Origin of the sequence: Pseudochelatococcus sp., from assembly GCF_050946405.1 — a bacterium.
Classification (GTDB): Bacteria; Pseudomonadota; Alphaproteobacteria; order Rhizobiales; family Beijerinckiaceae; genus Pseudochelatococcus.
In genome coordinates this window covers 390,284-502,997 of sequence record NZ_JBMNUS010000002.1, presented here as the reverse complement: position 1 = coordinate 502,997, position 112,714 = coordinate 390,284, and the positions used below count along the sequence as shown (strand labels likewise).

Below are 112,714 nucleotides of genomic sequence, written 5' to 3'. Positions count from 1 at the left end.
CGGTCGAGGAGGCTTATGGCGATCGCGTCAAGGTTACTTTCGTCGAGAACGTGAACGAAGGCCCGGACTCGGAGCGGGTCATCCGCCAGCTCGCCACGGCCGGCAACGGCCTGATCTTCGCCACCTCCTTCGGCTTCATGCAGCCGACCATCCGCGTGGCGCGCCAGTTCCCCAAGGTCGCCTTCGAGCACGCCACCGGCTACATGACGGCCGCCAACGTGGGCATCTACAACGGCCGCTTCCACGAGGGGCGGGCGGTGCTCGGCACCATCGCGGGGCTCGTGTCGAAGTCCGGCGTCGTCGGCTATGTCGCCTCGTTCCCGATTCCCGAAGTCATCATGGGCATCAACGCCTTCATCCTCGCGGCGCGCAAGGTGCGGCCCGATCTGACGGTGAAGGTGATCTGGCTGAACTCGTGGTACGATCCGGGCAAGGAAGCGGACGCCGCCAAGGCGCTGATCGACGGCGGCGCCGATGTCATCGCCCAGCATGTCGACAGCCCCGCCGCCATGCAGGTGGCGGAGGCGCGCGGCGCTTTCGCCTTCGGCCAGGCGAGCGACATGTCGCGCTTTGCGCCGAAGGCGCATCTCACCGCTATCGTCTATGACTGGGCGCCCTATTACAAGGAGCGCGTCAGGCTGGTGCTCGACGGCGCGTGGAAGTCGGATGACACGTGGTGGGGGCTCAAGCAGGGCCTGATCAGGATTGCTCCCTACAACGAGTCGCTGTCCGAGGACGTGCGCAAGCAGGCCGATGCCGTCAAGGACGCCATCGCGGCCGGGACGCTGCACCCCTTCACCGGGCCGGTGAAGGACCAGAAGGGCGATGTGCGCATCGCGGCCGGCGAAACCATCAGCGACGCCGACCTGCTGAAGATGGACTGGCTCGCCGAGGGCGTGCAGAGTTAGAGCGGCGTACATTCAAGCGGAATCGTCACGCCGCTCTAAATTTTATACTTTACCGCAGCTTGCATTCAATTCGATGGATCGATTTGAACGCAAACTGCTATAGAGCGCGTTCCGATCAAACGGGCTGCCGCCGCCTCATTCACCGGCGAGAGTCGGCGGCGGGGCCTCCCGCTCCGCCGCGGGCTCGACAGGCGTCCGTTCGCTCACCGCCCGCCAGCGTGTCAGCAACGCGCGCAGCACGGCGGGTTTCAGCGGTTTGTGCAGCACGTGCACCCCGGCCGCTTCCGCCTGTTGCCGCACGGCCGGCGACCTGTCGGCGGTGAGCAGGATGGCCGGCACCTGGCGGCGCAGCCGCGCGCGCAACACCGCGATGGCGGCGAGCCCGTCGCCCTGGTCGAGGTGATAATCGGCGATGATCACTTCCGGCGAACGCGGGCTGCGCGCCAGCTTGTCCAGCGCCGCGTCCAGCCCTTCCGCGGTCGTGATGGCGCAGCCCCAGCCGCCGAGCAACTGACGCATTCCGTCCACGATGGTCGGTTCGTTGTCGATGGCGAGAACGTCGAGCCCTTCGAGTCCGGTCGCCGGCGTCACGGCGGGCGGCGCTTCCCGCGTCTCGGGCGCGACGGCTTCCGCCAGCGGCACCGTCACCATGAAGACGGTGCCCTTGCCGGGCTCCGAGCACAGGGAAACCGGATGGTTCAGCACGCGGCCGATGCGCTCGACGATGGACAGGCCGAGCCCCAGCCCGCGCGCCACCTTCGCGCCCTGCTGAAGGCGCTGGAACTCGCGGAAGACGAGATGCTGCTGATCGGCCGGGATGCCGAGGCCGGTATCCCACACCTCGATGCGCAGGTGGCTGCCGCGCCGGCGCGCGCCCACGAGCACCCGCCCCGAGGGCGTATATTTGATGGCGTTGGAGACGAGGTTTTGCAGCAGCCGCCGCAGCAGCCGCCGGTCGGAGCGCACGGTGAGCGCCGGGGCGACGACCCGCAGTTCCACGTTCTTTTCCCGCGCATCCATGCCGAACTCGCGCTGAAGACGGTGCAGAAGCTCATCGATACGCAGGCTGGTCATTTCCGCCTGCATGACGCCGCCGTCGAGGCGCGAGATATCGAGAAGCGCCGTCAGTATTTCCTCGACGGCGTCGAGCGACGCCTCGATGTTTTCGGCGAGCGCCGCATTATGCGCCTTGCGGTCGCGTTCCACGAGCGATGTCGCATAGAGACGGGCGGCGTTCAGCGGTTGCAGGATGTCGTGGCTCGCGGCCGCGAGAAAGCGGGTCTTCGAGGCATTGGCTTCCTCGGCCTCCGCCTTGGCGCGGGTAAGGGCGAGATTGAGCTGGGTCAGCTCCTCCGTGCGCTCGCGCACGCGCTTTTCAAGCGCCTCCTCTTCCGCCGCCGCCTCGGTGATGTCCGTATAGGTCGTCACCACGCCGCCATCCGGCAAATGATTGGAGCGCACCTCGATGACGCGGTTGGCCGGATATAGACGCAGACGCGCGGGCTCGACGTCGTTGACGAGGCTCGCCAGCCGCGCCGTGACGAGATCGTCCGCCTTGCCCGGCCCATAGGAGCCGCGTTCGGCATTGTAGCGCAGGATTTCGTCGATGCCGACGCCGAAGCGCACGAGATGCGGCGGCAGGTCGTATAGATCGCGATAAGCGCGGTTCCAGCCGATCAGCCGCAGGTCGCGATCGAGGATGGTGATGCCCTGCCGGGCATGGTCGAGCCCGTGCTGGAGAATGTCGCGGTTGTACTGGATGGCGGCGGAGGCGTCGTCCAGCAGCCGCAGGGCATCGTGCGTGGAAAGATTGCGCCCGCGCAGCAGCAGCGACAGCACCAGCCGCGACGAGGATGCGCCGATGGCGGAGGCGAGCAGATGTTCCGCATAGCGCAACAGGTGGATGTCGGCCTCGCCGGAGGTCGGCCCGCCGCGGTGGGCGGAAAAGCTTTCGAAGGCGCGTTCGGCGCGTTCGCGGCCCAGATAACGGGCGACGACGCCCCTCAGGTCTTCCACGGACACCGGCGAGCGGCGTAGCCAGAACGTCTGCACGAGGCCGAGCGGCGCACCGTCCGAGCCGACGAACACATTGGCCTGCAACCGCTCCAGCGCGGTTTCGGGGCGCAGCAGCGAGAACACGACATAGGCGGCGAGGTTCACCGACAGGCTCCACAGCACGCCGTGCGTGAGCTCGGGCAGGTCGGTGCCGAAAAGCGCCGTCGGCCGCAGGGCCTCGATGGCGAACGGCCCCTGCGCCACGAAAGTCGCCCAGTCGCTGTTGTCGCCGGCAAGGCCGCTGTTTCCGGCGAGGCTCGGCAGCAGCAGCGTGTAGGCCCAGGTCAGGAAGCCGGCGATCAGCCCCGCGCTCGCGCCGAGCGCCGTGCCGCGCCGCCAGACGAAGCCGCCGACGAAGGCCGGGCCGAGCTGCGCGATGGCGGCGAAGGACAGGAAGCCGATCGACGCCAGCGCCGCTTCGCCCGAAACCCGGTAATAAACGTAGGCGAGCAGGATCACGATGACGATGGAGCCGCGCCGCACGAGCAGCACGAAGCCGCTGAGATCGCCCGTGTTGTGCGTGTTGGCGCGCGCCCGCCGGCGCAGGATGAAGGGAATGACGAGATCGTTCGAGATCATGATGGCGAGCGCCACCGAATCGACGATCACCATCGCGGTCGCGGCCGACAGCCCGCCGATGAAGGCGATCAGCGCCATTCCGTGCGCGCCCGCCGAGAGCGGCAGCGCCAGCACCGTCATGTCGGGGTCGACGGCATCGCCCGTGAAGGTCGCCTGTCCCGCGAGCGCCAGCGGCAGCACGAACAGGTTGATGGCGACCAGATAGAGCGGGAACATCCATGCCGCGCGGCGCACGTCCGAGATGTCGCGGTTCTCGACGATGGTCATGTGGAACTGGCGCGGCAGCAGCATCGCCATGCTCAGCGCCAGCAGCGTGAGCGTCAGGAACGTGACGGGGCTGGATGTCCGATGCTGGATATCGCTGCCCGGATACGCGACCGTCGCCCGCGCGAGGATGTCTCCCACGCCGTCGAACATGACGTAGGTGACGAAAACGCCGACCGTCAGGAACGCGACGAGCTTGACGAGCGACTCCAGCGCGATGGCGAGCACCAGCCCGTCCTGATGCTCCGTGGCGTCGACGTGGCGGGTGCCGAACGCCACCGCGAAGACCGCGAGCACGGCCGCGACGACGAAGGCGAGATCGACGCCGAGCGCCTCCGGCGGCAGAAAGGAGATATCCGGCGCCGCTTCGAGAAAGACCGTAAGAGATGACGATACAGCCTTGAGTTGCAAAGCGATATAGGGAATGACGCCGACGGCTGCGATCAACGTCACCAGCACCGCGACGCGGTCGTTCTTGCCGTAGCGGGCGGCGAGGAAATCGGCGATGGAGGTGATGTTCTGCGTCTTGGCGAGTTCCACCACCCGCGCGATGAAGCGGAAGCCGAGGCCGAGCAGCAGGACGGGGCCGATATAGACGGTGAGGAAGTCGAGCCCCGACCGGCCGGCGAGCCCCACCGAGCCGAAGAAGGTCCACGAGGTGCAATAGACGGCGAGTGTCAGCGCATAGATGCTGGAACGCGCGCCGCCGCCCATCAACCGCCGGCCGAACGTGTCGCCCGCATGCGCCACCGCGAACAGGCCGCACAGGTAAATGAGGGCAACGATGACGACGACCCAGGCAGCCATGTTCTACCAACCGGGTTTCACGGCGGCCAGCCTTCGGTCGGCCAGTTGCGTGAGGTGTGGATCACGCGGAGAATGAAAACGATCTCCTGATCTGCAACGGCGTGCAATTCGTAGGCGATGACATAAGGCAGACGGGTGACGGATTTTTCATACATGCCTGTGACGCGGCCCGGCCTGCCGGTAGGGAAGTCACCAAGCGCGTTCCCGGCCGCCTCGATCGCATCAACAACTTTGTCGGCCGCGGCCGGATTATCGCTCGCGATATAGCGGAGGATGGAGAAATAGTCGCTCCGTGCCTCCTTTGACCAGATGATCGGCCTCACTTGAAGCCGGCCATCTTCTTTGCTTCGGCAACGATCTGGCGTGCCTCGGCCATCACCTGCTCATGCGGCACGGTGCGCCCGGCCCTGACATCCGCCATGCCGCGCTTGATGCCCTCGACGATCTCAAGCTCGTGATCCAGATAGGCGGAGAGCGCCTCATCGGCAAGGGCGGCCGGGCTGCGGCGCGTGTCGGCGGCGAGCCGGTCCAGCTTTTCCTTGACCTCCGGCCGGATGTCGATGGTCATGGATGTCGTGGTCGCAGCGGCGGACATGGTTCGAAATCCCCACATGAAACAACGGGCATTATGCCACGCCTGCCGTCAATCGTCCATTTTCAGCGCGGCGATGAAGGCTTCCTGCGGAATCTCGACCTTGCCGAACTGGCGCATGCGCTTCTTGCCTTCCTTCTGCTTGTCGAGCAGCTTGCGCTTGCGCGAGACGTCGCCGCCGTAGCACTTGGCGGTCACGTCCTTGCGCAGCGCCCGGATGGTCTCGCGCGCGATGATCTTGCCGCCGATCGCGGCCTGCACAGGGATCTGGAACATGTGCGGCGGGATCAGCTCCTTGAGCTTCTCGCACATGGCCCGCCCGCGCGCCTCCGCCCGCGTGCGATGCACCAGCATGGCAAGCGCGTCCACCGGCTCGGCGTTGACGAGGATCGACATCTTGACGAGATCGCCGGTGCGGTACTCGGTGATCTGGTAATCGAAGGAGGCGTAGCCTTTCGAGATGGATTTCAGCCGGTCGTAGAAATCGAACACCACTTCGTTGAGCGGCAGGTCATAGACCACCATGGCGCGCTTGCCGACATAGTTGAGGTCGACCTGCTCGCCGCGCCGGTCCTGACAGAGCTTGATGATGGCGCCGAGATAATCGTCCGGCGTCAGGATGGTGGCGCGGATCCACGGTTCGGCCACTTCCTCGATCGCCATCACGTCCGGCATGTCGGCCGGGTTGTGCAGGTCGAGCGACGAGCCGTCGCGCATCTTGAGCTGGTAGACGACCGACGGCGCGGTGGAGATCAGGTCGAGATTGAACTCGCGCTCCAGCCGCTCCTGGATGATTTCGAGATGCAGCAGTCCGAGAAAACCGCAGCGGAAACCGAAGCCGAGCGCGGCCGACGTCTCCATCTCGAAGGAGAAGCTCGCGTCGTTGAGGCGCAGCTTGCCCATCGCCGCGCGCAGATCCTCGAAGTCGGCGGCGTCGACCGGGAAGAGGCCGCAGAACACGACCGGCTGCACGGGTTTGAAGCCGGGCAGGGGCGCCGCGCAGGGGCGCCGGTCCTCGGTGATGGTGTCGCCGACGGCGGTGTCCGCCACCTCCTTGATGGAGGCGGTGAGATAGCCCACCTCGCCGGGGCCGAGCGCGTCGACGGGCGTCATCTTGGGGCGGAACACGCCGACGCGCTCCACCTGATAGGTGGCGCCGGTGCCCATCATGCGGATGGTCTGGCCCTTCTTCAGTTGGCCGTCGACGATGCGCACCAGCACCACGACGCCGAGATAGGCGTCGTACCAGCTATCGACCAGCAGCGCTTTCAGCGGCGCGGTCTCGTCGCCTTTCGGCGGCGGCAGACGGGCGACGATGGCCTCCAGCACGCCCTCGATGTTGAGGCCGGTCTTGGCGGAAATCTCGACGGCCTCCGAGGCGTCGATGCCGATCACTTCCTCGATCTGCTCCTTCACCCGCTCCGGCTCGGCGGCGGGCAGGTCGATCTTGTTGAGGACGGGCACGATCTCGTGATTGGCGTCGAGCGCCTGATAGACGTTGGCGAGCGTCTGCGCCTCGACGCCCTGCGAGGCGTCGACCACCAGCAGCGAGCCCTCGCAGGCCGCGAGCGAGCGCGAGACCTCATAGGCGAAGTCGACGTGGCCGGGCGTGTCCATCAGGTTCAGGATATAGGTCTTGCCGTCCTGCGCCTTGTATTCCAGGCGCACGGTCTGCGCCTTGATGGTGATGCCGCGCTCGCGCTCGATATCCATGCTGTCGAGCACCTGCTCCACCATGTCGCGATCGGACAGGGCGCCGGTCGTCTGGATGAGACGGTCGGCGAGCGTCGACTTGCCATGGTCGATATGGGCCACGATCGAGAAATTGCGGATGTTGTCAAAGCTGTGCGCAGTCATGGCAACGCCATATCAGCCCGCGCGTCCGCCGCCAAGTGGCACGAGGCCCGACTCACGGAATAAATGGATTCGCCCCCGCCGCCGGGGATTTCCGCGCATTCGGCACCTTGACTTGACGGTCTCGCGGACTAGTTTGTCGCAACTCCAGATCGCCCCGCGAGCCGCCGAAAAGCATGATCACGCCCGATACGCACGACCCCCTTCATCCCGCCCGCTCCTTTCAGGGGCTGATCCTCACCTTGCAGCGATTCTGGGCGGCGGAGGGCTGCGTGATTCTCCAGCCCTACGACATGGAAGTGGGCGCGGGCACCTCGCATCCGGCCACCATGCTGCGCTCGCTCGGGCCCAAACCCTGGAAGGCAGCCTACGCCCAGCCCTCGCGCCGGCCCAAGGACGGGCGCTATGGCGAGAACCCCAACCGCCTCCAGCACTATTACCAGTTCCAGGTCATCCTGAAGCCGAACCCGCCGGATTTGCAGGAGCTTTACCTGCGCTCGCTGGGAGCCATCGGCATCGATATGCGCGTCCACGACGTGCGCTTCGTCGAGGACGATTGGGAAAATCCCACGCTCGGCGCCTGGGGGCTCGGCTGGGAATGCTGGTGCGACGGCATGGAGGTGAGCCAGTTCACCTATTTCCAGCAGGTCGCCGGCATCGAGTGCCAGCCGGTCTCCGGCGAGCTGACCTACGGGCTGGAGCGTCTGGCCTGCTATCTCCAGAACGTCGAAAGCATCATGGACCTCAACTTCAACGGCCGCGACGGCGCGGAGAAGGTGACTTACAGGCAGGTGTTCCTGCAAGCCGAGCAGGAATATTCCCGCTACAATTTCGAGTACGCGAACACGGAGGCGCTGTTTCGCCGCTTCCGCGAGGCGGAGGAGGAATGCCGCGCGCTGCTCGACAAGGGCGCCACGGAAGACGGCCGTCATCTCATGGTGCTGCCGGCCTATGACCAGTGCCTCAAGGCGGGGCACGCCTTCAACCTGCTCGATGCGCGCGGCGTCATCTCGGTGACGGAGCGCCAGAGCTACATCCTGCGCGTGCGCGAACTTGCCAAGGCGTGCGGCGCGGCATGGCTGCAAACGGAAGGTGGCGGCGCGGCCTGACGCGCCTCACCATTCCCGCACCCGATCCGAATACAGAAAAGCCGCGACCGATGCCCGACCTGCTTCTTGAACTCCGCTCCGAGGAAATCCCCGCCCGCATGCAGCGCAAGGCGGCCGAGGACCTGAAAAAACTCGTCACCGACGCGCTCGTGGAGCACGGCCTGGTCTATGAGGGAGCCGTGGCGCACGTCACGCCGCGCCGCCTCGCGCTCCATGTCGCCGGCCTGCCCGCCCGCCAGCCCGACATCGACGAGGAACGCAAGGGGCCGCGCGTCGGCGCGCCCGAGGCCGCCGTGCAGGGCTTTCTGAAAAGCGCCGGGCTCGCTTCCATCGATGAGGCGACCGTCGTCGCCGACCCGAAGAAGGGGGAGTTCTACGTCGCCCGCCTGCGGCGCGAGGGGCGCGAGACCGCCGCGGTGCTCGCCGACATCATCCCCGCCGTGGTGCGCGCCTTTCCGTGGCCCAAGTCCATGCGCTGGGGCGACGCCTCGCGCGAGCCGGGCAGCCTGCGCTGGGTGCGGCCGCTGCAATCGATCCTCTGCACATTCGGCCCGGAGACGGAACTGCCCGATGTCGTGCCGCTCGACATCGACGGCCTGCGGGCGTCCGACGTCACGGTCGGCCATCGCTTCATGTCCGACGGGCTCATCCTCGTGCGCCGCTTCGACGATTATGTCGCCGCCCTCGAAAAGGCGCATGTCGTGCTCGACCTCGACGAGCGCAAGCGCCGCATCCTGGCGGACGCCAACACGCTCGCCTTCGCGCAGGGACTCGATATCGTTCCCGACGAAGGGCTGCTGGAAGAAGTCGCGGGCCTTGTCGAATGGCCGGTGGTGCTGCTCGGCAGCTTTGACGAAGCCTTCCTCGCGGTGCCGCCGGAGGTCATCCGGGCGACTATCCGTGCGAATCAGAAATGCTTCGTTCTCAGAGAGGCTTCCACGGACAAGCTCGCAAACCGCTTCATTCTCGTCGCCAATATCGAGGCATCGGACGGCGGCGCGGCGATCGTGGCGGGTAACGAGCGCGTGGTGCGCGCGCGCCTGTCGGACGCGCGCTTCTTCTGGGAAACCGACCGGAAGCCGCTGCCGGAGTTCGCCGGCAGCGCGCTTTCGCCGCTCGATCAGCGGCTGGAGCGGCTGAAGGCGCTCAATATCGTCTTCCATGAAAAGCTCGGCACACAGGCGGCGCGGATCGAACGCATCGGCCGGCTTGCAAGCTTCCTCGCTCCGCTCGTCGGGGCGGACGCGGCGCTGGTGGCGCGCGCGGCGGCGCTCGCCAAGGCCGATCTCGTCACCGAGATGGTCGGCGAATTTCCCGAGTTGCAGGGGCTGATGGGCCGCTATTACGCGGCGGCGCAGGGCGAGGATGCGGCCGTCGCGGCCGCCGTCGAGGAGCACTACAAGCCGCAAGGGCCGTCCGACACGACGCCTTCCGCGCCGGTCTCCGTGGCGCTGGCGCTCGCCGACAAGCTCGACACGCTTGCGGGCTTCTGGGCCATCGATGAAAAGCCCACGGGCTCGAAGGACCCGTTCGCGCTGCGCCGGGCGGCGCTCGGCGTGATTCGGCTCGTGCTGGAAAACAACCTCCGGTTGCCGCTCGCGACGCTGCTCGATACCGCCTTCGAGGCGCTGCCGGTGAAGGCGGACAAGGCGGCGGCGATCGCGGATCTTCTGTCCTTCTTCGCGGACCGGCTCACCGTTCACCTGCGCGACAAGGGCGCGCGGCACGATCTGATCGCCGCCGTGTTCGCGCTCGGCGGGCAGGACGACCTGCTGCTCGTCGTGCGCCGTCTAGAGGCGCTGGCGCGCTTTCTGGATACGGAGGACGGCGCCAACCTGCTGGCCGGCTACCGGCGCGCCGCCAATATCCTGCGCATCGAGGAGAAGAAGGACGGCCGCACCTATGATGGCGGGGCCGACGTCGCGCTGATCCTCGCCAGAGGGCAGGATGAGGAACGGGCGCTGGTGGAGGCGCTGCGCCTCGCCCGCGCGGAGGCGCATGCGGCGATCGCCCGCGAGGACTTCGCGGCGGCCATGCGTTCGCTCGCCGAGCTGCGCCCGGCCGTCGACGCCTTCTTCGAGGCGGTGACGGTGAACGCCGACGACGGCGACCTGCGCGCGAATCGACTGCGGTTGCTCGATGCGCTTCGCACCGCGATGCATACGGTCGCCGATTTCGGCGTGACAGGCGGTTGAGACGATGCGATGAAACGCGATCGCCGACACGTTTCGGATGGCGTGAATGCGCGTGCAACGTGTCCGGCATCGTTCTTTAAGCATATTCCACTAGATATCGCATTGCATTTTGCGCGCGAATGCGCCAAGCGTCTTGAGCCCGATTTCGCATCCGGGTTATTGCGGACGCGGAAACGTTCTCTGGTGGACCGGCGCACCTTGCAGGCCATGCCGTTTCTGTCCGCATGCGGGCGGGCGGAGGTCCGCGGGCCGGCGCGCCGCGCGGCAGGTCGCGGGAATGGCCGTTCGCCCGGACGGGATTGCCGTACCGGCGTGGCGGTCGTTCCGCTCGAAGCGGGATGGAGCTTGGCGGCACCGGCGTCGGATGTCGTTGCGCGCCGTTCCTTTGTTGAGGCACATCACCTTCCGGGAGTTCCCGCGTATGCGGCGAGTCCGGGATCATGCTCTAAAAGGCGAACGCCAAATGACGAAATGGGTCTACACATTCGGTGACGGTCAGGCTGAAGGCGCGTCTCACATGCGCAACCTGCTCGGCGGCAAGGGAGCCAACCTTGCCGAAATGGCCAACCTGGGTCTGCCTGTTCCCCCCGGCTTCACCATCACGACTGATGTATGCACCTACTACTACGAGAACGGCCGGAGCTATCCGCCGGATCTCGAGCAGGCCGTCGAGGAGGCCCTGGCGCAGATCTCGCGCCAGACCGGCAAGGCGTTCGGCGATGCCGGCAATCCCCAGCTCGTTTCCGTGCGCTCGGGCGCGCGCGCTTCCATGCCGGGCATGATGGACACCGTGCTCAACCTCGGCCTGAACGACGATGCGGTCTCCGCCGTCGCCGCCGCCGCGGGCGACGAGCGCTTCGCATGGGACAGCTACCGCCGCTTCATCAACATGTACGGCAACGTGGTGCTCGACGTCGCCCATCATCACTTCGAGGAAGTGCTCGAAGTGTACAAGGAGCACAAGGGCGTCGAACTCGATACGGAACTGACCGCCGCCGACTGGCGCGAACTGGTCAAGCGCTACAAGGAAATCGTCGAGCGCGAGACCGGCAAGCCCTTCCCGCAGGACCCGAAGGAGCAGCTCTGGGGTGCCATCGGCGCCGTGTTCGGCTCGTGGATGAACGCCCGCGCCATCAAGTATCGCGAGCTGCACGATATTCCCGCGAACTGGGGCACGGCCGTGAACGTGCAGGCCATGGTGTTCGGCAACCGCGGCGAGACCTCCGCGACGGGCGTCGCCTTCACGCGCAACCCCTCCACCGGCGAGCGGGAACTCTACGGCGAGTTCCTCATCAACGCCCAGGGCGAGGATGTCGTCGCCGGCATCCGCACGCCGCAGGACATCACGGAAAAGGCCCGCGTCGCCTCCGGCTCCACGCGCCCCTCGCTGGAGACGGCATTGCCGGACGCCTATGCGGAGCTCGTGCGCATCTACAAGCTGCTGGAGAGGCATTACCGCGACATGCAGGACCTCGAATTCACCATCGAGTCCGGCAAGCTGTGGATGTTGCAGACGCGCAACGGCAAGCGCACGGCCAAGGCGGCCCTGAAGATCGCCGTCGATCTCGCCGCCGAGGGCCTGATCACGCAGGAAGAGGCCGTCGCCCGCATCGAGCCCGGCGCGCTCGACCAGTTGCTGCATCCCACCATCGATCCCAGGGCGGAGCGCAAGGTGCTCGCCACCGGCCTGCCGGCCTCGCCGGGCGCCGCGTCGGGCGAGATCGTGTTCACGTCCGAAGCCGCCGAGGAAGCGAAGAAGGCCGGCCGCAAGGTCATCCTGGTGCGCGCCGAAACCTCGCCGGAAGACATCCACGGCATGCACGCCGCAGAGGGCATCCTGACGACGCGCGGCGGCATGACCTCGCACGCCGCCGTGGTGGCGCGCGGCATGGGCAAGCCCTGCGTGTCCGGCGCGGGCTCGGTGCGCGTCGACTATGCGGCGGGCACGCTCTCGTCGGGCGGCGTCACGCTGAAGGCAGGCGACATCCTCACCATCGACGGTGCCACCGGGCAGGTGATCGCCGGCGAGGTGAAGATGCTGGAGCCCGAGCTGTCGGGCGAATTCGCCACGCTGATGGGCTGGGCGGACGCCGTGCGCCGCATGAAGGTGCGCGCCAACGCCGAGACGCCGCATGACGTGCGGACGGCGCGCAACTTCGGCGCCGAGGGCATCGGCCTGTGCCGCACCGAGCACATGTTCTTCGACGCCAAGCGCATTGTCGCCGTGCGCGAGATGATCCTCGCCGACGACGAGGCTGGCCGCCGCGCGGCGCTTGCCAAGCTGCTGCCCTATCAGCGGCAGGATTTCGTGGAGCTGTTCACGATCATGCAGGGGCTGCCGGTGACGATCCGCCTGCTCGACCCGCCGTTGCACGAGTTCCTGCCGCATACCCAGGAAGAGATCGGCGAAGTCGCCGAAGCCCTCGGCGTGCCGTCGGACAAGCTGACCACGCGCGCCAATGCGCTGCACGAGTTCAATCCGATGCTCGGCTTCCGCGGCGTGCGTCTGGCGATCCTCTATCCCGAGATCGCCGAGATGCAGGCGCGCGCCATTTTCGAGGCCGCTTCGGAGGTCTCGAAGACGACGGGGCAGGCCGTGAAGCCCGAGGTCATGGTGCCGCTCGTCATGACGAAGGCCGAACTCGATCTGACCAAGACGCGCATCGACGCCGTGGCGAAGGCCGTGGCGCAAGAGACGGGCGTCACGCTGGACTATCAGGTCGGTACCATGATCGAGCTGCCGCGCGCGGCGCTGCGGGCCGGCGACATCGCGCAGACGGCGGAGTTCTTCTCCTTCGGCACCAACGACCTGACGCAGACGACGCTCGGCATCAGCCGTGACGACGCGGCGACCTTCCTCGGCGATTACACCGCGAAGGGTATCCTGTCGTCCGATCCTTTCGTGACCATCGACCGCGAGGGCGTGGGCGAACTGGTGGCGCATGCCGTGGCGAAGGGCCGGGCCACCCGTCCCGATATCAAGCTCGGCATCTGCGGCGAGCATGGCGGCGATCCCGCCTCCATCGCCTTCTGCGAGGAAACCGGCATCGACTACGTGTCGTGCTCGCCCTACCGCGTGCCGATCGCCCGTCTCGCCGCCGCGCAAGCGGCGCTGAAGACGAAGGCCGAAGGGCAGGCGTGATCCGCGTTTCCGAAGGTTCTTCGCTTCTTCAGCCGTAGACAAAAGCCGGAGCGCCTCCAAATCCTGAAAAACGGGCCCCGTCATCGTTTCGGCGATGGCGGGGCCCGTTGCTTTTGCCCCGTTGCTTTTGCGCGTTGCGTTTCCCGATTTGGCGCGCTCTTAACCAAGCCTCAACCTTGACGAACGATAACCATAATCATCGTTTGCCGAGTTGAGTGACGAGTCGATGCGCCGACGCAAATCAGGACTGATCTGGGCTTTCGCCACCGCCGCTCCCTGGGCGCTGGCGGGCGGCATGCTGATTTCCTTCACCGCCACGGCGGGGCAGGATGTGAGTTCCGGCATCAGCTTCGCGGGTGTGAGCCGGGGCCTGGCGCTCACGGCGGCCGATATCGTGCCGGGCAACACCCGCGCCACCGCCACCATGATCGGCCTGCCGGCGCTCGATCTCGGCGATGCCCTGCGGCCGGTGCCGCTGGTGCGCGGCGACGTCGCCGATGCGCAGGCGCAGGCGCCGCGCGGCGAACTGAAGCGCTATCCCGGCGCGTGGCCGGAAATCGCCCGCGGCCGGAAAGGCGACCCGCTTCGCGGCGTCGCGCCCACGGTCAGCCGGCAGGGGCATCAGGCGGCGCGGGCGCGCGCCACCGAAAGGCAGGCTTTTCTCGGGCGCGACATCCGCCTGTTGCCGCCGACGCTGCTCATGGAGGGCTCGACCGAAATCCCGACCGTGGAAGACATGTGGGGCATCGAGCCGCTGACGGAGGAAGAGGCGGCGGCGACCCGGCTGGCCATCGCCCCGCGCACGACGCCCGCCTATGTGCGGGCCGGCGGCACGGTCATCTTTCTGGGCGACGGCGCGACGCCGCCGTCGCCCGCCGCGCAGGCGCTCGCCTCCGTCACGCCCGCGCCCGCAGATGCCGTGCCGGTGGAGATCGCGGCCGTGCCGCTGGCGCTGCCGCCCGACATGGCGCTCGATCTGCTGACGCGCCGCGAGCCCCTGCCGCCGCGCACGACGATCATCGCCCGCACGCCGTCGCAGGAATCGCAGCCCCGCTATGCCGACCTGCTCAACGCCGACAACATGCGCAGCGAAGCGCGTTGCCTCGCTGAAGCCGTCTATTTCGAGGCGCGCGGCGAGTCCGAAGCCGGGCAGGCGGCGGTGGCGCAGGTGGTGCTGAACCGCGTGAAAAGCGGCCTTTACCCGAAAAGCGTCTGCGGCGTCGTCTACCAGAACCGCCACCGCTTCAAGGCGTGCCAGTTCTCCTTCGCCTGCGAGGGGCGGTCGCTGCGCATCAGCGACCGGCGCTCGTGGAACGTGGCGGTGCGCGTCGCCGAGGGCGTGGTCGCCGGAGAGATGTACAACGCCGAAGTGGGCGGCGCGACGCATTATCACGCCGATTACGTGCGCCCCTTCTGGGCCAGCAAGCTAAAGAAGATGGACGTCATCGGACGCCATATCTTCTACAAGCTGCGCCCCGGCCAGACGTGACGGGCCGGGGAAACCGGACGGCGCGGACGCGCCGCGATCGTCTTGCCCCGCGATGCTCTCGCCTTCCAGAAACGGCCGCAGGCGCGTGATTTCGGCGGCGATGTAATCGAGGAAGGCGCGCACCCGCACCGAGCGGCGCAGATCGGGATGGGTGAGCAGCCAAAGGCTGGTGGAGAATTCCGGGTCGGGCGGCGTCAGCCGCCTGAGCCCCGGCTTCGTGTCGGCGATGAAGCAGGGCAGCGGCCCGATGCCGATGCCCGCTTCCACCGCTTCCGCCAGCCCCAGCACGCTGTTGACGCGATAGACCAGCCGGCCGGAAGCGGCCGCCGCATGCACGTAGCGCACGGCTTTCATGGCGCCGAAATGATCGCTCATCGTCAGCCAGTTGCATTGCGCCAGATCCGCTTCGCCGGGCGATGAACCGTCGAAATCCGCCCGCCGCCCGTAGACGGCCCAGGCCATCGCGCTCAGGCGCCGCCCCACCAGCGTCTCGGGCGGGTTGTCGGTGGCGCGGATGGCGACGTCCGCATCCCGCTTGGAAAGGTTCAGCGGCTGGTTCGCGAGCAGGATCTCAAGCTGTATGTTGGGATATTCCGCGCGGAAGCCGGCGAACAGCGGCGTGAGAAGATGCAGCAGCAGCGTGTCGCTCGTCGTGATGCGCAACTCGCCGGAGGGCGAATGCGAGCACCCCATCAGCAGCCGCCCCAGCGCCGCAACGTCGTCCGACCAGCGTTCGGAAATGGCGAGCATCTCCTCGGCGGGCGGCGTGGGCGTGTAGCCGGAGCGGTGGCGCTCGAACAGCTTCACCCCGATCAGCGCCTCCAGATTCGCCAGCCGCCGGAAAACGGTCGAATGGTTGACGCCGAGCGCATCGGCGGCGCCGGTCAGCGAACCCGTCGTGCAGATGGCGCGCACCAGCCTGAAATCGTCCCACGACATCCGCATGATGAAGTCACGGGAGGCCAGGATGTCATGCCCGTTCTGGCGCGGTTGCTCCACCTCGTGCTCCTGCGCGGGAATCATCTTCGCTTGCATCGATGCAAGGATCATTCTGCACAGACAGGGCTCGCCCTGTCACCCCGAAAAGGTCATGGTGTGTCCATCCAGTCCTGAAACAGAGATCGACACAGGAGATCGACCCATGGCTGCCAAGGTTCTCGTCCTCTATTACTCGACTTATGGCCACATCGAATCGCTCGCCTACGCCGTCGCCGAGGGCGCTGCGTCCGAGGGTGCGGAAGTCGTCGTCAAGCGCGTGCCCGAGACTGTGCCGGAAGAAATCGCCCGCAACGCGCATTTCAAGCTCGACCAGAAGGCGCCCGTCGCCACCGTCGAGGAACTGGCCGATTACGACGCCATCATCTTCGGCGCTCCCACGCGTTTCGGCGTGGTTGCTTCGCAGTTGCGCGCCTTCATCGACCAGACCGGCGGCCTGTGGGCCAAGGGCGCGCTGATCGGCAAGGTCGGCGCCGTGTTCACCGCTTCGGCCACCCAGCACGGCGGTCAGGAATCCACCATTCTCACCTTCCTGCCGACGCTGCTGCATCACGGCTTCGTCATCGCCGGCCTGCCGTACTCCTTCGGCGCGCAGACGACGCTCGACGGCATCGTGGGCGGCTCGCCCTACGGCGCTTCCACCATCGCCGGCGGCGACGGCAGCCGCCAGCCGACGCAGATCGATCTGGACGGCGCGAAGTTCCAGGGCGCGCATGTCGCGAAGCTCGCGGCGAAGCTGAAGGGCTGAGGCCGGCGTTAGAGCGGCGTGCATTCAAGTGGAATCGTTACGCCGCTCTAAGTTCTATATTTTACCGCAACTTGCATTCAATTCGATGGATCGGTTTGAACGCAAACTGCTCGACAGATCGATGGAGCGGCGGCGCGATTCTCTTTGAACGCCTGTCACCTCATCGGTATCATGCGGGGCCGGCCGTCGTGCCGGCCTTTACTGTTCCGGCGTTCCCTGCGGGCGCGGGGCGGCGGCGCGCTTCAGCCGGTCGTTGATCGCCTCGCCGAGCCCCACGCCCGGAACCGGCGCGACCGCGATGCAGGCGATGCCCGGCCGGTCGAGCGCGCGAAGGGATGCGAACAGCCGCGCCGCTGCCTGCCCGAGATCGCCGCTCTCGCTGAGATTGACATGGGCCGCCGCCTGCTCCGTCCCCGGCAGGGGGGCGCCGAACAGCAGGGCCGCCTCGCCGGGCGCGATGGCGTTCGCGTTCAGGCGCACGCGGGCGCGGGGCGCGTAATGCGAGGCGAGTTGCCCCGGCGCCACGGGCGCGGCGGTGTCGGCGGAACGGGGCTCGTCGATGGCGAAGCCGAGAACGGCCGCGATGGTCTCGCGTGTCACGCCGCCGGGACGCAGCAGCGCCGGCCGCGCGCCGACACAGGAAACGATGGTCGATTCCACGCCGACATCCGTCGTGCCGCCATCGAGAACGGCGGCGATGCGGCCGTCGAGATCGGCGAGCACATGCGCCGCGCAGGTGGGGCTGACGCGCCCCGAGCGGTTCGCGGAAGGAGCTGCGACCGGCCGGCCCGTTTCCGCCAGCAGCGCGCGCGCAAGCGGGTGGGACGGCACGCGCAGCGCCACGCTGTCGAGCCCGGCGCCGGCCAGATCGCTGATGGCGCAGCCGGCGGATTTCGGCACGACGAGCGTCAGCGGTCCCGGCCAGAAAGCGCGCGCCAGCCGCTCCGCGGCGTCGTCGAAGCGCCCGTCGCGCGCGGCGCTGTCCCGGTCCGGGTAATGCGCGATCAGCGGATTGAAGCGCGGCCGCTCCTTCGCCGCATAGATACGCGCGACCGCCTCGCCCGAGGTCGCGTCCGCGCCGAGGCCGTAGACCGTTTCCGTCGGGAAGGCCACGAGTTCGCCCGCGCGCAGCAGTTCCGCCGCACGGGCGATGCCCGCCGGCGTCGGCGGCAGCAGCAGGGTGGGCGATTCGCGGAAAGGCGGCGTCATCGGAACCGGGCAAACGCGGGATGGGGCGGAGCAGGGCGGCGGCATGGAAGAGCCGGATGCGCAAGCCGATACCAGAAGTTCAGCCGCCGCGCCAGCCTCCGGTCAGCCCCACGTTGACGCCGGTCGACGCTGCGCCTAATACCGCTTCTCGATGAGCCTGACTCATCGAGAAGCGGTCACAGGTCCGCGCGGCACATGAGCGATGCCCCCGATGCGACCGTTCACGGAGCGGGAGCGTTGGCCCGGAGCATCGGCATGGGGCCGCAGGCGGTTGTGGAACTTCAATCCAGGGGATGACATCGCATGCTGATCGTCTATCGCATCGCTCGCGACGAGGCGCAACCGCAGAACACCCGGCTGCAACGGCAGACGCTCGGTTTCGGCGAGACCATTCCCCCCGACGCCATCTGGATCGACCTCGTGGAGCCGACGCGGGCGGAAGAGCTGCTGGTTGAAAAGACGCTCGGCCTCGAAATGCCCACCCGCGAGGACATGGAGGACATCGAGCTCTCCGAGCTTCTCTACCACGACGACGGCGCGCGCTACGTCACGGTGAAGCTGCTCGTCGCCGCCGAGGAAGAGCCGGACATGGCCGGCGTCACCTTCGTGCTGAAGGGTAACACGCTCGTGACGGTGCGCTACGACGAGCCGCGCGCCTTTCCGATGTTCGTCTTCCGCGCCTCGAAGCCGGGCGGCACCGGCGGATCGGCGGAAGCCATCTTCCAGGGGCTGATCGAGACGATCATCGACCGTTCCGCCGAACTGTTGCAGGCCACGGCCGAGGATATCAACGCCCTGTCGCGCTCGGTCTTCGAGCCGCAGGGAAAAGCCGCCGGCAAGGGCCACCAGCAGACGCTGCGCGCCCTCGGCCACGCCGGCACGCTCATCGCCATGAGCCGGGAAAGCCTCGTGTCGCTGGAACGCGCCCTGCTATTCCTTTCCGCGAGCTACCGCAGCGGAAGCGGCGCCGGCGCGGTCGACCTGCGCAAGGAGATGCGCACCATCGTGCGCGATATCCAGTCGCTCGAGGAACACGCCACCTTCCAGTCCGGCAAGATCCAGTTCCTGCTCGACGCCACGCTCGGCCTCGTCAATCTGGAGCAGAACAACATCATCAAGCTGTTTTCGGTCATGTCCGTCGTGTTCATGCCGCCGACGCTGATCGCCTCGATCTACGGCATGAACTTTCAGGACATGCCGGAGCTGAGCTGGGATTTCGGCTATCCGGTCGCCATCCTCGTCATGATCACGGCCGCCGTCACGCCGTATTTCTTTTTCCGGTGGAAGGGCTGGCTCTAGACACGGTTCGTCCGAACGCAGAAATGCTGTATCTTCATGTTTCGATGCAATTCCGGGTGCAGAAGCGGAATCCGCTTTGCCGGAATTGCCTTGCCGGAATTTTGTTGCTATTCTGTTCCCGTCATTCCACAGAAAGAAGCGGCGCGCCGTCGCCCGGATAGCGTAAGCGATGCTGGTTCATCTTTCGATACGCGACATCGTGCTGATCGACCGCCTCGACCTCGCCTTCGAGGAGGGGCTGACCGTGCTCACCGGCGAGACGGGCGCGGGCAAGTCGATCCTGCTCGACGCTTTCGCGCTGGCGCTGGGCGGGCGCGGCGAGGGCGGGCTCGTGCGCCACGGGCAGGCGCAGGGGCAGGTGACGGCGGCGTTCGATGTGGGCGCCGGCCATCCCGCGCGCGCGGCGGCGGATGCGTTCTGCGATCCCGGCGAGGGGCAGATCATCCTGCGCCGGGTGCAATACGCGGACGGGCGCACGCGCGCCTTCGTCAACGACAGGCCGGTGAGCGTGCAGGCGCTACGCGCCATCGGCGGGCGCCTCGTCGAGATCCACGGCCAGCATGACGACCGGGCGCTGACCGATCCGGCCTCCCACCGCGCGATTCTCGATGCGCTGGGCGGGCTGGAGGAGCGGGCGCGTGAGGTTGCGTCCTTCTACACGGCCTACCAGCGCACGCGCCGCGCGCTGGCGGAGCACACGGCGCAGGTGGATGCCGCCCGGCAGGAGGCCGACTACCTGCGCCATGCGGCGGAAGAACTGGCCGGCCTCGCGCCCGCGCCGGGCGAGGAGGAGCAGCTTGCGGCGCGCCGCCAGGTGATGATGCAATCCGAGAAGGTAGCGCGCGAGTTGCAGGAGGCTTATGAGGCCGTGGCCGGCCATTCCTCGCCGCTGCCGGTGCTCGCGTCGACGGTGCGGCGGCTGGAACGGCGCGCCGATCAGGCCCCGGCGCTGATCGAGCCTTCCGTGAAGGCGCTCGACGAGGCGCTCAATGCGCTGGAAGCGGCCGGCGGCGTGCTCGAACAGGCGCTGCGGGACGCCGAATACGACCCGCGCGAGCTGGAGCAGGTGGAAGAGCGCCTGTTCGCCATCCGCGCGGCGGCGCGCAAGTTCAACGTGCCCGCCGACGATCTCGCCGCCCTGCGGGAAAAGTTCGATGCCGACCTCGCCGCGCTCGATGCCGGCGAGGAGCGGCTTGCGGCGCTCACCGGCGAACTGGCGCAGGCGGAGGCCGCCTATGTCGGGGCGGCCGGCGCGCTGAGCGCGGCGCGGCGGGCGGCGGGCGAAAAGCTGGATGAGGCGGTCAACGCCGAGCTGCCGCCGCTGAAGCTGGAACGGGCGCGCTTCATTACCCGTATCGACGCCGACGAGGCGGCGCGCGCGCCGGAGGGCTTCGACCGTGTCGAGTTCTGGGTGCAGACGAATCCCGGCACGAAGCCGGGCGCGATGATGAAGGTGGCGTCGGGCGGCGAGCTGTCGCGCTTCATGCTGGCGCTCAAGGTGGTGCTGGCGGATCGCGGCTCCGCGCCGACCCTCGTCTTCGACGAGATCGACACCGGCGTCGGCGGCGCGGTGGCGGACGCCATCGGCCACCGGCTCGCGCGCCTCTCGCGCGGGGTGCAGGTGATGGCGGTGACGCATGCGCCGCAGGTGGCCGCGCGCGCGGCGAAGCACCTTTTGATCGCCAAGCAGGTCATTCCCGGACAAGTCATCGACGGCGCGGCGGACGGGAACGCGGAAGAGCGCGTCGCCACCCGCGTCGCGCCGCTGGCGCACGACGAGCGGCGGGAGGAGATCGCGCGCATGCTCGCGGGCGCGACCATCACCAGCGAGGCCCGCGCCGCGGCGATCCGCCTGCTGAAAGGGGCATGACCATGGCGGGCGATCTGCGCGCGGTCGACGTGGCCGTTCTCACCCCGCGCGAGGCGAAGCGCGAGCATGCGGCGCTGGGCGAGGAAATCGCCGCTCATGACGCGCGCTATTTCGGCGAGGACGCGCCGATCGTCTCGGATGCCGATTACGACGCCCTGCGCCGCCGCTACGAGGCGCTGGAGGCGCGCTTTCCGGCGCTGCGCGACGGTGGCAGCCTCTCGAACCGGGTGGGGACGAAGCCGTCCGAAAAATTCGCCAAGGTGCGCCACAAGGTGCCGATGCTGTCGCTGGCGAACGGCTTTTCGGAAGACGACGTGCGCGAGTTCGTCGCCCGCATCCGCCGCTTTCTCGATCTCGCGCCGGATGCGCCGCTCGTCTTTTCGGCCGAGCCGAAGATCGACGGGCTGTCGTGCAGCCTGCGCTACGAGGGCGGCCGGCTGGTGAAGGCGGCCACGCGCGGCGACGGCGAGGAAGGCGAGGACGTCACCGCCAACGCGCTCACGGTGGCGGGCCTTCCGCATCAACTCGAGGGCGCCGACGTGCCGGCGGTGATCGAGGTGCGCGGCGAGGTCTACATGCGCCATGCCGATTTCGCCGCGCTCAATACGCGCCAGCAGGAGGCGGGCAAGCCGGTGTTCGCCAATCCGCGCAACGCGGCGGCGGGCTCCCTGCGCCAGCTCGACGCGAAGATCACGCAATCGCGGCCGCTCGCCTTCTTCGCCTATGCGTGGGGCGAATGCAGCGCGCTGCCGGCGGATACGCAATACGGCGTCATCGCCGCCTTCTCGCGCTGGGGGCTGCCGGTCAACCCGCTGATGTGGCGCTGCGAATCGGCCGATGCGCTGCTCGCTCACTACCGCGCCATCGAGGCGCAGCGCGCCGATCTCGGCTATGACATCGACGGCGTGGTCTACAAGGTGGACAGCCTCGCCTTGCAGGAGCGGCTGGGTTTCGTGTCGCGCAGCCCGCGCTGGGCGCTGGCGCACAAGTTTCCGGCCGAGCGGGCGACGACCGCGGTTCTCGCCATCGACATCCAGGTGGGCCGCACCGGCGTGCTCACGCCCGTGGCCAAGCTCAAGCCGGTGACGGTAGGCGGCGTCGTGGTGTCGAACGCGACGCTGCACAACGAGGACGAGATCGCCCGCAAGGACGTGCGCATCGGCGATACCGTCATCGTCCAGCGCGCGGGCGACGTGATCCCGCAGATCATCGGCTTCGTGCCCGAGCGTCGCCCGCCGGATGCGCAGCCTTACGTGTTTCCCGATGTGTGCCCGGTCTGCGGGGCGCATGCGGTGCGGGAGACGAATCCGCGTACGGGGCGGCAGGATGTGGCGCGCCGCTGCACCGGCGGCCTCACCTGCGAGGCGCAGGCGGTGGAGCGGCTGAAACACTTCGTTTCCCGCAATGCCTTCGACATCGACGGGCTCGGCGAAAAGCAGATCGAGCTGTTTTTCGCCAGGGGGATGGTGCGCGGCCCGCAGGACATCTTCACGCTGGCGGCGCGGGACGCGCTCAAGCCTCCCGGTGAGCAATTGCGCAACTTCGAGGGGTTCGGCGAGGTGAGCGTGCGCAACCTCTTCGCCGCCATCGAGGCGCGGCGCAACGTGGCGCTGAACCGCTTCATCTTCGCTCTCGGCATCCGGCATGTGGGCGAGACGACGGCGAAGCTTCTCGCGCGCCATTACGGCGGTTTCGACGCCTTCCGCCAGGCGGCGATCGCAGCCGGGCAGGGCATTTCGGCCGAAACGCTCAACAACGAGGCATGGGCCGAACTGACCTCCATCGACGGCATCGGCGAGGTGCTGGCGGACGCCATCGTGCAGTTCTTCGCCGAGCCGCACAATATCGAAACGCTTGACGCGCTGACGGCGCAGGTCACGCCGCAGCCCATGGAAACCACCGCTTCCGACAGCCCGGTGGCCGGCAAGACGGTGGTGTTCACCGGCTCGCTGGAGCGCATGACGCGCGACGAGGCCAAGGCGATGGCCGAACGATTCGGCGCCAGGGTGGCGGGCTCGGTATCAGCGAAGACCGATCTCGTCGTCGCCGGGCCGAAGGCGGGTTCCAAGCTGGAGCGCGCAAGGGAACTCGGCATCGAAACCATCGATGAGGACGCGTGGCTCGCGCTCGTGGGGCAGGCAACGGAGACAGGCGCGCCGGCGCCGGAAAGCGATCACGCCTCATGAACATTCATGCCGGGAAACCGCCTGTCGCGGCGCCTGCGACGACGGCGCGGGAAATTCGGCGCGGCCTTGCCGACATCGCCCCCGTGCTCGTCGCGATGGTGCCCATCGGCGTCCTGTTCGGCGCGATCTGCGCGACGAAGGGCTGGACGTCTTCCGAGGTCTGGCTGATGTCGACCTTCGTGTTTTCCGGCGGCGCGGAATTCGCGGCGATCGGCATCTGGTCGGTGCCCGTGCCGTATCTGGCGCTGATCGTGTCGACATGCCTCGTCAGCGCGCGCCATATCCTGATGGGCGTATCGCTCGCGCCGAAAATGGGGGCTTTCTCCGGCTGGAAGCGCTGGGCAGCCGCATGGTTCATGACGGACGAGGCGTGGGCGCTGGGCGAGAAGCGGGCGCGCACCGGCACGATCACCGTCGCCTATTGGTTCGCCATGGCTGCGCCGGTGCATGTCGTATGGGTGGCGTCGACCATCACGGGTTCGATCGTCGGGCCGGCGCTCGGGAAGCCGGAGGCCGTCGGCCTCGACTTCGCCTTCACGGCGCTTTTCATCGGCCTCATCGCCGGTTTCTGGCAGGGGCGGCGGACGGTGTGGACGCTGGTGGCGAGCGGCGGCGCCTCGGCGCTGGTGGCGATGGCCGTCGGCGAGCCGTGGAACGTGCTCGCGGGCGCGGCGGCCGGCATCGTGGCGGCATGGTTCGCCACGCCGCCCGATGCGGACGACGCGCCGGAGAAAGAGCCGGGGGAGGAGCCATGAGCGTCGATCCGGCCACGTTGCTCGCGATCCTGATCATGGGCGCGATCACCTATTTCACGCGTCTCGCCGGTTTCCTGATCGCCAGCCGGCTGACGCTCCGCGGGCGGGCGCGGGCGGCTTTCGACGCCATTCCGCCCGCCGTGCTGTTCGCGCTCGTCGCCCCCATGGCGCTGACGCACGGATGGCCCGAGACGCTCGCCGCTGTCGCCGCCGGTCTCGCCGCGACGCGCCTGCCGCTGCTGGGCGTCATCGCCGTCGGCGTTGCCGCCGTGGTGGCGCTGCGCGCCGTCCTTTAGAGTCTTTCCGATCAAATGGAATCATCCGGTCGGAAAGCGTTCGCGGGGCGCGCGACGATCCGCGACGATTTCTCCGCCCGCGAGGCGCCGCATATGTCGGGACCTGAAACATCCTTGCCGGAAATACCTTTGCCGGAAATACCGTGGTCCGCGCTCGCCGCGCCGCTCGTCGCCGCGGAGGATGCGCTCGCGCGTCTCGACGAGCGCCTGCGCACCGGCTCCGTCAGCGAGGGGTGGGTCGCCCGCTCGCATTTCGGGGATGCCTGCGCGTCGTTGTGGGTGGAAGGGGAACTCGTGACGCTGGAAGATCTGGCGCTGCACGATGCGGGCATGGACATCCGCGCGCCGACGCCGCAACTGATCCGCGCGCGGGCGGTCGTCGATGCGCGCCGTCTCGTCGCCGCGCAGGCTCCCGGCCGGGCGCTGTCGCCCGAGGGGCTGGCCCGCCTGTGCGGCGGGGAAACGCCGGCCGCCGCATCGCCCGCGCCGGCGGCCGTTGCCGACAGCGCAAACGATTCGCTCGATGCGGCGCTGGCGCTGGTGGATGCCGCGCTCGCGCGCTCGGCCAAGGTTCTCGCGGAGGCCGCGCCGGCGGCTGCGGCGGATGGCGATACGGCGGGACACCTGGCATGTGTTGCGGCATGGCGGCGTTTCGCCGGCGCGCTGGATCACCTGCCGCCGGTGCTCGCGGCCGGCCTGCTGTGGGATGCGTGGGAGACCGCGCCCCCCGTGCGGCAAGGCGCGTGGCTCGGGCGGCTGCTGGCGGCGGATTACCTGCGCGCACGCGACAAGGCGTCCGCGCATCTGCCGTGCGTCAATGCGGGCCTGCGCCTGACGCCGTGGGAACAGCGGCGCTCGCGCGACGGGACCGTGCGGCTCGCGGCCTGGTGCGAAGCGATGCGCGCCGGCGCGGCGGCGGGCCTGCGCGAATACGACCGCATCGCGCTGGCGGTCGCGATGCTGGAGCGCAAGCTCGCCCGCCGGCGCGCCACCTCGCGGCTGCCGGCGCTGATCTCGCTCGCGGCTTGCCGGCCGCTGCTGACGGCGGGAATCGTCGCCCGGACGCTCGGCGTTTCCGCCCGCGCCGCGCAGACCCTGATCGCCGAGCTGGGCCTGCGTGAAACGACGGGACGGGGAAGGTATCGGGCATGGATGTTGTAGCCCTGGCGGCATCGGCACCGAAGCAACCGGACGACACATCCCCGTCATGGTTGTCATGCAAAACCTCAACCGTTCCAATAGTCGCCTTTGTTACAATCGTTCCATCGTTGACAGATCTACCGCAACGATGAATTGATCGCCCGTCCTGCTTGTTCCCGTTTCTCTGACTGGGAGGTATTCATGAAAGAGGCAATCACGCCGCAGGAGGCCGCAGAGCTGATCCCCGACGGCGCCGTGCTGGCGATCGGCGGCTTCATGGGCGTGGGCTCGCCGCACCGCGTCATCGATGCGCTGGTGGCCGCCGGTCGCAAGAATCTCACGGTGATAGGCAATGACGCCGGCCGCCCGGATTACGGCATCGGCCGCCTCGTGCATGCGCGTGCGGTTTCGAAGCTCATCGTCTCGCACATCGGCCTCAACCCCGAGTCGCAGAAGCAGATGATCGCCGGTGAAATGACGATCGATCTCGCACCGCAGGGCACGCTGGCGGAGCAGCTTCGCGCCGGCGGTTACGGGCTGGGCGGGGTGCTGACGAAGACGGCGCTCGGCACCATCGAGGCCGAGGGCAAGCGCGTCATCGAGATCGACGGCGAGGAGTGGCTGTTCGAGCCGCCGCTGAAGGCCGATTTCGCGCTCATCCACGCCGACCAGGCGGATTACGTGGGCAACCTCACCTACCAGCTCACCGCGACGAACTTCAACCCGATCATGGCGATGGCCGCTCACACCGTCATCGCCGAGCCGCGCGAGATCGTTCCCGTGGGCGTGGTGCCGCCGGATGCGGTGCGCACGCCCGGCGTGCTCGTCAACTACCTGATCAAGAGGGCCTGATCCATGGACGCCTTGGAAATCATCCAGCGCCGCGTGGCGCGCGAACTCAACCCCGGCACGCTCGTCAACCTCGGCATCGGCCTGCCCACCGGCGTTTCGCGTTTCGTGCCGACGGAACATTCCGTCTTCTTCCAGTCTGAAAACGGCATCATCGGCATGGGCGCCCGCCCGCCGGAAGGCATGGAAGACGAGGACCTGACGGACGCCGGCGGCGGCTTCGTCTCGGCGCTTCCGGGCGCGGCCACCATCGACAGCGCGGTGTCGTTCGGCCTCATCCGCGGCGGCCATGTCGACGCGACGGTGCTCGGCGGCCTTGAGGTGGACGAGAACGGCCAGCTCGCCAACTGGGTCGTGCCGGGCAAGATGGTGCCGGGCATGGGCGGCGCCATGGACCTCGTGACCGGCGCGCGCCGCGTCATCGTGGCCATGCAGCACACCGCGCGCGGCCGTCCGAAGATCGTGCCCAAGTGCACTTTGCCGCTGACCTCGCTGCGCCGCGTGACGCTGATCGTGACCGAACTCGCCGTGATCGAGCCCACCGACAACGGCCTCGTCCTGCGCGAACGGGCGCCCGGCATCGTGGTCGACACCATCATCGAGAACACGACGGCCAAGCTGCATGTGCCGGATGTCGTGCCGGAAATGGTGCTGTCCCAGCGCTCGCTCGAAGAAGCCCGCGCGGCCGCCTGACGCCGCCATGCAACACCGCGACCGGGGGGCGGGGAAACCCGTGATCTCCGGTTGCGCATCTGCGCAGAGAATATTTTGCTCTGCCGGAATATGACGCACCCGACATATTGTAAGCCGCGCCCGGTTTCCGGTATTTTCCGATTCCGCCGCCCTTCGCGGGGCAATGGCGAAGAAGCTTTCGATCGCGCGCCAGATCAACAGAGGGAAACCGCCGATGCGCCGTCTTACCGCCGCAGCTTCCATCGCTACTTCCGCACTTCTTGCCGCCGCGTTTGCCTTTCCGGCAACGGCCAAGGAATGGAAAACCGTCCGCATCGCTTCCGAGGGCGCCTATCCGCCCTTCAATTACACCGATTCGTCCGGCCAGTTGGTCGGGTTCGAGATCGATCTCACGCGCGCCATCTGCGAGAAGGCCGGCGTCACCTGCACGTTCCAGGCGCAGGATTGGGACGGCATCCTGCCGGCGCTGCTCGCCGGCCGTTATGACGCCGTGTTCGCTTCCGTATCGATCACTGACGAGCGCAAGAAGCGGGTCGCCTTCACCAAGCCCTACCTCGTGCTGCGCCCCAGCGTGGCGGTGCCGAAGGATTCGCCGCTCAAGGACGCCTCGCCGGAGAGCCTGAAGGGCAAGACGCTCGGCGTGCAGTCGTCGACCATCCACACGAACTACGCGGAGGGCATCTACAAGGATGCCGACATCCGCCTCTATCCCAAGCAGGACGAGGCCAACACCGACCTTGCGGGCGGGCGCATCGACGTCACGATGGCGGACAAGCCGACCATCATGGACTTCCTGCGCAGCAGCGAGGGGCAGGCGTGCTGCAAGCTGCTGGCCGATCTCGACAACGTGCCGGAATATCACGGCGAGGGCATCGGCGCCGCCCTGCGTCAGGAAGACGGCGAGTTGAAGGCGCTGCTCGACAAGGCGATCGACGCCGTGCACGCCGACGGCACCTTCGCGACCATCGCCGCAAAATACTTCGATTACAAGCTGGACTGACGGCCTCCGGCAGCGCCCCGCGGCGGGCGGAAGCGGGCGGGCTGTCCCGCTCCCGCCGTTTTCCGCGGGGATTGTCAGTGAATCCGGGCCTGTCCGCTGGACATACGGGCCGATTTACGGTTTGACAGCGGCTGACGAATCTCAAGCCGCCTGAATATCGCGCGGCCCGGACAATCGATGATCCCATGATGTGTGATGCGCGGCGGCGGATGCAGGGGCGCACGTATGCCGACCTCTGAACTGCTGAGTCTGTTATCGTTCGGAGAAGGGGGATGGGGCGACGAGCTCCTGAAGGGGGCGCTGCTCACCGTCGCGCTCGCCGTCGTCACCTTTCCCCTCGGCATCGGGCTCGGGCTGGCGCTGGCGCTGGCGCAACGCTCGGGCGGACGGGTGGCGCGCGGCGCGGCACAAGTATTTACATGGGTATTCAAGGGCCTGCCGGAACTGCTGACGCTGTTCCTCGTCTTTTACGGCGCGCAGATCGCGTTGCGGCAGGTGCTCGGCGCGCTTTGGCCGGGCGTCGTCATTGAAATTCCGGCGTTTCTGGCGGGCGTGGTCGCGCTCGGCGTCGTCTGCGCCTCCTATGCGAGCGAAGTGTGGCTTGCCGCCTTCGCCGCGATTCCGCAAGGGCAATACGCGGCCGCGGCGGCTCTCGGCCTGCCGCGACGCCTGGCGCTGCGCCTCGTCATCTTTCCGCAGTTGCTGCGCGTGGCGCTGCCCGGCATCGGCAATCTGTGGATGGTGCTGCTGAAGGATACCTCGCTCGTCTCGGTCATCTCGCTGACGGAACTGATGCGCGCGACGCAGGTCGCCGCCGGCGCGACCAAGCAATATTTCCTGTTCTACATCGTCGCCTTCGTGCTCTACCTGCTGATCGCGGCCGTGTCCGGCGAGTTTTTCGCGCATCTCGAACGGCGCGAGACGCGCCGGCGGGAGGGGCGGGCATGAGCGGGATCGTTTCCGCCGTCACCGGCTGGCTGCATACGGCGCTCACGCAGGCGCTGGGTCTGCTGTTCACGCCGCTCGGCGACCCCGAACTGTGGGAGCGTTACGGCGGGCGCATCGTCTCCGGGCTCGGCATCACGCTGAAAATCGTGCTGATCACCTGCACGATCGGGGCCGTGCTCGGGCTTGCCTCGTCCTTCGCGCTGCTGTCCCGCAACCGGTGGCTGCGCGCGCCGTTCCGCGCCTTCAGCAACTCGCTGCGCGGCACGCCGCTGCTGGTGCAGCTTTTCCTCGTCTATTACGGCGGGCTGCAATTCCGCGGCACGCTGGAGACGCTCGGCGTCTGGTGGATTTTCCGCGAGGCGTGGTATTGCGTGCTGCTCACCTACACGCTCAACACGGCCGCCTATCAGGCGGAAATCTTTCGCGGCGCCATCGCATCGGTGCCGGCGGGACAATGGGAGGCGGCGCGGGCGCTGGGCATCGGACGCTGGCGGGCGATGCGGCTCGTCGTGCTGCCGCAGGCAATGATCGTGGCGCTGCGCCCGCTCGGCAACGAGGTCGTGTTGATGATCAAGGCCAGCGCGCTCGCCGCGCTCGTCACCATCTTCGACCTGATGGGCGAGGCGCGCTACGCCTATTCGCGCACCTACGACTTCACCGTCTACATCTATGCGGCCGTGCTTTACCTGGCGCTCGTCGAGATCACCCGCCGCATCTGGCTGTGGCTCGAACGCCGTCTCACGCGCCATCTGCCGGAAGTGACGCAACTGCCCGGCTGACTGCGGCCGCCAGCGTGGAACGATTCGAATCTCAACAAACCCTGAACGGATTATGCTATTATATAAGGAAATAGCCGTGGGGTTTGACGGCGCGCGAATCGCGGGCGCGCGCTTGCGGCATGTCGAGCCGTTATGACATATCGGACAGTAGTGGCTGGCTGCGCCTGAAGACATGACGGGCGTCGCCGATCGTGGGTCGGGTGAGTGCGCGATCTTTTTACCATCGTCGCCGTTCTGGTGGTCGCCGTGCTCTGCGCCGCGCTGGCGGTGCCCTATGCAGTCGACTGGCAGGCGTGGCGCGGCGAGGTCGAGACGGCGCTCGGCCGGGCGTTCGGCGTGCCGGTGCGCACGGAAGGCGCGATCACGGTGCGGCTCCTGCCCGTGCCCCGCCTCGCGCTGGAGCGCGTCGCCGTTGGCGGCGGCGCCCCGCTCCTGACCGCCGATGCGCTCAACGTCTCGCTGGAGGCGCCGCCGCTGCTCGGCGGGCGGATCAGGGTAAGCGAGGCGCAGCTCGTGCGGCCGGTGATCGCCGTGCGCGTCGATGAATCGGGCGCGTTCCACCTGCCCGCCGCGCCGGAAGCGCCGCTGCTCAAGTTCGGCGGGGCGGGCATCGAGCGGCTCGTCGTCGAGCGCGGCATCGTCCGGCTGACCGGCGACGCCATGACGAAGAGCGGCCCGCTGGATATCGGCCCGCTCGACTTCGAGGCGCAGGCGACGACGCTGGCCGGCCCGTGGCGCGTGGAGGGCGCGCTCGGCGGCGTTCCCGTGCATCTGGCGACCGGCGCGTTCGAGGCCGATGGCCGCTTGCGCCTGAAGCTGCGGGCAGGGACGGGCGGGCAGGCGCGCGCCGAGTTCGACGGCCAGGTGCTGCTTGCCGCCGCGCCCTCCCTGTCGGGGCGTTTCGCGGCCACGGTGCCGCTCCCGGAATTTGCGAACGGCGACGCGCCGGAACCCGTCAGCCTCGCCGTCAACGCCACGATCAGCAGCGACGGCTGGCGCATCGAGGGCCGGGACGTCGCGGTGCGGGCGGGCGAGGGAACCGGCGCGCTGACGCTGGGCGGCGAGGGCCATGTCGATGCCGCGCCGCTGCTCGCGGGCGAAGCGCCGCGGCTGCGGCTGGCGCTGGAGGGCCGGCGCATCGACCTGTCGCCGCTGACGCGGGATGCGGCTGGCGCAAGCGCGTCTGAAGCCGCGCTGGAAGCGCTGCGCGCCCGCTTCATTGCCGGCGGTTTCGCGGACATGCCGGTCGATCTCTCCCTGTCGACGGGCAGCGTGGCGTTGTCCGGCGTCGAGGCCGGGCCGGCATCGCTCGACCTGCGTGTGGAGCGGGCGGAAAACGGCCTGCGGCTCGGGCTGCCCCGTGTGGCGCTGGCGCTGCCGGGCGGCGGCGCGCTGGAGGCGGAAGGCGCGGCGACGTGGGACGACCGGCCGGCATTCTCGGGGCGCGTCCGGCTGGAAGGCGGCGACGCGACGCGGCTTGCCGGCGCGCTCGCGGAACTCGGCGCGCCGGCGCGCGTTGCGGAAGCGTTGCGGCAATGGCCGGGTTTCACCTTTGAAGGGCAGGTCGTCGCTTCCGCCGACGACCTGATGCTGCACGATTTCAGGCTGGCGAGCGAGCGCACGACGGTCGCCGGCTCCTTGCGCCGGACGCGCCCGCAGGGCGCGTTGCGCGGGCGCATCGAAACCCGCCTCGCCGTCTCCGGCCTCGACCTGTCGGCCCTGCCGTCCTTCGATCCGGCCGCGCTCGTGCAGGCCGGCACCGATCTCGGCGTCGCCATCGAGGCGACGGGCCTGCGTCTCGGCGATGACGAAGCCGTGCCGGACAGGCGTCTGAGCGCGAAATTCACGGCGGCGTCGGCCGGCATCAGCATCCGGCAGTTCGAGATCAGCGATGCCGGCGGCGCGGCCTTCGCCGCCTCCGGCCACCTCGATGATGACGGCGGCCGCGTGGTGGCCAGCCTGAAGGCGCGCGAGCCGGAGGGGCTTCTGGAAATCGCGCGCGGCTTCGTGCCGCAGGCATGGGGCGGCGTGCTCTCCCGCGCGGCGGCTTTCGCGAGACCTCTGGCGCTTGAGGCCACCATCGCGCGGCCGGGCGCGGGGCGGCCGCTGGTGGCGGTGGTCAGGGGCCGCGCCGGCGCGGCGGACATCGACGCGCACGTCACCAGCGATCCGGCCGGCGAGGCCAACGACCGCGCGGTGATCGCCGCCACCCTCACGACGCAGGACGCGCGGGCGCTGCTGGCGCAGGCCGGACTGACCGCCGGCGACGCCGGCGCGAAATCGCCGAAGGAAAGGGCCGTGCTCACGCTTTCCGCGCGCGGCAACACGTTCGAGCGGCTGCACGGGGAAGCGGCGCTCGAACTGGCGGAGAGCCGCGCGCGGCTCGCCGGCACCTGGCAGAGCGCGCAGGGCAGGGCCACGCTTGCCGGCCGGCTGACGCTGGAAAGCCCGGATGCGGGCGCGCTCGCCGCCCTCGCCGGCCATTCCGTGCCCGCCCTCACGGGTCGCTCGCCGGTGACGGTGGCGGGAAACGCCGTCTGGAATGCGGACGAACTGCGCCTCGAAAACCTTCAGGGTCAAATCGCGGGGGAAAACGTCGCGGGCGCGCTCGCGCTCGCGGGTGACGAGGTTTCGGGGCAACTGACGCTCGACCGGCTGTCGCTGACGGATCTCCTGGCGCTGTCCTTCGGGCCGCAGGTTCGCCCGGCGCGGGGGCGTCTGTGGTCTTCGGAGCGGTTCGTCGCCGCGGGGCCGGGCCTTGCCGGCAAGCTCCGGCTGCGGGCGGGCGCGCTCGCCGTCTCGCCCACGCTGACGCTCGCCGACGTTTCCCTGCTGCTCGATCTCGCGCCCGATACCGTCGGCCTTCAGAAAGTGGCCGGCACTCTGCCGGGCGGCGGCGCGGCGCGGGCGGACATCCTGCTGCGGCGCTTCGGCTCGCTGGCCAGCTTTCGCGCCGGCATCGAGATCGAGGGCGCGGATATCGCCCATCTGACGGGCGAGGCGCTCGCCGGCCGCCTGACCGGGCGCATCGAGGTGGGAGCCGCGGCCGAAAGCCCGGCCGGCCTTGTCGTCAATCTGGCCGGCGGCGGCGAGTTCAGGGTCGCCGACACCGCCCTGCCGCGCCTCGATCCCGCCGCTCTCGCGCGCCTCATGCCGGAATGGCTGGGAGCGGGCGACGCCGCCATCGATATCGACATCGCGCGCATGACCGATCGTCTGGGCGCTGAACTCGACAGGGCCGCATGGCCGGTGAAGGCGCTGACGATACCCCTCACGGTTGCCGGCGGCGCGGTGCGCTTCGGGCCGCTGGCGCTCGAATCGGCGCAGGCGAGGGCGGGAATCAACGGCACGTTCGACCTTGCCACCCTGACGCTCGACGCGCGCGCCAGCCTCGCGGCGACGGCGGCGCCCAGAGGCTGGACCGGCTCGCCGCCACAGGCCGGCGTAAGCTGGCGCGGCCCCCCCGGCGCGCTGAAGCGGGACATCGACGCCGGCAGCACGGCCAATGCGCTCGCCGCCATCGGGTTGACGCGGGAACTCGACCGCATCGAGCGGATGGAGGCGGAAGCGCGCGAGCGCGTCGAACGGGCGCGGCAGGCCCGGCAAGAACGCGAGCAACAGGCGCGCGAGAGGCAGGAACGTGAAAGACAGGAACAGCAGGAACGCGAGCGACTGGAGCGGATTCTTCGCGAGTCCGCGCCGGCGGCGACCGACGACGCGCAGACAAGGCCCGCAACCCCTTTCGACATGACGCCCGATGCGGCCGCTCCCTGACCCCGTGACCAAATGCCGCCCGAGCACGCCTCAGTTGCGAGCGGCCGACGATGGTATGAAAGCCCATGACGATCTGGTTCATATTCGCCATCATGACCGGCGCGGCCGTGCTGCTTGCGCTGTGGCCGCTGTCGCGACGCCGGCAGGCCGTCGCCGGCGGCGTCGATGACAAGGCGTTCTTTCGCCAGCAGATCGCCGAAATAGACCGCGAGATGGCGCGCGGCTTGCTGCCGGCGTCCGAAGGAGAGGCGGCGCGCGCGGAGGCCGGGCGGCGACTGCTGCGGGCCACGGCCGGGCAGGCTGACGAAGGCGACCAGAAGGGCGAGCCCGCCCTGCGGCGCCGGCGCGCGGCGTCGGCCATCGTGATCTCCGTCATCCCGCTGGCGGCGCTGACGCTTTACGGCGCGCTGGGGCAGCCGGATCTCGCCGGCGCGCCGCTCGCCGCGCGCCTCGGCGCGGGCGATCCGCGCACGCTCGATCTCAACGAGGCGGTGGCGCGCGTGGAGGGGCATCTCGCCCGCCAGCCCGATGACGGACGCGGCTGGGAGGTGCTCGCCCCGATCTACCTTCGCGCCGGGCGCTTCGACGACGCCGCGCGCGCGTTCGGCGAGGCGCTGCGGCTGAACGGGGCTTCCGCCGCGCGTTTCGCGGGGCTGGGGGAGGCGCTGGTCATGGCGGGTGACGGCGTCGTCTCGGCCGAGGCGCGGGCCGCCTTCGAGAAGGCGCTTGCCGCCGATCCCGGCAATCCGAGCGCGGCCTTCCATCTGGCGGTCGCCGCCGAGCAGGATGGCGATATGGAAGCCGCTGCGGCGCGCCTGCGCGCGCTGCTCGCCGGCGCGCCGGCCGATGCGCCGTGGCGGCCGGCGGTCGAGAATCGGCTGGCGACGCTCGGCGACCCTTCCCGAAGCGAGACGGGAAGAGCGATCGCCGCTCTCGCGCCCGAGGAGCGCATGCAGGCCATTCGCGGCATGGTCGCGCAACTCGCCGCCCGCGCGGCAAGCGGCGACGCCGGACTTGACGATTGGTTGCGTTTGATCCGATCTTACGCAGTCCTCGGCGACAAGACCGAGGCGGCGGCGGCGCTGGCCGCCGCGCGCAGGCAACTGGCGGGTGACGGTGCGGCATTGCGCCGCCTCGATGCGCTGGCCGACGACCTCCATATCGGCGCGGGCAATCCGGCCGCGCCGGCGGGGGAAAGCGGGCGATGAGGAAGACAGGCGAGGGGAACGCATGACGGAAGGTGAGCGATGACGAGAAAGCAGCGCCGGTTGACGCTGATCGCAGGCGGGCTCGCCGTGCTTGGCACGGCGCTGGGGCTCGTGCTGTTCGCCATGCGCGACACCATCGTCTTTTTCCGCTCGCCGGCGGATATCGCCGCCATGAACATCCCGCCCGGCACGCGCCTGCGGCTCGGCGGCCTCGTCAAGGAAGGGTCGGTGGCGCGGCCCGGCGGGCAGACGGTGCATTTCGTCGTCACCGACGGCGCGGGCGACATCGCGGTGCGCTACACAGGGCTGCTGCCCGACCTGTTCCGCGAGGGGCAGGGCGTCGTCACGGAGGGCGTGCTCGCGCCCGACGGCAGTTTCGCCGCCGACAGCGTGCTGGCGAAGCATGACGAGAACTACATGCCCCGCGAGGTTGCGGACGCCCTGAAGGAAAAGGGCCTGTGGCAGCACGCGGAGGGCGCCGACGCAGCGCCCGTGACCCAGTAAACCCGTGACGCAGTAAAGCGGCCGCGCATCGAGGTGGGAATGCTCGTCGAGATCGGACATTACGCGCTGGCGCTGGCGCTGGGCCTGTCGGTCGTGCAATGCGTGCTGCCGCTCTGGGGCGCGCGGGCGCGCGACCCGGCGCTGATGGGCATCGCGGGGCCGGCGGCGCTCGGCGTCTTCGCCATGGTCGCCGTCGCCTTCGCCGCGCTGACCCACGCCTATATCGTTTCCGACTTCTCGGTGGCCAATGTCGTCGAGAACTCCCACTCGATGAAGCCGCTCATCTACAAGATCAGCGGGGTATGGGGGAATCACGAGGGCTCCATGCTGCTGTGGGCGCTGATCCTCGCGCTCTTCGGGGCGCTGGTGGCGCTGGCGCGCAACCGTGTGCCGGAGCGGCTGGGGGCGCTGACGCTCGCCGTGCAGGCGTCGGTGACGATCGCCTTTCTGCTGTTCATCCTGCTTACGTCGAACCCCTTCGCGCGCGTGGATCCGGCCCCCTTCGAGGGGCGCGATCTCAACCCGCTGTTGCAGGATATCGGCCTCGCCATCCATCCGCCGCTGCTCTACCTCGGCTATGTCGGCTTCTCCATCTCCTTCGCCTTCGCGGTCGCAGCCCTCATCGACGGGCGGATAGACGCCGTGTGGGCGCGGGCGGTGCGCCCGTGGACGCTCATGGCCTGGGTATTTCTCACGCTCGGCATCTCCATGGGCTCGTACTGGGCCTATTATGAACTCGGCTGGGGCGGCTGGTGGTTCTGGGACCCGGTCGAGAACGCCTCCTTCATGCCGTGGCTCGCGGGCACGGCGCTCATCCATTCCACGGTGGTGATGGAGAAGCGCGACGCGCTCAAGGTGTGGACGATCCTGCTCGCCATCCTCACGTTCTCGCTGTCGCTGATCGGCGCCTTCCTCGTGCGCTCGGGCGTGCTGACCTCGGTGCACGCCTTCGCCACCGATCCCGAGCGCGGCACGTTCATTCTCATCATCCTGACCTTCTTCATCGGCGGTTCGCTGGCGCTGTTCGCATTGCGCGCGCCCTTGCTGCGGGCGGGCGGCATCTTCGCGCCCGTGTCGCGGGAAGGCGCGCTGGTGCTCAACAACCTGCTGCTGTCGACCGCCTGCGCGACGGTGTTCATCGGCACGCTCTATCCGCTGGCGCTGGAGGCGCTGACGGGCGACAAGATTTCCGTCGGCCCGCCCTATTTCGAGGCCACCTTCCTGCCGATCATGATGCCGCTGATCGCGCTCATGCCGCTGGGGCAGACGCTGGCGTGGAAACGCGGCGACCTGCTGGGCGCGGCGCAACGGCTGACGGCGGCGCTCGCGCTGGCCCTCGCCGCGGCGCTCGCCGTGCTCGCCGCCACGCGCGGCGGGCCGGTGCTGGCGCTGCTCGGCGTCGGGTTCGGCTTCTTCGCGGTGGCGGGCGCGCTGTCCGAGATCGTCACGCGCGTGTGGTCGCGCGGCATGCCGCTCGCCACCGCCTGGCGGCGCGCGCGGGGGCTGCCGCGTTCCGCCTGGGGCACGGCCGTCGCCCATGCCGGCATCGGCGTCACTGTGCTCGGCATCGCCGCGACCGCCTGGGGCGTGGAGACGCTCGCCGTCGTGCGGCCGGGCGAAACGGTTTCCGCCGGGCAATACGCTTTGCGCCTCGACGGCGTGACGCCCTACAGCGCGCACACCTACCGCGCCAATGTCGCGCGCTTTTCCGTGTATCGCGGCGGCGTGCCGGTGGGCGCGCTCACCGCAGAAAAGCGGCTCTACACCGCCCGCGGCATGGCGACGACCGAAGCGGGGCTGATGACGCGCGGGCTCGGCCAGATCTATGTCGGGCTCGGCGAGGAAGAGCCTGGCGGCGGCATCGGCGTGCGGCTCTACTGGAAGCCTTTCGTCCTGCTCATCTGGATCGGCACGCTCGTCACGGCGCTGGGCGGCGGGCTCTCGCTGACAGACCGGCACCTGCGCATCGGCGCGCCGGTGCGGGCGAAGGCGAGGCGGGCGCTCGCGGGAGGCGGGCGCGCCGATGCCGTGGCGGCGTCCTGAGGAGGCGGCGATGCGCGTATTGACGATCCTGCTCTGTCTGCTGTTGACGGGGACGCCGGCGCGGGCGGTGCAGCCGGACGAGGTGCTGCCGGATGCGGCGCTCGAACAACGCGCCCGCGACATCTCGGCGGAACTGCGCTGCCTCGTGTGCCAGAACGAATCGATCGACGATTCGGACGCGCCGCTGGCGCGCGACCTGCGCCTGCTGGTGCGCGAGCGCCTCGTCGCCGGCGACGGCGACCGGGAGGTGACGGATTTCATCGTCGCCCGCTATGGCGAGTTCGTCCTGCTGCGCCCGGTCTTCGGCCTGCACACGGCCCTGCTGTGGCTCGGTCCCGTCATCGTGCTGGCCTTCGGCGCCGTCGCGCTCGTGCGCGGCGCGCGCCGCCGGCGGCAGGAAGCGGGCACGCCCGCGCTGACGCCGGAGGAGAAGGCGCGCCTTGATGCCATTCTGGGGCAGGATTGAGTTTCACGCCAGGTTAACAATATTTCATGTGACGTTGATGTCGCCGTAAGGGTCGCTCCCCCATATTGTTTCTCAACAGCCGGCGGAGCCGTGACGACCATGCGTCGCCCGGCGCTTCGCCGATGGCCACCGCCGTTCCGCCGGCCCCGGTATTCAGGAGACACGTTCATGTCCGATCTCAACCCGACCTCCAGACCCGCCCGCCGCTACCGTTCGATGCTGTTCGGCGCCGTGGCGCTCGCGGCGCTCGCCGGCGCCGGCACGCTCGCCAATATCACGCTGGCGCCGCCGCCGGCCGCTTTCGCGCAGGGCACCACGTCGACCGTCGCGCCGGTCGTCGTGCCGGGGCAGACCTCCTTCGCCGATCTCGTGGACAAGGTGAAGCCGGCCGTGGTTTCCGTGCGCGTCAAGATCGCCGTCGAAAACGAAAGCCCCATTCCCTCGCTGGAGCAGTTCGGCCTTCCGCCCGGCAGCCCGTTCGAGGAGTTTTTCCGCCGCTTCGCGCCTCCCGGCGAGCGTCCGCAGGGCCGCCGGCCGCAGCGCCGCTTCGGCGAGGCGCAAGGATCCGGCTTCTTCATCTCCGAAGACGGCTACATCGTCACCAATAACCATGTGGTCGAGAAGAGCGCCGAAGTCGAGGTGCGCACCGACGACGGCCGCACGCTCGACGCCAAGGTGATCGGCACCGATCCGCGCACCGACATCGCGCTGCTGAAGGTCGACAAGAAGGGGCCCTATCCGTTCGTCGCCTTCGCCTCCACGCTGCCGCGCGTCGGCGACTGGGTGCTGGCGGTGGGCAACCCCTTCGGTCTCGGCGGCACGGTGACGGCGGGCATCGTCTCGGCGCGCGGCCGCGACATCGGCGCCGGCCCGTATGACGACTTCCTCCAGATCGACGCTTCCGTGAACAAGGGCAACTCGGGCGGCCCGGCTTTCGATCTCGCCGGCAACGTGGTCGGCGTGAACACCGCCATCGCCTCGCCCTCGGGCGGCAGCGTCGGCATCGCCTTCGCCATCCCGGCGGAAACCGTGCAGAAGGTCGTGAGCGAGATCCGCGATCACGGCACCGTGCGGCGCGGCTTCCTCGGCGTGCAGATCCAGCCGGTGACGGAGGATATCGCATCGAGCCTCGGCCTCGAGAAGGCGGAAGGCGCGATCGTGGCGCGCGTCGAGAGCGACAGCCCGGCGGACAAGGCCGGCGTCAAGTCCGGCGACGCCATCATCGCCGTCAACGGCAAGGGCGTGAAGGACGCGCGCGAGCTTTCCCGCGAGATCGCCGGCTTCAACCCCGATACCTCGGTGGAGCTGAAGGTGTGGCGAGACGGCAAGGAGCGCACCATCACGGTGAAGCTGACGGCGTTGCCCGATGATCCCCAGTCCGCCTCGGCCGGCGAGCAGAACGACGGCGGCAGCCTCGGCCTGCGGCTTGCGCCTGCCGGCAGCGTCGGCGGCGCGGGCAAGGAAGGCGTCGTCGTGGTCGGCGTGGAGCCCGACAGCGCCGCCGACCAGCGCGGCTTCAAGACCGGCGACGTCATCATCGAGGTATCCGGCAAGAAGGTCGAATCGCCCGCCGACGTGCGCCGCGAGGTGACGGCCGTGCGCAAGGAGGGCAAGAAGGCGGTGCTCTTCCGCGTCCAGAACCAGGAAGGCACCCGCTTCATCGCCCTGCCCGTCGGCGGCTGAGGTTTTCCCCGGCTGAAAGAGGTTGGCGGCCGCGTGTGTTCCGCGCGGCCGCTTTTCTTTCGTAAAAGGGAGGATACTCTGGTGCCCATGAAGATTCTGGTGATCGAGGACGATGCGCAGGCCGCCGCCTTCATCGTCAAGGCGCTGCGGGAGGCGGGGCATCTCGCCGAGCACGCGCCGGACGGGCTGGAGGGCTATGCGCAGGCGCGCGAGGGCGATTTCGACGTGCTCGTCGTCGATCGCATGTTGCCGCGGCTCGACGGCCTGTCCGTCATCCGCTCCCTGCGCGAGCAGAAGGTCGAGACGCCGGTGCTGATCCTCTCCGCGCTGGGGCAGGTCGACGATCGGGTGAAAGGTCTGCGGGCCGGCGGCGACGACTATCTCGCCAAGCCCTTCGCCTTTTCCGAACTGCTGGCGCGCGTCGAGGCGCTGGCGCGCCGGCGCGGCGGGCAGGCCCGCGAGCAGACCGTCTACCGCGTCGGCGATCTCGAACTCGACCGCCTGTCGCACAAGGTCACGCGCACGGGCGAGGAGATCGTGCTCCAGCCGCGCGAGTTCCGGTTGCTCGAATACCTCATGCGCAATGCCGGGCAGGTGGTGACGCGCACCATGCTGCTGGAAAACGTGTGGGATTACCATTTCGATCCGCAGACGAACGTCATCGACGTGCATGTGTCGCGCCTGCGCGCCAAGATCGACAAGGGGCACGAAACCGCGCTCATCCATACGGTGCGCGGCGCGGGGTACATGATCCGTGACGGCGCTCGGTAAGCTTTTCCGCACGACGGCGTTCAAGCTGTCCGCCATCTATCTGCTGCTGTTCACGCTCTTCGCGGCCTTCATCATCGGCTACGTGGCATGGAACACGCGGCAGGTGATCGACGGCCAGATCAGGGATACGATCGAGGCGGAGATTCGCGGGCTTTCGGAGCAATACCGCATCGGTGGCATCCGCCGCCTCGTCACCGTCATCGAGCGGCGCACGCGGGAGCCGGGGGCGTCGCTCTACCTCGTGACGACCTTCGCCGGCGAGCAGCTTGCGGGCAACGTGGCTTCCGTGCCGCTCGGCCTGCTCGACCGCCCCGGCGAGCACGAAACGCTCTACAGCCCCGGCGGCGACGGCGAGGCGCGCACGCGCGAGGCGGTGGCGCATGTGTTCCTGCTGCCCGGCGGCTTTCGCATGCTGGTGGGGCGGGATGTCGGCGAGCGCGAGCATCTGGGCGGCGTGGTGCGCTCCGCGCTGCTGCTGTCGCTCGGGCTCGTGACGGTGCTGGCCTGCATCGGCGGCTGGTTCATCACCGGCCGCGTGCTGCGGCGCGTCGACGCCATGACGGAGACGACGCGCACCATCATGGCCGGCGATCTGGGCGGGCGGCTGGCGGTGGCCGGCAACGGCGACGAGCTCGACCGGCTGGCGCTCAACCTCAATGCGATGCTGGACCGCATCGGCGAGTTGATGGCCGGCATGAAGGAGGTTTCCGACAACATCGCCCACGACCTCAAGACGCCGCTCACCCGTCTGCGCAACCGCGCGGAAGAGGCGCTGCGCACCGCGCGCACGCCGGAGGAATATGCGCGCGCGCTGGAGGCCACGATCGAGGAATCCGACAATCTCATCATGGTGTTCAACGCCCTGCTGACCATCGCCCGGCTCGAAGCCGGCAACGGCGCACCCGCGCCGGCGCCCTTCGACGCAGCGGAGACGGCGCGCTCCCTCGCCGAACTCTACGAGGCGGCGGCGGAGGAAGCCCGGGCGCCGGTCGTCGTGGGCATCGCGCCGGATCTCGTGCTGCCCGTGAGCGGCAACAGGGAACTGGTGGGGCAGGCACTTGCCAACCTGATCGACAACGCGCTGAAATACGGCATGCCCGAGGGCGCGGAGGGGGCGCAGATCGCCGTCGCGGCGCGGCGGGAGCGCGATCATGAGGGGCGCGATGTGGCGATCATCACCGTCGCGGATCGCGGCCCCGGCATCCCGGAGGCCGACCGCGCGCGCGTGCTGGAGCGCTTCGCCCGGCTCGAATCGTCGCGCACCCGGCCGGGCTTCGGGCTGGGCCTCAGCCTCGTCGCCGCCGTCACGCGCATGCATGGCGGCACGTTGAGCCTTGAGGACAACGCGCCCGGCTTGCGCGTGGTCATGTCGCTGCCGATCGCGCATCAGGCCGAGAAATCCGCGCCCTTTTCGGATAAGCTCGACGCGTGAGAAACGGATATCGAAAGCGTCGGCACAGGAGATGAGCGCGTGACCCATCGGGACGAAATCGCAACGAGCCTGACGGACATGGGTGAGCGCCAGCTTCCGGGCGAACGCCAGCTTCTGCGTGAGCGCCAGCTTCTGCGTAAGCGCCTTTTGCCGACGCCCGTGCTCGCGCGTCCCGGCGAGGCCGACGCCGCGCTGGCGGAGATACGGGGCGCGGCGGACCGGGCGGAGGCGGAGCGGACGCTTCTCGCGGCGCTGGCGGAGCAATCGCCGTTCCTGTGGCGGCTCGCGCTCAACGATCCCGACCGGCTGGAACGCCTGCTCGATTCGCCTCCCGGCGACAGCCGCGCGCGCATTCTCGGCGATGTGGCGCGGGCCGGGCGCGAGGCGGCGGATGCCGCCGCCCTGATGCGCGACCTGCGCCGGGCGCGCGCGGCGCATGCGCTGCTCGTGGCGCTCGCCGATCTCGGCGGCGTGTGGAACCTTGAAACCGTGGTCGAATCCCTGTCCGCCTTCGCCGACGCGGCGGTCGGCGCGGCCGTGCGCTTCCTGCTGCGGCAGGCCGTGGCGGCGGGGCGCTTCAGCCCGCCCGATCCCGACAACCCGGAAGCGGAATCGGGCCTCGTCGTGCTGGCGCTCGGCAAGCACGGGGCGGGCGAACTCAACTACTCCAGCGACATCGACATCGTGCTGTTCTACGATCCGCAAGCGCCGGTGAGCGGACGCGCCGATGCGCCGTCCTTCTTCGTGCGGCTGGCGCGCGATCTGGTGAAGCTGTTGCAGGAGCGCACCGGCGACGGCTACGTGTTCCGCGTCGACCTGCGGCTGCGGCCCGATCCGGGCTCCACCGCGCCCGCCGTCGCGCTGCCCACGGCCTTCAGCTATTACGAGACGGTGGGGCAGAACTGGGAGCGCGCCGCCTTCATCAAGGCGCGCCCCGTCGCCGGCGATATCGCGCTGGGGCAACGGTTTCTGGACGAACTGCGGCCCTTCGTCTGGCGCAAGTACTTCGACTTCGCCACCATCGCCGACATCCACGCCATGAAGCGGCAGATTCACGCCGTGCGCGGACACGGCGAGATCGCGGTGGCCGGCCATGACATCAAGCTCGGGCGCGGCGGCATTCGCGAGATCGAATTTTTTGTTCAAACGCAGCAGCTTGTGTTCGGCGGTAAACGTTCTTCATTAAGAGGCCGGCGCACGCTGGACATGCTGAAGGCGCTCAATGCGGATGGCTGGATCACGGCCGAGGCGCGCGACGACCTGACGGCGGCCTACATCTTCCTGCGCACCGTCGAGCACCGGTTGCAGATGGTGGCGGACGAGCAGACGCAGCGCCTGCCGGCCGATGCGGCGACGCTCGAACTTTTCGCCCGCTTCTGCGGCTTCGATTCGCTTGCCGCGTTCTCGGCCGAACTCACCCGCCAGGCCCGCATCGTGCAGGAGCACTACGCGCTGTTGTTCGAGGAAGGGCCGGAGCTGGCGGCGGAGGCCGGCAGCCTCGTGTTCACCGGCACGGAGGACGATCCCGAAACCATGCAGACGCTGCAACGGCTCGGCTTCCGCGATCCCGCGCGCGTGGCGGAGACGGTGCGCGGCTGGCATTTCGGGCGGCGCAAGGCGTTCACCGCCGCCCGCGCGCGCGAGGTGCTGACGGAGATCACGCCGGCGCTGCTCACCGCGCTCGGCCGCACCGCCGCGCCCGATGCGGCGCTTGGGGCGCTGGACGAGGCGTTCGGGCGCATTCCGGCGGTCGTCGAGCTGCTGTCGATCCTGCGCTCGAACGACCGCCTGCTGGCGCTGTTCGCCGACCTGCTCGGCTCCGCGCCGCGCCTCACCGATGTCGTGGCGCAAAGCCCGCATGTGCTGGACGCCGTGATCGATCCGCTGTTCTTTTCCCCGGCGGTCGATTCGCGCACCGTGGGCCAGCGCGTGCGCAGTCTCGTCGCCGTGCCGGGCGGCGCCGGGGCATTCGAGGAGTTTCTCGACAAGGCGCGCGACGCCGCGCGGCAGGAGACTTTTCTGACCGGCGCGCGCCTCATTTCCGGCATCATTCCGCCGGAGCGCGCCGGGGCGGCCTATGCGGCGATCGCGGAATCGCTTGTCGCCGTCACGCTCGACAAGGTGCGCGAGGCCTACGCCGCCGAGCACGGCGCGGTGCCGGGCGCGCGCATGGTGGTGCTCGGCTTCGGCCGGCTCGGCGCGCGTGAGATGACCGCCTCGTCGGATCTCGATCTGGTGTCGATCTACGATTTCGATCCCGCGGAGAGTCGCAGCGACGGCGCGCGGCCGCTGGAAGCCGTCGTCTACCACGCCCGCCTGACGCAGCGGCTGGTGAGCGCGCTCACCGTGCCGACACGGCGCGGCCGCCTCTATGAAGTCGACATGCGGCTGCGTCCCTCCGGCGGACAGGGGCCGGTGGCATCGCAGTTTCGCGGCTTTCCCGATTATTACGCCCACCATGCGGAAGTGTGGGAGCACATGGCGCTGACCCGCGCGCGGGTGATCGCCGGCGACGACAGCCTCGCGCGCGAGGTGGAGACGGCCATCCGCGCCATCCTGCGCCGGCCCCGCGACCGGCAGGCGCTGGCGAAGGAGGTGCGCGACATGCGCGCGCTCATCGCCGCCGAAAAAGGCGATGCCGACGGCTGGGACATGAAGCTGGCGCGCGGCGGGCTGTTCGACCTTGAGTTCATGGCGCAATATCTCGTGCTCGCCCATGCGGCGGATCACGCCGAACTCGTGGCGGACGTCGGCACCGCGCGCGTTCTCGACGTTGCCGGCGGTCTCGGCCTGCTGAAGCCCGAGACGGCGGAGACGCTTCGCACCGCCTGGCGGCTGCTGTCCGATGTCTTCCAATGGCAGCGCCTGACGGTGGAGGGCCGGTTCGATCCGCAGACCGTCTCGCCCGCGGTCGTCGCCCGCATCGCCACGGCCGTCGGCGTGCCGGACGCCAGGGTGCTGGCGCTGCATCTCGACGAAACGCGCGCGCGGGTGCGCGGCATCTTCGAGGATATGCTCGGCGTTTCGTGAGTTGATGAAGGAGATTCATTCTCTTCTTTAACCATATGATATTTAACAATAATAAGAGGATGAATACGAAGCGGCGCATGCCCTGCCGGAACGGCGTGCGCAAAATAGTTCTGGATAGCGGCGGATCGGGCGCGCATCATCGCGCGGGGCGATTTCCAACCGGGCCGGAATGCTTTATAGCGATGCTTTCAGAATGAGCGAGCATCACACACTCCAGTTTCCCCATCGCCATCTGCTCGGCATCGAGGGATTGTCGCGGCCGGATATCGAGACGCTGCTCGATATGGCCGACAAGGCCGTCGAGGTCAGCCGCCAGGTGGAGAAGAAGCGCGCGACCCTGCGGGGCCGCACGCAGATCAACCTGTTCTTCGAGCCCTCGACGCGCACGCAATCGTCTTTCGAGCTGGCGGGCAAGCGCCTTGGCGCGGATGTCATGAACATGTCGGTCGCCTCGTCCTCCGTGAAGAAAGGCGAGACGCTGATCGACACGGCCATGACGCTGAACGCGATGCGGCCGGACATCATCGTCGTGCGCCATCACGCGGCGGGCGCGGTGCATCTGCTGGCGCGCAAGGTCGACTGCTCGGTGATCAACGCCGGCGACGGCGCGCACGAGCACCCGACGCAGGCGCTGCTGGACGCGCTGACCATCCGGCGCAACAAGGGCCGCATCGAGGGGCTGACGGTCGCCATCTGCGGCGACGTGCTGCATTCGCGCGTGGCGCGCTCCAACATCATCCTGTTGCAGGCGCTGGGCGCGCGCGTGCGCTGCGTGGGGCCGTCGACGCTGCTGCCGGAGGGCATCGGGCAATTCGGCGTCGAGACCTTCACCAACATGCGGAAGGGGCTGGAAGGCGCCGATATCGTGATGATGCTGCGCTTGCAGCGCGAGCGCATGAACGGCTCCTTCGTGCCTTCCGTTAAGGAATATTTCCGCTTCTACGGGCTGGATGCCGAAAAGCTCTCGTGGGCGAAGCCCGATGCGCTGGTGATGCATCCGGGCCCGATGAACCGGGGAGTCGAGATCGATTCGGGCGTGGCGGACGGCGCGCAATCGCTGATCCGCGAGCAGGTGGAAATGGGCGTTGCCGTGCGCATGGCGGTGCTGGAGGCGCTGGCGCAGCATCTTCCCAACGAGGGGGGCCATCGATGAGCGCGTTTCTGCCTCCGCAGCTCTTTCACAATGCCCGTGTCATCGATCCCGCGAGCGGGCGCGACGAGCGCGGCGGCGTGCTGGTGCGCGCCGGCGTCATCGTCGATGTCGGGCCGCATCTCGTCGGGGGCAGCGGGCCGGAAGGCACGCGCGAGCTCGATTGCGGCGGCCATGTGCTTGCGCCGGGCCTCGTGGACCTGCGCGCCTTCGTGGGCGAACCCGGCGCGGAGCACCGCGAGACGCTGAAATCCGCCAGTGAGGCGGCGGCGGCCGGCGGCGTCACCACCGTGGTCTGCATGCCCGAGACGAACCCGCCGATCGACGAGCCGGCCATCGTCGACTTCGTGCTGCGGCGCGCGCGCGACACGGCCATCGTCCATATCCACCCGGCGGCGGCGCTCACCAAGGAGCTGGCGGGGCGCGAGCTGACGGAAATCGGCCTGTTGCAGGAAGCGGGCGCCGTCGCCTTCACGGACGGCACGCGTTCCGTCACCAACGCGCAGGTACTGCGCCGCGCCATGACCTATGCGCGCGATTTCGACGCGCTGATCGTCAATCACGTCGAGGACCCCGATCTCGTCGGGCAGGGCGTGATGAACGAGGGCGCGCGCGCGAGCCTGCTCGGCCTGCACGGCATTCCGCGCGAGGCCGAAACGGTGGTGCTGGAGCGCGACGTCCGCCTCGCCAAGCTCACCGGCGCGCGCTATCACGCGGCGCTCGTGTCGTGCGCGGATTCGGTGGCCATCATGCGCCGCGCCAAGGACAGCGGCCTGCCGGTGACGTGCGGCGTGTCGATCAACAACCTGACGCTGAACGAGATCGACATCGGCGACTATCGCACCTTCCTGCGCCTGTCGCCGCCGCTGCGCGACGAGGACGACCGGCAGGCGGTGATCGCGGCGCTGGCCGAAGGCGTGATCGACGTGATCGTCTCCGACCACAACCCGCAGGACGTCGAGACCAAGCGCAGGCCCTTCTCGGAAGCCGCCAACGGCGCGCTCGGACTGGAGACGATGCTCTCCGCCGGTTTGCGTCTGGTCGAAGCGGGGCAGATCGCCCTGCCGCGCCTGCTGCATGCGCTTTCCACGCGCCCCGCGCAGCTCATCGGCGTGCCGGGCGGCGAGCTGGCGGCGGGCAAGCCTGCCGATCTCATCGTGATCGACCTGGATGTTCCCTTTGTCGTCGACAAGCGGAAGCTGCATTCCAAGAGCAAGAACTCGCCGTTCGACGAGGCGCGGCTGACGGGGCGGGTGCTGAGCACCTATATCGCCGGGCGCCTGGTTTATGCCTGCGACGGGTCGCAGGACTGAACGGCGCCGATGATTTCGACCTGAAGGCGCCAGCCGCTTTCAGGATGTACGTGACGCGGAGCCTGGGGGCCGATGGAAAACTTGCTGGCGCAATTCTGGCCTTGGGGCGTTCTCGCGCTCGTGCTCGGCTATTGTCTGGGCTCGATCCCCTTCGGCCTGCTGTTGACGCGGTTTGCCGGGCTCGGCGACATCCGGCAGATCGGCTCGGGCAATATCGGCGCCACCAACGTGCTGCGCACGGGCAACAAGGCGCTCGCGGCCGCGACGCTGCTCGGCGACATGCTCAAGGGCGCGATCGCCGTCATTCTCGCCGAGGACCTCATCGGCGGCGATGCCGGGCTCTATGCCGCGCTCGGCGCGTTTCTGGGGCATCTCTATCCGGCGTGGCTGGGGTTTCGGGGCGGCAAGGGCGTCGCGACGTTCATCGGCTGTCTCGTGGGCCTCGCGCCCGTCGCCGCGGTGGCGTTCGCGCTCATCTGGCTGGCGACGGCGCTGCTCTATCGCTATTCGTCGCTCGCCGCGCTCGTCGCCAGCGCCGCGACGCCGCTCGTGCTGTGGCAGGCGGGCGAGGACAAGGTTGCGGTGCTCTCCTGTTTTCTGAGCGCCTTGCTGTGGTGGAAGCATCGCGCCAACATCGCGCGCCTCGCGGCGAAGACGGAGCCGCGCATCGGTGAGAAGAAGCAGGGATAGGGCGGATGGCGGCGGGCGTGCGGCTGGATGACGAACAGCGGCTGAACTGGCTGCGCCTGATCCGTTCCGACAATGTCGGCCCGCGCACCTTCCGCGCCCTCATCGCCCGTTTCGGCACGGCCGCCGCCGCGCTGGAATCGCTGCCGGAACTGGCGCGCAAGAGCGGCCGCCCCGTCCGCGTCGCCTCGCGGGAGGAGGTGGAGCGGGAATTGGCGGCGGCACGGCGATTTGAGGTGTCTTTCGTGGCGCTGGGCGAGCCCGATTATCCCGCCGCCTTGCGCGCCATCGATTCCGCGCCGCCGGTGATCGCCGTGCGCGGCGAAACGGCCGTGCTGGCGCGGCCCATGGTCGCGATCGTGGGCTCGCGCAACGCCTCGGCCAACGGGCAGACCTTCGCCGGACGGCTGGCGCGCGGGTTGGGCGAGGCGGGTTTCGTGGTCGTCTCGGGGCTGGCGCGCGGCATCGATGCGCATGCCCATGCGGAAAGCCTCGTCACGGGCACGGTCGCCGTGCTGGCCGGCGGCCACGACAAGGTTTACCCGGCGGAGAACGAGCCGCTGCTGCAAAAAATCGTGGGGCGCGGCGCGGCCATCTGCGAAATGCCGATGGGCTGGACCGCGCGCGGGCGCGACTTTCCCCGCCGCAACCGCATCGTTTCGGGGCTCGCGCTCGGCACCGTCGTGGTGGAGGCGGCGCGCCGGTCGGGCTCGCTGATCACCGCGCGTTTCGCGATGGAGCAGGGGCGGGAGGTGTTCGCCGTGCCGGGCTCGCCGCTCGATCCGCGGGCCGAAGGCCCCAACGATCTCATCCGCCAGGGCGCAAGTCTGTGCGCGGGCGTCGACGACGTGGTGACGGCGCTCGCGCCGCTGGTGGAGCGGGAACCGGCGCAAAAGTCGCTGTTCGACGCCGACGACCTGAACGATACGGGCGAACCGCTGTGGGACGAGTTCGACTGGCCGGAAGTTGCGCCCGCGCCCGTCGCGGCCCGCGCGGCCTATGATCCGGGCCTTTACGACGGCGGCGGGCGCGCGGACGACGAGCGCGGCCGGTTTCCGGCGCAGATGGAGGAGGGCGCGCGCATCGTCGCCGGACTTCTGGGCGCGTCGCCCGTCGACGTGGACGAACTCGTGCGCGGTTCCGGCCTGTCGGTGCGGGTGGTGCATACGGCGCTGCTCGATCTGGAACTGGCCGGGCGCATCGCGCGCCACCCCGGCAACCGCGTGTCGCTGCTGGCTTCCTGAGCATGTGAGGGAAATGCGCCCCGGCATGCATCTTGCGACGCGGCGCTCGAGGGTGCTATAGCCCGAAGCCTGATGCATCGAGAGTCCCGACAAGAACGAGAGTGACCGGATTCCATGGCCGTTGACGAGAATACCGTCCGCCGTATCGCGCATCTCGCGCGCATCGCCGTGACCGATGACGAGGTGCCGCAACTGCGCAGCGAACTGAACGCCATCCTCAGCTTCGTGGCGCAACTCGATGCGGTCGACGTCAGCGGCGTCGAGCCGATGACGTCGGTGATTCCCATGGCGCTGCGCCAGCGCGCGGATGTGGTGAACGACGGCGGCTGCGCGGAGCGGATCGTGGCCAACGCGCCGCAGGCCGAAGACAATTATTTCGTGGTTCCGAAGGTGGTGGAATAATGACCGATCTGACGCAGCTCACCCTCGCGGAAGCGCGCGACGGTCTCGCCGCGCGGCGCTTCTCCGCCACGGAACTGACGCAAGCCCATCTCGACGCCATCGAGGCGGCGCGGGCGCTCAACGCCTATGTGCGGGTGACGCCCGAAAAGGCGCTCGACGGCGCGAAGGCTTCCGACGCGCGGCTGGCGGCCGGCGAGGCGGGGCCGCTGGAGGGCATTCCCGTCGGCGTCAAGGATCTGTTCGCGACGGAGGGCGTGCGCACCACGGCCTGCTCGCGCATTCTCGAAAATTTCGTGCCGTCCTACGAATCGACCGTCACCGCCCAGTTGTGGCGGGACGGGGCGGTGATGCTCGGCAAGCTGAACAACGACGAGTTCGCCATGGGCTCGTCGAACGAGACATCGTTCTTCGGCCCCGTCGTCAATCCCTGGCGGCGCGAGGGATCGGAGACGAGGCTTACGCCGGGCGGCTCCTCCGGCGGTTCGTCCGCGGCGGTGGCGGCGGGGCTTTGCCTGGGCGCGACGGCGACCGATACGGGCGGCTCCATCCGCCAGCCGGCGGCCTTCACCGGCACCGTGGGCATCAAGCCGACCTACGGGCGCTGCTCGCGCTGGGGCACGGTGGCCTTCGCCTCCTCGCTCGATCAGGCCGGGCCGATCACGCGCACGGTGCGCGACGCCGCAATCCTGCTGCGCTCGATGGCGGGCTTCGACCCGAAGGATTCGACCAGCGTCGAGCGCGACGTGCCGGACTATGAGGCGGCCATCGGCCGTTCCATCAAGGGCATGAAGATCGGCATTCCGAAGGAATACCGCGTCGAGGGTCTTTCCGCCGAGATCGATGCCCTCTGGCAGCGGGGGGCCGGCTGGCTGCGCGACGCGGGCGCGGAGGTGGTGGAAGTCTTCCTGCCGCACACGTCCCATGCGCTCGCCGTCTATTACATCGTCGCGCCGGCGGAGGCCTCCTCGAACCTCGCCCGTTACGACGGCGTGCGCTACGGCCTGCGCGTGCCGGGGCGCGACATCGCGGAGCTTTACGAGAACACGCGCGCGGCGGGCTTCGGCCGCGAGGTGAAGCGGCGCATCCTCATCGGCACCTATGTGCTGTCGGCGGGCTATTACGACGCTTATTACGTCCGCGCGCAGAAGGTGCGCACGCTCATCCGGCGGGATTTCGAGAACGTCTTCGCCTCGGGCGTCGACGCCATCCTGACGCCGGCGACGCCCACGCCCGCCTTCGGCATCGGCGAGATGGCGAACGCCTCGCCCATCGAGATGTATCTCAACGACGTGTTCACCGTGACCGTCAACATGGCCGGGCTGCCGGGTCTTGCCGTTCCCGCCGGGCTGGGGCAGGAGGGGCTGCCGCTCGGATTGCAGCTCATCGGGCGGCCGTTCGATGAGGAAACGCTGTTCGCGGCGGGCGAGGTGATCGAGCAGGCGGCCGGCCGGGTCGTCGCGCCCCGCTGGTGGAAGTAGCGTCATGGCGGCGGCGGAAAACGTGCTTGCGGAATTCCGGGCCGAGATCGACGCTATCGATGCCGACATGGTCATGCTGCTGGCGCGGCGCATGGCGGTGGTCGAGCGCGTGATCGCCGCCAAGCGCGCCAACGGCCTGCCGGCGCTGATTCCCGCCCGTGTCGAGGAAGTCGCCGCGCATGTCCGCCGCCGCGCCGCAGAGGCCGGCGCGCCGCCCGATTTCGCGGAAGCCGTGTGGCGGACGATGATGGATTGGGTGATCGCATACGAGGACGAGCGGCTTGCGCCGGCCGGAGCGTTTTCCGACAGACCGGAAGTCGCTCCAGAAAAAGAATCGCAGAGCTTTTCCCGATCGGGTGAAATCGGAAAGAGCTCCAGTCCCGGAGACGGAGTAGAACGATGAACGCCCCTGTGGCCACGCACAATCTGATCAAGGGCGCAACCGGCGATTGGGAAATCGTCATCGGCATGGAAATCCACGCGCAGGTATCGTCGCAGTCGAAGCTGTTTTCCGGGGCCTCGACGGAATTCGGCGGCGCGCCGAACGATCACGTCTCGCTCGTCGACGCCGCCATGCCGGGCATGCTGCCGGTGATCAATGCCGAATGCGTGGCGCAGGCCGTGCGCACGGGCCTCGGGCTCAAGGCGCAGATCAACCTGCGCTCGGTGTTCGACCGCAAGAACTATTTTTATCCCGACCTGCCGCAGGGCTACCAGATCAGCCAGTTCAAGGACCCCATCGTCGGCGAGGGCGAGGTGATCGTCGATCTGGCGGATGGCCGGCAGATCGTCGTGGGTATCGAGCGGCTGCATCTGGAGCAGGATGCCGGCAAGTCGATCCATGATCTCAGCCCCGGCGCGAGCCTCGTCGATCTCAACCGTTCCGGCGTCGCGCTGATGGAAATCGTCTCGCGCCCCGACATCCGTTCCGCCGACGAGGCGAAAGCCTATGTGACGAAGCTGCGCACCATCCTGCGCTATCTCGGCACCTGCGACGGCGACATGGAAAAGGGCAGCCTGCGCGCAGACGTCAACGTCTCCGTGCGCCGCCCCGGCGCGCCGCTCGGCACGCGCTGCGAGATCAAGAACGTCAACTCGATCCGCTTCATCGGCCAGGCCATCGAGTACGAGGCGCGCCGCCAGATCGGCATTCTCGAAGACGGCGGCCGCATCGATCAGGAAACGCGCCTGTTCGATTCGGCCAGGGGCGAGACGCGCTCGATGCGCTCCAAGGAAGAGGCGCACGACTACCGCTATTTCCCGGACCCAGACCTTTTGCCGCTGACCTTCGATCAGGCTTACGTCGACGCCCTGGGGGCCGCGCTGCCGGAACTGCCGGACGCCAAGAAGGCGCGTTTCATCGCCGATTACGGTCTCTCCGCCTATGACGCCGGCGTGCTGGTGGCGGAGCGCGATACGGCGGATTTCTTCGAGGACGTGGCGAAGGGGCGTGACGGCCAGAATCCCCGTGATGGCAAGGCAACGGCGAACTGGGTCATCAACGAGCTGTTCGGCCGGCTCAACAAGGAAGGCCACACCATCGCCACCTCGCCGGTATCGGCGGCGCAGCTTGGCGCGATCGTCGACCTGATCGGCGAGAAGGTGATTTCCGGCAAGATCGCCAAGGATCTGTTCGAGATCGTCTGGACGGAAGGCGGCGATCCGCGTGCGATCGTGGAGGAGCGCGGCCTCAGGCAGGTGACGGATACGGGCGCGATCGAAGCGGCGGTCGACGCCATCATCGCCGGCAACCCCGACAAGGTGGAACAGGTGAAGCTGAAGCCGACGCTGCTCGGCTGGTTCGTCGGCCAGGTGATGAAGACGACCGGCGGCAAGGCCAATCCGCAGGCGGTGAACGAAGTGTTGAAGGCGAAGCTCGGGATCGAGTGACGTCGCGGTGGGAGGGGCCTGACGGCCCCTCTCGATTCAGAGATCGAAGGCGCTGTTCTTCTCAGGCACGATCACCTGCGTCGGCGCACCGTCGAGCGCGGCGACGAAATGCTCGGCGTTCGGGGCGAGCAGCGGGAATGTGGCGTAGTGGATAGGCACCACGCGCTCCGTTTTCAGAAAACGCCGCACGGCGAGCGAGGCGGTTTGCGCGCCCATGGTGAACCGGTCGCCGATCGGCACGAAGGCGATGTCCGGCGCATGGATTTCCGCGATCAGCGCCATGTCGCTGAAAATGTCGGTATCGCCGAGATGGTAGACGGTGGGCTCGCCCGCCGCCTTGACGACGATGCCGTTGGCGTTGCCGAGCGCCTGGCTCATGCCGTCCTCGATGGCGGCGGCGGAATGATCGGCGCGCACCAGCGTCACCGAGAAGCCGCCGGCGTCGATGCTGCCGCCGGTGTTCATCGGTTCGAGGCGCTTCACGCCCTTGTGGGCGAACCACGACGCGAGATCGGCGTTGGTCGCGACTGTCGCGCCCGTTTCCGCCGCGATGGCGACGGTATCGCCGTAATGATCGCCGTGGCCGTGGGTGACGAGAATGTGGGTGACGCCGCGCACCGCCTCCGCCTTGTCGCCGGTAAAGGCCGGATTGCCGGTGAGATAGGGATCGATCAGCACCACCTTGTCGCTGAAATCGAGCCGGAAGGCGGAATGTCCGAACCAGGTGATCTTCATGGCTGCGTTGCTCCTCGTGCGAAATGAATCCGGCCGCCGGACGGCCCGGCCTGCATCGTCGTCGAATCGGGGCTGTTGCGCAACCCGCTCTATTCTCTATATTTTTCTCAACGCGCATTCGAAATGACGATGAGACCGAATGCGGACTGCCATAAGCGAGAAAGATGACAAACATCGTATCCCTCGAAACCTTCAGGGACATGCCGCCCGGCCGGCGACTCATGGGTTTCGACCTCGGCACGAAAACCGTCGGGCTGGCGTTGTCCGACGTCGGCCGGCGCATCGCGACCGCGCTCGAGACGATTCGCCGGACGAAATTCTCCCATGACGCCGCCCGCATCCTCGAACTCGCGGCAACGCATAATGTGGGCGGTTTCGTTTTCGGATTGCCGCTCAACATGGACGGCTCCGAGGGGCCGCGCGCCCAGTCGACGCGGGCCTTCCTGCGCAATCTGCACAAATTGACGCCGCTGCCGGTGGTGCTGTGGGACGAGCGCCTGAGCACCGTCGCCGTCACGCGCGCGCTGATCTCGGCCGACACTTCCCGCGCACGGCGCACGGAACTGGTCGACAAGCTGGCCGCCGCCTATATCCTGCAAGGCGCGCTCGACAGGCTGTCATATCTCGACGATCACGACGATTCTACATGAATACAACTTATAGGTGAGAATTGTGCACAAAACACGCCTTGAGTGTGCACGATGCTGTGCTTAGACTGCGTTGGTCGTTTGGTAACACGATCGGGCGTTTTTTGATGTCTTTCCTCCCCCCTAAGAAAGCTGCGACGGCACCGGAAGCGGCGGTTGGCCGGCCTGAGGGCGATGCAACGCCGGACGACGACAGGGTATCGCGTGCCGAGACGGCGGCCTACGTCTGCCAGATGAGCGGCGAACTCGCCGCGCTGGCGCGCTGTCACAGACTTGATTCGGTTGCTTATCTGCTGGAGATGGCGCGGCGGGAGGCTTCATCTCTCGCTTCGGTGAACGATTAGAGCGGTTTGCGTTCAAGTCGATCCATCGATTTGAACGCAAGTTGCGGTAAAACACGGAATTTGGAGCGGGATGCGATCAGGTTGAATCGCCATCACGCTCCAGCGGTTTTTCTCGTTCTGATTGAATCGAAAAGCTGAGAAACCCTGAGCCCGTGCGGCGATTGAGCAAAAGAAAAAGCATTTTTCAGCCACAGGCAAAAGCCGGAGCGTTTCCGTTCAAACCAGAAACGCTCCGGCATGAACCGGTATCCGCGCCGCCGTGCGGCAGGGTTGCGGCGGTATCGGAATGATGGCGACCCCGGCAGGACTTGAACCTGCAACCACTCGCTTAGAAGGCGAGTGCTCTATCCGGTTGAGCTACGGGGCCGAAGCGGCGGACAGCGCCGGCGCGAACGCGCAGCCTGCCCGATGCCGGTCAGTGCGTCCACGCACCGACGCGGTTGAACTTGAAATTGTCGGAATACGAGATGATGCGCCGGCGCGACTCGTGCGGCTCCTCGACGCGGAAGGGAATGCCCTCGCGCGTGGCATATTCGATGGCCTCTTCCTTGGTGTCGAACCACAGCCGCAACTGCTGGCGGGTATCGGCGGAGCTGGTCCAGCCCATCAGCGGATCGATCTCGCGGGCGCGGCCGGACTCGAACTGGAGCAGCCAACGCCTGCGGGCGGTGCCGGATTGCATGGCGTTGCGCGCCGGTTTATAGATGCGTGCGAAAGCTGTCATCTTCCAAACACCCGAATATCCTAGAAACCAATCAGGCGACATCCGGCGCGACGACCGCTCGACGCCGCCGGATCAGGCGTCGTATAGCACAGGCGACTGGTCGGGGCAGCAGGATTCGAACCTGCGACCCTCTGCTCCCAAAGCAGATGCGCTACCAGACTGCGCTATGCCCCGTCCGCCTCTCGTGCGACTCCTGTCCTAGTGGCTTGTCGCCCCGGATGCAAGATGCGCGACATCTTTTCACCGCCGCGGGCTGTCCGGGTTCACAGAGTTTACCGGTTTCGATTGTACGTTTGCGCCGCGATGGGGTATGAGAACCGATGAAATCGGAATCGTCCAACGCATGATATCCTCCTCGACCCCGTTGCCTGCCCGTTCCGAGGAATGGGGCGTGCGCCTGCTGGCGTTTCCGGAGCGAAGCCATGCGCGCGCCCTGGCCTTGCTGCTCGTGCTGGGGCTGGTTGCGTTCCTGCCGGGTTTCGCCAGCCTGCAACCGTTCGATCGGGACGAGCCGCGTTTCGCGCAGGCGTCGAAGCAGATGCTCGAGAGCGGCGATTTCATCGACATCCGCTTTCAGGACGAGGGCCGCCACAAGAAGCCCGTGGGCATCTACTGGCTCCAGACGGCCGTCGTGTCCGGCGCGGAAGCGCTCGGCGTGCCGCAGGCCCGCACCACGATCGCGCTTTACCGGCTGCCGTCGCTGTTCGGCGCCGTCGCGGTGGTGCTCGGCACCTATTGGGCCGCGCTGGTGCTCCTTGCGGGGGTGGCCAATGTGCCGGCGCGCCGTGCCGCCTTTCTGGCCGGGGCGTTCATGGCCGCGTCGATCCTGCTGGGGGTCGAGGCGCGCATCGCCAAGACCGACGCGATGCTCGCCGCCTGCTCGATCGTCGCCATGGCCGTGCTGGCGCGCGCGTGGCTCGCCCGTGCCGCCGCCGGCCGTTCCGCGCCGCTGCCCGTCTCGCTCGCCCTGCCGTTCTGGCTGGCGGTGGGCGTGTCGATCCTGATCAAGGGGCCGCTGCTGCTGATGGTCGCGGGGCTGGCGGCCGCCGTGCTGTGCATCCGCGAACGTTCGGCGCGCTGGCTTCTCGCGCTGCGTCCCTTGCAGGGGCTCACGGTGGTCGCCGCGATCGCGCTGCCGTGGTTTCTCGCCATCTGGATCAAGACGGGCGGCGCGTTCTTCGCGGAATCGGTGGGCAAGGACATGCTGGCCAAGGCGCAGAGCGGGCAGGAGCGCCATTGGGGACCGCCGGGCGCGTATCTGCTGGCGTTCTTCGGCACATTCTGGCCGGCGGCGGTGCTCACCGCCATCGGCGTTCACGCCGTCTGGCGCGAGCGGCGCGCGGATTGGGTCATGTTCTGTCTGGCGTGGATCGTGCCGACATGGCTCGTGTTCGAGATCCTGCCGACGAAGCTGCCGCATTATGTGTTGCCGGTCTATCCCGCCATCGCCATCCTGACGGCGTGGGCGCTGCTCAACGGCGACATCCACCGCAGGCGGCCGCTCGCCGCCGTCGCCACCGTGCTCATGCCGCTCATCCCGCTCGCGGTCGCGGTGGGGTTGAGTGTCTTCGCCTATCGTCATGACGGCACGGTGCTCTATCCGGCGCTGCCGCTTTTCGCGCTATCCGTGCTGCTTGCGCTGGCGGGCTGGCGCGCCTTTCTGCGCGAGCGGGTCGTGTCGGGCGCGCTGCTCGGCGTGGCGGCGTCGCTCGCGCTGTCCGTATCGGTTTTCGGCGTGGCGCAAACGCTGATCCCGGCGCTGAAGCTGTCGCCCCGGCTCGCCGCCGCGGCGAGCGGCCTCGATTGCGAGGACCCGCGGCTGGCGACGACCCGCTATCGCGAGCCGAGCCTCATCTTTCTCACCCGCACCGATCTCGTGCTGACGGATGGCGCCGGCGCGGCGGATTTCCTTGCCGGCGGCGATTGCCGCATGGCCTTCGTCGAGAAGCGCGACGAGGAGGCGTTCGCCGCGCAGCTCGCCCGGACGGCGCTCGTCCCGGCGCTGGTGACGCGTGTGCAGGGCTTCAACATCAATGGCGGACGCGCGATCGACATCGGCGTCTACAGAACCGCGCGCCCGGCCCCGCCCGCGACGCCGGGCCAGCAGCAGGAACGTTGACCGTGCAGGAAGTGCCTTCCCTTCGCCTGAGCATCGTGGTGCCGGTGAAAAACGAGATCGCCAACATCGCCCCGCTTATCGCGGAAATCGAGACCGCCTGCGCGGGGGTGGCGCCGTTCGAGATCGTCTACGTCGACGACGGCTCCACCGACGGCACGGCGGAGGAACTGGCGCGGCTCGCCGCGACGCGGCCGCATCTGCGCGTGCTGCATCATGACCGCTCGTGCGGGCAAAGCATCGCCGTGCGCTCGGGCGTGCTGGCGGCGCGCGCACCGGTGGTCGCCACGCTCGACGGCGACGGGCAGAACGATCCCGTCTTCATTCCCGACATGGTCGCCACGCTGCTGAACGGCCCCGCCGATGCCGGCCTCGTGCAAGGGCAGCGCGTGGGGCGCAAGGACTCCGGCTTCAAGCGAACGCAATCGCGCATCGCCAACCGGGTGCGCCGCTGGATCCTGCGCGACGCCACGCGCGACACCGGCTGCGGGCTGAAGGTCTTCTACCGCGACGTCTATCTGGCGCTGCCCTTCTTCAAGGCGCTGCACCGTTTCATGCCCGCTCTGGTGACGCGCGAGGGCCGCGCCGTGCTGCTCCTCGACGTGGTGGACCGGCCGCGCCTGACAGGCACGTCGAACTACGGCTTTTTCGATCGGCTCTGGGTCGGCATCGTCGATCTCGTCGGCGTGCGCTGGCTGATCGCCCGCCGTGGCGCGATTCCGATCGTCGTTGAGGACAAAAACGCATGTTGATCACCCTTTCGCAGGATGTCGGCGGCTATCTCTACGAAGTGTTCATCGAGAAATTCAGCATCTGGCTGGCGCTCGGCCTGCTCGGACAGGCGCTGTTCTCGGCGCGCTTTCTCGTGCAATGGATCGCCAGCGAGCGGGCCGGGCGCAGCGTCGTGCCGGTCGCCTTCTGGTTCTTCTCCATCGGCGGCGGCCTGATCACGCTCGTCTACGGCCTCATCCAGCGCGAGCCGGTGATCATTCTCGGGCAATCGCTGAGCCTGTTCATCTATGCGCGCAACCTGATGCTGATCGTCAAGGAGCGCCGGCGCGGCAAGCGGCAGGCCGGGGGCGACACCGCCACGGGAGAGTGACATGAGCGGCGATTCGAGCGGCATCCTGCCTCCTTTCGACCATGAGCGCCGCGAGCCCGCACCCGCGATGCCGCGCCCCGACAAGCCGGCGCTGCCGAAGCGTTTCTACCGGCGCGCCCATGCGGAAGTGCGCGATGGTCTGCACGCGCTCCTGCTCGACAGCCGCGCCGCGCTGACGCCCGGCCGCGCGCCGCTCGCGGTGCCGCACGCCGGGGTTGCGGAGGCGCTCGTGGCGGAGTGGCAGGCGCAGACACAGGTCATCGATCCCGCGACCATGCCGATGACGCGCCTCGTCAATTCGATCATCGACGGCGTGTCCCGTGCCCAGCCGGAAGTGGCGGCGGAAATCGCGCGCTATGCCACGTCCGACCTGCTGTGCTATCGCGCCGATTCACCGGACAGGCTCGTTCAGCGGCAGGCGCTGTTGTGGGACCCGCTGCTGGAATGGGCGCACGAGGCGCTCGGCGCGCGGTTCTTCCTCGCGCAGGGCGTGATGTTCGTCGAGCAGCCGGCGCAAAGCCGCGATGCCGTGGCGCGGGCGATCGCGGCGCAGACGTCGCCCTATGCCATCGGCGGCCTGCATGTGCTCACCACGCTGACGGGCTCCGCGCTGATCGCGCTCGCCGTCGCCCATCGCCACCTCACGCCGGAAGCCGCCTGGACGGCGGCGCATGTCGATGAGGACGTGCAGGCGGAAATCTGGGGCGTGGACGCGGAAGCCGCCGCGCGGCGGGCGGCGCGGCTGATCGAGTTCACGGCGGCGGCGACGCTGGTGGATCTCGCGTGGTCGCGCTGACGCTTTACGCCTCCGCGTCGATGAAGCGCTGACCGGCGAGATAGGCCAGCAGCCGCTCCCGAAAGCGCCGGAACGCCGGCGTCAACGGCATCGCGGCGGCGGGTGGCGCGCCGTCCGAATCCGGCTTATAAAGCGCCTGCATCCATGCGGGGCCTTGCCAGCGATCGCGTTGCCACGGTTTCGGATCGTTGACGAAATGCAGCACGACCGGCGCGATGTCGCGCAGAAGATCGAGCAGCAGGAAATCGCCCATGAAATTGAAACGCGGCGACAGCGGCGCCCAGCATCCGCGCGTCACGGCATTCAACGCGCTCTGGTCGTGGAACCGGCACAGATCCGGCCTTGCGCGGGCGAAGGCGATGGCCCGCTCGGTGATCCTTTCCGCGAGCCAGCGCCGACGGTCGATCAGCTGCACGCCGGAATTGAAGTAGGGCGTGTCGAGCGCGAACCCGAGCTCCGCCCGATAGGCGCGAAACTCCGCCGTGAAGGGGCCGTCCTCGAAATCCTTGAGGAAGATCATGTCGAGCGCGGCGGCGAAGGCGCGGCCGCCGAGATCGAGATCGAACACGCGCCCGAGCCCCGGCCGCACGACCAGCGTGTCGCAATCCAGATACAGGATGCGCTCATACCGCGCCGGCAGCACGAACGGCAGCAGCAGGCGCCGATAGGCGGCCTCCGTCACATGGCGGCCGAGCGGCAGCCCGGCGACGGAGGCTTCGGCAGGATCGAAGGCGTCGGTGATCACCTGCAAGCGCCCGCCTGCGACCTGCCCGGAATGTTTTCCGCCTTCGTGAACCGGGAAGGCACCCTGAGTTTCCTTCCCGCAGGCGAGAGCCCCGGCATCGAGATCGTGCGGCGCGCAGACGATGGCGACGTCGATCGTCTCGTCGAGCCCGAAGCGCAGTAACCTTTGGGCCGCAAATAGGGCCGCGGAAAGGAAATTCCGGTCCGGCGTCAGGCAGATCAAGCGGCTGTTCGACATGAAAGAGAGTCACCCGGACGTTAATCGCCGCAAACGCGCACGGCGGGCGCATCGCGCCAACCTCAAGCCTCACAAGGGTTTTGGGACGATCGTCAGGATTCGTCAACCACACCCGGTCAGCAACGCTTAACCTGAACGGGGATTCAGATTTCGGCGTTAACCGGATCGTGGGAGGCGGCGCGCAATATTCAACGCATCAAAGGTTGATCACTGTCCTGCGTGCAGGATGGGGAGGCGTTGAAGATGATTAACAGTAAATTGCGTGCATTCATCGACAAGGCATATGACGATCGTGCAATTTCCGAATGGGATGTGCGGACATTGCTGCGCCATATACTTCCCGATGGTATTTCAAACCGCGAGGAAGCCAACGCCCTGATCGCGCTCGACCGGTTGGTGCCCAAGCCCTGCAACGCCTGGAGCGATGTGCTGATCGCGCTTCTCGTGGATTACGTGGTGTGGGCGGAGCGCCCCACCGGCGTGGTGCGGGGAGACGATGCGCACTGGCTCGTCTCGTCGCTCGGCGCGGCCGGCGGCCCGACACGCACCGCGCTGCGCGCCGCCCATGAAATCGTGCGCGAGGCGCAGGAAGTGGATGACATCCTGATCAACTTCATCCTCGCCAGCCAGCGCTTGCAGGATGCCGACGATGTGGTGCTGGAACTGCCCGCCCGCCGCCGCGCCAACGCCGCATAGCGCCTGCCGTCGTTTCGTGAAAAGCCGACAGGTTCCCGCTTCTTCGGTTGTAAGAGAGCTTTCGCGGTTTTCGTTCGTACCGGAACGGCTTTAACGGATCAGGCGCCCGGTTCCCGCGGCGGAGAGCCGAAGCGGTCCTTCAGCCAATAGGCGAGCATGCCGATCCATTCCCTGACGGTCATGTCCGTCAGGCGCAAACCGTCCGGCGCAATCGAGAACGGACGAAAATCGTCGCTGAAACGCCCGTCCGAGCGAAAATCGACCGGGTAGGGCACGACATCGAACCCCGCGCGGCGAAAGGTCGCCACGGAGCGGGGCATGTGAAACGCGGAAGTGACGAGAAGCCACCGCTCGCCCGGCTTGGGCTCCACGAGCCGCTTGCTGAAATAGGCGTTCTCAAGCGTGTTGCGGGACTGGTTCTCGTAGATGACGCGGTCGGGCCCGAGACCGGCCAGATCGAAGAAGATGCGCGCGCCTTCGGCCTCCGTGCGCTCCTCCGCGATCAACACGCGCGCGCTGCCGCCCGTGAAGACGATGCGCGCTTGCGGATTGGCCCGCGCCAGTTCCAGCGCCGCCACGAGGCGCGAGCCGCCTTCACCCACCCGCAACTGCCCGCGCGCGAAGGACGTCGCGCCGCCCAGCACGATCACACCGTCGACGCGGCCGGTATCCTGCGAGATATCGGGATGAATGTTCTCAAGCGTTTGCACGAAGAAGCGCGAGAAGGGCGTCACGCCCACCATGAGCAGCACGATTGCGGCCGCGAGCACCACGATCCGCGCCACGCGATAGAGGCGCGTGAACAGCAGCAGGCCCGCGATGATCAGCGTGAGCAGAAGCACGTTCGTCGGGCTCAGGAAGAACCACAGGATCTTGGAGGCTTCGAAAAACAATGCTCCGGCTCCTTTACTGCATAAGCCTGAAAGTGCGTGCATCTTTCAGGCAAGCCGGATGCAAAAGCAAGCAGCCGCGGCATCGTTCGATCATTCGTGATCGGGCGATGCCGCGGCAGGTGAGGGGGCAGGGCGGCGTGCATTCAAGCAGAATCGTCACGCCGCTCTCAATTCCATATTTTACCGTAACCTGCGTTCAAATCGATCAATCGGCTTGAACCCAAACTGCTCTAGAAAGCGTCCTGCTCCAGCGCCGTGATCGGCGCGGCGCCGGCCTGCAAGGCGCGATCGAGGCCGTACACCTGCGGTAGAACGCGCGCCACGAAGAACCGCGCCACGGCCAGCCTGTGCCTGTGCCGTTCGGATTCGCCCGTCTTGCCCGCGGCCGCCCCGGCGATGCGCACCCACATCCAGCCCAGCGAGACGAGAGCGAACAGGCGCAGGTAATCGGTCGCCGCCGCGCCCGTCTCCTCGGGATCTTTCGCCGCCTCGGCCCGCAGCCGCTCCGTCGCGCGCTTCAGCGTGTCGAACGCCTCGCGCACCGGCGCTGCGATATCCGCGATATCGGCCGGCGCCGCATCGAGATCGGCCGCGACGAGGCCGAAGAAGTGCTGCGGCAGCGCCCCGCCGTCGATGGACAGCTTGCGGCCCGCGAGATCGTGCGCCTGCACGCCGTTGGTGCCCTCGTAGATCTGCGCGATGCGCGCATCGCGCACGAACTGCTCCAGGCCCCATTCGCGGATGTAGCCGTGGCCGCCGAACACCTGCTGCGCCAGCACCGCGCCCTCGAAGCCGAAATCCGTGAACGCCGCCTTGATCACCGGCGTGAGCAGCGCCACGTTGCCGTCCGCGACGGCGCGCGCCTGCGGATCCTCGAGCTGCACCGCCTTGTCCATTTCCAGCGCCGTCCAGACCGCGAGGCCGCGCGCCGCTTCCACGAAGGAACGGACGGTGAGCAGCATCTTGCGCACGTCCGCATGGGCGATGATCGGCACCAACGGCTGCGAGCCGTCGGCGGAACGGCCCTGCAGGCGCTCCCTGGCGTAACGCGCGGCCTTCTGATAGGCGGCGTCGGCGATGCCGAGACCCTGGATGCCGACGAAAAGGCGTTCGGCGTTCATCATCGTGAACATGGCGGAGAGGCCCTTGTTCGGCTGCCCCACGAGCCAGCCGGTCGCGCCGTCATAGTTCATCACGCAGGTCGGCTGGGCGTGAATGCCCATCTTCTTTTCGAGCGAGCCGACCGAGAAGCTGTTGCGCGCGCCGAGCGAGCCGTCCGCATTGACGAGGAACTTCGGCGCGAGGAACAGGCTGATGCCCTTCACGCCCTTCGGCGCATCGGGAAGGCGCGCCAGCACCAGATGGATGATGTTGCCGCCGAAGTCGTGATCGCCGGAGGAAATGAAGATCTTGCTGCCGGTGATCTTGTAGGAGCCGTCCGCCTGCGGCTCGGCCTGCGTCTTGAGCAGGCCGAGGTCGGTGCCCGCGCCCGCTTCCGTCAGCGCCATGGCGCCGGTCCACTCGCCGCTGATCATCTTCGGCAGATAGGCGGCCTTGAGTTCGTCGCTCGCGTGATGGCCGATCGCCTCCGTGGCGCCGCGCGTCAGGCCGGGAAACAGGCCGAACGACAGGTTGGACGCCGACAGCATCTCATCGGCCAGAATCTGCAACGCGCGCGGCAGGCCCTGGCCGCCATAGGCCGGATCGCCCGACAGCCCGGACCAGCCCGCCTCCGCGAAAGCCCGATAGGCCTCGGCAAAGCCCTTGGGCGTGTGGACCTCGCCGTCGACGAGACGGCTGCCTTCCTCATCGCCCGGAAGGTTCAGCGGCTGGATGGTTTCGGCGAAGAAGCGGCCGGCCTCCTCCAGAACGCTGGTCGCGAACGCGGCGTTGACCTCCGAAAAGCCCGGTAGCGATGCCCCGAGAGCATCGATATCGAAAACCTCGGACAGAAGAAAAGAAATGTCGTCGATGGGGGGCGTATAGTCGGACATGGCTGGCGCTCCGGGTTTCGCGGAAAAACGATCCGCTCCTGATACGGAGCGGAAGCATATGCGACTTGCGTCATAGCAATCGACGCAGGTTGATGCATCTGAAAAAGTGCGCACTTTCTCCCGATGGGAGAAAAATGACTGCACTTTATAAGATGAATAGTTTCATTCAGAATTGTCGGACGTCAAATGTCATCCCGAATACGCCGGATTACATGTTCGGATAGTTCGGGCCGCCGCCGCCTTCCGGCGGCACCCAGGTGATGTTCTGCGACGGGTCCTTGATGTCGCAGGTCTTGCAGTGCACGCAGTTCTGCGCGTTGATCACGAAACGCGGATCGGTGCGTGCTTCCTCGTTGCCGTAGACGACCTCATAAACGCCGGCGGGGCAATAGAGGCGCGCGGGCTCGCCATAAAGCGGCAGGTTGCGCTGCACCGGAATCGACGGATCGGTGAGCTTGAGGTGCGGCGGCTGATCCTCGCCGTGCGCGGTGTTCGAGAGGAACACGGAGGACAGCTTGTCGAAGGTCAGCACGCCATCGGGGCGCGGATAGGCGAGGGGCTTCACCTGATCGATCTTCAGCAGCGAGTCGCAATCCCGCTTGCGGTGGCGCAGGGTGCCGAACAGCGAGCGCCCGCCGGTGAGCGTGGTGCACCACATGTCGAAGCCGCCGAGCGCCACGCCGATGAAGGTGCCGAAGCGCGACCAGAGCGGCTTGACGTTGCGGACCAGATTGAGATCGCGGCCGATGCTCGACGCGCGCCAGCCGCTTTCGTAATCCTGCAACGTGTCGTGCCCACGCCCGGCGACGATCGCCTCCACCGCGGAACGCGCCGCCAGCATGCCGGAGGCGATGGCGTTATGGCTGCCCTTGATGCGCGGCACGTTGACGAAACCGGCCGCGCAGCCGATCAGCGCACCGCCGGGGAAGGCGAGGGAAGGCACCGACTGCCAGCCGCCTTCCGTGATCGCGCGCGCGCCGTAGGACAGGCGCTTGCCGCCCTCGAACGTGTCGCGGATCAGCGGATGGGTCTTGAAGCGCTGGAACTCGTCGAACGGCGACAAAGTGGGATTTTTGTAATCGAGATGGACGACGAAGCCCACGGCGACAAGATTGTCCTCGAAATGATAGAGGAACGAGCCGCCGCCGGTGCCGCTGTCCAGCGGCCAGCCGAAGCTGTGCTGCACGAGGCCGGGCCGGAAGCGTGACGGATCGACCTGCCAGAGCTCCTTCAGCCCGATGCCGAATTTCTGCGGCGAACGGTCCTTGTCGAGCTTGAAGCGCGCGATGAGCTGCTTCGTCAGGCTGCCGCGCGCGCCCTCCGCGAACAGCGTGTAGCGGCCGCGCAGCTCCATGCCGCGGGTGAAATCGGCGCGCGGATGCCCTTCGCGGTCGATGCCCATGTCGCCCGTGGCGATGCCCGCGACCGCGCCGTCGTCGCCGTAAAGCACCTCTGTTGCGGCGAAGCCGGGATAGATCTCCACTCCCAGCTCTTCGGCCCGCGCGGCGAGAAAGCGCGCGACGTTGCCGAGGGAGCCGATGAAATTGCCGTGGTTGGACATCAGCGGCGGCATCAGGAAGTTCGGCAGGCGGACGCCGCCGGACGGGCCCAGCAGATAGAAATGATCGTCGACGACCTGCGTGGTCAGCGGCCGGTCGTCGGCTTCCCGCCAGTCCGGCAGCAGCGCGTCGAGCCCGCTCGGATCGATCACCGCGCCGGACAGGATATGCGCCCCGACCTCGGAGCCTTTCTCGACCACGACGACGGAAACGTCCGCGCCGCTCTCGGCGGCAAGCTGCTTGATGTGGATCGCTGCCGCAAGGCCCGACGGACCCGCGCCCACGATCACGACGTCGTAATCCATGGACTCCCGGCTTTGCGCCTCGGGGTTCTGGTCCGCTTCCGTCATGTTGTTTCCCTCCCGGCCCGCCAGACACGCCGCAGGCCCCCCGCCCGCGGCAGCCGAAACCCGCCCAAACAAGCGTTTGGCCTGTCATGTCAAACCAGAAGCGCCCGACAGGGTCAAGCCCCGAAGCCCGCTTCGGAAAGAAAATTGAACGAATTCCAATCTGGGATCAATGCGGAATTTGTCCGCCCGTGACGGGACGCCGCACGGGCTCTCAGGCGTTTTCGGTCTGGTGCCGGAAAACGTGCAGGATCTGCTGGCCGATCTCGGCGATGGTCTTGCGTCCGGGGCGATACCATGTCCTGACGGAATTGATGAGGCTGAGCAGCAGCAGCCGGTAGATGCCGCGATCGATGTGGGCGGGCAGGGGGAGCGCATCGACAAGCTCGACATAGGTGCGCTCGAAAACGTCGCGCCGGGCGATCAGCCGTTCGTGAAGCTCTGCCGGAATGTTGCGGAAGTCCGACACGAAGGGAACGGTGTCGACCTCGGGATCGAGTTGCAGTTCCAGATGGCGCACGCATGCGGCTTTGAGCCGCTCCCACGGCTCCGTCTCGGGCGCGATCGCCGCTTCGATCTGCTCGGAGGCATATTGCAGGGCGTGGTCGTGCACCGCGACGAACAGTTCCTCCTTGGAGCGGATATGATGGTAGAGGGAGCCGCCCAGCAGGCCGACGCGCTCGGCGATGTCGCGCATCGACGTGGCGAGATATCCCCGCTCGGCGAAGAGCACCGCGGCGGCCTGAATGATGTCCTGATAGCGGTCTCCCTGCGTGCCGCCGGACAGGGCGGCGCGGCGCGCGCCGCCTGGCAGATGTCCCGGCAACTGTTCTGGCAGGCGCTCGTCGGGAACCGCCGGGGCAACAGTTCTGTCCGCTTCGCCGCTTGCCATGTGCGCTTCTCCCGTCTGATCCGTTGCTGGCGATAATACAAAGTTTCAGCGGTTAGAAGAAGAATCGCAACTCATGCCGTCGGTCCCGGTCTCCGGGCGATATGACGATACGCCGTGCTCCATGGCGGACGCACGGATTCCGCGCCGAAAAAATTCCCCCGTTCCGGCGTCTGAAACAATCCGTCCACCATTCCACGCTACGGTGCGCCGCATGCCCGACGCAGGCAAAGCAGGCGCTCCCGGAAACCGCATCTTCCGGCGATTCCGGTCTTTCCGCATCCGGCGAAAAGTGCAAATAGCAGGGCGCACACGCGCCGATCTGCCTTTACCTGAAGTGGGACGCCATGTTTCGCCGCCTTTACGACTGGGTCATCAATCTTTCCCGCAGTCCGCATGCCATCTGGGCGCTGGCGGCCGTTTCGTTTGCGGAGAGTTCCTTCTTTCCGGTGCCGCCGGACGTGCTGTTGCTGCCGATGGCGCTGGCGCGCCCCGACCGGGCGCTGCTTTACGCCGGCGTCTGCACCGTCTCCTCGGTGGTCGGCGGATTGCTGGGCTATGCCATCGGCTACCTGCTCTACGATTCGATCGGCCAGTGGCTGATTTCCGCCTATGGCTACGGCGACAGCGTCGAGGCGTTCCGGCAGGCCTATGCCCAGTATGGCGAATGGATCATTCTCATCAAGGGCGTGACGCCGATTCCCTACAAGCTGGTCACGATCACATCCGGCTTCGCCGGCTACGATCTGATGTGGTTCACGATATTGTCGCTTATCACGCGCGGCGCCCGCTTCTATATTCTGGCCGGCCTTCTCCACCGCTTCGGCAACCCCATCCGCCAGTTCGTCGAGGAGCATTTCGGGGTCGTGCTGGGCGTGCTGGCCTTCTTCGTCGTCGCCGGCTTCGTCGCCGTGAAGTATGTGTTCTGACGGATTTCCGTCGCGTGCGTCCGGCGCCTGGCGCCGGCGCCATTTCCAAGGATGACGCTCATGCCGTCGCAGCCTGGAAGCGCATTCGCGTTTCGCGCTTCCGTCGCCGTCCTGGCCGTTTCGGTTCTCGCCCTCGCGGGCGCGTTCTTTTTCGAATACGTGCTGCGCCTGCCGCCGTGCCCGCTGTGCCTGATCCAGCGCTGGCCGTTCTACGCGGCCATTCCTGTCGCGCTCGCCGCGGCCGCTCTGTCACGCTCAGGCGGCGGGCGCACGGGGACGGCGCGCGTTCTGCTCGGCGCGCTGGCGCTGGCGTTCATCGCCGGCGCCGGCGTCGCGGCGTATCACGCCGGCATCGAGTGGAAATTCTGGGCGGGACCGGACAGTTGCAGCGGCGCTTTCAGCGTCGCCGCCGATGCCGACGCCTTTCTGCAACGCTTGCAAACGGTTCAGGTCGTGCGCTGCGACGAAGCGGCCTGGCGCTTCGTCGGCCTGTCGCTCGCGGGCTGGAACGTGCCGCTGTCTCTCGGCCTCGCACTCACAGCCGCCTGGGGCGCGCTGCGCAGGGTCTGACCTGACGGAAGGACCGCGCGGGATCGCACGGAAACCGTGCGCCGGGGTTCCGCGGCGTTTCGATTTCATGGAGTTTTGGTTCCATAATCCCGCTTATCGGAATCGGCCTTGTAAGCGCAAGGTGGGCATGCCGATGCGCTTTTCCGTCATAGGATACTTTCCCAATCGACTCCGCCATAGAAGATGCGGAGGATATGCACGCTGTCTTCCTCGACGGAAAAAGCGATCGTTATGCGCTTCTCAAAGCCGACAACACGCAGGCCGGGGCTGACATCATCCCGCCGATGGCCGCGTTCGGAGGCGATTTCGAGTCCGAGGCAAAAGCCCCAGATGCGTTCGACATATCGTGATGCGTTGACCGGACTGCCCGCTGCCGCAATATGGTCGTAGACACGGCGTAAATCTTCCCGCGCAGCCGGAGAAAATGCGACAGGACGAGATTTCACACGTTTTCCCCGCGTTTGGCGGCATGGTATGCGCGAAGCTCCGTGATGACCTGATCGGCGGGGATCATCCGTTCGGGATGCGCTTTCATCTCGTCATAGGTCGGTGCAACCTCCTCGCGCAGCCAACGCTCGATGACGGCGTCATGCTTCTGAAGCGCGCGCAGACCCGCCCTGACGACTTCGCTGCCGGAAGCGTAAGCGCCAGAATTCACCAGCCTGTCGATGAACGCGGCATGCTCGCTCGGCAGGCTAAAGGTTCGTTTTTCAGTCGCAGCCATAGATGTAATCTCCCTACCTTTGTCGGTATGAATATATCATACCCTCGAGTCGTGACGCATCCCTTTATTCAGCCGCCACCGACCGGTAAGCCGCCGGATCGTAGTTGAGGATCGGGGCGAGCCAGCGCTCGACTTCCGCCACGTCCATGCGCTTGCGCAGCGCGTAATCCTCCGCCTGATCGCGCTCCACCTTGGCGACGCCGAAGTAAAACGCTTCCGGGTGCGACAGGTAGAGCCCGGATACCGACGATCCCGGCCACATGGCGAAGCTTTCGGTCAGCTTCACGCCGATGCGCGTCTCCGCCTTCAGCAGATCGAACAGCGTCGCCTTCTCGGTGTGATCGGGCTGGGCCGGATAGCCGGGCGCCGGCCGGATGCCGCGATAATCCTCGCGGATGAGCGCCGCATAATCGCTCTCGCTCTCGTCAGGCGCGTAGCCCCAGAACTCCCGCCGCACACGCTGGTGCATCCGTTCGGCGAAAGCTTCCGCCACCCGGTCGGCGAGCGCCTTGACGAGGATGGAGGCGTAATCGTCGTTGGCGCGCTCGAAGCGCTTCGCGATGCGCTCTTCCGCCATGCCGGCGGTGACGACGAAGCCGCCGATGTAATCCGCCCTGGCCGTCTCCGCCGGCGCGACGAAATCCGACAGCGCCACGTTCGGCTTGCCGTCGCGCCGGGAGAGCTGCTGGCGCAGCGTATGGAAGGTTGCCAGCCGTTCCTGCCGGCTTTCGCCCGTATAGAGCGCGATGTCGTCGCCGACCGCGTTCGCCGGCCAGAAGCCGATGACGGCCTTCGGCGTGAACCAGCGTTCCTCCACGATGCGCTTCAGCATCTCCTGCGCTTCCGCGTAAAGCTGGCGTGCCACCGGGCCCTGCGTCTCGTCCTCCAGAATGTCGGGAAAACGCCCGCGCAGCTCCCACGACTGGAAGAACGGCGTCCAGTCGATATAGGGCACGAGTTCCCCCACATCGTAGGAACTGAAGGTGCGGGTGCCCAGAAACGACGGCACGGGGGGCGTATAGCCGGCCCAGTCGATGGCGACCCGGTTCGCGCGCGCCTTCTCGATGGGCACGCGCTTCTTGTCGGCCTCCGCGCGCGCATGGGCGGCGGAAACCTTCGCGTATTCCTCACGGATGCCGGCGATGTAGCCGTCGCGCTGCTCGACCGACAATAGCGAGGACACCACGCCGACGGCGCGGCTGGCGTCGTTGACGTGAATCGCCTGCCCGCGCCCGTAATTCGGGTGGATCTTCACCGCCGTATGCACGCGGCTCGTGGTGGCGCCGCCGATGAGCAGCGGAATGTCGAAGCCCTCGCGCTCCATCTCCGCCGCGACATGCGCCATCTCGTCCAGCGACGGCGTGATCAGGCCGGACAGGCCGATGATGTCGACCTTTTCCGTTCGCGCCGTATCGAGAATTTTCTGCGCCGGCACCATCACGCCGAGATCGACGATCTCGTAATTGTTGCAGGCCAGCACCACGCCGACGATGTTCTTGCCGATGTCGTGCACGTCGCCCTTCACGGTGGCCATCAGCACCTTGCCGGCGGACGACATCTGGTCGAGGCCGGTCTCGGCCTTTTCCTTTTCCATGAAGGGCATCAGCCACGCCACCGCCTGCTTCATCACGCGGGCCGACTTCACCACCTGCGGCAGGAACATCTTTCCCGCGCCGAACAGGTCGCCGACGACGTTCATGCCCGACATCAGCGGCCCTTCGATGACGTGCAGCGGCCGCGCGGCCGCAAGGCGCGCTTCCTCGACATCCACCTCGATGAATTCGGTGATGCCGTTGACGAGCGCGTGTTCGAGGCGCTTGCCGACATCCCACGTCCGCCACGTCAGATCGGCCTCGCGGGCCTGCCTGCCCTTGCCCCTGAAATCCTCGGCCAGCGCCAGCAGCCGCTCGGTATTGTCCTTTTGGCCGTCGTCCTTGCGGCGGTTGAGGATGACGTCCTCGCAGGCCTCGCGCAGCGCGGGATCGATCTCGTCGTAAAGCGCGAGCTGCCCGGCGTTGACGATGCCCATGTCCATGCCGGCCTTGATGGTATGGTAGAGAAACACCGCATGCATCGCCTCGCGCACCGGCTCGTTGCCGCGGAAGGAGAACGACAGGTTGGAGACGCCGCCCGAGATGTGCGCCAGCGGCATGTCATGGCGGATGCGGCGCGTCGCCTCGATGAAGTCGACGCCGTAATTGTCGTGTTCCCCGATGCCGGTGGCGACCGCGAAGATATTGGGATCGAAGATGATATCCTCGGGCGGAAAGCCGACCTTTTCCGTCAGCAGCTTGTAAGCGCGCGTGCAGATCTCGACCTTGCGGTCCTGCGTGTCCGCCTGTCCCGTTTCGTCGAAGGCCATGACCACGACGGCCGCGCCATAGCTGCGCACCACGCGCGCCTCGTGCAGGAATTTTTCCTCGCCTTCCTTCAGGGAGATGGAATTGACGATGCCCTTGCCTTGCAGGCACTTGAGCCCGGCCTCGATGACGGAGAATTTCGAGGAATCGACCATCACCGGCACGCGGGCGATGTCGGGCTCCGACGCCACGAGATTGAGGAAGGTGGTCATGGCCTTCTCGCTGTCGAGCAGGCCCTCGTCCATGTTGATGTCGATGACCTGCGCGCCGTTCGCCACCTGGTCGCGCGCCACGTCGAGCGCCGCCGGATAGTCGCCCGCCGTCACCAGTTTGCGGAAGCGGGCGGAGCCGGTGACGTTGGTGCGCTCGCCCACGTTCACGAACGGAATGTCGGATGTCAGCGTGAACGGCTCCAGCCCGGAGAGGCGCAGCAGCGGCTTGGGCCGCGCCGGCTTGCGCGGCGCCTTGCCGGCCACCGCCTGCGCGATGGCGCGGATGTGGTCGGGCGTCGTGCCGCAACAGCCGCCGAGGATGTTGACGAGCCCGGATTCGGCGAATTCGCCGACGAGCTTCGCCATCGCCTCCGGGCTTTCGTCGTAAAGGCCGAACTCGTTGGGCAGGCCGGCGTTGGGATAGGCGCAGACGAACGTGTCGGCCACCTGCCCCAGTTCCTGAATGTGGGCGCGCATCTCCCGCGCGCCGAGCGCGCAGTTGAGGCCGATGGAGAACGGATCGGCATGGCGCAGCGAATACCAGAAGGCGGTGGGCGTCTGCCCGGACAGCGTGCGCCCCGACAGATCCGTGATGGTGCCGGAAATCATGACCGGCAGCGCGACGCCCGTCTCCGCGAACACCTGCTCGCAGGCGATGACGGCGGCCTTGGCGTTCAGCGTGTCGAAGATCGTCTCGATGAGGATGATGTCCGAGCCGCCGGCGATGAGCCCCCTCGCCTGCTCGGCATAGGCGTCGCGCACTTCATCAAACGTTACGGCACGATAGCCCGGATCGTTCACATCCGGCGAGATCGACAGCGTGCGGTTCGTCGGGCCGATGGCGCCGGCCACGAAGCGCCGGCGGCCGTCCTGCCGGCGGGCGATGTCCGCCGCCTCGCGGGCCAGACGCGCGCCCTCGCGGTTGATGTCGAACACGGCCGATTCCAGCCCGTAATCCGCCTGCGCGATGGAGGTGCCGGAAAACGTGTTCGTCTCCACGATATCCGCGCCGGCGAGGAAATATTGCAGGTGGATGTCGCGGATGGCGTCGGGCTTCGTCAGCACGAGGAGGTCGTTGTTGCCCTTCAGATCCTGCCCGTGATCGCGGAAACGCTCGCCGCGAAAATCGGCTTCGGTCAGCCTCAGCCCCTGCACCATGGTGCCCATGGCGCCGTCGAGAATCAGGATGCGCTCCCGTGCGGCCTCCGTCAGCGCCTTGCGGACTTCGGCCCCGTCGACAACCGGCGTTTCACTCATGCTCTGATTTTCCCCGGACTCTGATTTTCCCTGGACTTTGATTTTCCCTGGAGCAATCTGCGTTCGAGTCGATCCATCCGATTGAACGCCAGTTGCGGTAAACCATGGAATTGAGAGCAGGATGGCGATTCAATCCGATCGCATCCCGCTCCGATCGCCGCGCGGACGGCATCGAAACCGCGTCAGGCCGCCGCCACGCGCGCCTCGTCCGCCTGCGGCCGCAGCCCCAGCAGATGGCAGACAGCATAGACGAGATCGGCGCGGTTCATCGTGTAGAAGTGAATATCGGTGACGCCGCGGTCAACGAGATCGAACACCTGTTCCGCCGCCACGGCGGCCGCGATCAGCCGTCGCGTTTCGGCGTCCTCGTCGAGACCGTCGAAGCGCCGCGCCAGCCAGGCCGGAACGCTCGCCCCCGTGCGCGCCGCGAAAGCCGCCGTCTGGCGGAAGTTCTGCACCGGCAGAATGCCCGGCACGATCGGAATATCGATACCCGCCGCGCGCACCTTGTCAAGGTAGCGAAAATAGACGTCGTTGTCGAAGAAGAACTGCGTGATCGCCCGCGTCGCCCCCGCCTCCACCTTTTGCCGCAGCACCGCGATATCGACGTCGAGGTCCGCGCTTTCGGGGTGCTTTTCCGGGTAGGCGGAGACGCTCACCTCGAAATCGCCGATCCGCCTGATGCCGGCGATCAGATCGGGCGTCGAGGCATAGCCTTCGGGGTGCGGCTCGTAGCGCGCGCCGATGCCGCCGGCCGGATCGCCGCGCAACGCCACGATGTGATTGACCCCCGCCTGCGCATAGGCGCGGATCACGTCATCGACTTCCGCCTTCGTCGCCGACACGCAGGTGAGATGCGCGGCCGGCCGCAGCGCCGTCTCCTCCACGATGCGCCGGACGGTGGCGTGCGTGCGCTCGCGCGTGGAGCCGCCCGCGCCGTAAGTCACGGACACGAACGCCGGGCGCAACGGCTCCAGCCGCTTGATGGCCGCCCAGAGCGTTTCTTCCATGGCCGGCGTCTTCGGCGGAAAGAACTCCAGCGAGACGCGCACAGGATGCGCGCCGCCGCGGCTGGGCCGGGACCGGAAACGGGAATCATGAAGCGGCATACCGATAACTCCCTTTAAAGCGTTTTCAAGCGAAGCGGATGCCGGTTTGCGTGAAGAAAACGCGTAAAATCGAAATCCCGAAGCATTTCAACGAAATGTCGAAATGCGTCAGGCAACGGCCGGAATTGACGAATAATCGGGAACGTCCGTAATCACGCGCCGGTCGCGCGCCAGATGCAGGCATACCGTGAGCGAGTCGCCCCGCACGGGATCGGCAGGCGCGAGATCGCGATGGCCGATCAGCTCGAAGCCCGCCTCCTCCAGCCACCCCGCCATCTGCTCGCGGGAGAAGCCGAGACGGCGGTGGGCATGCTTCTCGCGCAGGAATTCGAGCTCATGGGCGGCGAAATCGACGATCAGCAAGCGTCCGCCGGGCGCCAGCGCCCCGGCCGCCTCGCGGATGGCGCGCGCGGGATCGTCGAGGAAATGCAGCACCTGATGGATCAGCACGAGATCGAAGGAATGGCGCTCGACCGGCAAGGCATGGATGTCGCCCTGACGGAGCTGCACGTGGGCGAGGCCCGCCTGTTCGAGATTGGCGCGCGCCACCGCCAGCATGGCGTGGCTGGCGTCGAGCCCCACGGCGCGCTCCGCCCGCCCGCCGAGAAGCTGCAACATGCGCCCCGTGCCGGTGCCGAGATCGAGCATCGCATGAAACGGCTGCGCGCCGAGCATGTCGCGGATCGCCGCGTCAACCGCCGCCTCCGGCACGTGCAGGGAGCGCATCTCGTCCCAATGCTCCGCGAGCCGCGAGAAATGCGCCTGCGCCGCCTGCGCCCGCGTTTCCCGCACGGCGTGCAGCCGCTGCCTGTCGGCCTCCAGTTGCGGGTCGGCGGTATCGAGCCGGGCCACCAGTTCGCGCACCGCCGTCGCGCCCGCGCTGTGGTCCGCCAGCCGGAAAAAGGCCCATGCCCCCTCGCGCTGGCGCTCGATCAGCCCGGCTTCCGTCAGCAGCTTGAGATGGCGCGAGATGCGCGGCTGCGACTGCACCAGGATATCGGTCAGGTCGGATACGTTCAGTTCGCCCTCGGCCAGCAGCGCGAGAATACGCAGGCGCGTTTCCTCGCCCGCCGCCTTCAGCGCCGCCAGCATCGCCGCCAGCGGAACGACGGCCGGCGCCCGGCGCGCGGCATCCCCGCCCCGCAACACGACAGCCGCCGATGACACCTTGCCGGAAGTCATTGATCGCACCGCTCTCCGCTCGCGACACGACGCCCCCGCCACGGGACCGTCGTGCCGATTTTCATATAAAGATATGTTTATGTATATTTCCGGCAAATTGCAAGCGGCGTTTTCAGATGGCCCATTTCGGATCGGCGGTGAAGGAGAGCGTGAGCCAGCGATGCGGCCCGGCATTGCCGATGGCCTCGCCGACTTCCTTGCGGATGGCGTCGAATTGCGGCACGCCCGTCACGGGATAGTCGGGAGGCACGATGAAATGCAGTTCGATCTGGCGCGCGCGCCCGATGCGGGCGACATAGGCCTCGTAATCGCGAAAGCCGTGCCGCCTGACGGTCTCGCGGGCCACCGTCTCGACATGCTCGACGAGTTCGGCCGGCGCGGCGAGGAAGATGTCGAGGATGGCGCGCTTCACCGTGGCATAGGGCAAGGGCGTGATGACGACACAGATCGCCGCCAGCGCGACGGGATCGACATAGCGCACCAGCGAGGCATGGCCGTATCGTTCCAGCGCATACCCCGCCAGGAAGGCGACGAGCAGCGCCGCGCTGATGCCGCCCGACATGACCCACGCCCGCGCGTCGAGCGTCACGAACGCCGATTGCAGGCTTCTGTTGCGGCGGCGGGCGTAGAAAGCCATGGCGAAGCTGACGATGGCCGACAGCAGCGCGTAGGCGATGGCCCAATCGAGTTCAAGCGTTCTTCCGCCGTTGAGGATCAGGGCGATGGCGTTGAAGAGCGCGAAACCGGACACGGCCATCAGCAGCATGCCGTTGAGCGCGAGCACCATGGGCTCCAGATGCCAGAAGCCCATCCTGAAACGGCGGACGTTCATCCTGCCCGTGGCATGAAGCGCGATCAGCCGCGCCACCGCGAGCGACAGGCCGCTCATCGCTGCGTCGATCATCGAATAGCTCCCGTCGAAGATGATCGAGAAAGAGCCTGAAAGCGCACCCAGCACGATGCCGCCGATGGCAACGACAAGCGTCATCAGGACCGAAACACGCAGGATCTTCTCTTCGGCGGACACGGCCGGACTCCTCTTCTGTGGGCGCCCCGGCGGACGCGGCGATACGCGCCCTTGACCGGGAGCGGCGGAAGGCCATACCTTATAGCATGCAATTTCCGGCGGGTGCTGCGTTGGCGGGCCTGCGGGAATATCCCGAAACGAAGTGCCAAAAGGGCTTCGGACATGTCACGCATGCCATCATTGTCTTCGCCGTTCCTGCTCGGATTCGACGAAATCGAGCGCGCGCTCGACCGGGTCACGAAGACCGCGAGCGACGGATATCCGCCCTACAACATCGAGCGCATCGCCAGCGAGGGCAGCGCGCCCGACAGGCTGCGCATCACGCTCGCTGTCGCAGGTTTTACGCGCGAGCAACTTGAAATCACGCTGGAGGAAAACCAGCTTCTTATCAAGGGTCGTCAGACCGAGGACAAGGGCCGCCAGTTCCTGCATCGCGGTATCGCGGCAAGGCAGTTCCAGCGGTCGTTTCTTCTGGCTGACGGAATGGAGGTGCTGGGAGCCGACCTCGCCAACGGGCTCCTGTCGATCGATCTCGTTCGGCCCGAAGCCCAGCGCATCGTCCGGCGTATCGATATTCTGGCGCGCGACTGATCGCGGCCGGGGCGCGATCCCCTGAAAGCGGTCATGCTTTCGGGAAAAGATCGTGTTGAAACAAATGAATGGGGCATTCCTGCGTTTCAGGAAAAGCGGAGATGCCTCAATTCGCGACTGCTTCTGAAGGAGAGTGCGATATGATCAACAGTTCTTTCGAGTTCAAGGGCGATGCCGACGACGTCCAGGCATTCGGCCTCGCCGGTGGCGGCAAGGTCGCCTATCTCCGCTCCATCCGTTCGGAGGACGTGCAAAAGCTCTTCCCCGACGCGCCGGCCATCAGGCCCGGCCTCAAGCTCTTCGCGCTGCTGGCGGCGGACGGTACGCCCATCGCGGTGACCGATTCGCGCGATACCGCCATCGCCAACGCCTGGGCGCACGATCTCGAGGCGGTGAACGTGCACTGATTCCATTACAGGGAACATGAAAAAGCCGCCGCAAGCGATTGCGGCGGCTTGTTTTTATAGATGCCCGCTTCAGGCGGCGACGGCGCGGGCCACGGCCGCCACCAGCAGATCGATGTCCTGCGGGCGGGAAAGGCGATGATCGCCGTCCTTGATGAAGGTGATCGTCGTGGCCGCGCCCGGCAAGTGCTGAACGAGTTCGAGCGCGTGGCGCCACGGCACGTCGGGGTCCTCCATGCCTTGCAGGATATGCACCGGACATCCGGGTTCGATCGGCGCGCCGAACAGGTTGTGACTCGCGCCGTCCTCGATCAGCGCCCGCGTGATCGGGTAAGGCTCGCCGTAGGCCGAGGACACCGGCAACTGGCCGGTTTCAGTGACGGTGCGCCGGTCGTCCTCGCTCATGGCGGCCCAGATCAGCTTTTCGGTGAAATCGACGGCGGGCGCGATCAGCACGAGTGCGGAAGGCGCCGATGGCGTGGGCGCGAGGGCGCGCGCCGCCAGCAGCGCGAGCCAGCCGCCCATCGATGAGCCCACGAGCACCGGCGCCGGCCCCGCCTTGGCGCGGATGATGCCGACCGCATCGGACAGCCAGTCGGAGATGGTGCCGTCCTCGAAACGGCCGTCCGATTCGCCGTGTCCCGAATAGTCGAAACGCAGGAAAGCCCGCCCGGTGTCCCGCGCCCATGCGTCGAGGGCGGCCGCCTTGGTGGCGCGCATGTCGGAGCGGAAGCCGCCGAGCCACACGACGGTCGGCGAATCGCCCTCACGGTGCAAAAACGCAAGACGACGGGCGCCGGTGGCCGATTCGTTCATGAAAAATTGTGCGTTTGGCTGGTTCACTGTAAATGACTCCGCAATCAGCATGGCATTTATACGAATCTGCCGGCCTCTCTTACCACTGGTGAACCCGCCGATGCGACCGGCCATCCCGCGATCGAACATTCCCGCAGGTTTGTCCGCGGCGACGCCACGGCCGACGACGCCGCGGCCATTGTATGGCCGCACGATCCTCCAGATCATCCCCGAGCTGGAAGCCGGCGGGGCCGAGCGCACCACGGTCGACATTGCCGCCGGCCTCGCGGGCGCCGGCGCGCGCGCGCTCGTCGCGACGGAGGGCGGCCGGCTGGTGGGCGAGTTGCAGGCCAACGGCGGCATCTGGATCCCCTTCCCGGCGCGCAGCAAGAACCCGGTGGCGATGGCGTTCAACGCGCGCCGGCTCATCCGCCTTTGCCGGCAGGAGGGCATCGAGCTGCTCCACGCCCGCTCCCGCGCCCCCGCCTGGGTCGCGCTCACGGCGGCAAGGGCGCTCGGCCTGCCGTTCGTGACCACCTATCATGGCAGCTATTCGGGCAAGTCGGCCGTCAAGGTGCTGTACAATTCGGTCATGGCGCGCGGCGACGTGGTCATCGCCAATTCGCGCTACACCGCCGGGCTCATCGAGGCGGCGCATCCCTTCGCGGCGGGGCGGGTGAAGGTGATCCATCGCGGCACCGATCTCACGCGCTACCGGCCCGACAGGGTGGCGCCGGAGCGGGTCGAGGCCCTGCGGCGGCAATGGGGCGTGGCGCCGCACCAGCGCGTCGTGCTGCTCGCGGCGCGCCTTACCGGGTGGAAGGGGCAGCGCGTGCTGATCGAGGCGGCACATCTGCTGCAAGACGATGCGCCGCACGGCGGCACGGCCGCCGACGTGGTTTTCGTGCTCGCGGGCGATCCGCAGGGGCGCGACGGCTACGTGCGTCAGCTCGACAAGGATATCGACCGCTTCGGCCTTCGCGATGTCGTGCGCCGCGTCGGCCATTGCGCGGACATGCCGGCCGCCTTCCAGGCGGCGGCGGTGGTCGTCGTGCCGTCGACGGAGCCGGAAGCCTTCGGCCGCGTGGCGGTGGAAGCGCAGGCGATGGGCGCGCCCGTGATCGTCTCCGATCTCGGTGCCGTGCCGGAAACCGTCCTCAGCCCGCCCGACGTCGCGGCCCGGCAGCGCACGGGATGGCGCGTGCCGGCGGGCGAGGCCCCGCCGCTGGCGGCGGCGATCGCCGAGGTGCTGGCGCTCGGCGCCTCCGCCCGGCAGGCGCTGACCGACCGCGCCCGCGGCCATGTCGAGGCCCATTTTTCACTGGAATACATGGTGAACGAAACACTTGCCGTCTATGCATCCCTGCTGGACGGACCCCGCCCGGCATTGCCGCGGTAACACAGATGTCATTTTCATATGTCAATGCGCCCGGATGCTATTGACATTGTGATGCTTTATGCAAATGTTCCTGCCATCGAGACAGAACGTCGTGGCAGGGGGGCAGTCGGTTTTTTCGGTTTGGTCCGGGAGTTGCCCATTTCGCTGTCCGGCATCAACAGGAGAGATCAGCCATTCGCCGCCCCATGAGATCGCTTGCGGTTCCGCAGAAGGAAGGGCCGCGCGCCAACAGAGACATCCGTGGCGTTCGTGAAGTTCAGCTCATCGACGAAGAGGGACAGAATCGCGGGGTCGTGTCGTTTTTCGATGCCCTGCGTGCCGCCGAGGAATCCGGGCTGGACCTCGTTGAGATCGCGCCCAATTCGACGCCGCCCGTCTGCAAGCTGCTGGATTACGGCAAGTTCAAGTTTCTTGAACAGAAGAAAGCCGCCGAGGCCCGCAAGAAGCAGAAGACCGTCGAGGTGAAGGAAATCAAGCTCCGCCCCGGCATCGACGACAACGATTACAACGTCAAGATGCGGGCGATGCAGCGCTTCTTCGAGGAAGGCGACAAGGTCAAGGTGACGCTGCGCTTCCGCGGCCGTGAGATGGCGCATCAGGATCTCGGTTACAAGCTGATGCTGCGCGTCAAGAACGACGTGCTCGACACCGCCAAGGTGGAAAGCGAACCGCAGATGGAAGGCCGCCAGATGACCATGGTGCTGGCGCCCAGATAACGGGCGACGGGAATGGCGGAGCATTTGCCGATCCGACCGGAGCGGCGAATGCTCCGGTCGGGCGGGTCATGCCAGTATAGTGAATTTACCGTTTGAGTAGATATTTGGTGCTTGCGTGAACGTCGCGGCATGCGCACAATGATCCTGGAATGGTGGACCTGCCGGTTCGCCTTCTCCGTCATTCCGGGAGTGCTGACATGTCATCGCCGCTCGTTTCTCCGCAATGGTTGGCCGAAAAGCTCGGTCTGGCAGGCGCCGCCGCCGATCCTTCCGTTATCGCCGTCGATGCTTCATGGTATCTGCCGACGGAGAATCGCGATCCGCAGGCGGAGTTCTTGCGCGCCCATATCCCCGGCGCGGTGCGATTCGACATCGACGCGATCAGCGACCGCGATTCCCCCCTGCCCCATACGCTGCCGTCCGCCGCCGATTTCGCCGCGGCGGTCGGTGCGCTGGGCATTTCCGATGCGCATACGATTGTCGTCTACGACGGCGCGGGCCTGTTTTCGGCGGCGCGCGCGTGGTGGACATTCCGCCACTTCGGCGCGGAAAACGTCCTTGTGCTCGACGGCGGCTTCCCGCGCTGGCAGGCCGAGGGCCTGGCCGTGGAAGCCGGCGAGGCGGCGGCGCGCCCGCCCGCGACCTTCGCGGTGAGGCGGGCGCTGGAGGCCGTGACGGACGCCGCCGGCGTGCAGGCGCATCTGGAGCGGCAGACGGCGCAGATCGTGGATGCGCGCGGCGCTCCCCGCTTCCGCGGCGAGGCGCCGGAACCGCGCGCCGGCGTGCGCCCCGGCCACATTCCGGGCAGCCGCAACCTGCCCTATGGTGAACTGCTCAACGACGGCCGGTTCAAGAGTGCGGATGAGGTCGCCCGCGCTTTTGCGCAGGCAGGTGTGGATACGGAACGGCCGGTGGTCGTGACCTGCGGCTCCGGCGTGACGGCGGCGGTGCTGGCGCTGGGCCTGCACACGCTGGGCAAGCCCGCCGCCGCGCTTTATGACGGCTCGTGGACGGATTGGGGCTCCCGCACCGACCTGCCGGTCGAAACCGGCCCTGCGCGAACCGCATCCTGACGGGTGTGGCGCATGGACGCCGCCATTGAAATCATGTCAGACGGTTTCCGTCTGCCGTTCGACAGGGCCGCCCGGCGGCAGAGAGCCCGCGCCGGCTTCCGCGTTGCGGGCAAGGGTGGCGCGGGCCTCGTCCGCCTCGCGCTGGCGGCTCCACAGGGCGGCATAAAGCCCTGCCCGCGCCAGCAACTGCGCGTGCGTGCCGCGCTCCGCAACCTCGCCCTTGTCGAGCACGATGATCTCGTCGGCGTTGACGATGGTCGACAGGCGGTGCGCGATCACCAGCGTCGTGCGCCCTTCGGAAACCTTGTCGAGCGCATGCTGGATCTCGCGTTCGGTGAATGTGTCGAGCGCGGACGTGGCCTCGTCGAGCACGAGGATGCGCGGCGATTTCAGGATCGTGCGGGCGATGGCGACGCGCTGCTTCTCGCCGCCGGAAAGCTTCAGGCCGCGTTCGCCCACCTGCGTATCGTAGCCTTGCGGCAGCGAGCGGATGAAGCGGTCGATCTGCGCGAACCTCGCCGCCTCCGCCACCTCGTCGTCGGACGCATCGGGGCGTCCGTAGCGGATATTGTAGCCGATGGTGTCGTTGAACAGCACCGTATCCTGCGGCACCATGCCGATGGCGTCGCGCAGGCTGTCCTGCCGCACGACGGCGATATCCTGATCGTCGACGAGAATGCGTCCCGACTGCGGTTCGTAGAAGCGGAAGATGAGGCGCGAAAGCGTCGACTTGCCCGCGCCCGAAGGCCCGACCACGGCGACGGTGCGCCCGGCGGGCACGGTGAAGCTGACGCCGCGCAGGATGGGGCGGTCCGGCGTATAGGCGAAGCGCACGTCCTCGAAACGCAGTTCGCCGCCCTGCGCCGTGAGCGGGCGCGCGTCCGGCCGGTCCTTCACCTCGGGATCGCGCGAGAGAATGGCGAACATCTCGCCGATGTCGATCAGCGCCTGGCGGATTTCCCGATACAGCATGCCCATGAAATTGAGCGGGAGATAGAGCTGCATCAGCATGGCGTTGACCATGACGAAGCTGCCCACCGTCGCCGTGCCGGCGCGCACGTCATAAACCGCCATCACCATCACCGCGACGACGCCGAGGGAGAAAATCACCGCCTGCCCGCCGTTCAGATACGAGAGCGAGACATAGGTATCGACGCTCGCCTTCTCGTAATGCGCGAGCGAGGTATCGTAGCGTTCCGCCTCGCGCCGCTCCGCGCCGAAATATTTCACCGTTTCATAGTTCAGCAGGGAGTCGATGGCCTTCGTGTTGGCCTCGTTGTCCGATTCGTTCATGCGGCGGCGGATGTCGATGCGCCACTCCGTCACCTTGTAGGTGAAGACCAGATAGGCCGAAACCATCACGAAGACCACGGCCGCGTAACGCCAGTCGAACTGCCACCACAGCACGCCGAGAACGAGCGCGAACTCCAGCATCGTGGGCAGCAGATGCAGCACGACCATGCGCACCAGTTCCTCGATGCCCAGCCGCCCGCGCTCCAGCACGCGCGTCAGCCGGCCCGTCTTGCGCTCCAGATGGAAGCGCAGCGACAGCGCATGCATGTGACGGAACGTCTCCAGCGACAGCCGGCGCACGGCGTTCATCGCCACCGAGGCGAACAGCCCGTCGCGCCATTGCGTCAGCAGCGCCATGACGATCCGCATGCCGCCGTAGAGAACCGTCAGAAACACGGCCCCGCCGGCCAGCATGGCGGCTTCGCTTCCCCGGCTTTCGCCGGTCAGCGCATCGACCGCCCATTTGAAGCTGTAGGGCATCATCACGGTGACGATCTTCGCCACCAGCAGCAGCAGGAAGCCGAAATAGATGCGCCGGCGCAGGTCCGCGCGATCGTGCGGCCACAGATAGGGCCACAGGCCCTCAAGCGTGCGCCTGAAGCCCTGCGCGTCGCCGGCGGCGCCAGATGCGTCCGCGCCGTTGTCTGGATCTGACATCTGCCCCGTTCCCGATGCTGCGGATCGATCGGCGCACGCGAACGACCGGCCGGGACGATGGTCCGCGGTCGTGCGAGGGCGCTCTATTTCCCGGCTGATATAGTGTTTTATCCGCCGCGCAACACCCTTCGCCCGCGAATGGCTGCCATCCGGTGAGCGCCGTTGCATTCGAGACGGCCGGAAGGCAGGATGCCGGATGGAACAGAGTGAAAACGCATCCTGTCGAATCGCGGAGTCCGAAACCGATGCCTGCCGACAACGCCCCCCTCATCCACCTTGAGGACTATCAGCCGACCGATCATCTCATCGATACGGTGGCGCTGACCATCCGGCTGCATCCTTCCGATACCCGCATCACGTCGACGCTGGCGCTGCGCCCCAACCCGGCCGGCCACGCCGGGGCGTCGCTGGCGCTCGACGGCGACGAACTCGTCTTCGTCTCCGCGGCCCTCGACGGCGCGCCGCTCGCCGCCGACGCCTATACGGTGTCGCCGGACAGGTTCGTGCTGCACCGTCCTCCGCAGCGGCCGTTCACGCTCACCATCGACACCACCGTCAACCCCACCGCCAACACGAAGCTGATGGGGCTCTACCGCTCCCGCGAAACCTATTGCACGCAATGCGAGGCGGACGGCTTTCGCCGCATCACCTATTTCCTCGACCGGCCGGACGTGCTGTCGGTCTACACCACCCGCATCGAGGCGGATGCGGGCACGCCGCTGCTGCTCGGAAACGGCAACCCGGTCGAATCCGGTGCGCTCGGCGATAACGGGCGCCACTTCGCGGTGTGGCACGATCCCTTTCCCAAGCCCTCTTACCTGTTCGCCATCGTCGGCGGCGATCTCGATCACGTCGAGGACGTGTTCACGACCGCCAGCGGGCGGGCCGTGAAGGTCGCCGTATATGTGGAGCGCGGCAAGCGCGAGCGCGCGGCCTATGCGCTCGATGCCCTGAAGCGCTCCATGCGCTGGGACGAGGAAGTGTTCGGCCGCGAATACGACCTCGACGTCTTCAATGTCGTCGCCGTGTCGGACTTCAACATGGGCGCGATGGAGAACAAGGGCCTCAACATCTTCAACGACAAATACGTGCTGGCCAGCGAGGACACCGCGACCGACGGCGACTATGCCAATATCGAGGCGGTGATCGCGCACGAATATTTCCACAACTGGACGGGCAACCGCATCACCTGCCGCGACTGGTTCCAGCTTTGCCTCAAGGAAGGGCTGACCGTCTTTCGCGATCAGGAATTCTCGTCCGACGCCCGCTCGCGCCCGGTCAAGCGCATCGCGGACGTGCGGGTGCTGCGCTCGGCGCAGTTTCCCGAGGACGGCGGACCGCTCGCCCATCCGGTGCGCCCGCGCCAATACGCGGAAATCAACAATTTCTACACCGCCACCGTTTACGAGAAAGGCGCGGAACTGATCCGCGTGCTGAAGACCCTCATCGGCGGCCGGCACTTCCGCCGCGGCATGGACCTTTATTTCGAGCGCCACGACGGCACCGCCGCCACGATCGAGGCGTTCATCGCCTGCTTCGCCGAGGCGAGCGGGCGCGATCTTGCCGCTTTCTCGCAATGGTACGAACAGGCCGGCACGCCGCGCGTCAGCGCGCGCGGGCGCTATGACAAGGCCGCGCGGCAATACACGCTGACGCTCGCGCAGACGACGCCGCCCACGCCCGACCAGCCGGACAAGCAGCCGATGGTCATCCCGGTCGCGCTCGGCCTCATCGGCGAAAGCGGGCGGGAATTGCCCCTGACGACCACGGATGCCGCGTTCGACAACGGCGTGCTGGTGCTCGACGGGGCGGAGCGCACCGTCACCTTCACCGATGTCGCGGAGCGGCCGGTGCCTTCGCTGCTGCGCGGCTTTTCCGCGCCGGTGATTCTCGATCTCGACCTGCCCGACGACGACCTGCTGGTGCTGTTCGCCCACGATACCGATGCGTTCAACCAGTGGCAGGCGGCGCAGACGGTGGCGACCCGCATCATCATCCGCACCGTCGCGGCGCTGCGTGCGGGCCAGGCCGCCGAGGTGCCGCCCGGTCTCGCGCAGGCGCTGGGCCATTTCCTCGATGCGCGCGCGCTGCGCGATCCCGCCTTCGCCGCGCAGGTGCTGTCGCTGCCGGGGGAAACGGACATCGCCCGCGAGATCGGCGCGGACATCGATCCCGACGCCGTGTTCGCGGCCCGCAAGGCGGTGCGCGAGGCGTTGGCGCAGGCGCTCGGCGACAGGCTCGCCCGCCTTTACGACGAACTCGCCACCGATGCGCCCTACAGCCCCGATGCGGCGCAGGCCGGCAGACGCGCGCTGCGCAACGGCGTGCTCTCCCTGCTGACGGCGGGTGGTTCGGCCCAGGGCCGGACCATCGGCGAGGCGCTGGCGCAGAAGCAATTCGCGGCGGCGACCAACATGACCGACCGGCTCGGCGCGCTCTCGGCCCTTTCCCTCGTGGCGGGCGAGGCGCGCGAGGCCGCGCTGGCAGCCTTCTACGACCGCTATCGCAATGATCCGCTGGTGCTCGACAAGTGGTTCGCCTTGCAGGCGTCGATTCCCGAGGCCGGCACGCTCGACAGGGTGCGGGGCCTGCTGTCGCATCCGGCCTTTTCCCTCGCCAATCCCAACCGCGCCCGCGCGCTTGTCGGCAGCTTCGCCATGGCGAACCCGACGCAGTTCGCGCGCGCGGACGGGGCCGGCTTCGCCTTCGTGGCGGATATCATCCTGCGCCTCGATCCGACCAATCCGCAGGTCGCTTCCCGCCTCGCGACCGCGTTCAGGACGTGGCGCACGCTGGAGCCGGGCAGGCAGGCTCACGCGGAGGCGGCGTTGCGGCGCATCGCCGCCGCCTCGCCGCTGTCGAAGGATGTGGCGGATATCGTCAAGCGCTCGCTGGCCTGACCGCATTTGCCGGCGGGGGCTCTGCGGCAATCGTCGCGGCGTCCTTGCCGACGGCGTCGGCCAGCGTCGTGCTGTTGCGTTTCAGCGCCGCCAGCAGGCCCTGCTTGATGTCGCCGACGAGGCACGGCCCCTTGTAGACCAGCGCGGAATAGAGCTGCACCAGCGTCGCGCCGGCGCGGATCTTGCGCCATGCGGCTTCCGGCGAATCGATGCCGCCGACGCCCACGATCGGGAACGCTCCTTCCACGCGAATGAACGCCTGCGCCAGCACCCAGGTCGCCAGCGGAAACAGCGGGCGGCCGGAAAGCCCGCCCGCCTCGCCGGCGTGGCGCACATCGGTGAGCGGCGGGCGCGAGACGGTGGTGTTCGACACGATCAACCCGTCGATGCCGCGCCGGCGGGCGACGGCGACGATGGCGTCGAGTTCGTCCAGCGACAGGTCGGGCGCGATCTTGAGCAGCAGCGGGCGACGCGGATGCGTCAGCGCCGCCTCGTCGCGCGCCGCGATCGCGCGGGCGATGAGATCGTCGAGCGCCGCCTCCTGCTGCAGGTCGCGCAGGCCCGGCGTGTTGGGCGAGGAGACGTTGAGCGTGAAATAGTTCGCGAAAGGCGCGAAGGTCGTGATGCCGGCGACGTAATCGGCGGCGCGGTCCTCCGAATCCTTGTTCGCGCCGATGTTCACGCCGACAATGCCGGGCCGGCCGGCGCGCGCCTCCAGCCGGCGCAGGGCCGCCGCGTGGCCCTCGTTGTTGAAGCCCAGCCGGTTGATGACCGCCTCGTCCCGCACCAGCCGGAAGATGCGCGGACGCGGATTGCCCGCCTGCGGACGCGGCGTCAGCGTGCCCACCTCGGCAAAGCCGAAGCCCGTCGCCAGGATCGCATCGGGCGCTTCCGCGTTCTTGTCGAAACCGGCGGCGAGGCCCACGGGATTGGGGAATTTCAGGCCGAACGCCTCGACATGCAGCGCCGCGTCATCGGGCGCCGAAGGCGGCAGCCGCACGGCAGCCAGCGTGCGAACGGTCATTCTGTGCGCCGTCTCCGCGTCCAGCGCAAACAGGAAAGGCCGAATCAGCCGTTCCAAGCCCCTCATCGCCATTCTCTTCCTCCGCAACCGGCACCATGCCCGTCCTGTATGATACCGCCCGGCCGCGAAAACAAGCCGCGCGCCGGGGCGGAAACGCCGCGGGCAGAGGCAAAATCCGTACAGGAAATGCATTGCGGCAGCGGCTGGACTGAAATATATCCCATGATAAGAATTGAGTCCTAGAACACTTTCTGATTATATAACGGCGCGCGGGGAACCCCTCGTATGCTCAACATGGCTTCCGATCATGCTCTCTCATGACCAGATATGGTCGGCTATCGATGCTTTCGCGACGCAGCGCGGCCTGTCGCCGTCCGGGCTCGCGCGCAAGGCGGGGCTCGATCCGACGGCGTTCAACCGCTCGAAGCGGCGGGCGGCGGACGGCCGTCCGCGCTGGCCGTCCACCGAATCCATCGCCAAGGTTCTCGACGCTACCGGCGCCTCACTCGACGAATTCATGGCGCTCGTCGCGCGCCACGGCCAATATACATCGGCGCGCAACCTGCCGCTGATCGGCTTCGCCCAGGCCGGCAACGGCGGCTTTTTCGATGACGGGGGCTTCCCCGTCGGCGGAAGCTGGGAGGAAGTCGCCTTTCCCGACATGGGCAAGGAAAAGGTGTTCGCGCTGGAGATTTCGGGCGATTCGATGCTCCCGGTCTATCGCGACGGCGACGTCATCGTCGTCTCTCCCGCGGCCAGCATCCGCCGGGGCGACCGCGTCGTCGTGCGCACCATGCAGGGCGAGGTGATGGCGAAGGAACTCAAGCGCCGCACCGCGCGGACGATCGAACTGCGCTCGTTCAATCCCGAACACGAGGACCGCGTGTTGCCGGAGGCGGATATCGCGTGGATGGCGCGCATCATCTGGGCCAGCCAGTGACGCGCACCGCATCTTTCGCATTGGAAACGGCCCTGCTGGCGCAAGGGCTCGGCCCTCTCGTCGGCATGGACGAGGTGGGGCGCGGGCCGATCGCCGGCCCCGTCGTCGCGGCGGCCGTGGTGCTCGATCCCGCGCGGGTGCCCGAGGGACTGGCCGATTCGAAGCGGATCACGGAGCGCCGGCGCGGGGAACTCTTCGTGCAGATTCTCGCCAGCGCCCATGTCGGCATCGCCTGCGTGCCGGCGGCCGAGATCGACCGCATCAACATCCGTCAGGCGACGCTGGCGGCCATGGCGAGGGCGTTCGCCGCCCTGCCCTTCGCGACGTGCGACGCGCAACGAACCGTCGCGCTCGTCGACGGCAACGATCCGCCGCCGCTTCCCTGCCGGGTGGAGACCATCGTCAAGGGGGACGCCAGCGTGGCGTCGATCGCCGCCGCCTCGATCGTGGCGAAGGAAACGCGCGACGGGTTGATGCGCCATCTCGGCGCCGCTTATCCCGCCTACGGCTTCGCCGGCCATGTCGGTTATCCGACACCGGCGCACAAACGGGCGCTGACGGCTCTCGGCCCCTGCCCGTTCCACCGCCTCAGCTTCGCGCCGCTGCGCCCGCGCTGAGAGAGATCGTCAGAGGCGTTCCAGCAGGTGCTCGGCGCCCGCCACCTGCACCTGGCCGGAAGCTTCTTCCACGTTCAGCGCCTCGACGACGCCATCGTTGACGATCATGGCGTAGCGCTGCGAACGCGGGCCCAGCCCGAAGCCGGAGCCGTCGAACAGCAGGCCGGTGGCGCGGGCGAAATCGGCGCTGCCGTCGGCGAGAAACTCGACCTTGCCGTCCGCGCCGAGCGCCTTGGACCAGGCTTCCAGCACGAACACGTCATTGACGCTGGTGAGCAGCACCGCGTCGATGCCCTTTTCCCGAAAAGTGTCGACATTGGCGACGAAGCCGGGCGCGTGATTGCGGTGGCAGGTCGGCGTGAAAGCGCCGGGCACGCCCACGAGCACGACACGCCTGCCCTTGAAAATGTCATCCGTGGTGCGCGGGGCCGGCCCATCGGCGGTCATGACGCGAAAGGTTGTCTGCGGCAAACGCTCTCCGACGGCGATGGTCATGGCTGCATCCCTGAAATTAAAATCGGTGTCAGAACGGGGCGGAGGATACCACCCCGCATTGCGGCAGTTCAATGGCGGAAATGCCGATATCCCGTGAACACCATCGCGAGCCCCGCGTCGTCGGCGGCGCGGATCACCTCGTCGTCGCGAATGGAGCCGCCGGGCTGGATGACCGCGGTCGCGCCCGCTTCCGCCGCCGCGAGCAAACCGTCGGCGAAGGGGAAGAAGGCGTCGGACGCCACGACCGATCCCTTCGCGAAGCTCTCCGCCGCGCCGGCGGCGGTCGCCGCCTCCTGCGCCTTCCAGGCCGCGATGCGCGAGGAATCGACCCGGCTCATCTGGCCGGCGCCGATGCCGACCGTCGCCCCGTCCCGCGCATAGACGATGGCGTTCGACTTCACATGCTTGGCGACGCGGAACGCGAAGCGCAGATCGGCCAGTTCGGCATCGGAAGGCACGCGCCGCGTCACCACGCGCAGATCCATGTCGTCCACGACGGCGCTGTCGCGCGTCTGCGCCAGAAAGCCGCCGGCGACGGTGCGCACGGCGAGCCCGCCGCCGCGCGGGTCCGGCACGCCGTCAGCCAGGAGCAGCCGCAGATTCTTCTTTTCAGCGACGATGGCGATGGCCTCTTCCGTCGCATCGGGCGCGATGATCACCTCGGTGAAGATGGTGACGATGCGGCGCGCCGCCTCCGCATCGAGCGTGCGATTCAGCGCCACCACGCCGCCGAAGGCGGAAACGGGATCGCAGCGCAGCGCCTTGTCGTAAGCGTCAGTGAGCGAAGCCCCTTCCGCGACGCCGCAGGGGTTGGCGTGCTTGACGATCACCACCGCCGCCGTGCGTCGCGGATCGAACTCCGCCACCGCCTCATAAGCGGCGTCCGTATCGTTGATATTGTTGTAGGACAACTGCTTGCCCTGCAACTGGCGCGCGGTGGCGACGCCGGCCCGCCGCTCAGGCGCGGCATAGAAAGCCGCCTGCTGGTGCGGGTTCTCGCCATAGCGCAGGTCGAGCGCGCGGCGGCCGCCGATGGCGCGGAAGTCCGGCCTCACGACGCCCTCGACGCCCGAAAACCAGTTCGACACGGCGGCGTCGTAGGCGGCGGTGCGGGCATAGGCCTTCTGGGCGAAGCGCCGGCGCAGCGCCAGCGTCGTGGCGCCGGCGTTGGCCGCAAGTTCCGCCAGCAACGCCTCGTAATCGGCGGGATCGACGATCACCGCCACATCCGCGTGATTCTTGGCGGCGGCGCGGATCATGGCCGGCCCGCCGATATCGATATTCTCGATGCAGTCGTCGAAGGAGCCGCCGCGCGCCACCGTCTCCTCGAAGGGGTAAAGGTTCACCACCACGAGATCGACGGGCGCGATGCCGTGGGCGAGCATGGCCGCCTGATGCTCGGGATTGCCGCGCACGGCCAGGATGCCGCCGTGAATGGCCGGATGCAGCGTTTTCACGCGCCCGTCCATCATCTCGGGAAACTGCGTGACGTCGGTGACGTCTCTGGCGGCGAGGCCGGCCTCGACCAGCGCCTTGTGCGTGCCCCCCGTCGAGACCAGTTCGATGCCGTGCTGCGCGAGAGCGCCGGCGAAACCGATGAGGCCCGATTTGTCCGACACGGACAAAAGGGCGCGCGTGACGACTTTGCGATCATGGGGCATGAGAAACGTCCAGCACGAGAAAACGCGGGCGGGCGGAGAATCCGCCTCATGACGCTGCTCTAGAACATTTTTCCCGTTCGCGGAACGGAAAAATGCCCCGATTGCCCCTTTCAGGTTTCAAGCCGGGCGAAGCGCCAGCGCAGGCGCGGCACCTCGGCCGGATCGAAGGTGACGACGATCTGCTCCCCGCGCCGCGCCCCGTCGACGGACGACAGGAACACGCTCTCCTCGATCGACAGCGTGCCGCTTTCCGAATCGAAAGACCAGCCCTGCCCGTCCGGCAGCAGCATCAGCACGGCGTGGCCGTCGTGCGAACGGCTGGTGCGCACGAGCGGATGCAGATGAAAACGCGCCGTCGCGGACAGGCCCTCCGGGATCGAGCCGGCCGTGATGAGCGTATCCTCGCCGCTCAGGACGCCGTTCACGCCGTCCAGACGCCAGCGCCGCCGGTGCGCGAGGCCGAACCGCGTGCGATAACCGTCGTGCGCGGCCCCGAGCGTCTCGATGCCCCCCGTCGCCACGTCGCGATGAACCTCGACGTTCTCGACTCCGCCCAGGACGGGCGAGCCGAGCCAGCGCCCCAGCCAGCGATCGAGGCGCGCCGGAAGGGACGCGCCGCTCTCCGCCCCGGCGAACAGGCAGGACGAGACGTCGCCCACCGTCACCGTGGAATGCGCCGCCGTGGAGCGGGCCGCGAACAGCGGGAAAAGGCTGCCGTGGCGCGGCGCGCCGCAATTGACGACGAGCCGCGAGCGCCCGGCGCTCAGCTCGAACGACAGGCAGCCCGCGTGCGCCTCGCCCGCATGGGACGGCGGCGGCGGCCGGCCGACATCCGCGATCAGCACCAGATCGTCCGCCTCCAGCCGCTCATAGCCGGAATGGGGCGCATGCCGGATGGCGCGCGAGCGCGTGTCGTCATAGGCGAGAAGCGTGGCGATGAGGTCCACCTGCGTGCTGCCCATGCCGTTGAACAGCGCAAGCGACCCCTCACTGTGGCGGAACAGGCGCAGCATCGGCATCATGCGGTCGATGGCGCCGAGCATCTGCGGCGGCGGCGAGACGCCGCGGGCCGCATAGACCTGCCGCAGCGGCAGCAGCTCCGTCAGCAGGGTGACGAGCACGCGCGGATTGCGGCTGACATGGCCGCCGTCGGGCAGGATCTGGAGCGCCAGCTCCTCGCCGAGCTTGCGGCTCGCATGGCGTTGCAGCCGGCCGAGATTGTCGAGGCACAGCCCCGCCATCGCCAGCGCGATGAGCGCGATGAGCTTCTTCTCGCCTTGCAGTTCGCCCGCCACGCCGCCCGAAAGCTGCCGCACGCCGCGCGCCAGCCCGCGCATGAACCGGCGGTAGAAGGCGTGATCGGCGCCGTCCAGCACCAGCGGCGACTGGCTCAGAAAGGCCAGCAGCCGGCGGGCGACAACGGCGGGCCGGGCGGCCACGCCGCGCCGGTCGAGCCGCGCCGACAGGAAATCGTCCACCAGCGCGCGGGCGTTGGCGCGGGCCAGCGCGGAATCGGCTGCGCCCAGATGCCGCAGCCAGCCGAAGCTCGCCAGCGCTTCCGCCCATGCATCCGAGGGCGGCTCCGCCTCGAAGGGCGAGCGTCCACGGCTGTCGACGGTTTGCCCCGCCAGCGAAAAGTAACCGGCGTAAATATCCGTGGCCGCCGTCGGATCGGCGGTGCGCAGATCCTGCGGCGCGATCACCACCCGTTCGGGCGCGCGGCGGCGCAGGATATCCAGCACCGCGATGCCGTGCAGGACAAGGCCAAAGGCGCGCCGGCCGGCCCTGGCGAGAGCAAGCCCGTAAAGCCGCCACCTGTGCTGCTCCCAACCCACGGCTTCAGTCCGTCCTTTCCAGGCACCGAACCGGGACACGACCGCGCCCCGGCTCGCACTTCTCAAGCTAACATATAGGGGCAAAAGGTTAACTGAACTGTATGTGCAGCGATCCGCACGCGCACCGGCGGGTGAATCAGGCGGCAAAGAAACGGCTTGACAAAAGCCGTGGGCGATGTTGGGAATATCGGGCTCGAAAAGGAGGCTCCGGCAGCTTCCGGGGCATGTTCCAACACGACGCAGGTGGCGAAAAGTCCGCGATGGCTCTCGTTCTGACGAAAAAAACGAAAACCATCTTCATCGGCACGACGATTACGTCGACGGCCCGCTGACTTCTGCGCTCGTACCCGGACCTCTCTCCCCCTGGCACGAGAGAGGAGATGCCGAAAGCGGCATCGGTTTCCGGGAGAGGTTGAACAGGAGATACCATACGATGGGCTTCAAGATCGCCGTGGTCGGCGCCACCGGAAACGTGGGCCGCGAGATCCTCGATATTCTGGCCGAGCGCGCCTTTCCCGTGAGCGAGGTCGTGGCGCTCGCCTCGCGCCGCAGCCTGGGGCAGGATGTCTCCTTCGGCGACAGGACGCTGAAGGCCAAGGATCTCGCAACCTACGATTTCTCCGACACCGACATCTGCCTGATGTCCGCCGGCGGCGACGTCGCGCGCGAGTGGGCGCCGAGGATCGGCGCGCAGGGCGCGGTGGTGATCGACAATTCCTCCGCCTGGCGCTACGACAGCGACGTGCCGCTGATCGTGCCCGAGGTGAACGCGGACGCCATCACCGGCTTCTCGAAGAAGAACATCATCGCCAACCCCAATTGCTCCACCGCCCAGCTCGTCGTGGCCCTCAAGCCGCTGCACGATGCGGCGACCATCAGGCGCGTCGTCGTGGCGACGTACCAGTCGGTCTCCGGCGCGGGCAAGGACGCGATGGACGAACTGTTCTCGCAGACGCGGGCCATCTTCACCACCGGCGAGGTGCAGCCCGGCAAGTTCACCAAGCGAATCGCCTTCAACGTCATCCCGCACATCGACGTGTTCATGGAAGACGGCTACACGAAGGAAGAGTGGAAGATGATGGCCGAGACGAAGAAGATTCTCGATCCCGCCATCAAGCTTACCGCCACGGCCGTGCGCGTGCCGGTGTTCATTTCGCACGCGGAGGCCGTGAACGTCGAGTTCGAGAAGCCGATCACGGCCGACGAGGCGCGGGAAATCCTGCGTCAGGCGCCCGGTTGCCTCGTGATCGACAAGCGTGAGAACGGCGGCTACATCACGCCCCACGAGGCTGCCGGCGAGGACCCGACCTATATCTCGCGCATCCGTGAAGACGCTACCGTCGAGAATGGTCTTGCATTCTGGGTGGTGGCTGACAATCTGCGCAAGGGCGCGGCGCTCAACGCCGTGCAGATCGCGGAAGTTCTGATCAATCGCAAGCTCATCAGCCCCCGCGCGCAGGCGGCGTGATCTCCCCACCATCGAAGACCCGACTGGGAAGCGCCGTCCTGTCAGGGCGGCGTTTTTTTGTGCCATGCCGCGCGATCGCCCGGTGGATGGCGCTCTAAGAGTATTTCGGCATTTCGTTGAAACGCCGAAATACTCTATCTTATTGATTCGACGCGTTTTCTTCACGCAAGGCAATATCCGCTTTGCGTGAAAACGCTTTAATGGGCAGCAACCATTTGTTCGACCAGATCGCCCGATTCGGAGGCGCGTTGCGTGTAGGTCATGAAGTCCAGTATCGACATGGGACGCGCGAATAGAAAACCCTGTACCTCGTCACAGGATTCCTCGCGCAGAATGGCAAGCTGGTCCGCTGTTTCGATGCCTTCCACGACGATCTCGAAGCCCAATTCGTGACCGAGCGTGACGATTGCGCGCAGGATGGCGCGGTCGTTCCGGTTGACGGTCAGATTGCGCACGAAATCCCGATCGATCTTCAGCCGGTCGGCGCGCAATTGCTGAAGAAAGTGCAAGGACGAATAGCCGACGCCGAAATCGTCGATCGACACCGAAACGCCGAAGGCGCGAATGCAGGCGAGATCGACCGTCACGCGCTCGACCTCGTGCATCACCGCGCTTTCCGTCAGCTCGATGTCGAGATAGCGCGGGTCGAGGCTCGTTTCGCTGAGGACGCGCGCCACCAGGCCGGGTATGCTGCGGCGCGCGAATTGCACCGACGACAGGTTGACGCCGATCCGCAGCGGCATGCCGGCATCATGCCACTGGCGGGCGGTGCGGCATGCCTGAAGAAGAACCCATTCGTCGATCTCGCAAATCAGCCCGCTTTGTTCCGCATAGGGCAGGAACACGCCCGGCTGTTCCACGCGGCCGTTCGGGCGGCGCCAGCGGATAAGCGCCTCCGCGCCGATGACGCGGCCTTCCGAAAGCGATATCTGTGGCTGAAATTGCAGGAAGAACTGCCGTCTTGTCAGCGCGTTGCGCAGGTCGATATCGAGCGCGGCCTTCTGGCGCGCATCGTCCAGCAGCCCCGGATGATAGAAAGCCACCCGCCGCCCGCTTCTGGCGGCATTGTCGATGGCGAGCGTCGCCCCATGCGCGAGCACATCGTAATCCTCGCCACCGTCCGGGCAAACCGCAACGCCGATCGTGACCGCAAGGCTGATCCGATGCCCGAAAATCACGCACGGTCCCGACAATTGCGCGGCCATGCGCTGGGCGAGAAGCTCCGCATCCTGCGGCCCCTTTCCGCCTCTCTGCAACACCGCCAGGCAATCCACCCCGTGGCGGCCGACGACGCCCCGGTTGCCGACGCTGTTGAAAAGCCTGTTGAGGCAGATATCGAGCAGGCGCCGGCCCGCCTCCAGGCCGAAAGCGTTGGCGACCACGTTGTAGCTGTCGACCCTGATGATATGCAGCGCCAGCGTCCCGCCGGCCGAACGGGTGATCTCGCGGCGAAGCTCCTCGTCGAACGTGCCGGGATCGCGCGGAAGCGCCGGCGCCTCGTCGTCGGGATGCACCCGCGTCACCTGCGCGGAGCCCTCGCCGCGCTGCCGGCTTTCTCCCTCCAGCAATTGCCGGAGACGGCCGATCCAGGCGTCGTTCCCGGCCTCCAGCGAAAAAACCTCGACCGCATCCTCGCGGGAGGGTTTGAACAGGAACGGGTCGCCCGGCTTTTCACTCACCACCATGACAGGCACGTCGGTGCCGGGAAGAACCTGCCGCAGATCGTGCAGGATGGAACCCGTCGCGTCGTCGAAAGCGCCGATCTTGATGATGACGACCGCAGGCTTGGCCCCGGCCGGCTTTCCGCCTGCGCCCTCCTGCCCCTCCGCCCCGCCGAGAGCGGAACGGACCCAGGGCGTCAGCGACTCGCCGGAGGCAACCCGCTTCATCACGATGTCGATAGCCTTCGAAAAGGTCGGAATCGTAACGGCAGACGTTCCGTCCTCCCGCCGATCAAGGACTACGATCGTCGCCATGACACGTTTTCAGCCTGTCTGTCCGATCCCCTATCAATCCGAAGATGATAGAGCACGATGTCATCACCACAAAGCAAAATTTAACATGTTGTAAACAATGCATTATCACAAGTTACCATGCAGTTTTCAACTTGCGGGCGCTGTTTTGATATTTTCTAAATAACGCCCTCAATCAACAAGCGCCTGTTGCGCGATAAGCAAAAAGTCATAAATATCACGCGAGGCAACGCCCGATACTGGTCGTCACCTCGCGTCTACATCCGGACATAACTCCCGGATCAAGCGAACCGGCCGTGACAATGCTTGAACTTGCGCCCGGAACCGCACGGGCACGGATCGTTGCGGCCCACGCGGCCCCAGGTGGCGGGATCCTCGGGATCGACCGCCGCAGCCACGGCATCGGCGCCGTCCAGCGGCGCATCGGCATCCTGCCCCCCGGACGCGGGCAGGTTCCCGACCGGCTCCGTCTCGGGCTGGCGCATGACGATCTCGACGCGCGAAACCTGCCGCGTCACCTGCGTGCGCAACTGGTCGATCAGACCGTTGAAGAGCTGGAACGCCTCCGCCTTGTATTCGTTGAGCGGATCGCGCTGCGCCAGCCCGCGCCAGCCGACGACCTGCCGCAGATGATCGAGCGTCACCAGATGTTCGCGCCAGAGATGATCGAGCGATTGCAGCAGCACCTGCTTTTCGACGTAGGTGGACAGCTCCGGCGTATTGCGCTCCACGCGCTCCGCATAGGCCGCCTCGGCCGCCGTCCTGATCCGCTCGCGGATTTCGTCGTCGGCGATACCCTCCTCCTTCACCCATTCGGCGATGGGCAGGTCGAGGTTGAGGGTGTCCGTCACCGCCTCGGCGAGACCCGCCGCATCCCATTGCTCGGGATAGGCGTCGTGCGGAATGTGGCGCGCCACGAGATCGTCGATCACGCCGTTGCGCATGTCGTCGACTTCCTCGCGCACGGATTCCCGCGACATGAAATCGCGCCGCTGCTCGAACACGACCTTGCGCTGGTCGTTCATGACGTCGTCGTATTTCAGGATGTTCTTGCGGATGTCGAAGTTGCGCGCCTCGACCTTGCCTTGCGCCTTGGCGATGGCCTTGTTGATCCACGAATGGACGATGGCCTCGTCCTCCTTCAGCCCGAGGCGCTGGAGCATGCCGTCCATGCGGTCGGAGCCGAAGATGCGCATCAGGTCGTCCTGCAACGACAGGTAGAACTTGGAGCGGCCGGGATCGCCCTGACGGCCGGAGCGGCCGCGCAACTGGTTGTCGATGCGCCGGCTCTCGTGCCGCTCGGTGCCGATGACATAAAGGCCGCCCGCGTCGATGGCGCGCTGCTTGAAAGCCGCCACCTCGCCGCGGATGGCCTGTTCGCGCGCCAGGATCTCCGGGTCCGCGCCCTCGCTATCCGGCGGCAGTCCGAGTTCCTGCGCGATGCGCATGTCGGCGTTGCCGCCGAGCTGGATGTCGGTGCCGCGGCCGGCCATGTTGGTGGCGATGGTGATGGCGCCCGGCACGCCCGCCTGCGCCACGATGAAGGCTTCCTGCTCGTGGAAGCGGGCGTTCAGCACCGCGAAGTACTTGCTGGATCTGCCGGCCCGCGCCGCCTCGAACACGGGGCGCAACGCATCCTGCGAGCCGAAATCGACCTGCCGGAAGCCGTTTTCGGCAAGATAGCGCGCCAGCTCTTCCGATTTCTCGATGGATGTCGTGCCGACGAGGATCGGCTGCCCCTTGGCCGAAGCTTCCGCGATCTCGCGCGCGATGGCCTTGAGCTTCTCCTTTTCCGTGCGATAGACCTCGTCGTCCTCGTCGACGCGGCGCACGGGCAGGTTGGTCGGCACCTCGACCACATCCAGACGATAGATGTCGGCGAACTCGTCCGCCTCCGTCGCCGCCGTGCCGGTCATGCCGGCGAGCTTTTCGTAGAGGCGGAAATAGTTCTGGAAGGTGATCGAGGCGAGCGTCTGGTTCTCGGGCTGCACCTGCACGTGCTCTTTCGCCTCCAGCGCCTGATGCAGCCCCTCCGAGTAGCGGCGCCCCTGCATCATGCGGCCGGTGAACTCGTCGATGATCACGACCTCGCCGTTGCGGACGATGTAATCCTTGTCGCGCTGGAACAGCGTGTGCGCCCGCAGCGCCTGGTTGACGTGGTGAACGAGCGAGGCGTTGACGGCGTCGTAAAGGCCCGCCCCGTCCTTCAGCAGGCCCGCCTCGGCGAGAATTTCCTCGATCCGCTCGTTGCCCCTCTCGGTGAGGGAGACGGCGCGCTGCTTCTCGTCGAGATCGTAATCTTCCCGCGTGAGCTGCGGAATGAGGGCGTTGATGGTGTTGTAGAGGTCGGAACGGTCGTCGAGCGGCCCGGAGATGATGAGCGGCGTGCGCGCCTCGTCGATCAGGATCGAGTCCACCTCGTCCACGATGGCGAAATGATGCCCGCGCTGCACCATCTGCGCGAGATCGTACTTCATATTGTCGCGCAGATAGTCGAAGCCGTATTCGTTGTTGGTGCCGTAGGTGACGTCGGCGGCATAGGCCGCGCGGCGCTGGTCGTCGTCGAGGCCGTGGGTGATGACGCCCACCGAAAGACCGAGGAAGCGGTAGACGCGCCCCATGGTGCCCGCGTCGCGGCTCGCCAGGTAATCGTTGACGGTGACGACATGAACGCCCTTGCCCGTCAACGCGTTGAGATAGACCGGCAGCGTGCCCACCAGCGTCTTGCCCTCGCCGGTGCGCATTTCGGCGATGGCGCCCTCGTTCAGCACCATGCCGCCGACGAGCTGCACGTCGAAATGGCGCTGGCCGAGCACGCGCTTCGCCGCCTCGCGCACGGTGGCGAAAGCGGGCACCAGCAGATCGTCGAGCGGCTTCCCTTCGGCGAATTGCTGGCGGAATTCCGCAGTACGGGCGCGCAGCGCCTCATCGGACAGGGCTGCGACCTCCGGCTCGAGCGCGTTGATCGCCGCGACCCGCCCCCGATAGGACTTCAAGCGCCGGTCGTTGGCCGACCCGAAGAGTTTTTTCGCAATGCCGCCTAACATGGAAAGCCTTCCAGAACACAGAGAACGTCGCATGCCGCCGCGCCGCTCCACACGATTTAACCGGCAGAATGGCGGCGGTCTACCGCAAACACCCGATCCATATGGAAGATAGCGTGGATGGCACGAAAGCGAGATGGGCGCATCCGCGCCCGCTGTCAACAGGCGGCGTCGGCAAAAGCGGCGGCACATGCCCCCGGCCCGCGAACGCGAACGAAAATCCGTCGGGGAGCCCGCTAAAGAATCCCCCCGGAAAGCTTCGGAGAAATCTTCCGAGAAATGTCCTTGCCAACGCCGGCCGGTTACGCCACTCATTCATCGGTTTCGTGATCGTCACGGTTCGCGAATCTGCGCTGCCGCCCGACAGCACCCGACAACGTCATTTTGTGGATTGCACCATGACCGCGCGCCGTTTCCGCTATTTCGCCCTTCTGGCCGCCTCGCTCGCCGCATACACCGGCACGGCCGCCGCCCAGCAGCCGGCCGCGCCCGCGGCGGCCACGGCGCCGGCCGGCGACAACGTGCTCGCGCGCGTCAACGGCGTCCCTGTCACCGAGAAGGATCTCGCCCTCGCCTCCGAGGAGCTGAACGATCGCCTGCCCGTGATGCCCGAAGCGCAGCGGCGCGACTATCTCGTGGGCTACCTGATCGACATCCGCCTCGGCGCTCTGGCGGCGGCGGCCGAAAAGCTCGATCAGTCGCCGGAGTTCGCGCAGCGGCTCGCCTATGCCCGCGACAAGGTGCTCGTGGACGAATATCTCGCCAAGGTCGCCCGCGACGCCGCGACCGAGGAAGCCGGGCGCAAGCTTTATGACGAAACCGTCAAGAACCTGACGCCGGAAGACGAGGTTCATGCGCGCCACATCCTCGTGCCCGACGAGGCGACGGCGAAAAACGTCGCCGAGCGCCTGAAGAAGGGCGAAAACTTCAACGCGCTCGCCTCCGAGCTTTCGAAGGACCCCGGCTCCGCCCGCGAAGGCGGCGACCTGGGCTATTTCACCCGCGACCGCATGGTGCCGGAGTTCGCCGAAGTCGCGTTCAAGCTGGAACCGGGCAAGGTTTCCGATCCGGTCAAGACGCAATTCGGCTGGCATATCATCAAGGTCGAGGACAAGCGCCGCAAGCCGGTGCCGACCTATGACGAGATCAAGGACCAGATCGAAACCTTCATCGTGCAGAAAGCCCAGCAGGAAGCCGTGCTGTCGCTGCGCGAGAAGGCGAAGATCGAGCGGCTCGACAAGCCCGCCGAAGCGGAAAAGGCCAGCCCGGACGCAGCCGGAAACGCGGACGGAGCCAAGCCGGCGGCGCCCGCCAAGAACTAGGTTATTTCCAAGAACCGGGTTATTTTCAGGTTTCGTTGAAACGCATCGATAATCCGTCTTTTTGAGTCGATGCGTCGACAAGCGGATCAGGCGGCGGAACGACATCGGCTTCAATGTCCGCCGCTCCGGAGCGTTGCCGCCTTTCTTCGAATCGCGAAAACGCCTTGATCCTCTTGTTCTCTCGCAATTCCAGACGCCAGGGCGAATCCGGCAAAAGCGGAAACGGTTCTGGCGCGGGGGCCATTCTTCGAGCATCGCGGCTCAGGGCACAATCATGGCGACACCGATTTCTCCGCTCGCGCCGAAGGCGTATCCCGACCTGCCGGCCATTCCCGGCGCGCGGTTTGCCACCGCCGCCGCCGGCATCCGCTACAAGGGGCGCACCGACGTTCTGCTGGCGATCTTCGATCCGGGCACCACGGTCGCGGGCGTGTTCACGCGGTCGCGCTGCCCCTCCGCGCCCGTCGACTGGTGCCGCGCCAATCTGCCGCACGGGTCGGCGCGCGCGCTCGTCGTCAACTCCGGCAACGCCAATGCATTCACGGGCCGCAAGGGCCGCGAGGCTACCGCGCTGACGGCGAAGCTGGCGGCGGAGGCAGTCGGCTGCGCGGAAAGCGAGATATTTCTCGCCTCCACGGGCGTGATCGGCGAGCCGCTCGACGCGACGAAGTTCGGCGCGGTGCTGGGCGACTGCGCGCGCGCCGCCTCGGACGATGCCTGGATCGACGCCGCGCAGGCGATCATGACGACGGACACCTTTCCCAAGGTCGCCACCCGGATGGCGACGATCGGCGGCGTCCCGGTCACGATCAACGGTTTCGCCAAGGGTGCGGGCATGATCGCCCCGGACATGGCGACGATGCTGGCCTTCGTCGTCACCGATGCGCCGCTGTCCGCCGGCGCGTTGCAGGGGCTGCTCTCGCGCGGCGTGCAGGGATCTTTCAACGCCGTCACGGTCGACAGCGACACCTCGACTTCCGACACCCTGCTCGCCTTCGCGACCGGCTCGGCGGCCGGACGCGGCGCGCCCCGCATCGAGACGGCGGGCGACAGGCGGCTGGCCGGCTTCCGCGCCGCGCTCAACAAGCTGCTGATCGACCTCGCCCAGCAGGTGGCCCGCGACGGCGAGGGCGCGCGCAAGTTCGTCACCGTCAAGGTCGAGGGCGCGGTCAGCGCCGCTTCGGCCAAGCGGATCGCCTTCTCCATCGCCAATTCCCCGCTGGTGAAAACCGCCGTCGCCGGCGAGGACGCCAACTGGGGGCGCGTGGTGATGGCGGTGGGCAAGGCCGGCGAGCCCGCCGACCGCGACCGGTTGTCGATCTCCTTCGGCGGCATCCGTGTCGCGCACGAGGGCGAGCGCGATCCCTCCTATGACGAGGAAGCCGTTTCCGCCTACATGCGCAACGAGGAAGTCGCCATCGGCGTCGATCTCGGGCTCGGGCGCGGCACGGCCACCGTCTGGACGTGCGATCTGACGAAGGAATACGTCGCCATCAACGGCGACTACCGCTCATAAGGAAATCCATGACCGGGAAACCCGCTACCGGGGAATGCATGTCCGCCGATGCGCCGAAAAAGCTGCTGTTCGTCGTTGCATGCGCTCTCATCGACAGCGACGGGCGCGTGCTGATCGCCCAGCGCCCTGAGGGCAAGGCGCTTGCGGGGCTGTGGGAGTTTCCGGGCGGCAAGCTGGAGCCGGGCGAAAGCCCGGAGGTCAGCCTCATTCGCGAGCTTTCCGAGGAACTGGGCATTACCGTGAAGGAAGCCTGCCTTGCGCCGCTCACCTTCGCCAGCCATGCCTACGAGAGCTTTCACCTGTTGATGCCGCTCTACGTCTGCCGCCGCTGGGAAGGGACGGTTTCGGCACGCGAAGGGCAGCAACTCAAATGGGTCGCACCGCGAAACCTGCGCGATTATCCCATGCCGCCGGCCGACGCGCCGCTCATCCCGTTTCTGATCGATCTTCAATAAGCTGCCGGGCAGGCGTCAGAAAATCATTGCGCCATGATGCTGAGGCTGGCGGAATTGATCTGTCCCGTCACCTTGCGCCAGCGCGCATCCGCCGCCGTCCAGTTGAGCCGGCTCTTCTTGCGCACCCGCCCGGCCACCTTGACGGCGCCGCCGACCGGCTCCCCGAAAGTCGCCTTCGGCACCTCGCCCGTCACGGCATAGCCGCGTGCCGCGAGACCGCGCCGCACCTTGATGCAATAGTCGACCGAGCGGTGCGAGAAACGGCTCTCGCCGTGCCCGGCGCGGTACTTCATCACGGTGGTGCAGATGTCGTTTCCGGCAAGGCGCCATGCCTGCGCCAGATAGGTGACGCCGTAATGAATGTTCGTTTCCGGCTCGAACAGCTTTTTCAGCGGGCCGGAGAAGCCGAGCATGCGCGCGGTGGAGGGCAACACCTGCATCAGGCCGACCTCGCCGACGCCGCCGACCGCCGCGCTGTTATAACCGCTCTCGACCTCCGCCACGGCATCGGCAAGGGCGAAAGGCACGCCCGCGGCATCGGCTTTCTTGCGCAGGATTTCCCGATAGCCCGTCCTGCCGTCGGCGGGCAGCCCCGCCGGCGCGGCATCGGCCTGCGGCGCGGCCGGAGCCGGCTGCGCTTCCCCCGCAGGGGTTTCGCGCGCCGATACGGCCGATGACAGCATCAACATGCCGATGACAAGCAGGTGGCGCATGACAGGATTCATTCCGCAAGAAGAATTCCCGAAACCGGAAAGCAAGACGACTTTACTGTGTTTTTCTTAAAACTTCATGTCCGTTGGCGTGCTTTACGGATCAAGAAAGCGTGCGGGCTTCTTCCGGCAGCATGATCGGGATGCCGTCGCGGATCGGATAGGCGAGTTTCGCCTGCCGGCTGATGAGTTCCTGCTTCTGCGCGTCGTATTCCAGCGGCGCCTTCGTGACGGGGCAGACAAGGAGTTCGAGCAACTTGCCGTCGATCTCGTGGTGGGAGGAAGGGTTTTCGGCCGTCGCGTTGCGGTCGCTCATGATGGTTCTCCAGCCTGTTCGGCGCCGACGGTCCCGTCGGAATGTCCCGTTCGAGTAATCAGGATCGGCGTCCGGGGTCAACGGTTATTGCAGCGTGGTATCGGGATCGACGCCGGAGCGCGCCAGCTCGATTTCCGTGATCGCGACGAGCGTATCGGCGCGCGTGCCGAGATCGGCGGCCTCCAGCAGGGCCTGCTTCTCGCGCACGCCGAACGGGCTCATCATCGACAGGGCATTGACGAGCGCCTCGTTCGGCGCGTCCTCGATGCCCTTCCAGTCGATCCTGAGCCCCTTCGCCTGCGCGAAGCGGCGCAGCACGTCGAGCACGGCCTCGCGGTTCACGCCGTCCTCGCCCGCGCGGGGCGTGAAATCGTCATGAAAGCTCTCATACTCCACCCGCGCCTGCCGATAGGGCGTCAGCACCGGCAATTCCTCGACGAGGCGAAAACGCGACAGACCGGTCAGCGAAACGAGATAGCGGCCATGCTCCGGCTCGACGAACTGGGTGATGCGCCCCGCGCAGCCCACCTTGTAGAGCGACGGCACGGGGCTGTCGCCGGCATCGGCATCCGGCTGGATGATGCCGATCACCCGCCGCCCGCCAAGCGCATCGTCGACCATGGCCAGATAGCGGGGCTCGAAGACGTTGAGCGGCAACTGGCCGCGCGGCAGCAGAATGGCCCCGGCAAGGGGAAACAGGGGAATCACGCCGGGGCAGTCGGCCGCCGACCATTGGGTCGGGCTGGAATGCTGCGCAGGGTTCATGGCCATCTCCTTGTCCGGGCGGCCGCCCGGATCATCGCGAGCACACCGTCAGGCGAAAAGCACCGACGACAACCGGCGCCGCCCGAGCACGGATGCGGGATCGGCGGGACCCCATGCCTCGAAGAATTGCAGGAGCTGCCTGCGCGCTCCGTCGTCGTTCCAGCCGCGATCGCGCCGCACGATTTCGATCAGGTGCAAGGTGGCGTCCTGACGCCGGTTGCGGCCGTTGAGCGCGAGCGCGAGGTCGAAACGCGCCTGATGATCGTCGGCATCGGCCGCGACGCGCTGTTCAAGCTCCCGCACGTCGCCGAGCCCCTCCGCCTGCGTGGCGAGATCGAGCGCGACGCGCGCCGCCGCGATATGCGGGTCCGCGGCCTTGTCTTCCGGCACGGCGTTCAGAAATCCGCGCGCCCCTTCGAGATCGCCCAGCGTCACGTGCAGGCGCACGAGCGCCCCGATGGCGCGCGTGTTGTCGGGAGCCTGCGCCAGCACGCTCGCATAAAGCTCCGCCGCGCCGGCGACATCGCCCGCGGCCGCCTTGCCGTCCGCCTCGTCGAGCAGCGTGTCGACGCCGTCGAGCGGTCCCACGAGTCGCTCGATGAAGCTTTTCACCTGGCTTTCAGGCAGCACGCCGACGAAACCGTCGACGGGCTGGCCCTTCTGGAACGCGATGACGGCCGGAATGGACTGGATGCCGAGCTGCCCGGGGATGTCGGGATGGTCGTCGATGTTCAGCTTGACGAGCGCCACACGCCCCTGCGCCGCCTTCACGACCTTTTCGATGATCGGCGCGAGCTGCCGGCAGGGACCGCACCACGGCGCCCAGAAATCGACCAGAACCGGCCGCTTCAGGGATTCGGCAATGACATCCTGACGGAAATCCCGCGTGGTCGTATCCTTGACCACCGCGGCGGAGGCAGACTGTGTTTCGGCAACCATGACGTTCCCCTTGACAACGATGCGCGATGACGACGGCGAACCCGGCGAACGGGCCTGTCTCTTTAGAGCGCTTTCCGATCAAATGGAATCATTTGATCGATCGGAACCCGCCCCGGACGGAGAAGCGCGGAGTATTCGCCGTTCCGACCGGATCGGCAAATGCTCTATAGCACCACGCCGCCGCGCGGAAAGAACCCGTCGCACGCACGCCATCCGAAAACCGTGCGGACCGCCCCGCCGCCGCATCCGGTCGTCGACAGCCTTCAGATGGGGGCGCAACGCTCCGATGGCAATCGCCGCGCCGACCGCTCGCCGATGTGGTATGCGCCGGAATTTTGCTATAATAAACGATTAATCATACGGCAAGGCAGAAGGAAATGAAGCCATGACACAGACGGGAAACCGGATTTTCGACGATTTCGCACGGCTTATCACCGATGCTGCGGGCGTGGCCGAGGGAGCGCGGCGGGAAGTGGAAACGGCGGCGCGCGTGCAGGCCGAGCGCGTGCTGCGCTCGCTCGACGTCGTTTCCCGCGAGGAGTTCGAGGCCGTGCGCGAGATCGCCATCGCGGCGCGCGACGAGAACGAGAAACTCGCGGCCCGCATTGCCGCCCTCGAGGCGCGGCTTGCGGAAACGGCCGGGAACGAGGCGACGGAAGATGCCGTCGCGGAAGTGCGGCATTCTGACGCATCCGACGACGGGGCTATCACCTCCGCATAGGCTTCGGGCCTATATAACGATCTGGCCTTTATGGCGATTCATGGGAAAAGAGTTTGCGGAAGTGGATAAGGGCTTTTCGTCCTCTCCGGCACGGAGAAGGCGTCCGCGTGAAATACGGGTGTGGAAACCCGCCGGCGGCCCATTGTGGGAGCGGCGCGAATCCCCGACGATGACGCGGCATTGTACTCAATGTTCTTCGTCGGTATCTCCTTTGCGATCAAGGGGGATTCGTCATGGATGTACTGCTGCGGCACGTCCTGAACACAGGATCTGATGCATATGGGCAGATCAAGGTACAACCCGGAGAAGCCCTGTCGTCAGGGCAAGCAGCCTCTATTTTCCACCGTCCCGCAATATCGATGCCGCGCGTTCTGCTTGCCCGCGCGGTTCATCGCGTTTTTCCCCAGTGCGAGCCGAGGGATCGGCGAGGAAACGATATGACACATCTCGACTTTGAAATCGTCCAGGAGCGGGACGAGCATCCGCTTGATGTCGTGGAACGCTATGCGTCGATGAACGACTGGACGTTCGATCGTGCCGACGACAACGAGATGTCGGTATCGATCACCAGCGGTTGGGCCGATTATCATATCGCCTTTACGTGGATCGAGGAGATGGAAGCGCTGCATCTCGCCTGCGCCTTCGATCTCAAGGTGCAGGAGCGCCAGCGGCCGGAAGTGCTCCGGCTGATCTCGCTCATCAACGAGCAGCTCTGGGTGGGGCATTTCGACCTCTGGACGCGCGAGAATGTCGTGATGTTCCGTCACGCGCTGCTGCTGTCGGGCGGCGTCGAGCCCACCCGCAACCAGTGCGAAACCATGTTGCAGGTGGCCGTGGAAACGTGCGAACGGTATTATCAGGCTTTCCAGTTCGTGCTCTGGGCGGGCAAGAACGCCCAGGAGGCGCTGGAGGGCGTGTTGTTCGAAACGGAAGGCGAGGCCTGAGCGGCTCCGCCGCCGCATGCCGCCGGCGGTCGAGCCGGAAGCCGTAAGCGAGGGGTGGAAAATGACGACGGGCGTACAGGTTGTGCAACGGTTTTCCGATGTTCTGGACAACCCGCCGCCCGACGTCGCCTTGCCCGCGTCGCTCGTTCTGGTCGGCGCCGGCAAGATGGGCGGCGCGTTGCTCGACGGCTGGCTGCGATCGGGTCTCGATCCGCTGCGCATCACCATCGTCGAGCCACATCCCTCGCCGACGATCGAGCGGACGGCGGCCGAGCGGGGCATCGCCCTCACGGCGGCGCCCGATGGCATCGGCGCGCCGCAAGCGCTCGTGCTCGCGGTCAAGCCACAGTTGCTCGACGAGGCCGCACCCGCGCTGGAGCGCCTTGCCGGGGCAGACACGCTCGTGCTGTCGATTCTCGCCGGCAAGACGCTCGACAATCTCGCGGGCCGGTTTCCGCGCGCGCGCGCCATCGTCCGCGCGATGCCCAACCTGCCCGCCTCCATCGGGCGCGGCATCACGGGCGCGGCCGCATCCCAGGCGATCGACGCCGCGCAGAAGGCGACCGCGACCGCGCTGCTCTCGGGCGCCGGCGATGTTGAATGGCTGGACGACGAAGCCCTGATCGACGCCGTCACCGGCGTTTCGGGGTCCGGGCCGGCCTATGTCTTCTATCTCGTCGAGGCTCTCGCGGAGGCCGGCGTCGCGGCGGGGCTTCCGGCGGCGCTCGCGCAGCGGCTGGCCCGCGCCACCGTGACCGGCGCAGGCGCGCTGCTCGATGAATCGCCGCTGACGGCCGCCGAACTGCGTGAGGCCGTGACCTCCAAAGGCGGCACCACGGCGGCGGCCCTTGCCGTGCTCGGCGGCGTGAACGGCATCGGCCCCATCCTCACCAGCGCCGTCGCCGCCGCCCGGCGGCGCGCGGCCGAGCTTTCCGGCTGATCGCCGCCGCCTTCACACGGGCAGGCGGATCGTCGCGCGCAAGCCCCCCATCGGGCTGTCGGACAGGATGACATCGCCGCCGTGCGAGCGGGCGATGTCGCGCGCGATGGCGAGGCCGAGCCCGGTGCCGCCGTCATCGACGTTGCGGGCGGCGTCGAGACGCACGAAAGCCTTGAACGCCTCTTCCCGCAGTTCGTGCGGGATTCCCGGCCCGTCATCGTCGACGGCGATGGTCAGCCAGCGCGGAATGCGGCTTGCGGTAACGCTCACCCGCTCCCCGTAGCGCACGGCGTTGGCGACGAGATTGCCGAGCAGGCGCTGGAAGGCGAAAAGACGCACCGTCACCGCCATGTCGCCGGAAACGGATATTTCGATATCGCGCCCCTGGCGGGCATAGTCGAGCCGCAGATTGTCCAGAACGGGGCGGATGTCCGTCAGTTCGGCCTGCTCGCCGGCGTCGCCGCGGGCGAAGGCGAGATAAGCCTCCAGCATCCGCTCCATTTCGTCCACATCCTTGCGCAGATCCTCGATGTCGGGATCGTCCGCCATCAGCGCCAGCGACAGCCGGAAGCGCGTGAGGATCGTGCGCAGGTCATGACTGACGCCGTTGAGCATGGTCGTGCGTTGATCCATCGCGCGCTCGATGCGGCGTTTCATCTCCAGAAACGCCCCGCCCGCGCGGCGCACCTCGCGCGCGCCGCGCGGGCGGAAATCCACCTCGCGCCCCTTGCCGAAGGCCTCCGCCGCGTCGGCGAGCCGCAGGATGGGGCGTATCTGGTTGAGCTGGAACAGGATGGCGATCGTCACCAGCACGAAGGAAGTGCCCAGCATCCAGATCAGGAAGATATGCGAGTTGGAGGCATAGGCGAGGCTGCGCCGCGCGAAGATGCGCATCACCACGTCATCGAGCCTGATGCGGATTTCGATGACGTTGGAGCGGCCCACCGTGTCGATCCAGAAGGGCCGCCCCACCTGCCGGCGGATCTCGTCGCTCAGCACCTCGTCGAGAATCGAGAAGAAGGGCTTGGGTCCCGGCGGCGGCAGCTCCGTGCCGGGCATGAACTCGATATCGAGCCCGAGCCGCTCCACGGCGATGCGCGCGAGGTCCTCCGCATCGCGGGGCCGCGGGTAGGAATCGTAGATATCGATCAGCGCCGCGATATCGGCGCTGACCGCCGACGACAGCCGGCGGGTGACGAGCTGCCAGTGGCGCTCCATGAACACATAAGCCACCACCGATTGCAGGATGACGATGGGGGCGATGATGATGATCAGCGAGCGGACGAACAGCCCCTTGGGCATGACGGAGCCCAGCCAGCGCGCGAGCCGCGCCGGTGCGGCGAAGAGGCCGCGCCCGCCATCCTGCCGCTCTTCCTTCGTTTCCGTTGCGGTCATGGCGCTAACCGTCGACCAGCAGGCGGTAGCCGACGCCGCGCACCGTTTGCAGGAAGACGGGATTGGCCGGGTCACGCTCGATCTTGCGGCGCAGCCGGTTGATCTGCACGTCGACGTTGCGGTCGCTCGCCGGGCCAGCGGCCGGGCCGCCGCCGACGAGCGCCTCGCGCGACACCTGTCCGCCGGCAGCCTCGCCCAGGATGGTGAGAATCTCGCGTTCCCGCTCGGTGATGCGGACGATCTCGTCGCCGCAACGCAACTCTCCCCGGTCGAAACGGAAGAGAAAATCGCCGAACCGGATCGCCTCCGGCGCCGTGCGCGCAGGCGCCTGCGTCTCGCCGGCGCCGCCGCGCCGGATGATGTTGCCGAGGCGCAGCAGCAGTTCGCGCGGCTCGAAGGGCTTGCCGAGATAATCGTCGGCGCCGATCTCGAGCCCCTGCACGCGGTCCGCCCCGTCGGTGCGCGCGGTGAGCATCAGGATCGGCACGGCGGAAGTCTTGCGCCACCGCCGCGCGAAATCGAAGCCGTTCTCACCGGGCATCATGACATCGAGCACCAGCGCGTCGAACACCAGATGCCCCATGGTCGATTCCGCCGCCGCCGCGCTGGGCGCGACCGTGACGCGAAAGCCGTTGTCGGTGAGGAAGCGCGACAGAAGCGCCCGCAGACGCCGGTCATCGTCGACGACGAGAACATGCGGCGCATCGTCGGGCAAGCCGCCTGCCGGCGCCGGATCGTTGGTTTCCGCTTCCGTCATCGCCCCCTACTCCGCATCGCGCCCCTCGCCGGCCGGCTCCGTCCAGACGAGGCGCGCGACATGGGCGCGGTCGTCCGGCTCGATCATGGCGAACAGAAACGCCGTCACCTTGTTCCGCACTTCCTGATCGGCGCCTTCGAGCGCGCGGGCGATGCGGTCGAGCTGCGGCTTCGTGAGATCGAGCGACAGCGCACGGCCCTTGTCCGTCGGAAACAGCAGGCGCTGCCGCCGATCGACCGTGCCCGTACGTTGCACGATATAGCCTTTTTCGACAAGATCCTTCAAAATCGGATTGAGGCTCTGCTTGGTGATGCCCAGAATGTCGAGCATCTCGGCGATGGTCATGCCCGGCTGGCGCTCGACGAAATGCAGCACCCGGTGATGCGCCCGCCCGAAGCCGTACTGTGTCAGCAGCCTGTCCGGGTCGCTGACGAAATCCCGATAGGCGAAGAAAAGCAGCTCAACGATGTCGCTTCCCGGCGGCCCGGACTTGCCCGCGGCGTGCGTCCCGGAATGCGATGATACGGCCCCTGCCCCGGCGGGCGGCGCGCTGGCGATGGTCACAAGTCATTCCCCGGATTGCATCTGATCGAATTTTGTGCAGTCATGATGTGACATGGGAGAGGCTAAAAAGAAATCACGCCATTTAAGTCAGCCTTATTGACATATTTCAGGAACATCGTTACCCGTCAAGTGGGTTCCGCGAAAGGAAATAACACGGAGCGGCCCTCGCGCGGCGAAATCGTTTGCCGTCACGACCGTCGCGGCCCGCGTCCTGATTCCCGAACCAGTCTTCGAGGAGCTTTTTCGGAGTAGTTCACATGTCGGTCACACCGAACGAAAAAAAAGAAAACGTCATCTGGGTCGACGGCCGGTTGGTGCCGTCGAGCGAGGCGACGGTGCCGGTTCTCACGCACGGTCTGCACTACGCTTCCGCCGTCTTCGAGGGTGAGCGCGCCTACGGCGGCGTCATCTTCAAGTCGCGCGCGCACAGCGAGCGCCTGAAGACATCCGCCGAATTGCTCGATTTCGAGATCCCCTACGGCGTGGACGAGATCGAGGCCGCGAAGCGGCAGGTGCTGGCGGAAAACGGCCTTGTCGACGCCTATGTCCGCGCGATCGCGTGGCGTGGCTCCGAGGCGCTCGGCGTCTCCGCGCAGAAGAACACCATCCACCTCGCCGTCGCCGCCTGGGTGTGGCCGAGCTACTTCACACGCGAGGAGCGCCTGAAGGGCATCCGGCTCGACATCGCGGAATACCGCCGCCCCGATCCCGCCACCGCGCCGTCGACGGCCAAGGCGGCCGGCCTTTACATGATCTGCACGATCTCGAAGCACAAGGCCGAGCGCAAGGGCTATTCGGACGCGCTCATGCTCGACTGGCGCGGCCGTGTGGCCGAGTGCACCGGCGCGAACATCTTCTTCGTGAAGAACGGCGAACTGCACACGCCCGAGCCCGAGGGCTTCCTGAACGGCATCACCCGCCAGACGGTGATCGAACTGGCGAAGCAGCGCGGCATCCCGGTGATCGAGCGGCCCATCCTGCCGGAGGAACTCGCCGACTTCACGGAAAGCTTCGTGACCGGCACCGCGGCCGAGGTCACGCCGGTTTCCGAGATCGGCCCGCACCGTTTCACGCCCGGCGACATCACCACGACGCTGCTGACCGATTACGAAAATCTCGTCCACGCCGGCGGAAAAGCCGACTGAGCCTATGCGACGGAGAACTTCGCGCCTTGTCGCGCGAAGTTCTTTCGTCCTGCACTGTCATGCAAGCCCGCTTTACTCCCGGCATGGCCGTTGTTTCAAAATACATCAATTTGAAAGTTTCGCTTGCCGCCGGTTTATATTTGATCGCCGGGGAAAGACGGCTATTCTGAGGCCGTTATTCGCGCGATCCGGCACGGCATTCATGACTGACGCTTCCGACTCTCCCATCACGCCGCGCGCTTTGTCGATCGACGAAGCGGCCGCGCTTCCGTTCGATGCGGTCAGGACCGCCCGCACGCTGCTGCACGCCGCGCGCACGGCGGCGATCGCCACCGTCGATCCCGGCAGCGGCTATCCCTATAACATGGTCACGAATCTGGCGCTCGGCGCCGATGGCGCACCGTGCTTCTTCGCCGCGGCGATTTCCCTGCACGCGCGCAATCTCGAAGCCGACGACCGGGTGGCCGTCGCCATCGCGCCCGAAGGCCCGGGCGATGCGCTGACCCTTCCGCGCCTGACGCTCATCGGCCGCGCCATCCGGCTCGACGGCGAGGCATTCGCCCGGGCGAGCCGCCGATATGTGGCCCGCCATCCGAAATCGAAGCTCTACCTCGCCCTGCCGGATGCGCGCCTCTACCGCGTGAACGTGGAAGATCTCAAGCTGAACGGCGGCCCGGCGCGCAATGCGGCGCAAATCACCCCGGCGGATCTCGCCATCGGCCTCGCCGGCGCGGAAGCGTTGCTCGCCGCCGGCGAAGGAGAGATCGAGCGGCTCAACGCGCTGGCCGGCGAATCGTCCCGCCTCGCGGTGCTGGCCGGCGCCCGGCCGGGGCGCTGGCGGGTGAGCGGCATCGATCCCGACGGCCTCGACCTCGTGAGCCGGGAGGCCACGGCGCGGCTATGGTTCCCCTTCCGCGTCGAGACGCCGGAGCAGTTGCGCCGGGCCATCGCGGCCCCCGCCGGCGACAGGGGCAGCGTCTCGCAATAGCGTTATTCTGGCGGATCATGCCTCCGGCGACAACCGCCCTTCGACGAGACGCGCGAACAAGGTTGCGCCCACCGGGAGGATGCCGTCGTCGAGGACGAAGCGCGGGCTGTGCAGCGGAATGTCGCCGTGATGGCCGAGCGAGAAGAACGCGCCGGGCACGTGGTTGAGATATTCCGAAAAATCCTCGCTGCCCATGCTCGGCCGCCAGTCGGTGCTGACGTTCGCCTCGCCCACGACCGTGCGGGCGATCGCGGCGATCGCGTCGGCCTGTTCGGCGACATTGGCCAGCGGCGCAACCGCATCGCGGATATCGGCCTCGAT

General features: G+C 67.4%; 98 protein-coding genes and 2 tRNA genes (2 of these 100 cut by a window edge). 61 read left to right on the top strand and 39 right to left on the bottom strand.

Annotation, left to right across the window (positions count from 1 at the left end):
• Positions 1-908, top strand: the 3' portion of a protein-coding gene (locus ACOYJQ_RS05915) for a BMP family ABC transporter substrate-binding protein (RefSeq protein WP_433457193.1). The gene continues 154 nt to the left of window position 1, outside the view; the window shows 908 of its 1,062 coding nt (coding positions 155-1,062); its start codon lies beyond the left edge, outside the window; its stop codon occupies positions 906-908.
• A gap of 135 nt (positions 909-1,043) precedes the next feature.
• On the opposite strand, the gene ACOYJQ_RS05910 is transcribed toward ACOYJQ_RS05915, so the two are convergent.
• From ACOYJQ_RS05910 to lepA, 4 genes are read right to left on the bottom strand one after another with little or no spacing between them, the layout of a single operon-like run.
• A complete protein-coding gene (locus ACOYJQ_RS05910; protein WP_433457077.1) occupies positions 1,044-4,613 on the bottom strand; it encodes a PAS domain-containing hybrid sensor histidine kinase/response regulator in 3,570 nt (1,189 codons plus the stop codon).
• A gap of 17 nt (positions 4,614-4,630) precedes the next feature.
• Positions 4,631-4,936 carry a type II toxin-antitoxin system RelE/ParE family toxin gene (locus ACOYJQ_RS05905; RefSeq protein WP_433457076.1) on the bottom strand — a complete coding sequence of 102 codons (306 nt, stop codon included), beginning with the start codon at positions 4,934-4,936 and terminating at the stop codon, positions 4,631-4,633.
• A complete protein-coding gene (locus ACOYJQ_RS05900) occupies positions 4,933-5,208 on the bottom strand; it encodes a CopG family ribbon-helix-helix protein (RefSeq protein WP_433457075.1) in 276 nt (91 codons plus the stop codon). The genes ACOYJQ_RS05905 and ACOYJQ_RS05900 overlap by 4 nt, the downstream gene beginning before the upstream one ends.
• A 48-nt stretch (positions 5,209-5,256) precedes the next feature.
• Positions 5,257-7,062 carry a translation elongation factor 4 gene (gene lepA / locus ACOYJQ_RS05895; protein WP_433457074.1) on the bottom strand — a complete coding sequence of 602 codons (1,806 nt, stop codon included), beginning with the start codon at positions 7,060-7,062 and terminating at the stop codon, positions 5,257-5,259.
• Positions 7,063-7,235: 173 nt separating this feature from the next.
• On the opposite strand from lepA, the gene ACOYJQ_RS05890 reads away from it, so the two are divergent.
• The 4 genes from ACOYJQ_RS05890 to ACOYJQ_RS05875 all read left to right on the top strand — a co-directional run bounded on the left by ACOYJQ_RS05890 (position 7,236) and on the right by ACOYJQ_RS05875 (position 14,994).
• Positions 7,236-8,168 carry a glycine--tRNA ligase subunit alpha gene (locus tag ACOYJQ_RS05890; RefSeq protein WP_433457073.1) on the top strand — a complete coding sequence of 311 codons (933 nt, stop codon included), beginning with the start codon at positions 7,236-7,238 and terminating at the stop codon, positions 8,166-8,168.
• Between the two features lie 50 nt (positions 8,169-8,218).
• Entirely contained in the window at positions 8,219-10,363 is a 2,145-nt protein-coding gene (glyS, locus tag ACOYJQ_RS05885; RefSeq protein WP_433457192.1) for a glycine--tRNA ligase subunit beta, read from the top strand.
• Positions 10,364-10,826: 463 nt separating this feature from the next.
• Positions 10,827-13,505, top strand: a complete 2,679-nt coding sequence (gene ppdK / locus ACOYJQ_RS05880; protein ID WP_433457071.1) for a pyruvate, phosphate dikinase — start codon at positions 10,827-10,829, stop codon at positions 13,503-13,505.
• Between the two features lie 226 nt (positions 13,506-13,731).
• Positions 13,732-14,994: a cell wall hydrolase gene (locus tag ACOYJQ_RS05875; RefSeq protein ID WP_433457070.1), complete on the top strand. Its 1,263-nt coding sequence runs from the start codon at positions 13,732-13,734 to the stop codon at positions 14,992-14,994.
• On the opposite strand, the gene ACOYJQ_RS05870 is transcribed toward ACOYJQ_RS05875, so the two are convergent.
• Positions 14,932-16,029, bottom strand: coding sequence for a LysR family transcriptional regulator (locus ACOYJQ_RS05870; RefSeq protein ID WP_433457069.1), 1,098 nt, complete (start codon positions 16,027-16,029; stop codon positions 14,932-14,934). The two genes, ACOYJQ_RS05875 and ACOYJQ_RS05870, sit on opposite strands and share 63 nt — an antisense overlap.
• A 106-nt stretch (positions 16,030-16,135) precedes the next feature.
• Between ACOYJQ_RS05870 and wrbA the strand changes: the two genes are divergently transcribed.
• Positions 16,136-16,738, top strand: coding sequence for an NAD(P)H:quinone oxidoreductase (gene wrbA / locus ACOYJQ_RS05865; protein ID WP_433457067.1), 603 nt, complete (start codon positions 16,136-16,138; stop codon positions 16,736-16,738).
• 198 nt (positions 16,739-16,936) lie between these two features.
• Here wrbA and ACOYJQ_RS05860 read toward each other — a convergent pair whose 3' ends face one another.
• A complete protein-coding gene (locus ACOYJQ_RS05860; RefSeq protein WP_433457066.1) occupies positions 16,937-17,947 on the bottom strand; it encodes an L-threonylcarbamoyladenylate synthase in 1,011 nt (336 codons plus the stop codon).
• Positions 17,948-18,250: 303 nt separating this feature from the next.
• Between ACOYJQ_RS05860 and corA the strand changes: the two genes are divergently transcribed.
• The 28 genes from corA to gatB all read left to right on the top strand — a co-directional run bounded on the left by corA (position 18,251) and on the right by gatB (position 52,837).
• Positions 18,251-19,246: a magnesium/cobalt transporter CorA gene (gene corA, locus ACOYJQ_RS05855; RefSeq protein WP_433457065.1), complete on the top strand. Its 996-nt coding sequence runs from the start codon at positions 18,251-18,253 to the stop codon at positions 19,244-19,246.
• Positions 19,247-19,415: 169 nt separating this feature from the next.
• Positions 19,416-21,116, top strand: a complete 1,701-nt coding sequence (recN, locus tag ACOYJQ_RS05850) for a DNA repair protein RecN (protein WP_433457063.1) — start codon at positions 19,416-19,418, stop codon at positions 21,114-21,116.
• Positions 21,117-21,118: 2 nt separating this feature from the next.
• Positions 21,119-23,302, top strand: coding sequence for an NAD-dependent DNA ligase LigA (gene ligA, locus ACOYJQ_RS05845; RefSeq protein WP_433457062.1), 2,184 nt, complete (start codon positions 21,119-21,121; stop codon positions 23,300-23,302).
• Positions 23,299-24,057, top strand: a complete 759-nt coding sequence (locus ACOYJQ_RS05840; protein WP_433457061.1) for an AzlC family ABC transporter permease — start codon at positions 23,299-23,301, stop codon at positions 24,055-24,057. Before ligA ends, ACOYJQ_RS05840 begins: the two co-directional genes overlap by 4 nt.
• The gene (locus ACOYJQ_RS05835; RefSeq protein ID WP_433457060.1) at positions 24,054-24,353 is read left to right on the top strand and encodes an AzlD family protein; all 300 of its coding nucleotides are present in this window, start codon (positions 24,054-24,056) and stop codon (positions 24,351-24,353) included. Before ACOYJQ_RS05840 ends, ACOYJQ_RS05835 begins: the two co-directional genes overlap by 4 nt.
• Positions 24,354-24,482: 129 nt before the next feature.
• On the top strand, positions 24,483-25,514 hold the full coding sequence (locus ACOYJQ_RS05830) for an RHE_PE00001 family protein (protein WP_433457059.1): 1,032 nt from the start codon (positions 24,483-24,485) through the stop codon (positions 25,512-25,514).
• Between the two features lie 180 nt (positions 25,515-25,694).
• Positions 25,695-26,345: a CoA transferase subunit A gene (locus ACOYJQ_RS05825; RefSeq protein ID WP_433457058.1), complete on the top strand. Its 651-nt coding sequence runs from the start codon at positions 25,695-25,697 to the stop codon at positions 26,343-26,345.
• 3 nt (positions 26,346-26,348) lie between these two features.
• On the top strand, positions 26,349-27,035 hold the full coding sequence (locus tag ACOYJQ_RS05820) for a 3-oxoacid CoA-transferase subunit B (RefSeq protein ID WP_433457057.1): 687 nt from the start codon (positions 26,349-26,351) through the stop codon (positions 27,033-27,035).
• 214 nt (positions 27,036-27,249) lie between these two features.
• Positions 27,250-28,035, top strand: coding sequence for a transporter substrate-binding domain-containing protein (locus tag ACOYJQ_RS05815; protein ID WP_433457056.1), 786 nt, complete (start codon positions 27,250-27,252; stop codon positions 28,033-28,035).
• A 225-nt stretch (positions 28,036-28,260) separates the two neighbouring features.
• Positions 28,261-28,983 carry an ABC transporter permease gene (locus tag ACOYJQ_RS05810; RefSeq protein ID WP_433457055.1) on the top strand — a complete coding sequence of 241 codons (723 nt, stop codon included), beginning with the start codon at positions 28,261-28,263 and terminating at the stop codon, positions 28,981-28,983.
• Entirely contained in the window at positions 28,980-29,762 is a 783-nt protein-coding gene (locus ACOYJQ_RS05805; protein WP_433457053.1) for an ABC transporter permease, read from the top strand. The genes ACOYJQ_RS05810 and ACOYJQ_RS05805 overlap by 4 nt, the downstream gene beginning before the upstream one ends.
• A gap of 204 nt (positions 29,763-29,966) precedes the next feature.
• Complete coding sequence (locus tag ACOYJQ_RS05800) at positions 29,967-33,536, top strand: hypothetical protein (protein WP_433457052.1); 3,570 nt, start codon at positions 29,967-29,969, stop codon at positions 33,534-33,536.
• Between the two features lie 65 nt (positions 33,537-33,601).
• Complete coding sequence (ccmI, locus tag ACOYJQ_RS05795) at positions 33,602-34,744, top strand: c-type cytochrome biogenesis protein CcmI (RefSeq protein ID WP_433457051.1); 1,143 nt, start codon at positions 33,602-33,604, stop codon at positions 34,742-34,744.
• Positions 34,745-34,783: 39 nt separating this feature from the next.
• Complete coding sequence (gene ccmE, locus ACOYJQ_RS05790) at positions 34,784-35,248, top strand: cytochrome c maturation protein CcmE (RefSeq protein WP_433457050.1); 465 nt, start codon at positions 34,784-34,786, stop codon at positions 35,246-35,248.
• 39 nt (positions 35,249-35,287) lie between these two features.
• Positions 35,288-37,291, top strand: a complete 2,004-nt coding sequence (locus ACOYJQ_RS05785) for a heme lyase CcmF/NrfE family subunit (protein WP_433457049.1) — start codon at positions 35,288-35,290, stop codon at positions 37,289-37,291.
• 10 nt (positions 37,292-37,301) lie between these two features.
• The gene (locus tag ACOYJQ_RS05780) at positions 37,302-37,757 is read left to right on the top strand and encodes a cytochrome c-type biogenesis protein (protein WP_433457048.1); all 456 of its coding nucleotides are present in this window, start codon (positions 37,302-37,304) and stop codon (positions 37,755-37,757) included.
• Between the two features lie 168 nt (positions 37,758-37,925).
• Positions 37,926-39,440, top strand: coding sequence for a Do family serine endopeptidase (locus ACOYJQ_RS05775; RefSeq protein WP_433457047.1), 1,515 nt, complete (start codon positions 37,926-37,928; stop codon positions 39,438-39,440).
• 87 nt (positions 39,441-39,527) lie between these two features.
• Positions 39,528-40,211: a response regulator transcription factor gene (locus ACOYJQ_RS05770; RefSeq protein ID WP_433457191.1), complete on the top strand. Its 684-nt coding sequence runs from the start codon at positions 39,528-39,530 to the stop codon at positions 40,209-40,211.
• A complete protein-coding gene (locus tag ACOYJQ_RS05765) occupies positions 40,195-41,643 on the top strand; it encodes an ATP-binding protein (protein WP_433457046.1) in 1,449 nt (482 codons plus the stop codon). Before ACOYJQ_RS05770 ends, ACOYJQ_RS05765 begins: the two co-directional genes overlap by 17 nt.
• 78 nt (positions 41,644-41,721) lie before the next feature.
• Positions 41,722-44,673 (top strand): bifunctional [glutamine synthetase] adenylyltransferase/[glutamine synthetase]-adenylyl-L-tyrosine phosphorylase, encoded by a 2,952-nt coding sequence (locus ACOYJQ_RS05760; RefSeq protein WP_433457190.1) that lies wholly within the window; start codon positions 41,722-41,724, stop codon positions 44,671-44,673.
• 193 nt (positions 44,674-44,866) lie between these two features.
• Positions 44,867-45,826, top strand: a complete 960-nt coding sequence (locus ACOYJQ_RS05755) for an aspartate carbamoyltransferase catalytic subunit (RefSeq protein WP_433457045.1) — start codon at positions 44,867-44,869, stop codon at positions 45,824-45,826.
• On the top strand, positions 45,823-47,136 hold the full coding sequence (locus ACOYJQ_RS05750; RefSeq protein WP_433457044.1) for a dihydroorotase: 1,314 nt from the start codon (positions 45,823-45,825) through the stop codon (positions 47,134-47,136). The genes ACOYJQ_RS05755 and ACOYJQ_RS05750 overlap by 4 nt, the downstream gene beginning before the upstream one ends.
• Before the next feature lie 72 nt (positions 47,137-47,208).
• Positions 47,209-47,826 (top strand): glycerol-3-phosphate 1-O-acyltransferase PlsY, encoded by a 618-nt coding sequence (gene plsY, locus ACOYJQ_RS05745; protein ID WP_433457043.1) that lies wholly within the window; start codon positions 47,209-47,211, stop codon positions 47,824-47,826.
• Between the two features lie 17 nt (positions 47,827-47,843).
• A complete protein-coding gene (dprA, locus tag ACOYJQ_RS05740) occupies positions 47,844-49,067 on the top strand; it encodes a DNA-processing protein DprA (RefSeq protein WP_433457189.1) in 1,224 nt (407 codons plus the stop codon).
• A gap of 114 nt (positions 49,068-49,181) precedes the next feature.
• Complete coding sequence (gatC, locus tag ACOYJQ_RS05735; protein WP_433457042.1) at positions 49,182-49,469, top strand: Asp-tRNA(Asn)/Glu-tRNA(Gln) amidotransferase subunit GatC; 288 nt, start codon at positions 49,182-49,184, stop codon at positions 49,467-49,469.
• Positions 49,469-50,947, top strand: a complete 1,479-nt coding sequence (gene gatA, locus ACOYJQ_RS05730; protein WP_433457041.1) for an Asp-tRNA(Asn)/Glu-tRNA(Gln) amidotransferase subunit GatA — start codon at positions 49,469-49,471, stop codon at positions 50,945-50,947. The genes gatC and gatA overlap by 1 nt, the downstream gene beginning before the upstream one ends.
• Before the next feature lie 4 nt (positions 50,948-50,951).
• Positions 50,952-51,350 (top strand): chorismate mutase, encoded by a 399-nt coding sequence (locus tag ACOYJQ_RS05725; protein ID WP_433457040.1) that lies wholly within the window; start codon positions 50,952-50,954, stop codon positions 51,348-51,350.
• On the top strand, positions 51,347-52,837 hold the full coding sequence (gatB, locus tag ACOYJQ_RS05720; protein ID WP_433457039.1) for an Asp-tRNA(Asn)/Glu-tRNA(Gln) amidotransferase subunit GatB: 1,491 nt from the start codon (positions 51,347-51,349) through the stop codon (positions 52,835-52,837). Before ACOYJQ_RS05725 ends, gatB begins: the two co-directional genes overlap by 4 nt.
• A gap of 36 nt (positions 52,838-52,873) precedes the next feature.
• Here gatB and ACOYJQ_RS05715 read toward each other — a convergent pair whose 3' ends face one another.
• Entirely contained in the window at positions 52,874-53,572 is a 699-nt protein-coding gene (locus ACOYJQ_RS05715) for a metal-dependent hydrolase (protein ID WP_433457038.1), read from the bottom strand.
• A gap of 164 nt (positions 53,573-53,736) precedes the next feature.
• Between ACOYJQ_RS05715 and ruvX the strand changes: the two genes are divergently transcribed.
• Complete coding sequence (gene ruvX, locus ACOYJQ_RS05710) at positions 53,737-54,222, top strand: Holliday junction resolvase RuvX (protein WP_433457037.1); 486 nt, start codon at positions 53,737-53,739, stop codon at positions 54,220-54,222.
• A gap of 104 nt (positions 54,223-54,326) precedes the next feature.
• Positions 54,327-54,563 (top strand): hypothetical protein, encoded by a 237-nt coding sequence (locus tag ACOYJQ_RS05705; protein ID WP_433457036.1) that lies wholly within the window; start codon positions 54,327-54,329, stop codon positions 54,561-54,563.
• Between the two features lie 92 nt (positions 54,564-54,655).
• Here the strand turns inward: ACOYJQ_RS05705 and ACOYJQ_RS05700 are convergent, their stop codons facing one another.
• The 4 genes from ACOYJQ_RS05700 to ACOYJQ_RS05685 all read right to left on the bottom strand — a co-directional run bounded on the left by ACOYJQ_RS05700 (position 54,656) and on the right by ACOYJQ_RS05685 (position 55,461).
• Positions 54,656-54,802, bottom strand: coding sequence for a hypothetical protein (locus ACOYJQ_RS05700; RefSeq protein WP_433457035.1), 147 nt, complete (start codon positions 54,800-54,802; stop codon positions 54,656-54,658).
• A 51-nt stretch (positions 54,803-54,853) separates the two neighbouring features.
• Positions 54,854-54,930: transfer RNA gene (locus tag ACOYJQ_RS05695), tRNA-Arg, on the bottom strand.
• Positions 54,931-54,978: 48 nt separating this feature from the next.
• Positions 54,979-55,287 (bottom strand): ETC complex I subunit, encoded by a 309-nt coding sequence (locus tag ACOYJQ_RS05690; RefSeq protein WP_433457034.1) that lies wholly within the window; start codon positions 55,285-55,287, stop codon positions 54,979-54,981.
• A 97-nt stretch (positions 55,288-55,384) separates the two neighbouring features.
• Positions 55,385-55,461, bottom strand: a tRNA-Pro gene (locus ACOYJQ_RS05685).
• A 169-nt stretch (positions 55,462-55,630) separates the two neighbouring features.
• On the opposite strand from ACOYJQ_RS05685, the gene ACOYJQ_RS05680 reads away from it, so the two are divergent.
• Genes ACOYJQ_RS05680 through ACOYJQ_RS05665 form a run of 4 tightly spaced genes read left to right on the top strand, consistent with a single transcriptional unit; the run spans position 55,631 to position 59,301 of the window.
• Positions 55,631-57,406: an ArnT family glycosyltransferase gene (locus tag ACOYJQ_RS05680; protein WP_433457033.1), complete on the top strand. Its 1,776-nt coding sequence runs from the start codon at positions 55,631-55,633 to the stop codon at positions 57,404-57,406.
• Positions 57,403-58,155, top strand: a complete 753-nt coding sequence (locus ACOYJQ_RS05675) for a glycosyltransferase family 2 protein (RefSeq protein WP_433457032.1) — start codon at positions 57,403-57,405, stop codon at positions 58,153-58,155. Before ACOYJQ_RS05680 ends, ACOYJQ_RS05675 begins: the two co-directional genes overlap by 4 nt.
• On the top strand, positions 58,149-58,505 hold the full coding sequence (locus ACOYJQ_RS05670; RefSeq protein WP_433457031.1) for a lipid-A-disaccharide synthase N-terminal domain-containing protein: 357 nt from the start codon (positions 58,149-58,151) through the stop codon (positions 58,503-58,505). The genes ACOYJQ_RS05675 and ACOYJQ_RS05670 overlap by 7 nt, the downstream gene beginning before the upstream one ends.
• A gap of 1 nt (position 58,506) precedes the next feature.
• A complete protein-coding gene (locus ACOYJQ_RS05665) occupies positions 58,507-59,301 on the top strand; it encodes an ATP12 family chaperone protein (RefSeq protein ID WP_433457030.1) in 795 nt (264 codons plus the stop codon).
• Positions 59,302-59,305: 4 nt separating this feature from the next.
• Here the strand turns inward: ACOYJQ_RS05665 and ACOYJQ_RS05660 are convergent, their stop codons facing one another.
• Entirely contained in the window at positions 59,306-60,283 is a 978-nt protein-coding gene (locus ACOYJQ_RS05660) for a glycosyltransferase family 8 protein (protein ID WP_433457029.1), read from the bottom strand.
• A gap of 243 nt (positions 60,284-60,526) precedes the next feature.
• On the opposite strand from ACOYJQ_RS05660, the gene ACOYJQ_RS05655 reads away from it, so the two are divergent.
• Positions 60,527-60,979, top strand: a complete 453-nt coding sequence (locus ACOYJQ_RS05655) for a hypothetical protein (protein ID WP_433457028.1) — start codon at positions 60,527-60,529, stop codon at positions 60,977-60,979.
• Between the two features lie 98 nt (positions 60,980-61,077).
• Here ACOYJQ_RS05655 and ACOYJQ_RS05650 read toward each other — a convergent pair whose 3' ends face one another.
• The 4 genes from ACOYJQ_RS05650 to ACOYJQ_RS05635 all read right to left on the bottom strand — a co-directional run bounded on the left by ACOYJQ_RS05650 (position 61,078) and on the right by ACOYJQ_RS05635 (position 66,664).
• Positions 61,078-61,872 carry a YdcF family protein gene (locus ACOYJQ_RS05650; protein ID WP_433457027.1) on the bottom strand — a complete coding sequence of 265 codons (795 nt, stop codon included), beginning with the start codon at positions 61,870-61,872 and terminating at the stop codon, positions 61,078-61,080.
• A 230-nt stretch (positions 61,873-62,102) separates the two neighbouring features.
• Positions 62,103-63,866 (bottom strand): acyl-CoA dehydrogenase C-terminal domain-containing protein, encoded by a 1,764-nt coding sequence (locus ACOYJQ_RS05645; protein WP_433457026.1) that lies wholly within the window; start codon positions 63,864-63,866, stop codon positions 62,103-62,105.
• A gap of 208 nt (positions 63,867-64,074) precedes the next feature.
• Complete coding sequence (locus tag ACOYJQ_RS05640; protein WP_433457025.1) at positions 64,075-65,775, bottom strand: electron transfer flavoprotein-ubiquinone oxidoreductase; 1,701 nt, start codon at positions 65,773-65,775, stop codon at positions 64,075-64,077.
• Positions 65,776-65,986: 211 nt separating this feature from the next.
• Complete coding sequence (locus tag ACOYJQ_RS05635; RefSeq protein WP_433457024.1) at positions 65,987-66,664, bottom strand: TetR/AcrR family transcriptional regulator; 678 nt, start codon at positions 66,662-66,664, stop codon at positions 65,987-65,989.
• A gap of 344 nt (positions 66,665-67,008) precedes the next feature.
• On the opposite strand from ACOYJQ_RS05635, the gene ACOYJQ_RS05630 reads away from it, so the two are divergent.
• Together ACOYJQ_RS05630 and ACOYJQ_RS05625 are read left to right on the top strand one after the other, a co-directional pair.
• Positions 67,009-67,590 (top strand): YqaA family protein, encoded by a 582-nt coding sequence (locus ACOYJQ_RS05630; RefSeq protein WP_433457023.1) that lies wholly within the window; start codon positions 67,009-67,011, stop codon positions 67,588-67,590.
• Positions 67,591-67,650: 60 nt separating this feature from the next.
• Positions 67,651-68,160 (top strand): disulfide bond formation protein B, encoded by a 510-nt coding sequence (locus ACOYJQ_RS05625; RefSeq protein WP_433457022.1) that lies wholly within the window; start codon positions 67,651-67,653, stop codon positions 68,158-68,160.
• Positions 68,161-68,306: 146 nt separating this feature from the next.
• On the opposite strand, the gene ACOYJQ_RS05620 is transcribed toward ACOYJQ_RS05625, so the two are convergent.
• The 6 genes from ACOYJQ_RS05620 to ACOYJQ_RS05595 all read right to left on the bottom strand — a co-directional run bounded on the left by ACOYJQ_RS05620 (position 68,307) and on the right by ACOYJQ_RS05595 (position 76,031).
• Positions 68,307-68,606, bottom strand: a complete 300-nt coding sequence (locus ACOYJQ_RS05620; protein ID WP_433457021.1) for a type II toxin-antitoxin system RelE/ParE family toxin — start codon at positions 68,604-68,606, stop codon at positions 68,307-68,309.
• Positions 68,603-68,884 carry a type II toxin-antitoxin system ParD family antitoxin gene (locus tag ACOYJQ_RS05615; RefSeq protein WP_433457020.1) on the bottom strand — a complete coding sequence of 94 codons (282 nt, stop codon included), beginning with the start codon at positions 68,882-68,884 and terminating at the stop codon, positions 68,603-68,605. Before ACOYJQ_RS05615 ends, ACOYJQ_RS05620 begins: the two co-directional genes overlap by 4 nt.
• A 64-nt stretch (positions 68,885-68,948) precedes the next feature.
• Positions 68,949-72,713, bottom strand: a complete 3,765-nt coding sequence (gene metH / locus ACOYJQ_RS05610; RefSeq protein WP_433457019.1) for a methionine synthase — start codon at positions 72,711-72,713, stop codon at positions 68,949-68,951.
• Positions 72,714-72,895: 182 nt separating this feature from the next.
• A complete protein-coding gene (metF, locus tag ACOYJQ_RS05605; protein WP_433457018.1) occupies positions 72,896-73,822 on the bottom strand; it encodes a methylenetetrahydrofolate reductase [NAD(P)H] in 927 nt (308 codons plus the stop codon).
• Positions 73,823-73,930: 108 nt separating this feature from the next.
• Positions 73,931-75,004, bottom strand: coding sequence for an ArsR/SmtB family transcription factor (locus ACOYJQ_RS05600; RefSeq protein ID WP_433457017.1), 1,074 nt, complete (start codon positions 75,002-75,004; stop codon positions 73,931-73,933).
• Between the two features lie 112 nt (positions 75,005-75,116).
• A complete protein-coding gene (locus ACOYJQ_RS05595) occupies positions 75,117-76,031 on the bottom strand; it encodes a cation diffusion facilitator family transporter (RefSeq protein WP_433457016.1) in 915 nt (304 codons plus the stop codon).
• 162 nt (positions 76,032-76,193) lie between these two features.
• Here ACOYJQ_RS05595 and ACOYJQ_RS05590 point away from each other — a divergent pair, with 162 nt between their 5' ends.
• Positions 76,194-76,622: an Hsp20 family protein gene (locus ACOYJQ_RS05590; protein ID WP_433457015.1), complete on the top strand. Its 429-nt coding sequence runs from the start codon at positions 76,194-76,196 to the stop codon at positions 76,620-76,622.
• Between the two features lie 140 nt (positions 76,623-76,762).
• Positions 76,763-77,029, top strand: coding sequence for a DUF1150 family protein (locus ACOYJQ_RS05585; protein ID WP_433457014.1), 267 nt, complete (start codon positions 76,763-76,765; stop codon positions 77,027-77,029).
• 69 nt (positions 77,030-77,098) lie between these two features.
• On the opposite strand, the gene ACOYJQ_RS05580 is transcribed toward ACOYJQ_RS05585, so the two are convergent.
• Positions 77,099-77,842, bottom strand: coding sequence for an alpha/beta hydrolase (locus ACOYJQ_RS05580; protein ID WP_433457012.1), 744 nt, complete (start codon positions 77,840-77,842; stop codon positions 77,099-77,101).
• A gap of 100 nt (positions 77,843-77,942) precedes the next feature.
• Between ACOYJQ_RS05580 and ACOYJQ_RS05575 the strand changes: the two genes are divergently transcribed.
• The 3 genes from ACOYJQ_RS05575 to sseA all read left to right on the top strand — a co-directional run bounded on the left by ACOYJQ_RS05575 (position 77,943) and on the right by sseA (position 81,009).
• Positions 77,943-79,220, top strand: a complete 1,278-nt coding sequence (locus ACOYJQ_RS05575; protein ID WP_433457011.1) for a glycosyltransferase family 4 protein — start codon at positions 77,943-77,945, stop codon at positions 79,218-79,220.
• A 185-nt stretch (positions 79,221-79,405) separates the two neighbouring features.
• Entirely contained in the window at positions 79,406-79,936 is a 531-nt protein-coding gene (gene infC, locus ACOYJQ_RS05570; protein ID WP_433457010.1) for a translation initiation factor IF-3, read from the top strand.
• A gap of 197 nt (positions 79,937-80,133) precedes the next feature.
• A complete protein-coding gene (gene sseA, locus ACOYJQ_RS05565) occupies positions 80,134-81,009 on the top strand; it encodes a 3-mercaptopyruvate sulfurtransferase (RefSeq protein ID WP_433457009.1) in 876 nt (291 codons plus the stop codon).
• A 36-nt stretch (positions 81,010-81,045) separates the two neighbouring features.
• Here sseA and ACOYJQ_RS05560 read toward each other — a convergent pair whose 3' ends face one another.
• Positions 81,046-82,959 (bottom strand): ABCB family ABC transporter ATP-binding protein/permease, encoded by a 1,914-nt coding sequence (locus tag ACOYJQ_RS05560; protein ID WP_433457008.1) that lies wholly within the window; start codon positions 82,957-82,959, stop codon positions 81,046-81,048.
• Positions 82,960-83,204: 245 nt separating this feature from the next.
• Between ACOYJQ_RS05560 and pepN the strand changes: the two genes are divergently transcribed.
• Complete coding sequence (gene pepN, locus ACOYJQ_RS05555; RefSeq protein WP_433457007.1) at positions 83,205-85,859, top strand: aminopeptidase N; 2,655 nt, start codon at positions 83,205-83,207, stop codon at positions 85,857-85,859.
• Here the strand turns inward: pepN and ACOYJQ_RS05550 are convergent.
• Positions 85,840-86,949 carry a quinone-dependent dihydroorotate dehydrogenase gene (locus ACOYJQ_RS05550; RefSeq protein WP_433457006.1) on the bottom strand — a complete coding sequence of 370 codons (1,110 nt, stop codon included), beginning with the start codon at positions 86,947-86,949 and terminating at the stop codon, positions 85,840-85,842. The genes pepN and ACOYJQ_RS05550 overlap by 20 nt on opposite strands.
• Before the next feature lie 241 nt (positions 86,950-87,190).
• Between ACOYJQ_RS05550 and ACOYJQ_RS05545 the strand changes: the two genes are divergently transcribed.
• On the top strand, positions 87,191-87,823 hold the full coding sequence (locus ACOYJQ_RS05545) for a S24 family peptidase (protein WP_433457004.1): 633 nt from the start codon (positions 87,191-87,193) through the stop codon (positions 87,821-87,823).
• Positions 87,790-88,440, top strand: coding sequence for a ribonuclease HII (locus ACOYJQ_RS05540; protein WP_433457002.1), 651 nt, complete (start codon positions 87,790-87,792; stop codon positions 88,438-88,440). Before ACOYJQ_RS05545 ends, ACOYJQ_RS05540 begins: the two co-directional genes overlap by 34 nt.
• 9 nt (positions 88,441-88,449) lie before the next feature.
• Here ACOYJQ_RS05540 and ACOYJQ_RS05535 read toward each other — a convergent pair whose 3' ends face one another.
• The 3 genes from ACOYJQ_RS05535 to ACOYJQ_RS05525 form a co-directional block, all read right to left on the bottom strand.
• The gene (locus ACOYJQ_RS05535) at positions 88,450-88,935 is read right to left on the bottom strand and encodes a peroxiredoxin (RefSeq protein ID WP_433457001.1); all 486 of its coding nucleotides are present in this window, start codon (positions 88,933-88,935) and stop codon (positions 88,450-88,452) included.
• A 68-nt stretch (positions 88,936-89,003) separates the two neighbouring features.
• The gene (gene purH, locus ACOYJQ_RS05530; protein WP_433457000.1) at positions 89,004-90,596 is read right to left on the bottom strand and encodes a bifunctional phosphoribosylaminoimidazolecarboxamide formyltransferase/IMP cyclohydrolase; all 1,593 of its coding nucleotides are present in this window, start codon (positions 90,594-90,596) and stop codon (positions 89,004-89,006) included.
• 110 nt (positions 90,597-90,706) lie between these two features.
• On the bottom strand, positions 90,707-92,431 hold the full coding sequence (locus ACOYJQ_RS05525; protein ID WP_433456999.1) for a heparinase II/III family protein: 1,725 nt from the start codon (positions 92,429-92,431) through the stop codon (positions 90,707-90,709).
• A gap of 433 nt (positions 92,432-92,864) precedes the next feature.
• On the opposite strand from ACOYJQ_RS05525, the gene ACOYJQ_RS05520 reads away from it, so the two are divergent.
• Positions 92,865-93,899 (top strand): aspartate-semialdehyde dehydrogenase, encoded by a 1,035-nt coding sequence (locus tag ACOYJQ_RS05520; protein ID WP_433456998.1) that lies wholly within the window; start codon positions 92,865-92,867, stop codon positions 93,897-93,899.
• 197 nt (positions 93,900-94,096) lie between these two features.
• On the opposite strand, the gene ACOYJQ_RS05515 is transcribed toward ACOYJQ_RS05520, so the two are convergent.
• The gene (locus ACOYJQ_RS05515) at positions 94,097-95,875 is read right to left on the bottom strand and encodes a putative bifunctional diguanylate cyclase/phosphodiesterase (RefSeq protein WP_433456997.1); all 1,779 of its coding nucleotides are present in this window, start codon (positions 95,873-95,875) and stop codon (positions 94,097-94,099) included.
• A gap of 278 nt (positions 95,876-96,153) precedes the next feature.
• Complete coding sequence (secA, locus tag ACOYJQ_RS05510; RefSeq protein ID WP_433456996.1) at positions 96,154-98,919, bottom strand: preprotein translocase subunit SecA; 2,766 nt, start codon at positions 98,917-98,919, stop codon at positions 96,154-96,156.
• A 395-nt stretch (positions 98,920-99,314) separates the two neighbouring features.
• Here secA and ACOYJQ_RS05505 point away from each other — a divergent pair, with 395 nt between their 5' ends.
• Positions 99,315-100,238: a peptidylprolyl isomerase gene (locus ACOYJQ_RS05505; protein ID WP_433456995.1), complete on the top strand. Its 924-nt coding sequence runs from the start codon at positions 99,315-99,317 to the stop codon at positions 100,236-100,238.
• Positions 100,239-100,263: 25 nt separating this feature from the next.
• Here the strand turns inward: ACOYJQ_RS05505 and ACOYJQ_RS05500 are convergent, their stop codons facing one another.
• Positions 100,264-100,482 (bottom strand): hypothetical protein, encoded by a 219-nt coding sequence (locus tag ACOYJQ_RS05500; RefSeq protein WP_433456994.1) that lies wholly within the window; start codon positions 100,480-100,482, stop codon positions 100,264-100,266.
• A gap of 30 nt (positions 100,483-100,512) precedes the next feature.
• Between ACOYJQ_RS05500 and argJ the strand changes: the two genes are divergently transcribed.
• Together argJ and ACOYJQ_RS05490 are read left to right on the top strand one after the other, a co-directional pair.
• On the top strand, positions 100,513-101,754 hold the full coding sequence (argJ, locus tag ACOYJQ_RS05495) for a bifunctional glutamate N-acetyltransferase/amino-acid acetyltransferase ArgJ (protein ID WP_433456993.1): 1,242 nt from the start codon (positions 100,513-100,515) through the stop codon (positions 101,752-101,754).
• Positions 101,755-101,762: 8 nt separating this feature from the next.
• Positions 101,763-102,209 (top strand): (deoxy)nucleoside triphosphate pyrophosphohydrolase, encoded by a 447-nt coding sequence (locus tag ACOYJQ_RS05490; protein WP_433456992.1) that lies wholly within the window; start codon positions 101,763-101,765, stop codon positions 102,207-102,209.
• 23 nt (positions 102,210-102,232) lie between these two features.
• Here ACOYJQ_RS05490 and ACOYJQ_RS05485 read toward each other — a convergent pair whose 3' ends face one another.
• The 4 genes from ACOYJQ_RS05485 to trxA form a co-directional block, all read right to left on the bottom strand.
• Positions 102,233-102,922, bottom strand: a complete 690-nt coding sequence (locus ACOYJQ_RS05485; protein WP_433456990.1) for a lytic transglycosylase domain-containing protein — start codon at positions 102,920-102,922, stop codon at positions 102,233-102,235.
• Between the two features lie 100 nt (positions 102,923-103,022).
• Positions 103,023-103,235 (bottom strand): Trm112 family protein, encoded by a 213-nt coding sequence (locus ACOYJQ_RS05480; RefSeq protein ID WP_433456989.1) that lies wholly within the window; start codon positions 103,233-103,235, stop codon positions 103,023-103,025.
• 84 nt (positions 103,236-103,319) lie between these two features.
• A complete protein-coding gene (locus ACOYJQ_RS05475) occupies positions 103,320-104,006 on the bottom strand; it encodes an LON peptidase substrate-binding domain-containing protein (RefSeq protein WP_433456988.1) in 687 nt (228 codons plus the stop codon).
• A gap of 42 nt (positions 104,007-104,048) precedes the next feature.
• Positions 104,049-104,939, bottom strand: a complete 891-nt coding sequence (trxA, locus tag ACOYJQ_RS05470; RefSeq protein WP_433456986.1) for a thioredoxin — start codon at positions 104,937-104,939, stop codon at positions 104,049-104,051.
• A 159-nt stretch (positions 104,940-105,098) separates the two neighbouring features.
• Here trxA and ACOYJQ_RS05465 point away from each other — a divergent pair, with 159 nt between their 5' ends.
• The 4 genes from ACOYJQ_RS05465 (at position 105,099) to proC (ending at position 107,544) form a co-directional block, all read left to right on the top strand.
• A complete protein-coding gene (locus ACOYJQ_RS05465) occupies positions 105,099-105,320 on the top strand; it encodes a hypothetical protein (RefSeq protein WP_433456985.1) in 222 nt (73 codons plus the stop codon).
• Positions 105,321-105,324: 4 nt separating this feature from the next.
• Entirely contained in the window at positions 105,325-105,660 is a 336-nt protein-coding gene (locus tag ACOYJQ_RS05460) for an accessory factor UbiK family protein (RefSeq protein WP_433456984.1), read from the top strand.
• A gap of 437 nt (positions 105,661-106,097) precedes the next feature.
• Positions 106,098-106,604, top strand: a complete 507-nt coding sequence (locus tag ACOYJQ_RS05455) for a YbjN domain-containing protein (RefSeq protein WP_433456983.1) — start codon at positions 106,098-106,100, stop codon at positions 106,602-106,604.
• Between the two features lie 61 nt (positions 106,605-106,665).
• The gene (proC, locus tag ACOYJQ_RS05450) at positions 106,666-107,544 is read left to right on the top strand and encodes a pyrroline-5-carboxylate reductase (protein ID WP_433456982.1); all 879 of its coding nucleotides are present in this window, start codon (positions 106,666-106,668) and stop codon (positions 107,542-107,544) included.
• A 12-nt stretch (positions 107,545-107,556) separates the two neighbouring features.
• Here the strand turns inward: proC and ACOYJQ_RS05445 are convergent, their stop codons facing one another.
• From ACOYJQ_RS05445 to ACOYJQ_RS05435, 3 genes are read right to left on the bottom strand one after another with little or no spacing between them, the layout of a single operon-like run.
• Entirely contained in the window at positions 107,557-108,939 is a 1,383-nt protein-coding gene (locus ACOYJQ_RS05445; protein ID WP_433456981.1) for an ATP-binding protein, read from the bottom strand.
• Between the two features lie 4 nt (positions 108,940-108,943).
• A complete protein-coding gene (locus tag ACOYJQ_RS05440) occupies positions 108,944-109,696 on the bottom strand; it encodes a response regulator (protein WP_433456980.1) in 753 nt (250 codons plus the stop codon).
• 6 nt (positions 109,697-109,702) lie between these two features.
• Positions 109,703-110,260 carry a MarR family winged helix-turn-helix transcriptional regulator gene (locus ACOYJQ_RS05435; RefSeq protein WP_433456978.1) on the bottom strand — a complete coding sequence of 186 codons (558 nt, stop codon included), beginning with the start codon at positions 110,258-110,260 and terminating at the stop codon, positions 109,703-109,705.
• Positions 110,261-110,517: 257 nt separating this feature from the next.
• On the opposite strand from ACOYJQ_RS05435, the gene ACOYJQ_RS05430 reads away from it, so the two are divergent.
• Complete coding sequence (locus tag ACOYJQ_RS05430; protein WP_433456977.1) at positions 110,518-111,405, top strand: branched-chain amino acid aminotransferase; 888 nt, start codon at positions 110,518-110,520, stop codon at positions 111,403-111,405.
• Positions 111,406-111,607: 202 nt separating this feature from the next.
• Positions 111,608-112,393 (top strand): HugZ family protein, encoded by a 786-nt coding sequence (locus ACOYJQ_RS05425; protein ID WP_433456976.1) that lies wholly within the window; start codon positions 111,608-111,610, stop codon positions 112,391-112,393.
• A gap of 15 nt (positions 112,394-112,408) precedes the next feature.
• On the opposite strand, the gene ACOYJQ_RS05420 is transcribed toward ACOYJQ_RS05425, so the two are convergent.
• Positions 112,409-112,714, bottom strand: the end of a protein-coding gene (locus ACOYJQ_RS05420; RefSeq protein WP_433456975.1) for a M20 aminoacylase family protein. The gene runs 879 nt beyond the window's last position; 306 of the gene's 1,185 nt are visible here — the last part of the coding sequence; its start codon lies beyond the right edge, outside the window; its stop codon occupies positions 112,409-112,411.

What these genes read in the sequence shown, in the direction of transcription:
- ACOYJQ_RS05910 (WP_433457077.1), bottom strand. Translation starts at nt 4,613, where the DNA reads ATGGCTGCCTGGGTCGTCGTCATCGTTGCCCTCATTTACCTGTGCGGC.
- ACOYJQ_RS05900 (WP_433457075.1), bottom strand. Translation starts at nt 5,208, where the DNA reads ATGTCCGCCGCTGCGACCACGACATCCATGACCATCGACATCCGGCCG.
- lepA (WP_433457074.1), bottom strand. Translation starts at nt 7,062, where the DNA reads ATGACTGCGCACAGCTTTGACAACATCCGCAATTTCTCGATCGTGGCC.
- ACOYJQ_RS05890 (WP_433457073.1), top strand. Translation starts at nt 7,236, where the DNA reads ATGATCACGCCCGATACGCACGACCCCCTTCATCCCGCCCGCTCCTTT.
- glyS (WP_433457192.1), top strand. Translation starts at nt 8,219, where the DNA reads ATGCCCGACCTGCTTCTTGAACTCCGCTCCGAGGAAATCCCCGCCCGC.
- ppdK (WP_433457071.1), top strand. Translation starts at nt 10,827, where the DNA reads ATGACGAAATGGGTCTACACATTCGGTGACGGTCAGGCTGAAGGCGCG.
- ACOYJQ_RS05875 (WP_433457070.1), top strand. Translation starts at nt 13,732, where the DNA reads ATGCGCCGACGCAAATCAGGACTGATCTGGGCTTTCGCCACCGCCGCT.
- ACOYJQ_RS05870 (WP_433457069.1), bottom strand. Translation starts at nt 16,029, where the DNA reads ATGCAAGCGAAGATGATTCCCGCGCAGGAGCACGAGGTGGAGCAACCG.
- wrbA (WP_433457067.1), top strand. Translation starts at nt 16,136, where the DNA reads ATGGCTGCCAAGGTTCTCGTCCTCTATTACTCGACTTATGGCCACATC.
- ACOYJQ_RS05860 (WP_433457066.1), bottom strand. Translation starts at nt 17,947, where the DNA reads ATGACGCCGCCTTTCCGCGAATCGCCCACCCTGCTGCTGCCGCCGACG.
- corA (WP_433457065.1), top strand. Translation starts at nt 18,251, where the DNA reads ATGCTGATCGTCTATCGCATCGCTCGCGACGAGGCGCAACCGCAGAAC.
- recN (WP_433457063.1), top strand. Translation starts at nt 19,416, where the DNA reads ATGCTGGTTCATCTTTCGATACGCGACATCGTGCTGATCGACCGCCTC.
- ligA (WP_433457062.1), top strand. Translation starts at nt 21,119, where the DNA reads ATGGCGGGCGATCTGCGCGCGGTCGACGTGGCCGTTCTCACCCCGCGC.
- ACOYJQ_RS05840 (WP_433457061.1), top strand. Translation starts at nt 23,299, where the DNA reads ATGAACATTCATGCCGGGAAACCGCCTGTCGCGGCGCCTGCGACGACG.
- ACOYJQ_RS05835 (WP_433457060.1), top strand. Translation starts at nt 24,054, where the DNA reads ATGAGCGTCGATCCGGCCACGTTGCTCGCGATCCTGATCATGGGCGCG.
- ACOYJQ_RS05825 (WP_433457058.1), top strand. Translation starts at nt 25,695, where the DNA reads ATGAAAGAGGCAATCACGCCGCAGGAGGCCGCAGAGCTGATCCCCGAC.
- ACOYJQ_RS05820 (WP_433457057.1), top strand. Translation starts at nt 26,349, where the DNA reads ATGGACGCCTTGGAAATCATCCAGCGCCGCGTGGCGCGCGAACTCAAC.
- ACOYJQ_RS05815 (WP_433457056.1), top strand. Translation starts at nt 27,250, where the DNA reads ATGCGCCGTCTTACCGCCGCAGCTTCCATCGCTACTTCCGCACTTCTT.
- ACOYJQ_RS05810 (WP_433457055.1), top strand. Translation starts at nt 28,261, where the DNA reads ATGCCGACCTCTGAACTGCTGAGTCTGTTATCGTTCGGAGAAGGGGGA.
- ACOYJQ_RS05805 (WP_433457053.1), top strand. Translation starts at nt 28,980, where the DNA reads ATGAGCGGGATCGTTTCCGCCGTCACCGGCTGGCTGCATACGGCGCTC.
- ccmI (WP_433457051.1), top strand. Translation starts at nt 33,602, where the DNA reads ATGACGATCTGGTTCATATTCGCCATCATGACCGGCGCGGCCGTGCTG.
- ccmE (WP_433457050.1), top strand. Translation starts at nt 34,784, where the DNA reads ATGACGAGAAAGCAGCGCCGGTTGACGCTGATCGCAGGCGGGCTCGCC.
- ACOYJQ_RS05785 (WP_433457049.1), top strand. Translation starts at nt 35,288, where the DNA reads ATGCTCGTCGAGATCGGACATTACGCGCTGGCGCTGGCGCTGGGCCTG.
- ACOYJQ_RS05780 (WP_433457048.1), top strand. Translation starts at nt 37,302, where the DNA reads ATGCGCGTATTGACGATCCTGCTCTGTCTGCTGTTGACGGGGACGCCG.
- ACOYJQ_RS05775 (WP_433457047.1), top strand. Translation starts at nt 37,926, where the DNA reads ATGTCCGATCTCAACCCGACCTCCAGACCCGCCCGCCGCTACCGTTCG.
- ACOYJQ_RS05770 (WP_433457191.1), top strand. Translation starts at nt 39,528, where the DNA reads ATGAAGATTCTGGTGATCGAGGACGATGCGCAGGCCGCCGCCTTCATC.
- ACOYJQ_RS05760 (WP_433457190.1), top strand. Translation starts at nt 41,722, where the DNA reads ATGGGTGAGCGCCAGCTTCCGGGCGAACGCCAGCTTCTGCGTGAGCGC.
- ACOYJQ_RS05755 (WP_433457045.1), top strand. Translation starts at nt 44,867, where the DNA reads ATGAGCGAGCATCACACACTCCAGTTTCCCCATCGCCATCTGCTCGGC.
- ACOYJQ_RS05750 (WP_433457044.1), top strand. Translation starts at nt 45,823, where the DNA reads ATGAGCGCGTTTCTGCCTCCGCAGCTCTTTCACAATGCCCGTGTCATC.
- plsY (WP_433457043.1), top strand. Translation starts at nt 47,209, where the DNA reads ATGGAAAACTTGCTGGCGCAATTCTGGCCTTGGGGCGTTCTCGCGCTC.
- gatC (WP_433457042.1), top strand. Translation starts at nt 49,182, where the DNA reads ATGGCCGTTGACGAGAATACCGTCCGCCGTATCGCGCATCTCGCGCGC.
- gatA (WP_433457041.1), top strand. Translation starts at nt 49,469, where the DNA reads ATGACCGATCTGACGCAGCTCACCCTCGCGGAAGCGCGCGACGGTCTC.
- ACOYJQ_RS05725 (WP_433457040.1), top strand. Translation starts at nt 50,952, where the DNA reads ATGGCGGCGGCGGAAAACGTGCTTGCGGAATTCCGGGCCGAGATCGAC.
- gatB (WP_433457039.1), top strand. Translation starts at nt 51,347, where the DNA reads ATGAACGCCCCTGTGGCCACGCACAATCTGATCAAGGGCGCAACCGGC.
- ACOYJQ_RS05715 (WP_433457038.1), bottom strand. Translation starts at nt 53,572, where the DNA reads ATGAAGATCACCTGGTTCGGACATTCCGCCTTCCGGCTCGATTTCAGC.
- ruvX (WP_433457037.1), top strand. Translation starts at nt 53,737, where the DNA reads ATGACAAACATCGTATCCCTCGAAACCTTCAGGGACATGCCGCCCGGC.
- ACOYJQ_RS05705 (WP_433457036.1), top strand. Translation starts at nt 54,327, where the DNA reads ATGTCTTTCCTCCCCCCTAAGAAAGCTGCGACGGCACCGGAAGCGGCG.
- ACOYJQ_RS05700 (WP_433457035.1), bottom strand. Translation starts at nt 54,802, where the DNA reads ATGCCGGAGCGTTTCTGGTTTGAACGGAAACGCTCCGGCTTTTGCCTG.
- ACOYJQ_RS05690 (WP_433457034.1), bottom strand. Translation starts at nt 55,287, where the DNA reads ATGACAGCTTTCGCACGCATCTATAAACCGGCGCGCAACGCCATGCAA.
- ACOYJQ_RS05680 (WP_433457033.1), top strand. Translation starts at nt 55,631, where the DNA reads ATGATATCCTCCTCGACCCCGTTGCCTGCCCGTTCCGAGGAATGGGGC.
- ACOYJQ_RS05670 (WP_433457031.1), top strand. Translation starts at nt 58,149, where the DNA reads ATGTTGATCACCCTTTCGCAGGATGTCGGCGGCTATCTCTACGAAGTG.
- ACOYJQ_RS05665 (WP_433457030.1), top strand. Translation starts at nt 58,507, where the DNA reads ATGAGCGGCGATTCGAGCGGCATCCTGCCTCCTTTCGACCATGAGCGC.
- ACOYJQ_RS05660 (WP_433457029.1), bottom strand. Translation starts at nt 60,283, where the DNA reads ATGTCGAACAGCCGCTTGATCTGCCTGACGCCGGACCGGAATTTCCTT.
- ACOYJQ_RS05655 (WP_433457028.1), top strand. Translation starts at nt 60,527, where the DNA reads ATGATTAACAGTAAATTGCGTGCATTCATCGACAAGGCATATGACGAT.
- ACOYJQ_RS05645 (WP_433457026.1), bottom strand. Translation starts at nt 63,866, where the DNA reads ATGTCCGACTATACGCCCCCCATCGACGACATTTCTTTTCTTCTGTCC.
- ACOYJQ_RS05640 (WP_433457025.1), bottom strand. Translation starts at nt 65,775, where the DNA reads ATGACGGAAGCGGACCAGAACCCCGAGGCGCAAAGCCGGGAGTCCATG.
- ACOYJQ_RS05635 (WP_433457024.1), bottom strand. Translation starts at nt 66,664, where the DNA reads ATGGCAAGCGGCGAAGCGGACAGAACTGTTGCCCCGGCGGTTCCCGAC.
- ACOYJQ_RS05630 (WP_433457023.1), top strand. Translation starts at nt 67,009, where the DNA reads ATGTTTCGCCGCCTTTACGACTGGGTCATCAATCTTTCCCGCAGTCCG.
- ACOYJQ_RS05625 (WP_433457022.1), top strand. Translation starts at nt 67,651, where the DNA reads ATGCCGTCGCAGCCTGGAAGCGCATTCGCGTTTCGCGCTTCCGTCGCC.
- ACOYJQ_RS05615 (WP_433457020.1), bottom strand. Translation starts at nt 68,884, where the DNA reads ATGGCTGCGACTGAAAAACGAACCTTTAGCCTGCCGAGCGAGCATGCC.
- metH (WP_433457019.1), bottom strand. Translation starts at nt 72,713, where the DNA reads ATGAGTGAAACGCCGGTTGTCGACGGGGCCGAAGTCCGCAAGGCGCTG.
- metF (WP_433457018.1), bottom strand. Translation starts at nt 73,822, where the DNA reads ATGCCGCTTCATGATTCCCGTTTCCGGTCCCGGCCCAGCCGCGGCGGC.
- ACOYJQ_RS05600 (WP_433457017.1), bottom strand. Translation starts at nt 75,004, where the DNA reads ATGACTTCCGGCAAGGTGTCATCGGCGGCTGTCGTGTTGCGGGGCGGG.
- ACOYJQ_RS05590 (WP_433457015.1), top strand. Translation starts at nt 76,194, where the DNA reads ATGTCACGCATGCCATCATTGTCTTCGCCGTTCCTGCTCGGATTCGAC.
- ACOYJQ_RS05585 (WP_433457014.1), top strand. Translation starts at nt 76,763, where the DNA reads ATGATCAACAGTTCTTTCGAGTTCAAGGGCGATGCCGACGACGTCCAG.
- ACOYJQ_RS05580 (WP_433457012.1), bottom strand. Translation starts at nt 77,842, where the DNA reads ATGAACGAATCGGCCACCGGCGCCCGTCGTCTTGCGTTTTTGCACCGT.
- ACOYJQ_RS05575 (WP_433457011.1), top strand. Translation starts at nt 77,943, where the DNA reads ATGCGACCGGCCATCCCGCGATCGAACATTCCCGCAGGTTTGTCCGCG.
- infC (WP_433457010.1), top strand. Translation starts at nt 79,406, where the DNA reads ATGAGATCGCTTGCGGTTCCGCAGAAGGAAGGGCCGCGCGCCAACAGA.
- sseA (WP_433457009.1), top strand. Translation starts at nt 80,134, where the DNA reads ATGTCATCGCCGCTCGTTTCTCCGCAATGGTTGGCCGAAAAGCTCGGT.
- ACOYJQ_RS05560 (WP_433457008.1), bottom strand. Translation starts at nt 82,959, where the DNA reads ATGTCAGATCCAGACAACGGCGCGGACGCATCTGGCGCCGCCGGCGAC.
- pepN (WP_433457007.1), top strand. Translation starts at nt 83,205, where the DNA reads ATGCCTGCCGACAACGCCCCCCTCATCCACCTTGAGGACTATCAGCCG.
- ACOYJQ_RS05550 (WP_433457006.1), bottom strand. Translation starts at nt 86,949, where the DNA reads ATGAGGGGCTTGGAACGGCTGATTCGGCCTTTCCTGTTTGCGCTGGAC.
- ACOYJQ_RS05545 (WP_433457004.1), top strand. Translation starts at nt 87,191, where the DNA reads ATGCTCTCTCATGACCAGATATGGTCGGCTATCGATGCTTTCGCGACG.
- ACOYJQ_RS05535 (WP_433457001.1), bottom strand. Translation starts at nt 88,935, where the DNA reads ATGACCATCGCCGTCGGAGAGCGTTTGCCGCAGACAACCTTTCGCGTC.
- purH (WP_433457000.1), bottom strand. Translation starts at nt 90,596, where the DNA reads ATGCCCCATGATCGCAAAGTCGTCACGCGCGCCCTTTTGTCCGTGTCG.
- ACOYJQ_RS05520 (WP_433456998.1), top strand. Translation starts at nt 92,865, where the DNA reads ATGGGCTTCAAGATCGCCGTGGTCGGCGCCACCGGAAACGTGGGCCGC.
- ACOYJQ_RS05515 (WP_433456997.1), bottom strand. Translation starts at nt 95,875, where the DNA reads ATGGCGACGATCGTAGTCCTTGATCGGCGGGAGGACGGAACGTCTGCC.
- secA (WP_433456996.1), bottom strand. Translation starts at nt 98,919, where the DNA reads ATGTTAGGCGGCATTGCGAAAAAACTCTTCGGGTCGGCCAACGACCGG.
- ACOYJQ_RS05505 (WP_433456995.1), top strand. Translation starts at nt 99,315, where the DNA reads ATGACCGCGCGCCGTTTCCGCTATTTCGCCCTTCTGGCCGCCTCGCTC.
- ACOYJQ_RS05500 (WP_433456994.1), bottom strand. Translation starts at nt 100,482, where the DNA reads ATGGCCCCCGCGCCAGAACCGTTTCCGCTTTTGCCGGATTCGCCCTGG.
- argJ (WP_433456993.1), top strand. Translation starts at nt 100,513, where the DNA reads ATGGCGACACCGATTTCTCCGCTCGCGCCGAAGGCGTATCCCGACCTG.
- ACOYJQ_RS05490 (WP_433456992.1), top strand. Translation starts at nt 101,763, where the DNA reads ATGACCGGGAAACCCGCTACCGGGGAATGCATGTCCGCCGATGCGCCG.
- ACOYJQ_RS05485 (WP_433456990.1), bottom strand. Translation starts at nt 102,922, where the DNA reads ATGCGCCACCTGCTTGTCATCGGCATGTTGATGCTGTCATCGGCCGTA.
- ACOYJQ_RS05480 (WP_433456989.1), bottom strand. Translation starts at nt 103,235, where the DNA reads ATGAGCGACCGCAACGCGACGGCCGAAAACCCTTCCTCCCACCACGAG.
- ACOYJQ_RS05475 (WP_433456988.1), bottom strand. Translation starts at nt 104,006, where the DNA reads ATGGCCATGAACCCTGCGCAGCATTCCAGCCCGACCCAATGGTCGGCG.
- trxA (WP_433456986.1), bottom strand. Translation starts at nt 104,939, where the DNA reads ATGGTTGCCGAAACACAGTCTGCCTCCGCCGCGGTGGTCAAGGATACG.
- ACOYJQ_RS05465 (WP_433456985.1), top strand. Translation starts at nt 105,099, where the DNA reads ATGCTCTATAGCACCACGCCGCCGCGCGGAAAGAACCCGTCGCACGCA.
- ACOYJQ_RS05460 (WP_433456984.1), top strand. Translation starts at nt 105,325, where the DNA reads ATGACACAGACGGGAAACCGGATTTTCGACGATTTCGCACGGCTTATC.
- ACOYJQ_RS05455 (WP_433456983.1), top strand. Translation starts at nt 106,098, where the DNA reads ATGACACATCTCGACTTTGAAATCGTCCAGGAGCGGGACGAGCATCCG.
- proC (WP_433456982.1), top strand. Translation starts at nt 106,666, where the DNA reads ATGACGACGGGCGTACAGGTTGTGCAACGGTTTTCCGATGTTCTGGAC.
- ACOYJQ_RS05445 (WP_433456981.1), bottom strand. Translation starts at nt 108,939, where the DNA reads ATGACCGCAACGGAAACGAAGGAAGAGCGGCAGGATGGCGGGCGCGGC.
- ACOYJQ_RS05440 (WP_433456980.1), bottom strand. Translation starts at nt 109,696, where the DNA reads ATGACGGAAGCGGAAACCAACGATCCGGCGCCGGCAGGCGGCTTGCCC.
- ACOYJQ_RS05430 (WP_433456977.1), top strand. Translation starts at nt 110,518, where the DNA reads ATGTCGGTCACACCGAACGAAAAAAAAGAAAACGTCATCTGGGTCGAC.
- ACOYJQ_RS05425 (WP_433456976.1), top strand. Translation starts at nt 111,608, where the DNA reads ATGACTGACGCTTCCGACTCTCCCATCACGCCGCGCGCTTTGTCGATC.